Raw genomic sequence first — 112,305 nt, forward strand, 5'->3', positions numbered from 1 at the left:
TGCCAGGCAGGTACGCGAAGATGGGCTTGAGTGCCTGGTTTTCCTTGCCTTCTGTGAACTGCACGGCGACCACCCAAAGCACGCCATCGGCGGACCGGTGCACCAGGTGGGCATCCATTGGGTAGGCTTTGCCATCGAAGTGTTCTTCGCTCGGCGTATGGAAATGGAACTGCAACAGCCCAGCCTGCACGTCGCCCACGTTCAGCAGGTTTCCAGCAGGCACATTGACCTGGATGGTGTGGCCATTGTTGACCACCTCGGCGCTGCCGCTGTTGTAGTTGAAGGTCAATGGCGGCAATGGCGTGCGTTGGCTTTGCGCGGTGTCGATGTTGATGGGTGATTGGGATTTGCTGGCCCGGCAGGCCACGTTGGCAGGGTCGAGGTCGGCCCAATGTTCGGGGCCGTCGAGGCCTGCATAGCTCCAGTGCGCGTCAGCGGCTGCGGCGGTACTCGACAAGCCGCCAAAGGCCAGCAGAAGGGTGGACAGTGCAAACAGATTTTTCATGAGATCGCTCCAACAGAAATGAACGTGCAGCGATCATTTCTGTTGGAGCGGCGCAGCGATGCAGGATCGATTGTTAAGGTGTGCGGGAATGCACCTGACAGTTAGTAGAAGCTTCAGCGTCAGGGCAGGTCGAGTAGTAACCCTGCCTGCCGGATCTTCGGCAATTTGCGCACCACAAGCTGGTGGGAGCGCCTCAGCAGGTCTTGCAGTTCCGCGCTGCTTACCACCTCGGGTTTATCCAGGCGTATCCAGTGGGCGCGGGCGAGATAGGGGGCAGGGCGGATACCCGGGCGGTCGACATAGCCGAGAAACAAGTCCTTATCGACCTTGAACGCCAGGCCCTCGCCGAGAAAGTTGATGATGGCGACCATCTTGTTCTGCTGCACGGAGAACACTCGGTTGTCGCCCCATTTCAGGTCCTCGCGCACGCCAGGCAGTTGCAAGAGAAAGGCCGCAGTTTCTTCGGTGTTCATCGCGAATTCCTTATCGGTGGCAGTCAGACCGGCAGGGTCCAGTCGCCGCGAAATGCCTCGGTGATGTGTTCGATCCAGGCCCGTACCGCCGGCAGCATACCGCGCCGATGGGGGTACACCGCCTGCAGATAGCCGCCCGGCAGATTCCATTGCGGCAGCAACTGCAGCAAACGGCCGTCGGCCAATTCTTCGTGGCAATTCATCAGCGGCAGCATGGTAAAGCCCAGGCCAGCCAGCGCGGCGTTTTTGCGCACCATGAAATCTTCGATGGCCAACCTTGGCTCCAGGGCAATTTCACGTTTGTTGCCTTGGGCGTCCACCAGGCGGAAGTGCACCTTGCGGTCCGGGTCGAGGGCCCCGAGCACGGGCAGTGAATGCAGGTCTTGCAGGTTGGCGATCTGGCGCCCGGCCAATAGCGACGGTGCAACCACCAGCACAGCCGAGGCCGGGCGAAGTTTGCGGGCGATCAGGGCGGGGTCTTCGTCGCCTTCGTCGCGTACCCGCAGGGCAACGTCTATACCTTCGGCCAGCAGATCGACGCGGCGATTGAGCAACACGATCTCCAACTGCACCTGCGGGTAAGTGCCGAGGAAGTCATTGATGATCGGCGACAGGTAGGACTCGGCCAGCGCCGTAGGACAGGACACGCGCAAACGCCCGCGTGGCTCGCTGGAGTGGGTGGCCACGGCTTCATCGGCCATATCGGCGGCGAGAATCATGGTCTGGCAATGGCGGTAGTAGTGCTCGCCGATATCGGTCAGCGCCAGCTTGCGCGTGCTGCGTTGCAACAGGCGGGCGCCAAGGCGCTCTTCCAGCTCGGCAATGCGCCGCGACAGCCGCGACTTGGGCACGCCCAACAGGCGTCCGGCTGCCGCGAAACCGCCGGCTTCCACCACTTTGGCGAAATAGAACAGGTCGTTGAGATCTTGCATAACGGCTCTTGAATGGAGGTATCGTCCTACCAGTGGGACGAACTATCACATTTTTGCCGACTAATACGCTATTGGTTTCACCGGTAGGATTGCCAACATTCCATCGCCGCACGGCGATCTTTACTCGGAGAACGCCCCATGAAACTTCTGCACATCGATTCGAGCATCCTCGGCGACAACTCGGCCTCCCGCCAACTGAGCAAGTCCGTGGTCAGCGCCTGGCAAGCCAGCGAAGCCGGCATTCAAGTCAGCTACCGCGATCTGGCCGACGATGCCTTCAGCCACCTGTCCGCTGCCAGCCTGGTAGCCGGCGGTACTCCAGCTGAACTGCGCGACGCTGCGCAAAAACACGAAGCCGACCTGGCCGAAGCCACCCTGAATGAATTCCTGGCTGCTGACGCCATCGTCATCGGTGCGCCGATGTACAACTTCACCGTGCCGACCCAGCTGAAAGCCTGGATCGACCGGATCGCCGTCGCCGGTAAAACCTTCACCTACGACGAGAACGGCCCGAAAGGTCTGGCCGGCGGCAAGAAAGTGGTGATCGTTTCCACTGCTGGCGGTATCCACGCCGGTCAGGCCAGTGGCATCGCCCACGAAGACTACCTGCAACTGGTACTGCGCTTCCTTGGTATCACTGATATCGAAGTGGTCCGTGCCCAAGGTCTGGCCTACGGCGAAGAGCCGCGTGCACAAGCTCTGGCCGCTGCCAACCAGCAGGTTGCTGAGCTGTTCGTCGCCGCCTGAGGCCGGGCTGAAAACCAAAATCCCCGCCTAGGCGGGGATTTTTTTGGCTACGGGATTTTGTTCTTCGGGCCCGGCTTAAAAGCTCAGGCTCAGCCCGAGGTTGACGCCCTGCTGGGTGAGGTCGTCGGTTTTGCTCAGGCTGTAGCCGGCCTGCAAAGCCAGCTGTGGCGTGAGCTGTTGGTTGACGCCCAGCGCCAGGCGGTTGAGCTGTTGCGCTGGCCGGTAGCCGGCCAGGGTGTAGGGCAGGGTGGGCAGGCTTTTCTGATTCATGGTCAGGGTTTGCGTGTCGGCGTTGAACTCATGTTCGTGGGCCACTTCGGCAAACACGCGGGTGCCCGGCAATACCTGAACGCTGCCGAGTAACCCTGCGCCCAGGCGTTTGCTGGTGAAGTGCTGGCTGTCGATCTGCAGGGTGGTCGAGCGTTCACCCTGTTCGGCATAGCCATCGACGCTGACCCGCGAATACGCCGCGCTGATAAAGGGCGCGAGCTGCCAGCGGCTGGTGGCGGCTGCCAGGTCATAGCCGAAGCGGGAGCTCAGGCCCCAGAGCGCGCCATGGGTATCGCCTTGCTCGGCGCGGTCGTTGATACCCAGGGCGAAGGTCCGTTGCAGGTCGCGGTAGTTCAGATAGCCGCCGGTCAACGCGCCGTCTGCCCACCAGCTGTTGTGCTGGAACTGCATAAAGGCGCTGCCCAGGTAACTGTCGAGTTTGTAGCGTGAATCCGCTTCGCCGACCTTCAGGCTCTGGCGGTAGGCACCGGCCAGCAATCCGGCGCGCCAGTCGTCGTTGAGGCGATAGCTGCCGCCCACTTGCAGGTCGTAGTGATGACCATCGGCTGCGGCGCTGCTGTCCTGCTCATCGAAGTCCTGCCGCTGGCCGCCGCTGTTGACGATGGCACGCCAAGTGGCCACCGGCTGCCAGGCACCGGCATCACTTTGCCAGGCGGTTTGCAGTGCGGTTTCCTGGGCATTGAAAGTGGCATTGGCCATTTGTGGCAACAGGCTGAGTTCCCAGGGCGCGGCCAGCAGCGAGTAGGCGTAGTCGGCAATGATCTGGTGGCCGGCGTTGGTGGGGTGAACGCCGTCGTTGAACAGCAGCTTGCTCGGGTCCGGGCTGGTGCCACCCAGTCCGTAGGTCGGGTTGGCGGTGCATTCACTGCCGCTGAAGCAGGTGGTGAGCAAAGGTGCGCCGGTGATCATGCCGAAGCTGGCGGGGTTGGCGATGATTTCACTAAGCAGGCGCGGCATGTTCAGCGGAATGATCTGCGCCGGTACCGTGGCCAACTGGCTGACCAGCGCCTGATTGAACGCCGCGACCAACTGGCTGAGGGCAGCTTGTTGCGGCTTGCCATAGTTGAGCGGTGTCAGGCCCAGATCGGGCAGTAGCCAGACCATCAGATAACGGCCGCCGGCCTGTTGCAGGGCGCGCACGCTGTCGGTCAGGCGCGCGGCGGCTGCGGCGGCAGTGGCCTGACTGGTTACCAGGCTATTGAAAAAATCGTTGGCACCGCCATCGAGGTAATACAGCGCTTTGGGATCGGCTTTGAAGGCGGACGATGCAAGGTAGCCCGGCCGTTGACGCAAGGGCACGCCGGCAAGGCTGACCGTGGATTTGCCGGTGATTGAATCGAGGATATCGGCGGTGGTGTTGCCGCCAGTAGCCCAGTTGTTACCGTCGGGCTGGCCAAGCGTCGGGGCGAACACGGAGGTTGAGGGTAAAAGGTTGGTGGCATCGATGCCCAGCTTGCCACCCAGCAGGGTGGAGTTTACCGGGCCGATAATCTCGCGGTTGTTGTTCAGGTATTGCGGACCCACCCGGTTGGTAAACCGTTTGGTGGCACCCGCTGGGCCATCGATATCAGGATACTGGCCGGCATCAAGCAGGCTGTCGCCAAATACGATGAGGTTGGAGTAGGGCATCGGTGCGCCATGGCTGGCGCTACACGCCAAAGCCAGCAGGCAGGCAGCGCCAGGGAGATAGGCCGGTTTGCTCATGGATCAGTCCTTCTGCATGGGTCGGAAACAGGAGGACGATCATTGAATTACCCGGATTGTCGGGACTATCGGAGGGCGCTGCTTGATGCGCTGGAAAGCTCCCGCAGTGGTTTCCCGAGGTACGGCGATTTTTCTGGCACAAGTCATGCTTTTGTAACCTGTATGTGAACCCGCATGTGTTTGTGCGCTGTTGTTCGCCGCCCTGCAGCCGTTGCGGTTGCACACAGGTTGATCGGGGTCGGCATCTGCTGTGGAGGTGAGCGTGAGCACCTTTTTTGCGCGTTGGTTGCTGCTGTTGCTCGGTTTGGTGGCTATTTGCGCACCAACACTGGCTGCCACTGGCGGTGGGCGAATGACCGTGGGCTTTCATCAGATGACCCTGCACGACCCCCTCGATCAGCAACCGATGCAGGCCGTGGCGTTCTACCCAGCCTTTGCCCGTGCCACCATCAGTAACATCGGTCCCTACCATATTGCCGCCGGGCAGGACGCGCCGGTCGCTCCCGGTCACTATCCGTTGCTGGTTCTATCCCACGGCAACAGCGGCAGCCCGCTGGCCCAGCACGACCTTGCCACCTACCTGGCCAAGCACGGTTTTGTGGTGCTGGCGGTGGTGCATCCGGGCGACAACTACGCCGACCAGAGCCGTCTGGGCACCCTGAGCAACCTCTATGGGCGGCCGATGCAGATCTCCCAGGCGATCACCGATGCCCTGCAGGACCCCTGGCTGGAGCCCTTTCTCGATGAGCAGCGGATCGGCATGATCGGCTACTCCGCCGGTGGCGAAACCGCCTTGATCGTTGGTGGCGCACAGCCGCAGATGCAGTTGCTGCGCGACTATTGCCAGGCCCACCCCGGCGACCAGGACGCCTGCCGCAGCCAGGGCGAACTGGTGGTCGACCGTGATGATCTGGTGCCCGAGAGCGATCCCCGGGTAAAGGCGTTGATGCTGTTGGCACCGCTGAGCCTGATGTTCGGCAAGGAGGAGCTGCAGGACGTGCAGGTGCCGGTGCTGATGTACGCCGGCGACCATGACCAGCTACTGGCCATCGAGACCAACGCCCTGGCCCTCACCCACAGCCTGCCGCAGCCCCCCGACTACCGCCTGCTGGACGGTGCCGGCCACTTTATCTTTATGTCGCCGTGCTCGGCCGAGCAGGAGCAGATGATGCCGATGCTTTGCGAAGATGCCGAAGGCGTGGACCGGGGCAAGATTCATCGACGGATGAACGCCGAAGCGGTGGAGTTCTTCAGCACCGTGCTGGGGCCGGATCTGGCTGACCACCAGGCGTCATTGCACTAGCCTGGCGCGACGGGCCAGCCACAGGCTCAGGGTCAGCCCGGCGACAGCCAGCAGGGCCGCGGCGAGGAAAATGCCGTTATAGCCAAAGCCATACGCCACAGCGCCCATCAGTGGCCCGGCAATCGCCAGGGCCAAATCAAAGAACACCGCATAGGCACTGAAGCCGGCACTGCGGCTGCTGTCGGGAATCTGCTTGATGGCCTCCACCCCCAGCGCCGGATAGACCAGCGACAGGCCGCAACCGGTCAGCGCCGCGCCGGCCATCGCCCACAGCGGCGAAGGAGCGAACCACAACAGCAGCAGGCCGAGGGTTTCGATGCCCATGCAGCCGATGGCCACGCTATAGCCGCCGTAGTGCTTGATGGCATCGATCAACAACACCCGCGCACCGATAAAGGCCACGCCAAAGGCCGACAGGCTATAGGCCGCGCCGCTCCAGCCTTTGCTGGCAAAGTACAGGGCCACAAAGGTGGTCAGGGTGCCGTAACCAATCGAGCCCAGCGCCAGGCCCAGGCCGTAGGGTGCGATACGGCCGAGCACCGTGCTGAATGGCAGGCGCTCGCCCTTGAGCACCGGTGCCGAGGTGCGTTTGCGGATCAGCAGCAAGCCCAGCAGCGCCAGTGCGGTGAGGGCGCAGCCCATGGTCCAGTAACCCCAGGCATCCACCATCAACACCCCGAGGGGCGCGCCGATGGCGATGGCGCCATAGGCGGCGATACCGTTCCAGGAAATCACCCGCGCGGTGTGTTCCGTCCCCACCTGATTGATGCCCCAGCTGATGGTGCTGACGCCCAGCAGCCCCTGGGTAACGCCCAGCAACAGGCGGGCGGCGAACATGATCAACAGGCTTAGCAGCGGCAGATGACTGAGCTCGGTGGACAGCAGGGTCAGCAGGCCGCTGATAGCGATGCCGCACAGCCCGTACACCAGTGCCGGTTTGGTACCGAGGCTGTCGGCCAGGCGTCCGGCCAGTGGGCGAGTCAGCAGGGTGGCAAGGTATTGCGAGGCGATAGTCAGGCCGGCGATGACCGCGCCGTAGCCCAGCACGTCATGCACGAAGCCCGGCACCACGGCGATAGGAATACCGATGCAGAGAAAACCGAGAAAGGTATAGAACACCACGGACAGAATCTGCCCGGTGATCGCCATGGAGCTGGGCGCTGGGGTATGCATGGGGACGCTTCACCGAAAACCTGCGGCAATCATGGCCGCTGGCGGGGGAGAAGGAAAGGCAGCTAACGATTGGATCAAAGAGCTGAATGACGGGAGTACCCCAATAAAAACGCCCCGCAAAAGCGGGGCGTTCGGTGCAGCGTAAAGCGGGCTTAAATCACCACACCCTGGCTGCGCAGGTAGTCGTCATAGGTGCCGCTGAAGTCCACCACGCCGCTGGCCGACAGCTCGATGATGCGGGTGGCCAGGGAAGATACGAACTCACGGTCGTGGCTGACGAAAATCAGCGTGCCCGGGTAGTTCTCCAGCGCCAGGTTCAGCGCCTCGATGGACTCCATGTCCAAGTGGTTGGTCGGTTCGTCCATGATCAGCACGTTGGGCTTTTGCAGGATCAGCTTGCCAAACAGCATGCGGCCTTGCTCACCACCGGAGATCACCTTCACCGACTTGAGGATCTCGTCGTTGGAGAACAGCATGCGCCCCAGGGTGCCACGGATCATCTGCTCGCCGGTGGTCCACTGGCCCATCCAGTCGAAGAGGGTCACGTCGTCTTCAAAGTCGTGGGCGTGGTCCTGGGCGTAGTAGCCCAGCTCCGCGCTGTCAGTCCACTTCACGGTACCGGCATCCGGGGTCAGCTCGCCGACCAGGGTGCGCAGCAGGGTGGTTTTGCCGATACCGTTCGGGCCGATGATGGCCACGCGCTCGCCGGCTTCGACCTGGAAGCTGAAGTTCTTGAACAGGGTTTTGCCGTCAAAACCCTTGGCCATGTTTTCGATCATCACGGCCTGGCGGTGCAGCTTTTTGGTCTGTTCGAAACGAATAAACGGGCTGACGCGGCTGGACGGCTTGACCTCGGCCAGCTGGATCTTGTCGATCTGCTTGGCGCGCGAGGTGGCTTGCTTGGCTTTCGAGGCGTTGGCCGAGAAGCGGCTGACGAAGCTTTGCAGCTCGTTGATCTGCGCTTTCTTCTTGGCGTTGTCCGACAGCAGTTGCTCGCGCGACTGGGTGGCCGCAGTCATGTACTCGTCGTAGTTGCCCGGGAACAGACGCAGCTCGCCGTAGTCCAGGTCAGCCATGTGGGTGCACACGCTGTTCAGGAAGTGACGGTCGTGGGAAATGATGATCATGGTGCTGTTACGGCTGGTCAGAATGTTTTCCAGCCAGCGGATGGTGTTGATGTCCAGGTGGTTGGTTGGCTCGTCGAGCAGCAACACTTCCGGATCGGAGAACAACGCCTGGGCCAACAGCACCCGCAGTTTCCAGCCCGGTGCCACTTCGGTCATCGGGCCGAAGTGTTGTTCCAACGGAATACCCAGGCCCATCAGCAGCTCACCGGCGCGGGATTCGGCGGTGTAGCCGTCCATCTCGGCGAACTCGGTTTCCAGCTCGGCCACGGCCATGCCGTCTTCTTCGCTCATTTCTGGCAGCGAGTAGATACGGTCGCGCTCAGCCTTAACTTTCCACAGTTCTTCGTGGCCCATGATCACGGTATCGATCACGGTGAATTGCTCGTAAGCGAACTGATCCTGACGCAGCTTACCCAGGCGCACGTTCGGCTCAAGCATCACCTGGCCGCCGGAAGCCTCCAGATCGTCGCCGAGAATCTTCATGAAGGTCGACTTGCCGCAGCCGTTCGCGCCGATCAGGCCGTAGCGGTTGCCGCCGGCAAACTTGACGGAAACGTTTTCGAACAGCGGCTTGGCGCCGAACTGCATGGTGATATTGGCGGTAGAGATCACGGTGGGAATCCAGGGGTAGACGCAAAAAAGGACGCGATTGTAGCGGTTTGAGCGGGCGAGCGCTGCTCTATCGCGCCGGGCGGGCGAGCAATAGGCAACGGCGCAGCGACCGCCTGTGTTGATCACGCAACTGTTGCTCCAGCAACAGCTGATCAGCAGGCTGTTTCCCACCTAACAGCGGATTGCCGGGTTTTTTACGCAAAGGCCCGGTATGCCTGGGTTTCAGCGGTTGGCACGAGTGCTGCAATATTCCTGGCGAATAGCGATTGTCTTTCTGTACCTGTCTTTTGGGTATAAGCAAAGCAGCCATCGCGCCCGCCCTCGCAAGGAGTTTTGCCATGAGTTCCACTCTTTTCCGCCCTGGCCGTCTGGCCCGTTTTTTTACTGTTGCCGGTCTGGCCCTGGCGTCGTCGTTGGCCACGCTGACCACGGCGCAGGCGGACGACGCGCTGCCTAAAGAGCTGCGTCTGGATTACGCCTACTACTCGCCCACCAGCCTGGTGCTCAAGCATTTCGGGTGGCTGGAGCAGAGCGTCGGCGAGGGCAGCAAGGTGACCTGGACCCTCAGCCAGGGCAGCAACCGCGCGCTGGAATACCTCAACAGCGGCAGCATCGATTTCGGCTCCACCGCCGGTTTGGCCGCAGTGCTGAGCCGTGCCAACGGCAGCCCGATCAAGACCGTGTATATCGCCAGTCGTCCGGAGTGGACCGCATTGGTAGTGGCCAAGGACTCGCCGATCAAAACCGTCGCCGACCTCAAGGGCCACAAGATCGCCGCCACCAAGGGCACCGATCCGTACCTGTTCACCCTGCGTAGCCTGGAGCAGGCCGGCCTGAACAAAAACGATGTGGAGCTGGTGCACCTGCAACACGCCGATGGCCGCATCGCCCTGGAAAAAGGTGATGTGGATGCCTGGGCCGGTCTCGACCCGTTGCTGGCTGCCAGCCAGTTGCAAGCTGGTTCGCGAATCCTCTACCACAACGTCAATTTCAACAGCTACGGCGTGATCAACGTTACCGAGAAGTTCGCCCAGCAGTATCCGCAGGCCATCGACAAGGTGATCAGCGCCTACGAAAAAGCCCGCAAGTGGGCGCAGGAAAACCCGGAAGAGCTGGCGCAGATCCTCTCCAAGGAATCCGGTCTGCCGCTGGACGTGGCCAAGCTGCAACTGCAACGCACCGACTTCAGCAACTCGCAGCCAGGTGCTGAACATATCGCGGCGCTGAAAGCAGCGGCACCGATTCTGGTCACCGAAGAGCTGGTGCGCAAAGGCGTGGACGTAAATGCCGTGGTGGATCAATTGATCGAGCCGTCGTTCAGCAAGCAGGCGATTGCTGCGAAATAAGCCAAGCCGCGGTCCCGTGGGAGGGGCTTTAGCCGCGATGTTCTTGATCTTGAAAAATCAAAAGCATCGCGGCTAAAGCCTCTCCCACAAGGTTTTTTGTGAAGCCTTAGAGAGTCACCTATGACAAGCAAAAGCAAAGCCCTGCCGACCATCGCCGCCACCGGCTGGAAGCTGGACCTGAATGCCGCTGCCTGGAAACGCCGCGCCAAAGGGCTGGTTCTGCCTGTGTTGGTGTTGCTGGCCCTCGAATTCGTCGTGCGCATCGGCTGGGTGCCGTCGTACCAACTGCCGGCCCCCAGTGAAATCGCCGTGACCCTCGGCGAGCTGGCCAACGGTCCGCTGTGGAAACATATCGGTGCCAGTGTGGCGCGGGTGCTACTGGGTTTTGCCATTGGTGCCAGCCTGGCGTTGCTGGCCGCTGCCTGGGTCGGTTTGAGCCGCGAAGCGGAAGCCTATCTGGAGCCGACCTTCGCTGGCCTGCGGGCCATTCCCAGCCTGGCCTGGGTACCGCTGTTGCTGCTTTGGCTGGGGATCGACGAAACCTCCAAGGTGGTGCTGATTGCCATCGGCGCGTTCTTTCCGGTGTACCTCAATGGCGTGGCGGCGATCCGCAATATCGACCGCAAGCTGGTGGAGGTGGGGCAGATGTATGGCTTCAGTGCCACCCAACTGGCGCGGCGGATTCTCTTGCCGGCCGCCTTGCCTGGCCTGTTCACCGGCTTGCGCAGCGGCATGAGCCTGGCCTGGATGTTTCTCGTGGCCGCCGAGTTGATCGCTGCCACCAAGGGCCTTGGCTACCTGCTTACCGATGGCCGCGAAACCTCGCGTCCGGACATTGTGCTGGCGGCGATTATCGTCCTCGCCTTGCTGGGCAAACTCTGTGATGGCGTGCTGGCCAAACTGGAGCAGCATTTTCTCGATTGGCGTGATGCCTTTACCGGCAACGGCGGGGAGGCGTAAGCATGACCGAAGCGCTATTGAATGTGCGTGTAGAGCGCAAGAACTTCGCCGCCGTTACCGTGCTGCGCAATATCGATTTGCACCTGCAGGAGCGCGAAGTGGTCAGCTTGCTGGGTCCCAGTGGCTGCGGCAAAAGCACCTTGCTGCGGATTGCGGCGGGGCTGGAGCGCGAGTTCAGCGGCGAAGTCAGCCGCGGCGGGCAGGGCGCTGAAGTGGCCTTTGTCTTCCAGGAGCCGCGGCTGATGCCGTGGCTGACGGTGGCAGAAAATATCGGCTTCAGTGCCGGTGCCCAGTTCGACCAGAAATGGGTGCGCCAGCTGATCAACGAGGTGGGCCTGGAAGGCTTTGCCGAGGCTTTGCCCAAGCAGCTTTCCGGCGGTATGGCGCAGCGCGTGGCCTTGGCGCGAGGTCTGTATTCACGGCCACGGGTGTTGCTGCTGGACGAACCCTTCAGCGCCGTGGATGCCTTTACCCGTATGAAGCTACAGGATTTGCTGCTGCAACTGGCCGCCCACCACGGCATTGCCTTACTGCTGGTGACCCATGATGTGGACGAGGCGCTGTACCTCAGCGATCGGGTGCTGGTGATGGGTGGTTCGCAGCCGAGCAGTATTCGTCTGGAGCTGCCGGTGCCATTGGCGCGGCCGCGGGATCGGCGGGAGCCGCGCCTGGCCACGCTGAAAGTCGAGGCGTTGACCGAGTTGCAGTTGGCGCATGTGATCTAGCCGGCAACTGCGCGGCCTGAACCACCACCTCGCCGGATTGCCGGCCCACTGGGTCCCAGCCTGCGCTGGGACGACGGAGTTCTGCAGAAAAACCTCCGTCATCCCGGCGCAGGCTGGGAACCAGAGTGTCGGATATGGCGTGGATCGGGTTCAGGCCGACAGTCGTACCACCGATTTCCCCCTGCGCTGGGACGACGGAGTTCTGCAGAAAAACCGCCGTCATCCCAGCGCAGGCTGGGATCCAGAATTTCGGATGTGGCGTGGATCGGGTTCAGGCCGACAGACGTACCACCGATTTCCCCCTGCGCCGGGACGACGGATGTCTGGGGAAAACCTCCGTCATCCCGGCGCAGGCTGGGATCCAGAATTTCGGATGTGGCGTGGTAGGCGAATTACCGGTCAGATCGACAGATGCAGCACCCGATTCCCCGCCTGTACTTCCTCACCTCGGCGCTTGTTCACCACCAACTCACCAATGGCAATCAACCGCGCGCGGGTGATGTTGCGGCTCAGGCCCAGCAGGCTGGCGGTATGCACCTGGTTGTAGTGGCAGAACCGGTAGGCGGCGCGCAGCAAGGTGTCTTCGACCTTTTCATGCAGGCCGCCAGCCTGTTCTTCGAACAGGCGCATAAAGGCGCGCTGCATCAAGGCCTCGGCGGACTCGTGGGGCGCATGCTGTTCGTCCTGCCGCTCGATGCGCATATTCGACAGGCGCAGGTCCTCGTCGCGAATCAGGTCGTCGCGGCAAATCAGCAGGGTGTGGTGAATAACGTTTTCCAGCTCGCGGATATTGCCCGGCCAGCTGTAGTTCACCAGCTTGGCCTCCGCCTGGGCGCTGAGCTGGACGTCGCCATAACCCAGGCGGCCGCTGTAGCTGCGGACGAAATGGCGGGTCAGCGGCAGGATATCGCCGGGGCGTTCGCGCAGCGGATGCAGTTGCAGGCTGACCACGTTCAGGCGGTAGAACAGGTCTTCGCGGAAATGCCCGGCGTTGATGGCTTTTTCCAGCAGCACATTGGTGGCCGCCAGCACCCGTACATTGATCGGAATGCTTTTGCGGGAGCCCAGGCGCACCACTTCGCGCTCCTGCAACACTCGCAGCAATTTGACCTGAATGGCCATCGGCAAATCGCCGATTTCATCGAGGAACAGGGTGCCGCCGTTGGCTTCTTCGAACCAGCCGGCTTTGGCCGCCAGGGCGCCGGTAAAGGCGCCTTTTTCATGGCCGAACAGTTCGGCCTCCACCAGCGATTCGGAAAAGGCACCGCAGTTGACCGCCACAAAGGGCCCGCTGCTGCGGCGGCTGAGATTGTGGATATGCCGCGCCACCAGTTCCTTACCGGTTCCGGTCTCGCCAATGATCAGGACGCTGGCCTCGCTGGGGGCGACCTGTTGCAAGTGGGCGAGAAGGGCCTGCGATTTGGGGTCTTCGAACACCTGTGCGGTGGCCCGGATCGAGGTTGCCAGTGCGGGGGAAGCTGGGAGGGTAAGCAGTTGCATGGTCATGCCTATGAGTAAAAGGTCGGAGTCGGCACGTTGTGGTTCAACGCCCAGTCACCCAGTTCGTGAATCTTGTAGTCCACCGGGTCGTGCAGAGTTTGCGTACGCAGGTTGCGCCAGTAGCGGTCCAGACGCAGGGATGCATGGGTGGCGCGCGCGCCGGTCACCTCGAACAGCCGGCTACAGAGGTCGAGGCCGGTGCGCGTGGCGGACACCTTGGCGGCGGCAATCGCCAGGGCCAGATGGCCGCGTTCTTCGCTGCTCAAGGCGTGCTCTTGGTGCCAGGCCTCGTCCAGCAGGTGGGCCGCCCGCTCAACCAGCAGCCGGGTGCCTTCCAGGGCGGCCCAGAACTCGCCGTAATGGCGCAGCACATAGGGGTCTTCGCTAACGCTGGCGGCCTTGGATTTGAACCAGGGCCGACTTTCCTTGAGCGTGTATTGCCGCGCTTCGTCCAGGGCCCCTTCGCTGATGCCGAGGAAGATATGGGCGAAGTGCAGTTGCGCAATCAGCGGTCGCAGGCAGGCGAAGGGCGTGCTCAGCGGCCCCGGGTCGAGCAGCAGTTCCGACTCTTCCACACGCACCCGTTCAAAACTGGCGCTGCCGCTGTCGGTCTGCCGCTGGCCCATATTGTTCCAGTCATCGAACAGGGTGATGCCGGTGCGGGCGGTGGGTACGGCGGCGATCAGCAGCTTGCCGCCGGCGCTTTCGTCGATGGCCGAGGCAATCAGCATTTCCGAGTCGGTGGCACCGGAGCAGAAACTTTTCTTGCCGGAGAACTCGCGGTGGTCGGCAAATTTCTTCACCACGGTGCGGGTGTCCAGCGGATTCAGGGCATTGCCCCAGAACCAGTTCTTGCGCGCGGTGGCTTCGAACCACGGCTGCCATTGTTCGGGGCGGGCAAACAGGCGCACGGTGGCCAGCATCAGGTGTTGAAAACCGAACACATGGGCGATGGAGCTATCGACCTTGGCGAACTCGCGAACGATATTCAGGGTTTCGCTCCAGCTGGCACCAATGCCACCAAACTGGGTGGGGATGCTCAGGGCCAGCAGGCCGCTGGCGCGCAGGGCATCGCGCTCGGCTTTCGGCGTACCGCCATGCTGGTCGCGCTCGACGGCGGTTTCGGCAAAGTCGGCGGCCAGCAGGCGGGCGGTTTGCAAAGGGTTGAGTACCGCCGGGTTGGGGTGGGTGCTCACACGGTGTTCCTCATTCAAGAATCTGAATCCCGGCCTGCGCCGGGATGACGGAAGTTTTTGTCCGGAGCACCGTCATCCCAGCGCAGGCTGGGATCCAGAATGTCCGTATTAACGAAGGTCTCAAGCTGGCTGCTTACGTTGCGAAGCAGGCAACACATCATTGGCAATCATCTCGCCAAACGGCCCGGTCAAATTGGTCACCCCTCGCCCCGCCAGGCTGGCGTAAGGCTCAGGCAGCAACGGAAACACCAGCTCGGCAAAGCGATAGGCCTCTTCCAGGTGCGGATAGCCGGAGAAAATAAAGCTCTCGATACCCAGGTCGGCGTATTCCTTGATCCGCGCGGCCACCTGCTGTGGATCGCCCACCAGCGCAGTGCCGGCACCGCCGCGCACCAGGCCGACGCCAGCCCATAGATTGGGGGCGATTTCCAGGTTGTCGCGGCGGCCGTTGTGCAGGGCGGCCATGCGTTTCTGCCCTTCGGAGTCAAAGCGCGAAAAGGATTTCTGCGCCGCTTCGATGGTGTCGTCGCTGATGTGCTCGATCAGCTTGCTGGCGGCTTGCCAGGCTTCGTCGGCGGTCTCGCGCACGATCACATGCAGGCGGATGCCGAACTTCACCGTGCGCCCTTGCTTGGCGGCACGGGCACGCACGTCGGCGAGTTTCTCGGCCACGGCTGCGGGTGGCTCGCCCCAGGTCAGGTACACGTCGACTTGCTCGGCCGCCAGGTCATGGGCCGCGTCGGACGAACCGCCGAAATACAGCGGCGGGTAGGGCTGCTGGATCGGCGGATACAGCGCTTTGGCGTTCTGCACGTTGATGTGTTTGCCTTCGAAATCCACCGATTCGCCTTGCAGCACACGGCACCAGACCTTGAGGAATTCGTCGGTCACTTCATAGCGCTCGGCATGGCTCAGGTGAATGCCATCGCCACGGTTTTCATCCGGGTCGCCACCGGTGACCACGTTGATCAGCAGACGACCGCCGGACAGGCGATCCAGGGTCGCGGCCATACGCGCCGACACGGTGGGCGAAATGATCCCCGGACGAATCGCCACCAGATAACGCAGGCGTTCGGTCAGCGGTGCCAGGGCCGAGGCCACCACCCAGGAGTCCTCGCAAGAGCGCCCGGTGGGAATCAGTACACCGTAGTAACCGAGGCTATCAGCGGCCTGCGCCACTTGCTTGAGGTAGGGCAGGGTAACCGGGCGTGCGCCCTGGCTGGTGCCGAGAAAATGGCCGTCGCCATGGGTGGGAAGAAACCAGAACACATTCATAAAAGGCGCCTCAGGCAATTTTCTTCAGGGTGGCGGCGCCGTTTGCAAACAGCGGCGCGGCGCGCTCGACGGCTAGCTGGATACGGGCCTTGAGCAACTCGCTGCTGACTGCATAGTTGGTGAAGTCAGCTTCGCTGGCGTATACGCCAATCGGCAGGGTCAGCGACTGGAAGAAGCTGAACAGCGGACGCAGCTGGTGATCGATAACCAGCGCATGGCGCTCGCTGCCACCGGTGGCGGCAAGCAGTACCGGGGTGTCGATCAGCGCATTCATTTCCACCAGATCGAACAGATGCTTGAGCAGGCCCGGGTAGGAGCCGCGGTACACCGGCGAGGCGACGATCAGCAGATCGGCGTTCTCGATGGCCTGCACCTGGGCTTCGACGTCAGCTGGCAATTCACTGCGTTGCAGCGCGCCACCGACCGCGCGGGCAATGCTGCCCAGCTCGATCAGCTGGCTATTCACCGTGCGGCCCACGCGGGTCAATTGCTCGCTGAGCTGAGCCAACAGTTGTTCGGCCAGCACCAGGGTGCGGGAAGGCCGGTAGGAGCTACCGGCAATGGCGACTACGTTGAGAGGTGCGGTCATGTTCAATTCCTGTGGTGTTACGCGAGCAATAGATTGATTCGCGCGCTTGAACAGGCTTTTGCAAGTGCTGGGCCAGCAACAGAGGCCCCGGAATTCGCGGCTTGCAGGGCTGCTTGCGGCGTTAGTGGTGTTCGCCGGGCAAGCAATTGCTGATCAGCTGTTGCTTCAGCAACAGTTGCTGGAGCAACACTTGGAGTGCGGTGCCTGTAGGAGCGGCTTCAGCCGCGATGTCTTTGATCGCCCTGATGCCCAATCGCGGCTGAAGCCGCTCCTGCAAAAGGCCCTTCACCGTTTATTCAACACCCGCGCCAAGCGGTCCCCGCCCAACTGAATCGCCGCCACCAGAATCACCAGCATGACAATCACCGTGAGCATCACCTGGCTGTCGAAGCGCTGGTAGCCGTAGCGGTAGGCGATATCGCCGAGCCCACCGGCACCAATGGCACCGGCCATGGCCGAGGAGTTGATCATGGTCACCAGGGTGATGGTGAAACCGCCGACGATGCCCGGTAGCGCTTCGGGCAGCAGCACATGCCAGACGATATGCCAGCGCCGGCAGCCCATGGCCTGGGCGGCTTCGATCAGACCCTGGTCGACTTCACGCAAGCTGACTTCGGCGATGCGCGCAAAGAACGGCGTGGCGGCGATAGTCAGCGGCACCACAGCGGCCCATACGCCATAGGTGGTGCCGACGATCAGGCGAGTGAAGGGAATCAGCGCCACCATCAGAATCAGAAAGGGGATGGAGCGGAACAGATTGACGAAAGCGCCCAGCAGCCGGTTGAGATTGGGCGCTTCGTAGATGCCGCCCTTGCCGCTGGTAACCAGAATCACCGCCAGCGGAATACCGGCCAGCAGCGCGATCAGCGACGACACGCCGACCATCAGAAAGGTGTCGATCACCCCCTGTAGCAATCGATCAAACCACATAGCCGATCACCTCCACCTGTTGTGCCCATTGCCCGGCGCGTTGGCGCAAACGTTCGCTATCCAGCGCCGAGGCGCTGACCGCCAGGACCAGTTGGCCCAGGGCATGGCCCTGAATACGTTCGACCCCGCCTTGCAGCAAACGCACGCGCCCACCGAGGGCGGCGAACAGCGCGGCCAGATCGGGCTCTTCGCTGTGGCTGCCGGTAAATTGCAAGCGCAGCACCACGGCCGCGTCGGCCGACACCGGGTAGCTGTGCAGGCGGCTGCGCAGCTCTTCCGGCAGACCGTGTTGCAAGGGTGCCAGCAGGGTTTTGCTGACCTCATGCTGCGGGTTGCCGAACACTTCCCAGACCGGGCCCTGTTCGACGATGCGGCCATGCTCAAGCACCACCACGCGGTCGCAGATTTCGCGGATCACCGCCATCTCGTGGGTGATCAATACGATGGTCAGGCCCAGGCGCTGGTTGATCTCTTTGAGCAGGCCGAGGATCGACTGGGTGGTCTCCGGGTCCAGCGCCGAGGTGGCTTCGTCGCAGAGCAGAATTTCCGGGTCATGCACCAGCGCGCGGGCGATGCCGACGCGCTGTTTCTGCCCGCCGGAGAGCTGCGCCGGGTAGGCCTGGTGTTTATCCTGCAGGCCCACCAGCTCCAGCAGCTCGCGGACCTTTTGCTGGCGGGCGTGCTTGGCTACGCCGGCGACCTTGAGGGGCAGTTCGACGTTCTGCCATACGGTTTTCGCCGACATCAGATTGAAGTGCTGAAAGATCATGCCGATGCGCCGCCGCAACGCCACCAGACGGTCCTCATCGAAGTCGCCGATATCCACCTGGTCGATCAGCACGCGGCCGCTGCTGGGTTGTTCCAGGCGGTTGATGGTGCGGATCAACGAGGATTTTCCGGCTCCGCTGCGGCCAATGATGCCAAACACTTCGCCACGGGGAATCGCCAGGTCGATGCTGTGCAGCGCGTGCAAGTCGCCGTAGGTTTTGCCCACGCCGATAAAACGCACATGGGCGCGATTCAGCTCTTTATGGGGATGCGGCTCGGTTTGTGCAGCCAGCGGTCGAGTGATCTCGGTGCGCTGGCGGGGCAGATTGACCACGCTCATCAGTTGTTCCAGCCCGGTTGGTACAGGCTGCCGTTGGCTTTATCCAGCGCGGCGCGCACCACTGGCGAGTGCTGGTAGATATCGACGAACTTGGCCAGGCGCGGGTCGCTTTTGCTTTTCGGCTGGATGACGAACTGAATGACATATTCCGGGTGATCCAGGCCATCGAAGAGCAGCGCGGTGGTGGCGTCGAAGCTTTTGGCCTGGCGGATATAGGCGGGGTAGCCCTGCACCAGATCGGCATCGTCGTAGGCGCGCACCAGTTGCACGGCTTCCACCTGGATGATTTTCAGCTGCTTGGGGTTGCTCAGAATGTCGTCTTCGGTGGCTTTGTAGCTAACCCCGGGTTTAAGCGTAAGCAGCCCGGCCTTGGCCAACAGCTGCAAACCGCGCCCGCCATTGATCGGGTCATTGGCGATGGCCACGGTGGCACCTTCGGGCAGCTCGGCGAAGCTTTTGTAGCGCTTCGAGTAGAGGCCGACGTTATTGATAATGCCGGGGGCAAACGGCTCCAGATCAAAACCGGCGGCGGCCTTGGCGTTTTCCAGGAACGGGATGTGCTGGAAGTAGTTCACGTCGATATCGCCAGCCGCCAGGCTGACATTGGGCGCGATCCAGTCGGTGAATTCCACCAGTTCGACTTTCAGGCCTTGCTTGTCGGCCTCGGCGACAGCCGCTTCCAAGGGAATGGCAAAGGCGGCGGTGGTGCCCAGTTTCAGGGGTTCGTCCGCGGCAAATACGCTGCTGCTGAGCAGGCCGAGGGCGAGGGCCAGGGCTTTGAGTGGTGCGCTGTTTTTCATTGAGTGGGCTTCCCGTCTTTTGTAGGTTTCGGTCAGCGGCGATAGGCCGCGCCGGTATGTTGGTCGGGCAACTGCGCGGTGCCATGGAACAGCTTTTCGCGCAGGGTGCCGGTGTCGTAAGCGGTCTTGTAGGAACCGCGGCGTTGCAGTTCGGGAATCACCAGGTCGATAAAATCGACATAGCTTTCCGGAGTGACGATGCGGGTCAGGTTGAAACCGTCCAGGCCGGTTTCAGCGATCCAGCTTTCCAGCTCGTCGGCCACCTGTTGCGCAGAACCGACCACGGTGAAATAGCGGCCGCCGAGGGCGTGCTGGTCGAGCAATTTGCGCCGCGTCCAGTCGTTGTTCTGCAGGACCCTGGTGGCCGATTGAATGGCGTTGCTTTTCACATACTGGATGGGCTCATCCAGTTCGTACTGGGAAAAGTCGATGGCTGTGGAGGCGGAGAAGTGCGCCACGCCGGCTTCAGCGCTGGCGTAATGTCGGTACTCGGCGAGCTTGGCCTGGGCCGCCGCTTCGGTAGCGCCGACGATGACGTTCAAACCCATGAAGATTTTTACGTCGTCTGCCTGACGCCCGGCCGCAACAGCGCTGGCGCGCACCTTGTCGACCTGGGCCTTGGTGGCCGCCTTGTTCTGCCCACTGATAAACACGCACTCGGCATGCCGCCCGGCGAACCGCAAACCGCGCTCGGAGCTACCGGCCTGGAACAACACCGGCGTGCGCTGCGGCGACGGCTCGCAAAGGTGATAACCCTCGACCTGATAGAACTCGCCGTGGTGTTCGACCTTGTGCACCTTGTTCGGCTGGGCATAGATGCGCTGCTCGCGGTCGTTGAGCACCGCGCCATCTTCCCAGCTGCCTTCCCAGAGCTTGTACAGCACCTCCAGGTATTCATCGGCCTGGTCGTAGCGCCGGTCGTGCTCGATCTGCTCGGTCAGGCCCATGGCCTTGGCGGCGCTGTCCAGGTAGCCGGTGACGATATTCCAGCCGACCCGGCCGCGGCTCAGATGGTCGAGGGTGGAGAGACGTCGGGCGAACAGATAGGGGGCTTCGTAGGTCAGGTTGGCGGTCAGGCCGAAGCCGAGGTTTCTGGTTACCGCAGCCATGGCTGAGACCAGCAGCAAAGGGTCGTTGACCGGCAGCTGAATGGCTTCTTTCAGGGGCACGTCCAGCGAGTTCTGATAAACGTCGTAAACGCCGACGATATCGGCAATAAACAACCCGTCGAACAGCCCACGCTCCAGCAACTGCGCCAGCTCGGTCCAGTATTCGAGGCTGTTGAACGCGGTGGAGTTGTCCCGCGGATGGGTCCACAGGCCGTGGTTGATATGCCCGATGCAGTTCATGTTGAAGGCATTGAGCAGGATCTTTTTCTTCGCCCCCATCAAATCGTCCCCCGCAGCGGCGGGTTCTGCTCGTTGAGGTAGTAGTTGCCCACGGCGTGGTACTTCCAGCGCACCGGGTCGTGCAGGGTATGCACCCGGGCATTGCGCCAATGGCGATCCAGACCGTGTTCGGCCAGGGTGGCCTGGCTGCCGGCCAGCTCGAACAGGGTGGTGCCGGCCAGCAGCGAGGTTTCGGTGCTGATGGCGCGGGCTTCGGCCACCGCGATGGAGGCGGCGGCCACGCTCTCAGCGTTGCTGTCGGCCTGGGCGCTGTCGAGAAATTCGCCGGCGCGTTGCAGCAGCGCTTCGCTGGCGCTCAAGCGCACGCTGAGCTGGCCAAGGCTTTTCAGGGTCAGCGGATCTTCGCTGGCGGTGGCGTGGGTGGCATCGATCCACGGCCGGGTTTTAGTGCGGATAAAGTGCAGGGCATCTTCATAGGCGGCGCGGGCGATACCGGTGTCGATGGCGGCGTGGAGAATCTGCGCCAGCGGACCAACCGGTGTCGGCCGTTCGAACGCGCTTTGAAACGGCAGCACATCCTCGGCGGCGACATACACGTTATCGAACACCACCGAGCCGCTGCCGGTGGTGCGCTGGCCAAAGCCGCTCCAGTCATCGATCACGCTCAGACCCTGACTGTTGCGCGGCACAAAGGCCAGTTGCTGCACGCCGGCTTCATCCACCACCGAGGTGGGAATGCGTTGGGCATACAGGGCACCGGTGGCGTAGAACTTGCGGCCGTTGATGCGATAGCCGCTGCCGTCTGGGGTCAGGCGGGTGGTGCGCTCATGGGCGGTTTTGGTGCCCAGTTCGGCCAGGGCATTGCCGAAACGCTGGCCGGCCAGCACCTCGGCATACAGCCGCTGTTGCTGCGCCGGGCTGCCATTCACCCGCAGCACTTCCAGGGCGTAGTAATGGTTCTGCGGAATCTGTCCGAGGGAGCCATCGGCCTGAGCGATCAGGGCGATAACCTTGGCCAGGGTGACATTGGAAACCCCGGCACCGCCGTATTCCTTGGGCACGCTGATGCCCCACAGGCCGGAGCTGGCAAAGGCATCCAGTTCGGCCAGCGGCAGCAGGCGTTCGCGGTCGCGCAGGGCGCTGTCGCGTTTGAAGTCTTCGGCCAGATCGCTGGCAACGATCAGCGCCTGTTCGTCGCTGCTGATAATCGCGGCGTGGTGAGATAAAGACATGGCGTACTCGCTTAAATCCAGGAATGACGGGCTGGCAGGGTGCCGTTCAGGCGATAGGCACCCACGGCGTGGTACTTCCAGCGCAGCGGGTCGTGCAGGGTGTGTACCCGGGCATTGCGCCAATGGCGGTCGAGGTTGAATTCGGCGAGGGTGGCGCGGCTGCCGGCCAACTCGAAGAGCTTTTCGCTGGCCTGCAGGGCGATCTCGCTGGTCAGTGCCTTGGCTTCGGCCACCGCAATCGAGGCCTGGGCGGCGGAGGCGGCAGTGATGGGCGCGGCATTGACCTGGTCGAGCACCTGGCCAGCCCTGTTCAGCAGGGCTTCGGCGGCGTGCAGTTCGATTTTCAGCTTGCCGATATCGGCAATCACATAGAGGTCGTCGCTGGCCCGTTCCACCTGGGCGTCGACCCAGGGCCGCGCCCGTTCGCGGACGAAGCTGATGGCATCGTCGATGGCCGCGCGGGCGATGCCGGCGTCGATGGCGGCCTGCACCAGTTGCGATACCGCGCCCTGGATATTCGGGCTGTCATTGACCCGCCAGTTGTCCAGCACCAGGTCGGCATCGACGCGCACGTTATTGAGCAAAATGGTGCCGCTGGCCGTGGTGCGCTGGCCGAAGCCTGACCAGTCATCAATGATGCGCAGCCCCGGCGTGCCACGGCGGACAAACGCCAGCACCTGCCTGCCGTCATCGTTCAGCGCCTTCACCGCCACCCAATGGGCAAACAGGGCGCCGGTGGAATAAAACTTCTGGCCATTGATCACATAGCCATCGCCGTCGGCGGTGATCCGCGCTTTCAGTTCCAGGGTGTTTTTCGTGCCGCGTTCGGGCCCGGCATTGCCGATGCGCCAGCCGTCCAGCACGCTTTTCAGCAGGTGGCGTTTTTGCAGCTCGGTGCCGCAACCCAGAACCAGGTTGAGGATGCCTACCTGGTTCTGCGGGATCTGCCCCAGCGCCGGATCGGCGGCGGAAATGATCGCGAACACCTTGGCCAGGGTGACAAAACTTACCTGCGGGCCGCCGTACTCGCGCGGCACACCAATGCTGCCGAGGCCGCTACGGGTAAACAGTTCGATCTCCGCCCAGGGCAGCTTGCGCTGGCTGTCACGGCGGGCCGCGTGTTCGCGGGCAACACTGGCCACTTCATAGGCGGCCTGCAGCGCCTGGGCGTCGTTGCTCAACACCTGCGATGGCAGTAGCGGCGGGGCGATATCCAGATCGCTTTCGGGTTTGGCATGGCTGAGGTTGGACATTGATGCGCTCGTCTTGTGAACGGCCGCGCTAGCACGGCGAAGTCGGGTGTAGGGGAGGTCTTGTGGACCGCTGCATATACCCTAAGCGTGTGTTAAATACGAATAAACGTACTTTTTGGAATATGAATAGAAGGGCAACAAGCGAAACCAGCAAAATCAACACCTGCAGCTGTTGCTGAGCAGTCAGAAATTTTTGCTGTTGGTGGGGCAACAGTGCTTCAGCAAAAAGTCCTGCGTTGGCCACAGTTACCTTTTTGGTGATGTGTAAGTGACTGATTTATAGCGATAAAAAATCAGGCATGGAAAGTGCTCTAGGGGTTTCACGCTTCACCAGACGCCCCGCGACGAGGACCCTATGTCAGTTTCAGCTTCCTACCCGATCAACCCACCGACCGCCCATGTGATTGGCGATGACGCCGAAGCCATTGGTGTTGCCCACGCCGTTGCCGCGTTGCTGCAGGAGGGCGCTGCCGAGCGTGACCTGCAGCGTGCGGTGCCGGCCGAGGTGGTCGATGCATTTTCCAACAGTGGCCTGTGGGGCATCAGCGTGCCGCGTGAGTACGGTGGTGCCGAGGTGTCCTACGCCACCCTGGCGCAGGTGATCGCGATTGTCTCGGCGGCCGACCCGTCGTTGGGGCAGATCCCGCAGAACCATTACTGCCTGCTGGAAGACATCCGCCTGCAGGGCAGCGATGAGCAGAAACGTTTTTTCTTCGACCTGGCGTTGCAGGGCAATCGGTTTGCCAATGCGCTGTCGGAAACCGGTGGCAAAACCGTGCAGGACATCCGCACCCAACTGGTGGCAGACGGTGCAGGCGTACGCATCAACGGCCGCAAAGGTTATTGCACGGGTTCGCTGTACGCCCACTGGATTGGGGTGCTGGCTCTGGATGAAGCCGGGCGCGGCCAATTGGCTTTTGTGCCGCGCGACACACCGGGGCTGAACATCGTCGATGACTGGGACAGCATCGGCCAGCGCACCACCTCCAGCGGCACGGTGATTATCGAAGGCCTGTGGGTGCCGGCGTTCAATGTGTTCCCGACCTACCGCTCCTATGAAAACCCGACCCTGGCCGGCCCGTTCGCGCAGATCACCACCGCTGCCATCGACGCCGGGATTGCCCGCGCGGCACTGCGTGACACCGTCACGTTTGTCCGCGAACAGGCGCGGCCGTGGATCGATGCCGGCGTGGAAAAAGCCAGTGAAGACCCGCTGACCATTATTCAGGTCGGCGCCCTGGACATTCGCCTGGAAGCCGCCGAAGCCTTGCTCGAGCGTGCCGGCTGGGTGCTCGACAGCGCCAAGGCCGCGCCCAACGAAGACAACGTCGCCCAGGCCTCCCTGGCGGTGGCGAAGGCCAAAGTGCTGACCACCGAAATCGCCATCGAGGCCAGCAACAAGCTGTTCGAGCTGGGCGGTACGCGCTCGACGTTGCGCAAGCACAACCTCGACCGCCACTGGCGCAATGCACGGGTGCACACCCTGCACGACCCGGTGCGCTGGAAGTACCACGTGGTCGGCAACTGGTTGCTCAACGGCATCAAGCCGCCTCGTCATGACTGGTCCTGAGGCTGCACCGATGCCCAAGCAGATTCGTTTGAATGCCTTCAGCATGAACACCGTCGGCCATTTGTCCCCTGGCCAGTGGCGCCATCCACGCGATCAGTCGACCCGTTACACCGATATCCATTACTGGATCGAACTGGCAAAAACCCTTGAGCGCGGCAAGCTCGATGGCCTGTTTATCGCCGATGTGCTCGGCGTTTATGACGTCTACCAGGGCAGCGCCGATGCTGCCTTGCGCACGGCCGCGCAGGTGCCGGTCAATGACCCGTTGCAACTGGTGCCGGCGATGGCGGCGGCGACCACTCACTTGGGCTTTGGCGTAACGGCCTCGGTGTCGTTTGAGCACCCGTATCCATTTGCCCGGCGCATGTCGACGCTCGACCACCTCACCAATGGGCGTGCCGGTTGGAACATCGTCACCTCGTACCTGAGCAGCGGCGCGCGCAACCTGGGGCACAAGCAGCAGCTGTCCCACGACCAGCGTTATGCCCTGGCCGAGGAGTATTTGCAGGTGTGCTACAAGCTCTGGGAAACCAGTTGGGACGACGACGCGGTGCAGGCCGACCGTGCCCGCGGGGTGTATGCCGACCCGCAAAAAGTGCATGGCATTGGTCACCAGGGCGAGTTTTTCACGGTGCCGGGTTTCCACCTGAGCGAGCCGTCGCCGCAGCGCACACCGGTGCTCTACCAGGCTGGTGCGTCCAGCCGAGGTCGCGGGTTTGCGGCGGCCAACGCCGAGTGCGTGTTTGTCGCCGCGCCGAGCAAAGTGGTGCTGAAAAAACAGGTGGCCGAACTGCGCGCTGCCGTAGTGGCCGCCGGGCGTGCGGCCAGCGAAGTACTGGTGTTCGAACAGTTGACGGTGATCGTTGCCGCCACCGATGCCGAAGCCATCGCGCGCTTGCAGGAGTATCGCCAGTACGCCAGCGCCAGTGGTGCGCTGACCTTAATGTCGGGCTGGACCGGCATCGATTTTGGCGAGTACAGCCCCGAGCAGATCCTCCGTGAAGTGCCCAGCGATGCCATTCAATCGGCGGTGGAAGCCTTCACCCGCGCCGATCCCACGCGCACCTGGACCACCGCCGAAATCGCCGACTACTGCGCCATCGGTGGCGACGGCCCGGTGTTGGTCGGCTCGGCAAAAACCGTCGCCGATCAACTGCAGGAGTGGGTCGAAGACACCGACGTCGACGGCTTCAACCTGGCCAGTGTGGTGGCCCCGGAAACCTTCGAAGCGGTGGTCGACCTGTTGGTCCCGGAGCTGCAGGCGCGCGGCCTGTTCAAGCAGGACTATGCGTCCGGCACCCTGCGCAACAAGCTGTTTGGCCAGGGGGATCGCCTGCAGGCGCCGCACCCGGTGGCCAGCCTGCGCACAGGAGGCGGGCAATGAACGAGCTGCTGGCCAATATCGATTGGAGCGAAATTGCTCAGGCCTGCCTGGACACCCTGAGCATGCTCGGCGCGGCCCTGGGGTTTACCGTGCTGCTGGGGTTGCCGCTGGGGGTGTTGCTGTTTCTCACCGGACAGCGCCGGCTGCATGCCTCGCCGAAGGTTTACCGCCTGTTGTCGGTGGTCGCCAACGTGCTGCGCTCGATGCCCTTCATCATTTTGCTGATCGTGCTGATTCCGCTGACCACGGTAATTGCCGGCACCTCGCTGGGCGTGCCCGGTGCGATTCCGCCGCTGGTGGTGGGCTGCACGCCGTTTTTTGCGCGGCTGGTGGAAAGCGCCTTGCGCGAGGTCGATCGCGGTCTGCTGGAAGCAGTGCAATCGATGGGCGCGAGCACCCGGCAGATCATCTTTCTGACCCTGTTGCCGGAGGCACGCACCGGCTTGATCGCTGCGGTGACCGTTACCGCCATCGTGCTGGTGGACTACACCGCCATGGCCGGTGTGGTTGGCGGTGGCGGGCTCGGCGACCTGGCGATCCGCTTCGGTTACCAACGTTTTCAGACCGACGTGATGGTGGTCACCGTGCTGCTGTTGATCGTCCTGGTGCAGACCCTGCAAATGAGCGGCGACCGCCTGGTGCGCCATTACACGCGGCGTTGATAGCCGCACACCCGTCGGCGGCAGCCGGGTTTCGCTGCCGCAGGCCCAACGTCCACCCCACGACGGCCACCTTTCTCAAACCTTGGAGTATGAGCATGAAAAAGACCCTGGCCGCTTTGGCTGCTGTGTTATCGCTGACGTCCGTCGCCCACGCCGGCGACAAACTGGTGGTTGGTGCCACCCCGGTGCCGCACGCGGAAATCCTCGAGTTCGTCAAACCGGAACTGGCCAAACAAGGCGTCGACCTGGACATCAAAGTGTTCACCGACTTTATCCAGCCCAACCTGCAGCTGGCGGAGAAAAACCTCGACGCCAACTACTACCAGTACCGGCCGTTCCTCGATGACTTCAACAAGACCCGGCACACCAATCTGGTGCCGGTAGTCGGTGTGCATATCGAGCCCTTTGGCGCGTACTCGACCAAAATCAAAACCCTCGCCGACCTGCCGCAAGGTGCCAGCGTCGCCATCCCCAACGACCCGGTCAACACCGGCCGCGCTCTGGTGCTGTTGCACGAAGCTGGCTTGATCAAACTCAAGGACCCGAGCAACACCCTGGCCACCCAGCGCGACATCGTCGAGAACCCGCACAAGCTGAAAATCCGTGAACTGGAAGGTGCCTTGCTAGCCCGCGCCGTCAGCCAGGTGGACCTGGCGTTCATCTTCGCCAACTACGCCCTGGAAGCCGGCATCGACACCAACAGCGCGCTGATCGTCGAGAAGGGCAAGGACCTGTACATCGAGTTCCTGGTGGCCCGTCCGGACAACATCAACGACCCACGCATCCAGAAACTGGCCAAGGCGCTGAACTCGCCAGCCGTGCGTGAGTTCATCCTGACCCGCTACAAAGGTCAGATCGCCCCGGGCTTCTGAGTTCGCTTGCTACGGCGGCGGTATTCGCCGTAGCCAACCCGGTTCAGTGCTTCGCTCGATGGAAGATTTTTATGGTCAGCTTCAACCCCCATGCCGTTACTCCGGCCATCCACATTCAACTGCGTGGCCTGGGCAAGCAATACGCCGGCCAGGTGCGTGCGCTGCACGCCATCAACCTGGATATCCGCCGCGGTGAAGTGTTCGGCATCATCGGCCGCAGCGGCGCCGGCAAGTCGTCGTTGCTGCGTTCGCTCAATCGCCTGGAAGAGCCCAGCAGCGGCCAGGTGCTGATCGATGGCGAAGACATTCTCGGCTTCGACCGCAGCCGCCTGGCGGCGCTGCGCCAACGCACCGGGATGATCTTTCAGCACTTCAACCTGATGGCCTCGAAAACCGTTGGTGACAACGTCGGCTTGCCGCTGCGCATCGCCGGCATCGGCACCGCCGAACGCGAGCAACGGGTTGCAGAGCTGTTGCAGTTGGTCGGCCTGGCAGACAAACGCGACGCCTACCCGGCGCAGCTTTCCGGCGGGCAGAAACAGCGGGTCGGCATCGCCCGCGCCCTGGTGCTACAACCGGATCTGTTGTTATGCGACGAAGCCACCTCGGCCCTCGACCCTGAAAGCACCCAGGCGATTCTGGCGCTGCTGCGCGATATCAACCGGCGCCTGGGCCTGACCATCGTGCTGATCACCCATGAGATGGAGGTGATCCGCGACCTTTGCGACCGGGTGGTAGTGCTGGAAGCCGGGCAGGTGGTGGAAGAGGGCGAGGTGTGGCAAGTGTTTGGTGACCCGCAGCATGCTGTCACCCGCTCGCTGTTAGGCACCTTGCACGGCGCTGCCGCCAACAGCAGCGACAACCCGCTCCATGAGGTGGTGCTCGACCTGCACTACACCGGCGCCCGCGGCCAGGAGCCGGAGCTGAGCGCTATCGTCGCTGGCCTGGGTTACCCGACGCGCCTGCTGCAGGGCGGCATCGAACGCATCCAGGGGCGCGCCCTGGGCTGTTTGCGAGTGAGCGTGCAGGCACCGCTGGCCAGCGTCGAGTCGCTGTTGCAGCAGGCCAGCCAGGTGGCCGACCGGGTGGAGCGGGTAGGCCGCTGAAATACCGGCCTGTTTAGACCGTTTATTTCTTTCGGTTAGGTGCATGGATCTGCAGTGCATATCCATCGCAGCGTAATCGGCGTGATGGTTTCGCATGTCGATGCAGTGACGTCGGTTACCAAGTCATAGCAGACAGATGCGCACAGTTCGCAGCATTCCCATGGGCGTAACAGGCGTCGCCGCTGCTGCGCCGCCAGCTTGCCGGTGGCTGAGACATCCCTAGAATTCGCCCCAATCCGCTTCGTCCACTATCGAATCGCTTAGGGAGCTACACCATGATGAATGCAATGCAGATGCAAATGCCGATGAACACCGCCATGCCGATGATGCCAATGATGGGTATGCCCATGATGATGGCCACCATGAGCATGGAGATGATGGACGACGGCATGATGTGCAAGATGATGCCGGCCGCTGGCATGGACATGGCAATGTTCAAGAACAGCGCCGAAATGATGCAGATGATGATGAACTGCGGCATGCCGATGATGATGCACTGCGCCAACATGAGCATGATGTGCATGTCTCAGGCCGCCATGGCCATGCCGATGATGGGCAACATGATGCCGATGCCAATGATGGGCATGCCCATGCCGTCGATGAAGTGCGTGATGGAATGCACCCTGATGGCCGACTGCATGATGTGCAAAATCATGCCAATGGCCGGCATGAACATGGACATGATGAAAAGCTGCTGCGCGCTGATGATGAAGATGATGAATGACTGCAGCATGCCGATGATGATGAGCTGCAACGGCATGCCCATGATGTGCTGCACGGTGTAACACCTCGATCGGCTGCGCGTCGGCATTACTGCCTTGTACTGCTCTAGCTCGCTCGATCTCGAAAGGCCAAAGCATCGCGGCTAAAGCCGCTCCTACGGGATCGTACAATCCGTAGGAGCGGCTTTAGCCGCGATGTTTTTTTTGCGTTTAGTCCAACCGCTCGGGGTATGTCACTACCAGATACGCCACCGCCTCACTGTCCGCCGGGTTGCGATAGCGGTGGGGTTGGTCGGCGTAGAACAGGATCGAGTCACCGGTGGAGAGCAGGTAGCGTTCGTCGTTGACGCTGATTTCCAGCACGCCTTGCGCCACCACCAGGTTCTCTTGCACCCCCGGCCCATGGCCGCAGGATTGGTCTTCGCCCAAGGGGCCTACGCGCAGTTCGTAGAATTCCGCTTGGCGGGCGATATCGAAGGGGAACAGGGCGCGGCTGACAAAGGCACCGCTGGCGCTGACCAGACGTTTGCTCTGGCTGGCGGGCAATACCGCCACACCTTCGAAGGTGCGGTGTTCAAGGAATGCGGCCACCGATACCTTGAGGCCTTTGGCGATTTTGCACAGCACTTTGATCGACGGCACGCTGCGCCCGGATTCGATCTGCGCAAGCATCGCGCGGCTCACTCCGCAGAGGCGGGCGAGGGCGTCGAGGGACAGGTGGCGTTTGCCGCGCAGGCGTTGCAGGTTCTGCGCGACTCGTTGGGAAATGGGGTCTTCGTCCAACGCTTCGAGGGCATTCAGATCCAGCGCAGGTTCATCGCCGGTAGCCAGGAAGCGTACGGGGTCTTGCGCGCTCACCCGTGACGGGTCTCGGTCTGGCCGAGCTGCTGGGTGATCTGCATGGCGGCTGCGTAGCCGGCATTGCGTGCGTACATTTCCCACATGACCCGTGCCAGTTGCTGCGCCTGCTTGCGTTTGCGGAACAGGGCGAAGTCGATAACGTTGTCAGTCGATTGCATGGGGCACTTCACTGTCGTGATCAAAGGGCGATGGGCAGAGACTACGGGGTGGCGATATATAACTATAAATACCGATTATTCATTTAATAATTACTAAATCGTATTTACGAAAATCCATCCATCAACAAAGCCGTCGTCCCAGCGCAGGCTGGGACCCAGAATGCTCCGTCGAACGACGCTCCCTGCAAAACTCTGGATTGCAAAGCGTCGGACCGCTGCCTGCGCAGAAATGACGGAGTGGTGAAAAATGCATGGTTACGGCCCGGGATAGCGCGTATCCACCACCACCGCCAACGCATCCGGGCGCCAGAATTCCTGGTCGAACTCGACGGGCTGATCGCTCTCGCCGAAGTTCAAGCGCTCCAGATAGAAGCTGCTGGAGCCCGGCGTCAGTTGCAGCAGCTCGGCTTGTTCCTCGTTGACGGTGCCGGGATGCATGGTCAGCTCGCAGCGTGATTGCACGCGGCCGAAACGTTCGCGCAGCAGGGCGGTCAGCGAGGTATTGAGGTCGGCCTGTAGCAGTTCCGGGCACCAGTTGGCGACCAGCGCATTGAGTTCCAGCAGCACCGGGCGGCCGTCGACCCAGCGCCGCCGCTGCAGAAAAAACACCGGCTCATCGGCACTGGCCAGGCCCATACGGTTGGCCAGCCAGGTGCCGGCCGGGCGTTGTTCGGCGCGCAGGCATTCGGTGTGCGGGGTGCGGCCCTGGGCGCTGACGTAGTCCATAAAGCCGGTAATGCGCGTGGGGTCGTAGCGGATACGTGGCGGGCAGACATACCAGCCGCGACGGTTTTCCCGGTAGATCAAGCCTTCCACTTCCAACTGCTGCAGGGCTTGGCGCAGGGTCACGCGGGTGCAGCCGAAGCGTTCGGCCAACTCCCGTTCCACCGGCAGTTTGCCCTGGGGCGCGAGCACCCCTTGGGCCAGGTCGGCGGCGAGTTGGTCGCGTATGCGTAAGAACTGCGCTTGAGCGGCTTCAAATGGCATCCGGGGTTCCCTGTGGATGGCGACGTTGACGATGGCGAGCGGCCGGGTGGTCTTCGCTGACCTGGCTCAGCCCTGGCCCGCGAAAGCGCTCGCGCAGGGTAGTGCCTTCATAGTCGGCCCAGACTCTACCGCGGCGTTGCAACTCGGGCACCACCAGTTGAACAAAATCTCCCAGGGTCACCGGCGGCACCGGGTCGGCGATATTGAAGCCATCGAGGTCGGCAACTTCCATCCAACGCTCCAGCTCGTCGGCCACGGTTTGCGCCGAGCCGACAATCACCGGACCGCCACCGCCGATGCCGACGAATTCGCCAATTGCTCGTGGCGTCCATACGCGGTTGGCATCCAAGCGGGTAAACACTTCTAGCAGGCCGCGAATCCCTTCGGTTTCGGCGTACTGCAGCGGCTGGTCGGGGTCGAGCAGCGAAAGGTCGATCCCAAGCAAGGCGCTGTAGCGCGCCAGGCTGCCTTCCAGGCTCGTGTACTGCTGGTAATCGCGCAGCTTGGCCTGGGCGGCCTGGTCCGTTTCGGCAACGATCACGGTGATGATATTGAACACCTTCAACGACTGCGGATCGCGGCCTTCGGCAGCCGCCTGGGCGCGGATGCTGTCGACCATGGTGCGGGTGATCTGCGGGTCATAAGAGGACAGAAATACACCCTCGGCATGCCGCGCCGCAAAGGCCTTGCCCACCGTGGAGCTGCCGGCCTGAAACAGCACCGGCGTGCGCTGCAGCGAGGGTTCGGACAGGGCAATGCCGGGTACCTGGAAATAGCGCCCGTGGTGGGCGATGGGCTGCACCTTGGCCGGGTCGATAAACACCGCGGCCTCACGGTCGAGCTGCACCGCGTCGTCGGCCCAGCTGGCCTCCCACAGGGCGTACACCACCTGCATAAATTCCTCGGCAATGGCATAGCGCTCATCGTGGGCAATCTGCTGGTCGAGGCCCAGATTGCGCGCGGCGCTTTCCAGCGCCGAGGTGACGATATTCCAGCCGATACGCCCATCGCTCAGGTGATCGAGGGTGGTCATCTTGCGGGCGAAGCTATAGGGCTGCTCGTAGGTGCTGGACACGGTAATGGCGAAACCCAGGTGGCGGGTCGCGGCGGCCAGGGCACTGACCAGCAGCAGCGGGTCGTCGGTGGGCGTTTGAATGCCATCGCGCAGCGCCGCGTCCACCTTGCCTTGATACACCTCCAGCGGCCCCAGGGCATCGGCGATAAACAGCGCGTCGAATTTGCCGCGCTCAAGAATCTGCGCGGTTTCCACCCAGTGCTGCAGGCTGCGGTAGCGGTGCGCCTGGCTGTGCGGATGCCGCCACAAGCCCATGGCGGTATGGCCGACGGTGTTTTGCCGCAGGCCATTCAGGCGGATGCGTTTGCCGCTCATGCTGCCGCGCCCACGCTATCAGTTGCCGGCTCCTGCTCCTGGGCGCGCAGGTCTTTCTGCCATGCGCGCAGACCGTAAGCGGCCAGCACCACAAAGGCGGCGTAGAGGCCGGCAGTCAGGTACAGATCCTTGTACAGGTACATGCCCACATACAGTGTGTCGAGCACGATCCACAGCCACCAGCTGGCCACATATTTGCGCGCCGCCCAGACGCTGGCCACCAGGCTGAACGAGGTGAGGGTGGCATCGGCCCAAGGAATCGAGGCGTCGGTCAGGGCGTGCATCACACCACCCAGCAGCACCGCACCGGCCACGCCAGCCAGCAGGCTGAGCTCGGCGCTGCGTCGCGGCAGACGTTCCACTCGCACCTTGCCGGCGTCCACGCGCCCGGTGGTCCAGCGCCACCAGCCGTAGCCTTGCAGCACGGCGAAGATCAGCTGCAAAAGCATGTCCGAGTAGAGCTTTACGTCGAAGAAAATCCACGCATACAAGAGCACGGCCACCACACTGACCGGCCAGCACCAACGAACACGTTGGGCGGTCAGCCAGACGCCGACCACATTGAACAACACGGCAACGATTTCCAACGGTGACATGGGGAACCTCATAGACCAAAAGTGGCAGCAAACGCCGGCGCGATTATCAGGCCGGCGCATCGGGTTTTCCTAGGGAGCAACGCCGGTTAGAAATTCACCGTAGCCGACAAGCGCGCAGTGCGAGGTGCGCCCTGGAACAGGTAGCCGTCGCCCATAAACTCGCCAACATCACGCCAGTAGCGTTTGTCGAACAGGTTGTCGACGGTCAGGCGCAGCACGGTGTCGTAATCGCCGACCTTGGTGGTGTAGCGCCCACCCAGATCCCATACCGCGTAGTCAGCGACTTTTACCGTGCCTTCGCGGTTGGCGTATTTGCTGCCGCTGTACTGCACACCGCCGAGCACGGCCAGGCCGGGCACGCCGGGAATGGCATAGTCGGCATGCAGGGTGCCGCGCACTTCCGGCACGTTGATGGCCTGATGGCCTTCGTAGTCGTCGGTGCCGCTGTCGGTAACCCGCGCACGGGTGGCCGCCAGGCTGGCGCTGACTTGCAGGTTGGAGCTCACGCGGCCATTGGCCGAAAGTTCCAGGCCGGTGTTTTTCTGTTTGCCGGCCTGCACATAGTCGAAGCTGCCGTCACCGTTGGGGCGCGGGTACTGATAGTCCTGGCTGATCTGGAACAGCGCGGCGGTCAGGCTCAGACGCTGCCAGTCCCGCTTGATCCCCAGCTCGATCTGCTTGGAAGTGGTCGGCGGCAGAATCTCGCCGGAGTTGGCGGCAAACCACGAGGCTTCGCCACCCAGGGACAGGCCCTTGCTGTAACTCACGTACAGCGAGGTATCCAGGCGCGGTTTGTAGATCAGCGCTGCCTGGGGCAGGAATTTTGATAGCTCGGTGTGGCGATCGGTGTTGCCGTCGCTGTCGAAGGTTTTCTCGTCCAGGCGCACTTCACGGCCGCCGAGGATGGTTTGCCACTGCTCATTGAAGGTAATGCGGTCGGTGGCGAACAGGCCGTACTGACGGCTGTCCAGGCGACGGTAGGAGTCACCCAGCTCACCCGAGTACGGGGTGAAGTCGCCGGAGTCTGCATTGATATTGCTGCTGCCGACGTATTCGTTCACTGCCACGCGGCGGTCCACCACACGGCGGAAGGCGCTGCTGCCAAAGGTCAGGTCATGCTGCAGGCTGCCGGTGGCGAACTGGCCGTTGAAGGCACCTTGCACTTCATCGTTGCGGCGGGTGTCGTCGGGGCTACGGTAGTCGTAAACGTCGTAGTCACCGTTCGCGCCGAAATGGGCCAACAGGTCGCTGGCGCAACTGGCGGTGTAGTAGCAGCCGTAGGCGAAGGCGCTGTAGTCGTCGATCACCACTTTGCTGCGCGAGGCGCTCAGGGTGCCTTTCCAGGCATCGTTGAAGCGGTATTCGAACAACCCGTCGAGGTTCAGCGATTCGATGCCCACCGGGTCGGACCAGCTCTGGTAAGCCAGCAGATCGTGGGGGTCGATGTCATGGGGCACCTCGGTGCCGCCGAGCAATTGGTAACCCGGTACCGAACGCTGCTCGCGTTTCTGGTATTCGGCATTCAGCTGCAACAGGCTGTTGGGGCTGATATTCCAATCCACCGCCAGCGAGGCGAAGTCACGCTTGCCATCGGCGTGATCAACGTAGGAACCGATCTCTTCATGGGCCAGGTTGGTACGAATGCCGAACTGCTGATCGGCACCAAACCAGCCGCCCAGATCGGTGGCCAGGTACTGCTCGCCATCGAGGTTGGTGGATACGGTTACCGAGCGCACATTCTCCGGCCGCTTGGTCACATAGTTGACCAGACCGCCCGGCTCGGAAACGCCGCTTTGCAAGCCGGACAAACCCTTGAGCACTTCCACCTGCTGCTTGTTTTCCAGGGCGACGTTCTGCTCGCCGGTAATGGTGCGGCCGTTGATCTTGTAGCTATTGGCCGAGTTCAGCGAAAAGCCGCGCACCACGAAGTTTTCGTAGTAACCCACCGGCGCGTAGCTGTCGCCCACCGAGGCGTCGTTTTTCAACACTTCGCTAAGCAGGCGGGCCTGCTGGTCTTTCATACGCGCGTCGGTAATCACCGCGACGGAGGCTGGGGTATCCAGCAGCGGCGCGTCGTCAAAGCCGCCGACCGAGGCTTTTTTTGCCTGGTAGGCGGTGTCGTCCTGGCCATAGACGGTGACGGTATCCAGGGCCGTGGTGTCGGTGCCGGTTTCGGCCCATGCCGGGCTGGATGCCAGGGCAATGGCCAGGCTCAGCAGGCTGAGTTGGCCGCGCACGGGGGAGTGGTTCGGTGTAGCCATGGTGGAGCGCTCCTAGGGTCCTGCTCCGGTTGCGACGCCTGTTCTGCCAAGCAGAAATCTGGGCACAAAGGGGCCCGGCGCTGCGCAACGGAGGGTTGCCAGTACTGAATGAAAAGGCGATTTAGCCGTGAGGCGTCAGGCCGGAGGTGCTCCGGTGGTCATTGGTAAGCGAGCATCGGCAGCCCATTCCTGCAGCGAGCCGTCGTAGATCGCAATGTGCTGACGGCCCAACAAGGTCAGGGCCAGCGCATTGGCGGCAGCGGAAATTCCACCGCCGCAGTAGAGAATCAGCGGTGTCTCATCGTGCAGATATGCAGCGAGAACTTGAGCAAGAACGTCCTTGGGCAGGTAGCGGCCTTGCTCATCGAACAGGGTGCGGGCAGGCAGATTCTGGCTGCCGGGAATATGGCCTCGGCGGGCGTAACGGCTTGCTGCCGTGCCGTCGAACAGGGCGGTGCCGAGGGCGCAGATCAGGGTGCCGGGGGCAAGGCCTGCGACCATGGCTTCGACTTCGCTGCGGCTGGCCCATAACGAGTTATTGAACACCGCACCGTCATCCCGGCGCAGGCTGGGATGCAGAATCTTGCAGGTATCTTCGTTCGCCGGGCCATTCTGGATCCCAGTCTGCGCTGGGATGACGGAGGCGGGTGAGGCGGCGGGGTGATTCTGCTGGATCGGCAGGTGGGCCTGCAGCCACGCCTTGAAGCCACCATCCAGCACCGCCGCCTCGATGCCCACACTGCGCAACATCCACCACAACCGCGCCGCCCAGAAACCCTCGGTACGGTCATAGATCACCACGCGTTTGTGCTCAGCCACGCCCAGTGCTGCCAGCGCCGCCAGCAACTCGGCAGGCGTGGGCAAAGCAAAGCTGAAGCTGGCGTCGCTATCGGCCAGATCAGTGAGCAAATCCGCATGCCGTGCGCCCGGAATATGCGCTTGCCGCCAGCCTTCATAGCCGCTGCTGGCGCGGTAGTCGCCATCAAAACGCGGTGCCGGCAGTTCCACCGTGGCATCCAGAATCAGCAATTGGGGGTGCTCGAGATGGGCATGCAGCCAGTGGCTATCCAGCAGGATGCCGGGCAGGTTCAGACTCATAACTGCACCTGCTGCAAATGGGCGAGCAGGCGTTGGCCTTCGGCACCGTTGAACCAGTGCAGATGGCCGAGCAGGTAGGCGTGATAGGCCACATCGGCGCTGCTGGTGGAGCCCACCACGCCGGCAAAATAGGCGATTTCGGAGATGGCGAAATCCACATGCACCAGGGGCAGCAGCGCGGCCAGGGTGTGCAGGTCGTCGCGGCTCAGCGGCTTTTCGGCGTGGTAGCCGGTGAGCAGGGCAGTCACGGCGTCGAGATCGGCCGGGGCACTGCCGCCGCTGTCCAGATCCAGCCAGGGCACGGTGTTGCGCTCAAGGGCGTTGGCCAGATCGAACAGGGCAAAGGTGCGGTCCGAGAGGCCGAAGTCGAGCACGCTGCTGACCTGGGCTTGCGCGCTGTCGTTGGTCCATAACAGATTGGAGGCGTGCCAGTCGTTGTGGGTCCATAGCGGCGGCTGTGCTTTCAGCAGTGGCCACAGGGCGGCGTGGCGGGGCAGCAGCAATTCGCTGAGCTGTGCCTGCCAGTCCTTATCCTGCAGATAGCCACCCAGAGCACTGTCGGCTGCGGCGGCTGCGGCAATCGCTGCCAGCGGCTCGGCTTGCTCGATCAGCCGGGCATTGACCAGCAACACCGGCGTTTGCCGCGCCGGTGCCTGGTAGTCGGCCGCAACGCTATGCAGCTTGGCCAGTGCCTGGCCGGCGGCTTGCGCATGCTGCAGGCTCTGAAAGGGCGTCCAGGACAGCGCGTCGCGGTATAGATCGACGCCAGCGGCGACCTGATGGATTTCGTACGTCCACTCATCCTGGCGGGTGGCGGTGCGACAGTGGCGATTCGGCACGATGGCCGCCACCGGCGCGCCCTGGGCATGCAGATGGGCGATCAGACGATGTTCTTCTTCCAGCCAGGCCGCTTCGCGCACCCGCTGGTGATGACGTTTGACGAACAGCGTGGCGGTGCTGGTGGTGATCAAGCCGGCCGCCGAAAACGGCCGCGGGCTGTGCCAGTGCAAACCGTGCAAGACGCCCAGTTGCGGGTACTCCAGCAGCAGCCGCTGGACATCGCCCTCGCGCAGGGCGGGCCAGTCGGCGGCGACCGGTTCCAGGCCGAGGCCGTGGGCGGTTCGTACGGGGGTATTACTCATGGCTGCACCCGCTCAGGAAGGAAGGCCAGGAAGGAAGGCGTTGCTGGTAGCGCCGCGCCAGACTTGCGGATTATCCAGCACTCCATACTGATGCAGCCATTGCGCATAGCCTTGCAGCAGCGGTTCACGCTGTTCGCCCCAGCGCCCCTCATGCAGCCAGCTTGGCGCGATGGTATGCAGCGAGGCGCTAAGCAGTTCGGCCGGGAAGTAGGGCGTTACGTTTTCGTAGGCGTTCAACGCGCTGCTCGGGTCCTGGGCCGCGGCGAGAAAGCCCTTGGCGGTGGCAGCGAGGAAATCCCGCACTACCTGCGGTTTGGCCGCCAGGGTCTGCTCATGGGCACCGAGCAGATAACTGTGATAGGCCGGTGCGCCAATGCTGTCCACCGGCAGCACGACTCGACGTGCAGCGTCGATGCTGCTCGGCATCAAGGCTTCCCAGGCCCAATAGCCGCCGAAGCTGGCATCGGCGACACCGGCGGCCAACTGGTCCGGGCGCAGTTCACGCACGCCGCTGTCCACCAGAATCACGGCGTCGGGGTCACCACCGTCGTTGCTCACCAGATGGCGAACCATGGCCAGGCCACGGGGCGTGGGATTCAGCGCCAGGCGTTTGCCGGCCAGATCGCGAGGGCGGCGGATACCGCTGTCAGTCAGGGTTTGAATCGATTCCAGACCGCCATGGTTGATGGCGGCAATACCTTGCAGCGGCTGGCTCAGGCCACGACGAACCAACAGGCGATTGCTGGGGAACACGCCAAAGTCGGCGGCACCATTGAGCAGATGTTCGAGGGTGTCGCCGCGGAAGGGGTCGTGTACCACCAGTTCCACGTCCAGCCCCACTTCCTGATACCAGCCGCGTTCACGGGCCAGGTAGAAACCGGCCGAGTTGGGCCAAGGGTGGAAATACTCAAGCATTACCCGTACAGCATTCATTGCCACTTACTCCAACCGATGCCTCTGACTCGAGGGCCGGCTCTGGTTTTCGATGGTGGCGATTTAACAATTTCCAATCTGGTATATACCAATATCCATTGCATCTATTGTTATGCGAATTGGTTATTTATTTTTATCCTTTCAGGCTCTTAGGCTATATCGCTTGCAGCCATGCTGCGTCCCGATTTTGTTTGAGAGCTTCATGAACCTGCCTACCTCTGCATTGATCAGCGCTCGCTCATTGGGCAAGTCCTTTGGCTCCAGCGTGGTTTTGCAGGGTATCGATCTGCGGCTGTTCCCCGGTGAAGTGGTGGCGCTGCTGGGTGCCAATGGCGCGGGGAAATCGACCCTGGTGAAAATTCTCGACGGTAGCCACGGCCATGACGCCGGTGAGCTGTTGGTAGAGGGCAGGGCCCTGCACTTTTCCTCGCCCCACGCGGCGCGCCGGGCCGGCATTGTGGCGGTGCATCAGCATGCCGAAGAGGCCCTGGTGCCGGGTTTCAGCGTGGCGGAAAACCTGGTGCTGGATGAGCTGTGCCAACCCGGTGGCGCGCTATGGAGCAAGCCTAAGCGCCTGCAGCAACGCGCCGCAGAAATCGCTGCAGGGCTGCAGTTGAAGCTGCCTCTGCACGCCAGTATCGACGACCTTGGCACCGCCGAACGGCAGCTGGTGGTGCTGGCCCGGGCCCTGGCGTTGCAGCCGAAACTGCTGGTGCTGGATGAGCCCACTGCGTCGCTGTCCGCCAGCGAAGCCGAGCGCCTGTTTGTGCTGATCGATGGTCTGCGCGAACGTGGGGTGGCGATTGTGTATATCTCCCATCGCTTGTCCGATCTGCAGCGGATTGCCGACCGTGCCATTGTCCTGCGCGATGGCCGTCTGGCTGGCGAATTCGCCGCTCCTCTGGATGTGTCCGCCGCGCTGCTGGCCATGCTTGGCACTGCGCTGGCACCGCTGGTGGAAGGCGCGGCGGAGCAGGGCGCACAGGTGTTGCGCTGCCATGGCGTGCAAGTGACGGCTAACAGCCAGGCGTTCGACCTGAGCCTGTATCAGGGCGAAGTGGTGGCGCTGACCGGCTTGCTCGGTGCCGGTAAAAGCGAGATTGCCGAGCTATTGTTCGGCCTGCGCCAACCGCTGGCCGGACGCCTGGAACTGGATGGCCAGCACTGGCAGCCGCGTTCCCCCCGTGAGGCAATTGCCGGCGGGGTTTTTATGGCTGCCGAAGACCGGGGCCGCGACTCTCTGGTGCCGGATTTTTCCCTGGCGCGCACCCTGACTTTGCCGTTTCTGTCGCGCTTCAGTCGCGGTGGTTTTATCCACGCCAGCGCCGAGCGCGCGGCGGTGTTAACGCAGGTGCAGGAGCTGGGTATCAAGTGTGCCGGGCCCGATGTGGGCATGGACACCCTGTCCGGTGGCAACCAGCAAAAGGTGGTGCTGGCCCGCTGGTTGCTGGGTGCCGGTCGCCTGCTGATTCTCGATGAACCCTTCCAGGGCGTGGATATCCGCGCGCGCCGTGAAATCGGTGCGCGCATCCGCGCCAGCGCCGCACAGCGCGCCACCCTGGTGATCTGCTCCGACCCCGACGAAGCCCTGGAAATCGCCGACCGTATTCTGGTGGTGCGGGATTTCAGTGTGGTCGCCGAATACCCCCGTGCAGGCCTCTCGCGTGCCGAGCTGTTGGCGCAGATCGCTGGCCTTAGCGTTCCCCCTGTCACCCCGCAACGCCAAGGAGCTGCGTGTGCCTGAGCCAATTTCTTCCCCTGCGCCGCAGCCTGCTTTGGGCCCCGCCGTATTGCGCCTGGTCGTTCACTACGGCCTGCTGCTGATACTGGCGCTGGTGGTGCTGTTATTCGCGGTGCTGGAGCCGGCGTTTTTGCGCGTCGGCAACCTGTTTATCATTCTGCAATCGGTATCCATCGTCGCCTTGCTGGCCCTGGGCGTGACCCTGACCATGGCCGTCGGCGGGCTGGATCTGTCGATTGGCGCGGTGGCGGCCATGAGCCTGATGTGCGCCAGCTATGTGATGGTGGTGCTGGGTTGGGGGCCGCTGCCGGCGGTGCTGATCAGCCTGGGCTGCGGCGCGCTGGTGGGCTTGCTCAATGGATTTCTGATCGTGCGTATGGGCGTGCCGGATATTCTCGCCACCCTGGGCAGCATGTTTCTGGTGATCGGTCTGCAGTTGATCCCCACCGGCGGCCGTTCGATTGCCGTGGGCATGACCCTGCCCGATGGTGAGGAAGCCATCGGCAGTTTCAGCAGCGCCTTTCTTGCTCTGGGCCGTGCGCGCCTGTGGGACACGGTGCCGGTTCCGGTGCTGGTGATGGGTGTGATTGCGCTATTGGTTTGGGCGTTTCTCGAACGCAGCCGGTTTGGCCGGGTGCTCTACGCCATCGGCGGCAACGAGCGCGCCGCGCGTCTGGCCGGTGCTCCGGTGCAGCGTTACAAATTTCTTGCTTACGTGCTCTCGGCGGTGCTTGCCGCGCTGGGTGGTTTGCTGCTGGCGGCGCGGCTGGGCCGAGGCGATGTCAGTTCCGGCAATGGCCTGGTGCTCGACGCCTTGGGCGCAGCCTTGATCGGCTTCGCCGTGCTCGGTGCACGCAAACCCAATGCCTTCGGCACCTTGGTCGGCGCCTTGCTGGTGGCCACCTTGCTCAACGGGCTGACCATGCTCAATGCCCCGTATTACGCCCAGGATTTCGTCAAAGGCGCGGTGTTGGTACTGGCGCTGATGTTCACCTTTGGTCTGGCGCCCAAGACGCGTTAGGCCGCTATTCACACAAGGATCTTTCCATGCGAGCTGTATTGCGCAAGCTGTTGGGCGTTACCCTGGCGCTGTCGTTGAGCGGAGCCGTACAGGCGGCCGGGATTGCCGGGGCACCTGCGCCCTTCGATAAGGGCGGGGTGAAGATCGCCCTGGTCGGATTCCTGTTTGCCGGCGACTTCCCCGAAGCCTATCTGCGCGGGGTCGAGAAACAGGCCAAAGCCCTGGACATCGACCTGCGTCTGTTCGATGCCCGCCAGCAGGCCGCCACCCAGCGCGAGATGCTGGAACAGGCCATCGACCTCGGCGTCGACGGCATCATCGTGCAGCTGGGCCTGGCCGAAACTCTTAAAGACACCGTCGACAAGGCCGTGGCCAAGGGCATCAAAGTGGTGGCGTTCGACGTTGACCTGGGCAACCCTAAGGTCACCCAGGTCGAACAGGATCACCACCAGCTGGCACGCCTGGCCCTGGATCAGGCGCTAAAAGACAACGGCACGTCGTTCCAGGCCGGCTACGTGTTTATCGGCGGCTTCACCCCCATGGAGCGTCGCGACGAAATCTGGCGTGAAGTGAAGGCGGCCAACCCCGGCATCATCGAGAAAGCCCGCTTTGGCACCCTCAACCCGCCGATTGCCAACTCGGTGGCCGACCAGGCCAGCGCCGTACTGCGCGCCAACCCCGACCTGCAGGTGATTTTCGCGCCCTTCGACGAGTTCGCCAAAGGCGCGAAAATCGCCGTGGACGAAGCCGGCCTGAACAAGCAGGTGAAGATCTACAGCGCGGATATTTCCACCGCCGATATCCAGATCATGAAAGAGCCGGACAGCGCCTGGGCCGCCACCGCCGCAGTCAATCCGGAGGTCGCCGGGGCCATCAGCGTGCGCAGCCTGGCCTTGCAGATTGCCGGGCAGAGTCCGGGCGAACATGTGTTGGTGCCGCCGACCCTGATCACCCGTCAGCAACTGCTCGATCTGGACGTGAAAAACGTGCGTGATCTGGCGCAGAAAGTCCCTGCCTTCGGTGATGCAGCTGGGGTTGCCCAGGCACCGTGGATTCCGCTGGCCAAATAGGCGTTTGCTCCAATCGCGGCTGAAGCTCCTACATTGGAACCTCGATCCCTGTAGGGGCGGCTTCAGCCGCGATGTTCTTGATTTTCAGATTAAGGAAACTGAAATGCACGACAAGGCGACCCGCCTGCAAAAGGCGCGGGCCATCGTCAGCGATCCAGCCCACGGTCAGCGCTTGCCACCGGGCCAGATCCTCACCGAGCGCTTTCCAATTCTGCATGAAGGGGAAGTGCCTCAGTACGACCTGGCCAGTTGGGCACTGACGCTGGATGGCTTCGGTCCCGCGCCGCTAACCCTCGGTTACGACGACTTGCTGCGCATGCCGCAAACCCGAGTGCAGTGCGATATTCACTGCGTAACGCGCTGGTCCAAATTCGACACCCGCTGGTACGGCGTGCACCTGCGTGACGTGCTGGCGGCCTTGCAGCTCGAGCCCCAGGGCCGCTTTGTCATGGCCCATGCCGATAACGACTACCAGACCAACCTCAGCCTCGACGATCTGCTGCATCCCGACAGCCTGCTGGCCTTGGGTTACGACGATAAACCGCTGACTGCCCAGCATGGTTGGCCGTTGCGGCTGCTGGTGGCGGGCCGGTATTTCTGGAAGAGCGCCAAATGGTTGCGGCACCTGCAGTTCAGCGATATCGAAAGCCCCGGCTTTTGGGAGCGCAATGGCTTCCACCTGCATGCCGATCCGTTTGCGGAACAACGCTTTTGCGGGGAGGCGTTGGATATTCCCGAGGATGAGTGGCAACGCAAAGACTTCGATTGAGCACAATAAAAGCATCGCGGCTAAAGCCGCTCCTACACGATTGTGCAAACTGTAGGAGCAGCTTTAGCTGCGATGTTTTTTTGTTATTTAAATAATGAAAGTGCAACTTCAAGCTGTTGCTCCAGCAACACTTGCTGCTGCTCAGGAAACAACTTTTACTTATGTCTAATTAAATTCTTATCGCGATATAACCTAAGCATTAATGGGTATTTTGCCCGTTCGTCGCCCTCGTCTAGGATCGCTCCCAGGAACCCTATCGGGGCAAGGATGCCTTTCCAATTACCTAAGAGTTCGAGCCAGCGCGGGATCCACGCCGGACTCGAAACGAGCTGCCAGGGTTAGCCGATATTCACCGTTTTATTGCTCAGGCCCGTTTAACGGGTCGCGGTTTTTATCGGCCCGAATAAACCAGTTAACACAATAGCCAGAACAACTAAGCCGTAACCAAGCGGCTGGTTCATAAGTGCGTTAGGGAGTAGTTCGCATGTTTCGCCGTTCATTGATTAGCGTTGCCGTAGTTGCAGCGTTTGCCCACACGCCTGTATATGCCGAAGACACCACCAGCAGCGTCGATGACGGTACCCGTCTGGGCACCGTGCTGGTGACCGGTACCCGCGCCAAGAATCGTACCGTGCTGGATTCGCCTGTGCCGGTGGATGTGCTGACCGCTGAGGACATCAAAGCCACCGGTGCCAGCAATGGCGAACTGGGGCAGGCCCTGGCCACCCTGTTGCCGTCGTTCAACTTTCCACGCCAATCCAACTCCGGCGGTGCCGACCATGTGCGCGCCGCACAGCTGCGCGGCATGAGTCCGGACCAGGTGCTGGTGTTGGTCAATGGCAAGCGTCGGCACACTTCGGCACTGGTCAATGATTCGTCGAAAATCGGTCGCGGCACCGCGCCGGTGGACTTCAACTCGATCCCCATCAGCGCGATCAAACGCATCGAAGTGCTGCGTGACGGTGCCGGTGCCCAGTACGGTTCCGATGCCATTGCCGGGGTGATCAATATCATCCTCGACGACGCCCCGGAAGGCGGCGAAGTGTCGACCACCTACGGCGCTTACCATACCCATCAGGACGCCATCGACAAGACCACCACCGACGGCCAGAACACCTTCACCACCGCCAAGATCGGCACCAAGCTGGGTGAGGAGGGGGGCTTTGTTCGTGGTGGTGCCGAGTACAAAGACCGCAACCCGACCAACCGCGCCGGCTTCGACAGCTGGGATGAGCGCCCCGAGCAGCGCAACTATGTAATGGGCGACGGCGCTCTGCGTGATATCAACACCTGGTTCAACAGCGAGCTGCCGATTGGCGATGCCAAAGCCTATGCCTTCGGCACCTATAACAAGCGCCACACCACGGGTGCCGAGTTCTACCGGTACGGTTACGAACAGCCGGCGTTCTACCCCAATGGTTTCTTGCCGCAGTCGATTGGCGATAACCAGGACATCTCCCTGAACGGCGGCTTCAAAGGCATGATTGGCGAGCAGTGGGACTACGATGCCAGCCTGACCCACGGCCGCAATATCTTTGAATCGGCCACCCGCCGCACCCTCAACGAATCCCTGGGGGCCGAGTCGCCCACGCGTTTCGATACCGGTGATTACGAGCTGCGCCAATCCCTCGGCAACCTGGATTTCACCCGCGAGCTGGAGCTGGCCGGGCGCTCGTTTGTGTTGGCCCTGGGCGGTGAATACCGCTACGAAAACTACATCACCACCGCCGGCGATGAGGCCTCGTATGTTGGCACCGGTGCCGATGGCGCCAGCGGTTTGCGCCCAAGTGAAGAGTCGGATATCGACCGCAATGTGTTTGGTACTTACGCCGAGGTATCGGGGGATGTCACCGACCGTTTCTTCGTCGACCTGGCCACCCGCTGGGAGCGCTACGATGACGCCGGCAGCAAGCTCACCGGCAAATTCAGCGGGCGCTACAAGCTGACGGAAATCTTCGCCCTGCGTGGTGCGGTATCCAACAACTTCCGTGCGCCGTCTCTGGCCCAGGTGGGCTTCCAGCACACCACCAGTAACTTTGGTACCGGTGGCACGCTCACCGATATCCGCGTGCTCTCGGTCAATGATCCAATCGCCAAGGCCCTGGGTGCCGAAGAGCTGGACCCGGAAACCTCGAAGAACTTCAGCATTGGCCTGACCGCCAAATTCACCGATAACTTCGACGCGTCGCTCGATGTATTCCGCATCGACGTAAAAGATCGCATCACCCTTTCCCAGCGCATCGGTAGCGACGCCCTGGAGCAGTACGTCCTCGACAACTTCGGTCAGGCTGGCGTGCATGACGTGAACTTCTTCACCAACGCCGCCGACACCAGCACCGACGGTGCCGAGCTGGTGCTCAACTACCACCAGCCGTTCGCCGCCGGGCAACTTGGCCTGACCACCGCCTACACCTACAACCACACCAAAGTCACCAGTACCAAAGGCACGCCTGAGCAACTGGCCGCCCTGGATATTGGCGACGACGCGCTAGTGGGCGTGGAAGAGCGCAACACCCTGACCGACGCCGCGCCCAAAGACCGCTTTGTGTTCTCCACCACCTGGAGTAACGACAGCTGGAACCTGCTGGCTCGTCTGACCCGTCAAGGCTCCACCACCCGCGTATTCGACTTCGGCGACGGCGACCACCCGGAGCAAACCTATAACGCGGTCTGGCAGGTGGATACCGAGGTGGCCTACAAATTCACCCCGCAATTCAGCGTGGCCCTGGGCGGCAACAACATCTTCGACAAGTACCCGGAGAAATCCAGCGACGAGATCAACTACGGCGGCAACCTGCCGTATGACGTGCTCTCGCCGGTCGGCAGCAACGGTGCCTACTACTACGCCCGCGCCACTTACGGGTTCTGATGGGGGACACGGCGAGTATCCGCATTGCGGATATTCGGCGTTGGTTAGATCGGGGAAATCATGAGCGAACACAATGAGGCCGGTCCCAAGCGCCACCTGGGGGTCTTCCAGGCCCTGCTGGTAACCCTGGGCATGGTGATCACCACCGATATTCTGAAAACCGCGCCTACCGTGGCGTTGAATGTCGGTGCCGAGCATTTCTATTCGGCCTGGGTGCTCGGTGGGCTGTTGTCGATGGTTGGTGCCCTGTGCTTTGCCGAGATGGCTACGGCCTTTCCCCATCCCGGTGGTGACTACCACTTTCTGCAACGCAGCTATGGCGAGCGGGTCGGCTTTCTATTTGCCTGGTCGCGTTTTGCTGTACTGCATACCGGCTGGATCGCCTTGTCGGCGTTTCTTTTCGGTGATTATTTCAATGCCGTGCTGCCCCTTGGGCCGCACGGTTCAGCGTTGTATGCCGGCGGCCTGATCGCGGCATTGGTGCTGGTCAATTTGCTCGGGGTGCGCGTGGGTTTTGCCACCCAGACGGTGCTGGTCAGTTTGCTCACCCTGGGCTTTTTCTCGATTGTCGCGGCTGGCCTGTGGCTGGCCTGGCAGGGCTTTGTCGCGCCGCCGCCGGCATTTCCCGCCGAGCCGGAACAGACCGGTGTGGCCGGGTTTTCCGCAGCGATGATTTTCGTTTTTCTGGCCTTTGGTGGCTGGAGCGATGCCGCCACCTTGTCGGCGGAAATCCGCGATGGTCGGCGCGGCATGTTTATCGCCATGCTCGGTGCCCTGGCGTTGTTGCTGGGAATTTATCTGGCACTCAACTGGGCCTTTGTTCGTGGCCTGGGCTTTGACGGCCTGGCCGCCAGTGCCGCGCCGGCGGTGGAATTGCTGCAGCGCGCCTTTGGCTCGTTTGGCGTATTGATCATTCTGCCAGTGGTGGCGGTGGCGGCGATTGCCAGCATCAACTCCACCCTGATGGTCGGCGCTCGCACCACCTATGCCGCAGCCCGCGATGTGCCGCTGTTGCATCGCCTCGGGCAATGGGACGACAGCCGTGGCGTACCGCGTCGCGCGCTACTGGCAGAAGGCGCGGTGGCCTTGATGTTGGTTCTGTTTGGCAGCTATGCCAACAGTGGTTTCAACGCCATGGTCGAGTACATGACCCCGGTGTATTGGTTGTTTCTCGCCTTGAGCAGCCTGGCGCTGATCCTGCTGCGTCGCCGCCATCCGGACGTGCCACGGCCGGTGCGGGTGCCGCTGTATCCCTGGCTGCCGCTGCTGTTCCTGGCGCTGTGCCTGTATATGCTCTGGTCGAGCCTGGCTTATGTCGGCTACGGTGCCTTGCTCGGCGTGGCGGTGCTGGCCTTCGGCGCGCTGCTCCAGCTGCTGTTGAGTTGGCGCAGCAGCCCGCAGCCAAGTGTGGAGGTGACGCCATGAGTACCGCCAGCAAGGTGGCGCTTGCCGCGGCGGTGGTGCTGCTGGGTGGTGCCGCGGGCTTGCTGCAACGCTATGTCGGCAGCCCGGTGGCGAAGGTCGCCCATGAGCATCAAATGCAGCGCACCGAGCTGTACTTCGGCGCGATTGCCACGCCGCAATGGCAGCAGTTTCTTGCCCAGGAAGTGACCCCACGATTCCCCGATGGCCTTAGCTGGTATGACGTCAACGGCCAATGGCGCGGACCCAGCGGCCAGCCGGAAAAACTGCCGTCGCGGATCGTGCTGTTGATCCATGCCGACAACCCCGGCAACCGCCAGGCGCTGGCCGACATCGGCCGGCTGTTCAAGCAGCGGTTTGGCTTGGCGGTGTTGCAGGTGAGCAGCGTGGTACAGGCCAGCGATCCGGATTGGACAGAGGCGCGGGTGGAAGGCAATCAACAATTGCAACCGACCCCGTAGACGGCAAACCTCACTTCCTACGGGAGTCAGGAGTTGATCAATTCCAGCATGTACTGCGGCAAGGCAAACGCCGCCTGGTGAATCTCGGCGTTGTAGTAGCGAGTACGCAAACCGCTGTCCTTGAAGCGTTGGCGCAGCGTTGCTATATCCGTGTGCCGCGCCTTGTCACTATTGCTACCCCAGCCAAAGCTCATGCTGCCACCGATATAGGTGGGTACTGCGGCGTGGAAAAAGCCCCAGTCGGCAAAGGTGGCGGCCAGGCGTTGGGCGGTGCCGGTGAGTTCCTCGGGCTGCAGAAACGGCACGCCGTTCTGGGTGGCGAGCACGCCGTCGGCGTTCAGGCAGCGTTGGCAGTTACGGTAGAACTCGCGGCTGAACAGACTGGCCGCCGGGCCGATGGGGTCGGTGGAATCGCTGATGATTAGATCGAAGCGTTCGGCGCTATGGGCGACAAAATCCAGACCATCGGCGATCACCAGGCGTACCCGCGGGTCGTCCAGCGCGCCGGCCGAATGCTGCGGAAAATGAGTGCGGCACAGCTCGATTACCGAGGCGTCGATCTCCACCGCAACAATTTCCTCGATGCCGGCATGGCGGACGATCTCGCGCAGAATGCCGCCATCGCCGACACCAATGACCAGCACCCGACGCACCGCGCCATGGGCCAGGATCGGCACATGGGTGAGCATCTCGTGATAGATGAACTCATCCGCTTCGGTGGTTTGCACCACGCCATCCAGGGCCATCACCCGACCCAGCAGGGCATTGCGGAAAATCACCAGATGCTGCTGGTCGGTACGCCCCTCATACAGCAGCTCATCAATCTGCAAGCGCTGGCCGTAACCGGGGTAGAGGGTTTCCAGGTAGTCGGCCATTAGAACGACACGTCCGCCGGCTGCGACAGGCGCAGCACTGACAAGTCGCCGGTAATACGTTTGTAGGCCAGGCGAATGGCTTCGATATTGGTGTTATTGCTGGCGTTATCTTCATGCAGCACCACGATTACCTTGGTGCTCAGACGCTCTGGCTGTGCCGCGCCGTGGTCGCGCCACTGGCCATAGGCGTCATAGGCGGTAAAGCCATCGGGGAAACGCGCCGTCACTTCCTGGTCGAGAAACTCGCGCCAGCGCGCCGCGCTCACCGTGCCTGGGCCGCCGTCCAGCGGGCCGATGGAGAAGTACAACTCGGTACGCAACCACTTGGCTTGTGCCGGGCGGCTGGCGTCGCCTTGCAGGGTGGAACTGGGGGGATTGGTGGTGTGTACCGAGGCAGCGGGCTGCACGGCACAACCGGCCAGGGCCAATACCAGAGTGGGCAACAACAGGCGGGCAAGCATGGAAACGTCCTAGTAAAGCGAAGAAGGACGGGCACTATAAAAGGGCCTTTTAATTTCCTAAAAGACCTATAAATTCGATTGTTAGCGTTTTATTGAATAAGAAGGGAGGGGCGCTTAGCCGTGGCCGCAGTGCCCACGCAGGCACTGCGAACCGGCTGCCCATCTACGTTTACCCAGCCAGCTTGGCCCGTGCCGCGTGCAGCTTTTTATAGCTGTCGATCAGGCGCAGATGACGGTCCAGACCTTCCAGCTTCATGCTGGTGGGTGTCAGGCCATAGAAGCGCACGCTGCCGTCCACCGAACCGATTGCCGCATCCATCCGCTCATTGCCAAACATGCGGCGGAAGTTGGCTTGGTAGTCGGCCAGCTCGAGGTCTTCGTCCAGCTCCATCTCCAACACCACGTTGACGGCTTGATAGAACAGGCCGCGTTCGACGGTGTTGTCGTTGTACTGCAAAAAGGCTTCCACCAGATCCTTGGCCTGGTCGTACTTCTGCAGGGCAAGGTAGATCAGCAGTTTGAGTTCCAGGATGGTCAACTGGCCCCAGGCGGTGTTGTCATCAAATTCGACGCCGATCAGGGTCTTGATCTCGGTGTAATCATCCAGCTCGCTGTGTTCCAGGCCCTTGACCAGATTGCGCAAGCCGACCTTGCTCAGGTTGTGCAGATTGAGGATATCAGCGCGAAATTGCAGGGCCTTGTTGGTGTTATCCCAGATCAGATCTTCTACCGGGTAAATCTCCGAATACCCCGGCACCAGGATGCGGCAGGCCGCTGCGCCCAGGTGCTCATACACCGCCATATAGGCTTCTTTGCCCAGGTCTTCGAGGATGCCGAACAGCGTAGCGGCCTCCTCGGCGTTGGAGTTTTCGCCTTCGCCGGAGAAATCCCACTCAACGAATTCGAAATCGGCCTTGGCACTGAAGAAGCGCCACGACACCACGCCGCTGGAGTCGATAAAGTGCTCAACAAAGTTGTTCGGCTCGGTCACCGCATGGCCGGAGAAAGTCGGCTGCGGCAGATCATTCAGGCCTTCGAAACTGCGGCCCTGCAGCAATTCGGTAAGGCTGCGCTCCAGCGCCACTTCCAGGCTCGGGTGGGCACCGAAGGAAGCGAACACACCGCCCGTACGCGGGTTCATCAGGGTCACGCACATCACCGGGAATTCGCCGCCCAGCGAGGCATCCTTGACCAGCACCGGGAAGCCCTGCGCCTCCAGGCCCTGGATGCCGGCAAGAATGCCGGGGTACTTGGCCAGCACCTCGGCGGGCACATCCGGCAGGGCCATTTCGCCTTCGAGAATTTCCCGCTTCACCGCCCGCTCGAAAATCTCCGACAGGCACTGCACCTGGGCTTCGGCCAGAGTATTGCCGGCGCTCATGCCATTGCTGAGGTAGAGGTTTTCAATCAGGTTGGAAGGGAAATACACCACCTCGCCATCCGACTGCCGCACAAAGGGCAGGGACACGATGCCGCGCTGGGTGTTGCCGGAGTTGGTGTCATACAGATGCGAGCCGCGCAGCTCGCCGTCGCGGTTGTAAATTTTCAGGCTGTAGGCGTCGAGAATCTCCGCCGGCAGTTCATCATTGGGCCCCGGCTTGAACCAGCGCTCGTCCGGATAATGCACAAACGCCGCATTGGCGATGTCTTCGCCCCAGAACTGATCGTTGTAGAAAAAGTTGCAGTTCAGCCGCTCGATAAACTCGCCCAGCGCCGAGGCCAGCGCGGCTTCCTTGGTGGCACCCTTGCCGTTGGTAAAACACATCGGCGATTGCGCATCGCGGATATGCAGCGACCACACGTTGGGCACGATATTGCGCCACGAGGCTACTTCGATCTTCATCCCCAGCCCGGCGAGAATCCCGGACATGGCCGCGATGGTCTGCTCCAGCGGCAGGTCCTTGCCGGCGATAAAGGTGCTGGCTTCAGAGTCTGGTTCCATCAGCAACAGGGCCTGGGCATCGGCATCCAGATTGTCCACTTCCTCGATCACAAACTCCGGGCCGGCTTGCACCACCTTCTTTACCGTGCAGCGGTCGATGGAACGCAGAATGCCCTGACGGTCCTTGGCCGAAATATCCGCCGGCAACTCCACCTGGATCTTGAAGATCTGCTGATAACGGTTTTCCGGATCGACAATATTGTTCTGCGACAGACGAATATTTTCCGTCGGGATATCGCGGGTCTGGCAATACAGCTTCACAAAATACGCCGCACACAGCGCCGACGAAGCCAGAAAATAATCGAACGGCCCCGGTGCCGAACCATCGCCCTTGTAACGGATCGGCTGGTCGGCCACCACCGTGAAGTCATCGAACTTGGCTTCAAGTCGGAGGTTGTCGAGAAAGTTGACCTTGATTTCCATGGGGGATTACCAGAATAGCGAGCACGCGAAATTGGCCGCCATTATCCGGCTTTTATGGCGGATGTCTTGTGTCGCTAGTCGAGGCACCAGGGCAGGGCAACCCTGGCCACCACCCTCAGCCTGGCCGCCACCGGGTTCTGTACTAGGATTCTCTGGTCTTTACAGGAAGCCGATCCATGGGTTGTCCACATGTCTGCAGCGGCGCAACGTTGCAATGCAGCTTCGGTGCCGCGCCCGCGCCGCTTAACGTTCTGCCGGTGAATCGCACCCTGACTGGCGGGATGCCGGCGGCGAATCTGCTGGACCATATCCCGTTGGTGAATATCAGCCCTTTCGGTATGTGCAGCAGCATCGCCAACCCCACGGTGGCTGCTGCCACCGCTGCGGCGCTGGGGGTGTTGACGCCCATGCCGTGTATTCCGGCCACGGCGGCACCGTGGATTCCCGGCGGGCCGCCGACGGTGATGTTGGGGCCTATGCCGGCCCTGGATGCCAACAGCACGTTGATGTGTACCTGGGCCGGGGTGATCAAGGTGGTGATGCCGGGCCAGGTGCAAGAGCTGATTCCCTGAGGCGCTGCGCTTTCAGCTTTGCGGCTGAAGGAACAGCCCTTGCCACCAGCTCCGCAGCCGCGATACCGGTTTGCCGTCGGCGTTCAGGGCGCGACCGTCGTCGGTAAATGCGCGGCCGCTTTCCACCGGGACGCCACGCAGATAATGGGCGCTGAAGGCCACCTGGCCGTTGGCATGAAAACGCTGGTAGATGCCTTCGCGCACGCCGTCACGGTAATGCTCCCGTTCTGCCAGGCTGCCGTCGGCAAAGTAGTTGCACGCCTCGCCGTGCAATCGCCCCTGGCGGTAGCTGGCGGTGCGCTGCAAGCCGCCTTCCGCGGCGAAGAACCTGGCCAGGCCATGCACCCGGTTCTCGGCATAAGGCATTTCTGCGCAGATCTTGCCGTTGGGGTGGTAGAGGGTCAGCGGGCCATTGAGCTGGCCGTGTTGGTAGCTCAGATTGGCCTGCGGCCGGCCGAACTCCTGGATCTTTACCGGGCCATGCAGCTGGCCTTCGTGCAAGCGCCCGGCCAGGCTGCTGTCGCCGCGGGCGAGTTCTACGCTGCCGTTTTGCATCGGTGTGGCTCCCGTCAGTTGATTTTTACCAGGCCGCCTTTGAGGGTCAGCATGCCGCCACCATCCACGGTCTGTTCGGCACCGGCCTTGTTGGTCAGGCTGATGCCGGCGTCGTTGGTCAGGGTGGTACCGGCCTTGTTGTCCAGGGAAGTACCGGCCTGGTTGGTGAGCGCGGTGCCGGCTTTGTCGGTCAGGGCCATGCCGGCTTGGGTGGTGAGGTTGGCGTCGCTTTTGGCGGTGAAGTCGCCAGTGCTTTGCAGGGTGAGGGTGCCGCTGACGGTGATGGTCAGGTTGCCGTCCACCGTCAGCTGGTAGTTGCCGGTGACGGTTTCGGTGTAGTTGCCGCCGGTGCTGTGGGTTTGGTCGCTGCCGACTTTTACCGTGCGGGTGTCTTTTACATCGAGGTTGTCGCTGCCGGTTTGAATCGCCACCGTGCGTTTGCCTTTTTCCAGGGTCACGGTTTCGTCGCCGTCTTTTACTGTGCGAGTACGGGCGTTCTGCACGGTAAGGGTTTCGTCGTGGCCGACGGTGGCAGTGGTGTCGTTGAGCACCTTGATGTTGAAGTCTTTCTGCGCCTGCAAAAACACTTCTTCGCTGTCTTTTTTGTCCTCGAAACGCAGCGCGTTAAAGCCACCACCGCCCTTCGATGAGTTGGTCTTGATCCCGGACTGGGTCTGGTTGGCTGGTAGCTCGAAGGGCACCGGGTTGTCGCCGTTATAAACGCAACCGGTCACCAGCGGGCGATCGGGGTCGCCGTCGATAAAGGTGACGATCACCTCCTGGCCAATGCGCGGCACAAACTGCATGCCCCAGCCTTTACCAGTCCAGGGCAGCACCACGCGTACCCAGCAGGATGAGCTTTCATCATTCTTGCCATCGCGGTCCCAGGGAAACTGCAGCTTGATGCGGCCGTATTCGTCGGTCCAGATTTCCTCGCCGGCCTTGCCCACCACCAGGGCGGTCTGGGTGTGCATACGGGGTTTTTGCGTCACCCGGGGCGGGCGGTAGACCGTGGCCTTGGGCATCGCCTCGAAACGGTTGTGGTACTGCTCGTGGCTAACCTCATGCACCACCGAAGTCACCACCCAATCGATATTCAAACTGGCATCGTCGTGGCCACCCAAGGTGAACCAATGCCCGGGCACCAACCAGCGGCAATCGCTGTCGCCCACCAGGCGTTTCTCTTGGCTGCGCAGCCCATCCACCCGCTGTTTGGTCAACGCATCACCACGGCCTTTGGCGGTATAACCACCCGGGTGCTCATACACCGTGCGCGGCCCGGTCTTGGCCTCGGCCTGGGAGTAAAGCGAAGTGGTGGGCGTGGTGAACTCGTAATCGGTGGCGCTATATACCCCGCTTACCGCTTGAATGCTGTACTGCGCCGAGCGGACGCCATGCAACTCGCGCACGCCGATTTCCTGGCCCACATACGCCAGCGTGGGGCCGTTAGGGATCGGCACAAACGCCTCGTTGCTATCGCCCAACACCAGCGTGTGCTTGCCTGCGTCGTGGCTGAAAAACCAGAAAATGCCTTCTTCCTCCAGCAGCCGCGAAACAAAGGCGAAATCGCTTTCGCCGTACTGCACGCAATACTCGCGTGGTGTATAGCTGCCGGTAAGGGAAAGTTTGTAATCACTGAAACCATGCAAATCGAAAATGGCGGTGACGATCTCGCTGGTGGTTTTGTTCTGGAACACGCGGTTGTTGCTCGCCAGGTTTAGCCACCACAGCCAGGGGCGCAGCAACAGCTGGTAGCGGTCGGCGCTGGCATCGCCGGGCAGTTGGCGGATCTCGGCGCACAGGCCATCGACTGGGCGCAGTTGCGCGTCGTTGTGCAGGGTGGCGGTGACGTGGCTGGCTACTGCGCTGGTCAGGGTCAGTGGGGTGGCGCTGTAACCATGCAGGGTCAGGCTGCCCAGGCTATTTAACGACTCCTCGCCGGCCAGGGTCTCCGGGAATAGGTCCGCCAAGGCGGCGGCCGTTACGGAGAGGGTGGTTGTGGTGTCGGTGGGGCGGGGCATACGCGTTCTCTAGCCAGGTCAATCAAGAAAAATATGAACGTTTGGGTCTGTCGACCAAGTCGTACCAGACTCCCTGTGTTGGCAGGCTATTGGCCAGGGAAAAGCCCATGATTTGCCAGTTCTGCATACGTGCACGCCAACGCGCAGGGTATTGAACGGCGGGGCAGGCAATGTCTGCCCAAGCGTCGCAAATCACCGCGTTGGCGTCCCAGGTGGTGATGTCATCGGGGAAGTCGCCGTTAGCGTCAGTCGGTTGGCCGATGACCAGAAAAATATGGTCACCATGGGCGGGGTAATAGACCAAGTCGTAGTTGAACCGGCCTTGAGCATTCAAATGCCAGGCGCACGCACAGGCCATTTCCAGGCAGTTGCCGTAGCCGGCTGCCACTGCAAAGGCACCATAAAGAACAACGTTTTCCAAGGTGGCTTCACCCATTCTCGGGAAGCGCGGGTGGGTGCGTAGTTGATTGTCGAAGATATTTTTTAAAACCATCTGGTCGGCGTAACGTTGGTGATGTGGTTTATTGGATAACTCGGGGCGAACGTTTTTATTATTCGATTTCATTCGTCCCTTTACATACTGCACGGCGGTTATGCCATCTGCCAGGTTAGTCAAAACGCTTGTCTCCAATAAGTTTGTGCGTTATGGCTTCAGTTAGTTGTGCTGTGACGCTTATTTATTTATTAGCTTCATAAGTGCTAGTGCTAAAGGTTTGTAAAGTGTCAGTGTGCTGTTTGGTGAAAGGTTACCTCGATATTAGCTATGTTAATCCCGAATTCTTGGGCGAATTTACGCATCAGCTTTTTGCAAGAAATACACATGTCGTGTGGTCCTATAATATAAATGTACATTTCTGTCGGCGTAATGTTCTGCCTTCCCCAGTACAGGCACTCTCTGCCTGCACTGTTAAAAACATTCACCTCCGCGTCTTGGTAGGCTAAGTTAAAGGCTTTTGGCTTCTTTTTTGCCAGCGTCAATTGGGAGGCGGCGGCCGCCAAATTGTTGTGATGTTCCGTTACGATGTATAGCTTTCTTTCGCTGAGCGCATTCCCGCTGTGACCATATATGATGTCCCCGTAGTTCCCATCGTTATAAAGCAAAATCCCAGTGGCACGGGTTGCTTGGTAGGCCCTATATGAAGTAGTTGCCGCATCTCTAACTTCCGTTTTTTTAGCTGCGCTTACAGGCATTTTACGGCTCCTTTTCCCTGTGTGTTCATCTGTTGACCATTTCCAATGGTCGATGCGTTGTAAATTTTAATCGAAATGGACTCTATATCGTGGTGGTGGCTGCAAGTGCTGCCGCGGGGTATCAATCGGCTCCATCAACTAATTTTTATTTTCGCAGTGGCAGTCAGGTGCTGGAGTGCGGTGAAGTACTCGGTATCTTTCTTTGAGCGATTAGCATGCATGTATGGCTTTCCGATCATTAGGCCGTATATCTGTATAAGTGGGGCCCTTCGAAACATCATTACTCCATTTTCCAATTGGTCATTAGCGAATGAATAGCACCATGCATCTGCTATCTCGATGCCAATTATCATTGGGCGACAAAACTCTTTCGCCTTATTGCCATTCGTGGTGTATTCAACTATCGCGTTGTCTCCTGCGTGATTTGTTTGCATAAAGTAGGTCCATGCGGAGTCCTGAGGGTGAAAGGTTTCGCCGTCGGTTCCTTTTTGTGTATTACACGCGTCCTCGGGTGGCGTGGCCGGTACTTCATCGGGCACGGGCGCGAAGCCGCCTGCGGTCTTGTGGGTCAATATCGCCACGGCTTCCGCGTAACTATTCAGCCCTCTGTACAATTGCATGTGTGCATCTCCTAGGGTTCCAACACCCACTCCGCCAACTTCCCTGTCACCTGCGTCATCAACACATTCTCGATATCCCTGGCCCCAGCCCCACTGCACTTGGCCAGTACCGCCTGCACAATCGCCGTATCAAATTCAAACTGTTTCCCGGTCGCTGCTTTATAGCGCTCACGCAATTTCTCTAACTTGGCCAACACAATGCCTTCCAGCGTGGCTTCATCCAGCGGGTGGTAGGGCACTACGGTCATGCGCGCGAGAAAGGCGGGGCGGAAGGCTTGGAGCAGGACGTGGTGCAGGGTGTTGTTGAAGCTGTCGCTGCCCAGCTGCGCGGTGGCGGTGTCGAGGATCAGTTCGGCGCCGACGTTGCTGGTGGCGAGCATGACGGTGTTTTTGAAGTCGACCACCAGGCCGGTGCCGTCTTCCATCACGCCTTTGTCGAAGACGTTGTAGAAGGCCTCCAGTACGTCGGGGTGGGCTTTTTCGATTTCGTCGAGCAATACCACTGAGTAGGGTTTGCGCCGCACGGCTTCGGTCAGCACGCCGCCGCTGCCGTAGCCGACGTAGCCGGGTGGCGCGCCTTTGAGTTGGCTGACGGTGTGGGCTTCCTGGTATTCGGAGAGGTTGATGCTGATCAGGTTGCGTTCGCCGCCATACAGGGCGTCGGCCAGGGCATAGGCGGTTTCGGTTTTGCCGACGCCGGTGGGGCCGAGCAGGAGAAATACCCCCACCGGTTTGGCCGGGTCGGTAAGGCCGGCGCGGTAGGCTTGCAGGCGTTGGGCGATGGTGCCCAGGGCGCTGCTCTGGCCCATTACCCGTTGGCCCATGCGCAGGCCCAGGGTACGTACGGCGTGGGCTTCGTCGGCGAGCATTTTGCCGACCGGAATGCCGGTCCAGCCGGCGATCACGGCGGCGACGATTTTCGAGTCGACTTGTTCGGGCACCAGCGGGTCGTCCTGGCGAATGGCGTCCAGGCCGCTTTCCAGGCGCGCCAGTTCGGCGGCCAGGTGATCGATGCGGCCGTCGAGCTCTTCATCCGGAGTGGCGGCGTCGAGGGTTTCGCTTAAGGCCAGCAGTTCGCGGCGGGTCAGCAGCAGTTCGCTGACCGCTTCGCGTTCTTCACCCCAGCGTTTTTCCAGTTCGCGGATGGCCAGCACATTGGCAGCGGCCTCGTTCTCCAGACCGGTGATGCGTTCGCTGTGTTTCAGCCCGGTGGCCTGTTCGCGGCGCAGGCGTTCGAGTTCCTCGTGCAGGGCTTGCTGGCGATGGCGCAGGCTTTCCAGCGGTGGCGGTACGTCATGTTGGCCAAGGGAGACGCGGGCGCAGGCGGTGTCCAGCACACTGATGGCTTTATCGGGCAGTTGCCGACCGGAGATATAGCGGTGCGAGAGTTTCACCGCGTCGTGGATGGCGGCGTCCAGCACCTGCACACCGTGGTGTTGCTCCAGTTTGCTGGCCACGCCGCGGAGCATCTCCACGGCGGTGGCTTCGTCCGGTTCTTCCACTTGCACCAGTTGAAAACGTCGGGCCAGGGCCGGGTCTTTTTCGAAGTATTTTTTGTACTCCATCCAGGTGGTGGCGGCGATGGTGCGCAGCTCGCCACGGGCCAGGGCCGGTTTCAGCAGGTTGGCGGCGTCGCTTGAGCCTTCGGCGGCACCGGCACCGATCATGGTGTGGGCTTCGTCGATAAACAGAATGATCGGTTTGTCGGCGCTGCGTACCGCATCAATCACGCCTTTCAGGCGCTGTTCGAATTCGCCTTTTACCCCGGCCCCGGCTTGCAGCAGGCCGAGGTCGAGTACCCGCACGCTGACGTCTTTAAGCGGCGGCGGTACATCACCGGCGGCGATGCGCAGGGCCAGGCCCTCGACCACCGCGGTTTTGCCGACGCCGGGGGCACCCACCAGAATCGGGTTGTTCTGCCGGCGGCGCAGAAGGATATCGATGGTCTGACGAATCTCGCCGTCGCGGCCGACGATGGGGTCGATACGGCCGTTGCGGGCGTCTGCGGTCAGGTCCTGGGTGTACTGGTTAAGCAGCGGTTCTTCGTCGGGCGCTTCGTCGCGTTTCGGGCTTTGCCCGCTGCGGGTGCCCGGTGGGCTTTCCTTGGAGGGTTGGGTCCATTCCAGCAGGTTGCTGCGCAGGGCGTCGCGGGGGATGCGCAGTAGGGAGGAGGCGCTGTTCAGCAGCAGGGTGCGGCGTTCTTCGCGGTCGAGCAGAGCCAGTAGCAGCAAGCCGGAGCGGATACTGCCCAGGCCCAATACGCTGGCTTGCACCACGGCATCTTCCAGTAGGCCGATGGTCTGCGTGGACAAGGCCGGCGTGCGCGTGCTGCCGGCTTTGAACAGCTCCAGGGCCTGGTTGATCTCTGCGCTCAGGGCATCGCGTTCGAGGCCGAAACGGGGCAGCAGGCAGGCGAAATCGCCGCCTTCGATATCCAGCAGTTCCAGCAGCAGGTGTTCGATTTCCACATAGTGGTGGGTGCGTTGCAGGCAGCGTTGCGCGGCGCGCTCCAGGGCGCGGCGGCAATCACCGTTGAGGCGGCTGATCAGGTTGCCGAGTTCCATGCTCAGGCCTGCGCCGTCGGTTGCAGACGGGTTTCGATCAGGTGCGTAGCGCCGCTCGCCTGTACCTGCAAGCCGGTGTTCCAGCTCAGCCGCGGTGCGTCCTGGCGGTTCAGACTCAGCGGCGCGGCACCCTTCACCAGCAGGCGCAGGGTGCAGTCGAGGTCCGGGCCGAAGTAGAAACTGGCCAGGCTGGCGAGCTGGCTATGGGCTTCGCCGCCGGGCAATAGCCCGCTGGCCTGGTGCGGCTCGAGCGGGCCCAAGGTCAGGCTGATACCGGCGTGTTCGTCCCAGACCCGCGAGCCGGCCACCGCGTCATGCCCCAGTTTCAGGTTGCGCCCGCCACGGCCCAAGCGGCTGCGGCTGGCGGCGGGAATACTGCGCCAGGCACCGGCATAGGCGCTGGCCTGCACCGGCTGGGCGAAATGTTGCCGCACCAGGGTGCTGAAGCCGGCCAGGGAACGGCGTCCGCCGATAAACAGCGCGCTGCGCGACAGAATCGCCGAGTCGCTCAGGGCCTGGCGCTCTTGCAGGGTTTTGGGCAGCAAGCCGGTGAAGGCGCGCAGCTGCGCCTGTACCGGGCTGGCGTTGGGCACGCCGAAACCGAGGGCGATCCGGTGTTTGCGCAGCACGCGGTACAGCAGGCTGAGCAGGCGGTGTTGGAACAGGTCGAGAAAGGCCGCCGGTGCATGGTCTTTCAGGCGTGCCCGTTGTTGCAGCCATTCCTGATAGGCGTAGGGCAGGGGGCCATCGGGGCCGCCCAGGCCGAACACCGGGGTGGTCAATTGGGTTTTGCCGTCCTCGTCGCTGAGCAGGCTTTCCACCTGGCTGGCGGCGAACAGCGGCGTCAGCGGGCCGCGCAGGCGAACGGCTTCGGCAGCGGGGGAGGTGCCGCAGCCCAGGGAGGTGGCGCGCGGCTGTTCACGCTCCAATACCAGCAGCGCTTGCAACAGCTCGAAGGCCTGCGGCTCGGCGCGCAGGTGTTCGCTCAGAGGACGAGGGGCTGGCCGGCTTCGGGTTGCCACGTTTTGATCTCCTTATCGGCTTGCACCAATACCGTGCTGACAAAGCGGTTGGCAGTGGCGTACAGCGAAAAGAACTGCGCCAGCACCCCGGAAAACAACACCGCGCTGCTGCCGACAAAATGCTCCGGGTCGAGGCTGATGCGCACCTGCAAACCGTTGCGCCAACCGCGCCAGGCGTCCTCGCCAACCCGCGCCACAATGCGTTCGCTGACCAGGCTGTGCAGGCCGTCGATTTGCCGCCGGGCGCTGGCCTCGTCGCGCAGGTTGTGCAGGGCGAGCATCTCCTTGAGGGCGCTCAGCGCCTGCGGACCTTCCACCAGGGACAAGTGGTTGAGGGTCAGTTGCGATACCAGCCGCCAGCGTGATTCGCCGCTGAGTTTGGGCAGGCTTTGCGGCGTCGGCGGGTTGCGCAGATGGGCGTGGGCGATGGGCCCGGGGCGCTCGAAACTCAGGCGCGTGCCTGCACTCAGGGCTTCGGCCAGGTGGCGGTTGGTGCACAGCAGCTCGGCGGTCAGGCTGTATTCGGGGGCGTCGTGCAGCGGGTCGAAGTGGGTGTCCACCAGGCTTAGCAGCAGGTCACTGCCGAGGCGATTGGGGGTCAGACCGACAATCCGCCGGGCATGCCAGTACAGACGATTGTCGCCCGCGCCGTGCTGGTAGCCGTAGAAGGCCGGCACCCGCTGCACGCCAGCCGGGGAGGTGGCGCGCAGGCCACGAATGCTGTGGATTTCCACGCTGTTTTCGCGGTGGCTGTCGGCAACCAGGCGGTATTCGCTGCGGGTGCCGTCCGGGCGCAACGGCTCGGAGGTGCGCGGGAACAGGTTGATCACCGGCGTACAGCCGAGGGCGATATCGCTGGGTTGCAGGCTGAGGCGGGTGGCCGGGGCGCGGTCGAACACCAGGTACAGGTACTGCGTTTCTTCCTCACTGACCGGTGCCTGCAGCGGCACATCGAAGAAGGCGAATTTCTCCACGAAGGCAAAGTATTCGGCGAGCAGGCGCAGGCCGGGGTGCAACCCGGTTTCATCCGGCAGCAGGCTTTGTTCGCTGGCAAAACCCACGGCTTGCGGCAAGCCCTGTTGGACCACCGGTGGGCTGCCCGCGGGGCCGCACAGCACGGCGATGGAATGGGCGCAGAGCAAGTCATAGAGCCCGGCATTTACCACCGGCGAGGCAGCCAGATGCAGGCGCAGGCTGCTGATGCTCAGCTCATTCCAGGCAATGCCATCGCTGCAGCGCAGGCTCAGGCGCAGCGCCGAGCGGGCGTTGGCGACACCGGTCAGGGCCTGGGTTTCATCACCATCCAGCAGTACCGCTTCGCTGATTTCCAGTGGCCACAGCAGGGTGTCGGCGGTGCTGCGAAAGTGAATGCTGGCACCGCTGCTGGTGGTGACAAACAGCGGCGTATCGCGGGGCAAGCGATAGCCTTCGGCGAGGTTGCCCTTGGTCGGATCGGGTACGAACTGGACGATGGCGCACGACGGCAACGGCCGCAGCGCCAAGGGGTAGAGCTGCTCCAGCAAGGCGTCGCTGAACTCGGCGTAGTCATCGTCCAGGCGGCGTTGCAGGCGCGCCGCAAGCAGCGAGAAGCCTTCCAGCAAGCGCTCCACATGGGGGTCGGGGCATTCCCCCGGGGCCAGTTCCAGGCGCTTGGCCACCTTCGGGTAGCGTGCGGCAAAGCCGGCACCGGCATGGCGGAGCCAGGTCAGCTCGCGCTGGTAATAATCCAGCAGCTGGTCGTCGATGGAGTCACTCAAGACGCACCTCCACTGTGCTGCTCAGGTTGTCGATTACAAACACCGCCGGCCACTGCTGGCTGCCGTGGCGCAGCATGCCGCTGAGGCGAATCTGCAGGCGCTGCGGGTGATCCTGGGCCGGCTGTACATCCACTTCGCTGAGCTGCAGACGCGGCTCGAAGTGGGCGATGGCGCTGCGGATATCCCGGGTCAGCGCGCGGCGGTCATCCAGGCGTTGTGCTTGCAGGGCGGTCCAGTCGCCGATGCCGTAATCGAGAATGGTCAGCGCCGTGCCCGGCGGGCGGATGGCCCGTCGGCTGTTGAGCAGGCGGAGCAATTCCGCGCGCACCGACGCGGCCAGGGCAGCCCGGTCAAAAACACTTTCGTCGCCTGCCGCCAACCGCTCGAACAGCGGCGGCTGCAGGCCCGTATCGACAAGGCGCATGGCCGCTTACGTCAGGCTTTGATCAGCTTGTTGGCAGCCAGGTCCCAGGTCGAGGCGGCGGTGCCTTCTTTGCTGCCATCGTCTTTTTGCGCGGTGAGTTCCCATTTGATCTTGACGAAGTTCATCGACAGGGTTTCCACCGGCTTGCCACCCGCGCCGCCGCTGACGCTGACGTTGGAAAACACCACGTTGTTCAGGGTGTAGACGATAAAGGGCAGGATCTTGCCGTCGCCTTCAGCGGCGTTGCGGCCGACGGTGATTTTCACCTCGGGCAGCGGTTTGCCGGCGCAGCAGAATTCGTTGAGGGAGGGGGTGGAGGTGTCGATGAACTTGGTAACGGTGAACTCACCGATATGCGGTTTGCCGGAGGTGCGTTCCGAGTTGCTGACGTCGTTGGTCACCTGCATGGCCACGTTGTGGCTGTACGACATGATTTCAATTTTGTCGATGTAACCCTCAAGCAGGCAGTCGCCTTTGATGTCGCCGCCGAGGTCGAGAATGATCGCATCCATCGCTTGTTACTCCTTGCCAATAGGTTCGCGCGACGGCCCGCCCGTTAAGGGGCGGGCCTCAGTTTTGCGGGGTCGGGGGTTAGGCTGCTACCGGTGGCGGCAGGTTGGCCACCAGGCGGATCGACGCGGTCAGCTCTTCCAGTTGGAAGTGCGGGCGCAGAAACACCGTGGCGCGGTAGGCACCGGGTTTGCCGGCGATCTCCGACACGTCGACCCGCGCTTCACGTAGCGGGTACTGGGCCTTGATGGCCTGCGGGGCGTTGTCGTTGATCAGCACATAGTCGGCGATCCAGTTGTTCAGGTAGGTCTGCACGTTGTCGCGGGTCATAAAGCTGCCGACCTTGTCGCGCATGATCACCTTCAGGTAGTGGGCAAAGCGCGAGGCCGCCAGCACATAGGGCAACATCCCCGAGATACGCGCATTGGCGTTGGCTTCGTTGGTGTTGTAGAGCTTGGGTTTGTTGGTGGTCTGGCCGCCGAAGAACACCGCCACGTCGGTGTTTTTCTTGTGGCACAGGGCGATAAAGCCGAGGTCGTTGAGCTCCTTCTCGCGGCGGTCGGTAATCGCCACTTCGGTGGGGCATTTCAGCGAGATGTCACCGGAACTGGTGCGGAAGGTGTGGGCCGGCAAGCCGTCCACCGCGCCACCGCCTTCGGCACCGCGAATCGCGGCGCACCAGCCGTACAACGCAAAGGCTTCGGTGATGCGTTGGGTCAGCGCCCAGGCGGCGTTGCCCCACAGGTATTTGCCGTGGTCGGTGCCGTTGACATCCTCGACGTAGTTGATGCCTTCCACCGGCAGGGTTTCCGGGCCGTAGGGCAGGCGCAGAAGGAACTGCGGCAGGACCAGGGAGACATAACGCGAGTCTTCGCTTTCGCGGAACGAGCGCCACTTGATCAGCTCCTGGCTCTCGAACACCTTGGCCAGGTCACGGGGCACGGCCAGCTCGGTGAAGCTGTTCATATCGAACAGGCGCGGGCTGGCGGCGGCAATAAACGGCGCATGGGCGGCTGCGGCGACATTCGAGAGTTTTTCCAGCAGGCCGATGTCCTGCGGGTGGCGGCCGAAGGTGAAGTCGCCCACCAGCAGGCTGAAGGGGTGACCACCGAAGGTGCCGTATTCCTCTTCGTAGATCTTCTTGAACAGCGCGCTCTGGTCGAACTCCACCGCCTTCTCCAGGTCGGTCTGCAGTTCTTTCTGGCTGACGTTGAGCAGGCGCAGTTTCAGCCGCGTGCTGGTCTCGGTGTTTTGCACCAGCAGGTGCAGGCCGCGCCAGGAGGCTTCCAGTTTCTGCACCTCGGGGTGGTGGAGAATCTGGTTGAGCTGGTTGCTGATCAACTCGTCGATCTGGCTGATGCGGTCGTTGATCATGGCCACGGTGTCTTTGTCGATGGCCATGCCTTCGTCGAGCACCTGGGTGGCGAATTCGGCGAGCATGTCGCGGGCATAGTCTTGCTGGCTGTCATCGTGGGCCATACGGCCTTCGGCGATGATGCGGTCGAGCAGGGACAGGGTCTGGGTGGTGCTTTCGCTGGTTTTACTTTCGCTGGACTTGGCCACGGCGAATCCTCCTTGAACGTAAAGGGCTGGCTATCAGGCTTCGGGTTCGGCTGGCGGCTCGGCATCGGCGGCGGCCTTGCCTTTGGGCGCGGCTTCAGCGCTGCCGGCTTCGCTTTCCGGGCGGGCCGATTTGATTTCCTGTAAGCCTTCGGTGTTGGCCACCACGTCCTGCAACAGCTTGTCGAGGTCGTCGTTGCCGTCCAGTTTGGTGAGCAGGTCGCGCAGCCGTTGGCGCGCTTCGAACAGGCGGCGCAGCGGGGTTACCTGGGTGACGATATTGACCGGATCGAAGTCATCGATGTGGTTGAAGCGCAGTTCGACGTTGAGCTTGCTGTCGTCGCCAGAAATGGTGTTATCCACTTGCACCGCGGCACGCGGGGCGATGGAGGCAATCACGCTGTTGAAGTTGTCGCGGTCGATTTCGATAAAGCGCCGTTCGCCGATTTTCGGCAGGGCCACCTCCGGCTTGCCGGAGAGGTCGGCGAGGATGCCAACCACCAGCGGCAATTCCTTCTTCTCGATGGCGTCGCCGATTTCAACGTCGTAGGTGATCTGGACGCGGGGTGGGCGAATGCGGTCTAGCTTGTGCTGGGTACTCTCAGCCATGACGTTGGGCTCCGATGCATGTGTCGAGCGCAATGCATCGGCTTTTCAGGCTGGATGAAAGCTGCGGCGTTGAGTCCGCCGGCGTATAGGCGCCTTGCTGGACTGTCGCTAGGTTTCAACCAACTTGTCTCCCCGGCCACCGCACTCCTTTGCCGGATCGCAGGCATGACGGGGCAGGAAAAAAACCAGCCTGCTGTCTGCGATCCTTCCTGATTCACTGGCCGATTACGGGGCTGGTCCAGCGAACTACCCAACAAGCTAGAACAGGTCTATAAAAATGCAAATCGAATTATTTGGACACCTATGAAACCGGCAAAGCTCGTCATGTTATGCCACGCAACCGCTCTGGCATCAGTGTTTGCGCTGGGTGGTTGCGCTTTTTTCGGGCCCAAGGTGCAGCTCGATGCGCTGACCCTGGAAGTGTCTCAGCGGGCTAACAACGACACCCCCATAGCCGTTGATTTCATTGCCATTCGTGACCCCGAACTGCTCAAGCAATTGTCGGCAATTCCGGCCCGCCAATGGTTCGCCGAGCGCGAGCAATATCAACGTGATTACCGTGACCAGTTGTCGGTATGGAGCCTGGAACTGGTTCCGGGGCAATTTATGCAGGCCGACGACTTCCCGCTACGCGGTCAGGCAGCGGCTGGACTTTTGGTCTTTGCCGGCTATAACAGTCCCGGTGTTCATCGGCTGCGCCTGGGCGACGAAAGCAAGGTGCGGCTGCGTTTCGACAGTAGAGACATGCGCCTGCTGGGTGACGAACAGACGCGCTAGTTTCCTCGGTTGCGGCAAGGACTGCGGCGGTCACAACATTGCGTTGCGACTCAACACGGGAAGTTGCGGAGGATGGTATGAGTGGACTACCAGACGCAGTCTGCTGGCATGAAGGCATGCAGCTACTGCCCCAGCATTTCCAATTGCAGGGGCTGCGTGCGGAAGCACTGTCCGCCCATCTGGCGCAGGCGGCGAACCCCTGGTTCTGGGGGGTAAACGAACTCGATCTGGACCCCGTCGCCCTCTGCGCCGGGCGGGTGCGGGTGCTGGCCCTCAGGGCGATTCTGCCCGATGGCTTGCCGGTGGAACTGACCCCCGGCATCGATACGCCGCTGGAGCTGGATATCGCCGCCGCCATCGACACCGCCAGCAACGCCATGGTCACTGTCTACCTGGCCATCAACCCGCTGTGGCGCGCCGGCCAACTGGTGCCGCTCAAGGGCCGCCTGCAGTCGGTGGTCGGCCAGGCACTGCCGGATCTGGCCAGTGGCGAACACCCGGAAGCCATCACCGTGTGGCGGCCAAATCTGCGCCTGATCACCGAAGCGCAACGCGCCGACGCGATCTGCCTGCCGTTGCTGAAGGTCGGCAAAGAGGGCGGCGGTTATATCCAGCTGGCCTATGTGGCGCCCACACCGCGGGTGCTGCCGGAGTCGGTGCTGGGCCGCCAGGTGAGTGCCCTGTGTACCCGTGCGCGGGAGAAATGCGTGTTTCTCGCCGGGCGTCTGCGCCATGCACAGCAGGCCGGCAACGAGGACGACAGCGACGAGATTCGCCGACAATTGGCGGCGCTGTGGGCGCGTTTGCCGGAAGTGGAAGCCGCACTCAACAGCCGCATCAGTTCCCCGCAGCAGCTCTACAGCGCGCTCACCGGCATGGCCGGCAGCTGGTGCGCGCTGGACCCGGTGGCCGGCGTGCCGGCCTTTGCCGGGCTGGATTATCTCGACCTGCGCAAAGGCTACGAGCAGGTGCTGGCCTGGCTGAGCATGACCCTCGAACTGGTGCGCGCCGGCTACCGCAGTGTGCCGTTCGAGCAACAGGGGCCACGCTTCAGCATTCTGCTGCCGGACCTGCAACAGCGCCGGCAGCGCCTGGTGATCGGCCTGCGTATGCCGGCCGGCAGTCATGAGCAGGCCGCCTCCGATTGGTTGGCGCGGGCGGTGATCGCCTCGGCGGTGCATGTGCCGACCCTGGTGCGGCAACGTATGAGTGGCTTGCCGCACCAGGCCATGAGCCGCCAGGAGCAGGTGGCCTATGGGGTGGGCGATGACACGCGCATTTTTGTGCTGCAGGCCGCCGGCGAATGGTTCGATCCGGCCCAGCCGCTGAATATCGTTTCCCCAGGTCCTGGGCAGGGCGGCAGTCCTTGGCAGGTGGTGTTGTTTATCGCCAATGAAAGCGACGTGGCATAGCGTAGATAAGGACGTTTTATGAGGGCGCTGCGGGTGCAGGGGCTGCATGAGTCGCCGCTGAGTACGGCGTTTGGTCACGCCTGGCAGGAGTGGCTGGTGGCTTGGAACGCCTTGGATAAAGACGCCGAGGCCGATAGCCAATTGGTGGTGCGCACCGCGGACACCGCCATGCAGATCAGCCGGCGTCTGTGGCGTAACGCCTTTGCCAGCGTCGGCGATGCCTCCGGGCAGCAGGTCAAGACCCTGGTGTATGCCTTCGTCGCCCTGGTGGATGAAACCCTGCTGTTCAGCCCCTGGGCCGGCCAGGGCGCGTGGCAGGAGAAACCGCTGGAGGCGCGTTTATATGGCAGCCGCAATGCCGGTGAACGTCTGCCGGTGGCGATCAAGAAACTGCTCGATGAGCGCGCGCCGGCCAGTCGCGATCTGGCCAACGTCTACCTGCAATGCCTGATTCTCGGTTTCCATGGCCGTCTGCGCGGGCCGCGCGGTGAAGCCATCCATGAAAAGTGGCGGCATGCGCTGTTCACCTTCGCCTGGCAACGCGAGCCCAGCTACGACGACGTGGCCGAAACCCTCGAACTACCCAGCGACGTCGCGCCGATCCGGCTGCCGGTGCGCCGCTCGCTGCCCGATGGTTTGCGCCTGGGGCTGGCGATTGGGGTAGGGGTACTGCTGTTGTCGCTGGTCGGTCATCTGTTCTGGCGGGATATCACCCAGGCGCTGGAGCCGGTGTTGCACCTGGCCTCGGCGACCACTGTGGAGCAGGAGCCATGAGCGTCGCCTCGATGCTGCTGTGGCTGCTGCTGGTGGTTGTGGTGCTGGCGGCCGTGGCGCTGCTGGTGTGGTGGTTGCGCACCCAGTCGGGGTTGGCGCTGCGCAGCTTCTACGCGGCGTTGCGGCAGATGGAAAGCGACCTGGCGGTGCATGATCGCTACGAGCTGCCCTGGCTGTTGCTGCTCGGCGATGACGAACAGGGCGCGCAGTTGTGTGCCAGCTGGCGCTTGAATCCCATAGGCAAACCCGCCTGGTTCGGCCGCTGGTGGGCCGACCCCGATGGCGCTGTGTTGGTGGTTCCCGATGCGCTGTTTATTGCCGACGAAGGGGTGACCCCGCAGTTGGCCGCCTGGTGGCGGTTGCTCGGCCTGCTGCTGCGTCTGCGTTCACGGCGGCCGCTGGATGCGCTGCTGTGGACCATCCCGGCGCGTCACCTGAGCAACGACGAACAGGCCCTGGCCCATGGGCTGGCGGCGCGGCGCAAGTTTATCGACCTGTTGCAGCGCTTGGGCCTGAGCCTGCCGGTGTATGTGCTGGTCACCGAGATGGAAGCGGTGCCCGGCTTCCAGGCGTTTATGGCGGCGCTACCGGCGGAGCAGCGTGAAGTGATTCTGGGCTGGACCTCGCCCTACGGCATGGATGCCATGTGGCAATCGCAGTGGAGCGACAACGCCCTGGCCCAGGTCACTCGCGCGGTGACCGAGGCGGTGATCGAACTGGGTACCCTGAGCGGCGAATTGAGCGAAGAGCTGTACCAGTTGCCACGCCAATTCGAGGCCATGCGTAGCAACTTGCAAGTAGTGCTCGATCCGGTATTTCAGGGTAATGCCCTGGGTGAAGCGCCGCGGTTTCGTGGCCTGTATTTCACCGCCAGCCAGGCGCAAGGCAGCGCCGCCGACGCCGATTGGGCCGCGGTGCCGCTGCGGCAAAGTCTGTTTGCCCGTCGGCTGTGGCACACCCGGCTGATTGCCGAGCAAGGTCTGGCCCTGGCGGTACCGCGCATCCTGCGGGTGCGGCAACGCTGGCAGCAGGTGGTCGGCATCGGTGCCGTGGTGCTGGCGGTGGTCTGGCTGGCGGGCATGACCTGGGTTTGGCGCGATGCGGTCAATGACGCCAACAAACTCGCCAGCCTGTTGCAGCAAGCGGAGGGCCGTTATGTGGCGGTCGGCGACGAAAGCCGGCGCCGCGAACTGACCAAGCAGAATGTGCAGATCTTCTGGGGTGTGTTGGAGCAGGCACCGCGTTGGCGTTACACCTCCCTGGCGTTTCCCACCTCGTGGTTTTCCTCGCTGGACAGCGACCTGGCCGAGATTCTCCGCGCCAGTGCCCTGGCCCAGTTGTACAACCCGCTGCACGACCTGATGGAAGCCCAGTATCAGGGCCTGAGCCGCATGCAGAACAAAGGCGGGCGCACCGCCAACCCGCAGAGTAGTGACCCCGAGCAGTGGCCCAACTACCTCAATGCCCGGGCGTTGGTGGAAGGTGCGCTGCGGGTCGAACAGCAGAACCAGTTGTTCACCCAGGCGCTGAGCAACCGCAATGGCCCCCTCGACGACCTGGCGCAAATGAGCAACAGCGCGCTGGCCACCAACCTCAACGCTGGCACCCTGCGCCAGCAGAACTACTACAACCAGGTGCTGAGCAAGGGCCTGCCGCCGACCTTGCAACCCCTCGACCTGCAAAAAGAGCGGAGCAAGATTGCCGAGCAATTCCAGCGCCTGATGCAGCAGTGGCTGGTGCAGTACTCCCTGGGCGACAACTTTGTTCAGCCGGCTGGCTACTTGCGCGCCCATGTCGACAAGCTGCGCGGCGGCTACGGCAACTCCCTGCAAGAGCTGGAAGAAGTCAGCGAACTGGTGGAAGACCTGCGCGGCCTGATCACCCTGACCAACGCGGCCTGGAGCCGCAGCAACGGCCGCGATCTGGTACCGGGCTACCGAGCATTGCTGGACGACGCGGGCAAAAGTGTTCTGCTCGGTCCTGACGAGCAGCAGTCAGTGGAAAGCCAGGCCACCCGCCTGCAAAACAGCTTTCGCGAGCAATGGGTGGCCCAGGCCGGTGCCAACGACAATCTGCTGGTGCAAAAAAGCACCGGCGCGCTGGCCCTGCAGGAGGACATCAACAACCTGGATAAAGCCATCGATAGCCTGTTGAAGTTCGATTTTGTAGCCATCGCCATGCGCCAGGGTGACGCCCAGGGGCGCACGCAACTGGTGGACAGCAATGGCCTGGGCGCGGCGTTGAATTACTTCGACAGCTACAAAAACTACGCCAGCCACGAACTGCCGCTGATCCCCCCGGCCTTTCGTGCGGCGATCCTCGGGGCCGCGCAAAACGCTGCCGCCACCGCCATGTGGTACAGCCTGGAGTCGCGCGCCAACCTGCCGCGGCTTACTGCCGATCAGACCTTCGACGTGCCCGCCGACAAGGCCCTGCTGCTGCAAAAGGCCTTTGTCGAACTCAAGCGCCCGGACCTGGCGGCCACCTTGCGGGACGGTCTCAATCGCCGCGCCCTGGCCGATATCAGCCGGGCACTGAACACCATCGAAAACCTGCCGGTATTTCGCCAACGCTTTGCCATTGAAACCTGGAGCGGCGGCAAGAACCTGGGGCTGGAGCTGTATCGCTCCAGCGACACCCAAGAGCTCAAGCAGACCCTGGCGCAGCAGTTCGCAATCATGCAGAAAACCACCGAAGAGCATGGGCCGGCGCTGGAGTGGTTACGTCTGCAGCAAGAAAACCTGAGCCTCTCCGACTACGCCAATGTCACCCGGCTGCTGGCCTTGAATGAGGAAATGATCAAGTACAAAGGGCAGAATCCGGCCAGTTCGCCGGTGCAGTTCGAACAGCTGCTGAGCCGCGACTTTGTCGAAATGGACGCGCAAAGCTGCGCGACCATCTTGCAGACGGCCAGCGTTCCCCAGGGGGCCGACGATGTCTCGCTGCGCGCCAAGCAATTGTGGGGGCAGGCTCAGCAACGCTGTACCCAGCTGCAACAGCAATTGGGCGCGCAGGCCTGGGCCAAACTGGCCGACCACTTCAATCAGTACCTGGCCAACCGTTTTCCCTTCTCCTACGACCTGGCTGCCGCCGACGCCGACCCGGAGCGGGTGCGCTATATGGTGCAGCTGATCGACAGCAGCCTGGCGCAAGCCGAGAACGGCCTGGCCTACAGCACCTCGGGCGACAAGCTCGCCGCTCAGGATTTCCTCGAACGCCTGAAGCAGGCGCGGGCCTGGCTCGGGCCGTTGTTCGTGCGTGACAAGGACGGGATAGTGGGCCTGGATATGGACGTGGTATGGCGCACCGACCGTGATGGCGAGCGCGGTGCCGACCAGATCATTGCCTGGGGGCTGTACGTCGGTAACCAGGCTCTGGTGTACCCCAGTGACGAGCAGAATCGCCTGCACTGGAACGTCGGTGAGCCGATCAAGCTGATGCTGCGCTGGGCCAAAAATGGCGCGCAACGCCCGGCCAATGATCCGCAGCAGCCGAGCCTGGCAGTCAACGATCTGGAAGCCGGCTGGGAATACACCGGGCCCTGGGCGTTGCTGCGCTTGATGCGCTCCCACGTGGCGGTGCAACGCCAGGCCAGCGTCGATTACACCCAGTTTCCGCTGACCTTGCAGTTGCCGGTGTACGCCCCCTATAGCAGCGAAACCCAGGCGCAGATGTACCTGCGCCTGTCGCTGCTGACCCAAGGCGGCAAGTTGCCGTTATCGGTGCAGCCATTGCCGGTACGCGCGCCCCTATCGCCATTTCGCACCAGCAGCGCGCCGCTGCTCAGCGCCCAGGAGGCTCCATGACCGGCAGCGCAGAGCTGGAACCGTTGCTGGCCCCGCTGTCTGCAGAAAGCCCATGCGGGCCCAGCCTGCGCTACGACAATGACTTCGACCGACTGCGCGAACTGCGCCGCGAAGACGACACCAGCCTGCCCACCGGGGTGTGGAAGAGTGAAATAAAACGCGGTGATTGGGCCGCCCAGGAAAAGCTCGCCAGCGAGCTGCTGAGCAGCCGCAGCAAAGACCTGATGGTCGCCGCCTGGCTGGGTGAAGCCTGGTTGCATCGTCGTGGTATCGAGGGTTTTGCCCAAGCCCTGGCCCTGGTGGTGGGCCTGTGCGAACGCTACCCCGACGCTCTGCATCCGCAAGCTGAGGACAACGACCAGAGCTGGCGGGTAACGCCTCTGGATTGGCTGGCCCGCCAATACGCCGAAATCCTGCATACCCGTACCGCCTTGTTTGCCGAGCACAGCGGCGACTTCGCCAGCTTCACCCTCTACCAATGGCAGCAACTGCAGCAGCAACAGGTGCAGGGTGGCGACAACAAAAACGCCAAAGCCGCCGCCGAGCAGGCCCGTCTGCAGCAACAGAAACTCAACGAACAGATCCGCGAAACCCCACTGGCTTTCTGGTTGCAACGCCAGCGCAGCCTGGAAGCCAGCTTCAACGATCTGCAGCGCCTGGACTTCTGGAGCGATGTGCAGCTGCAGGACCTTGCCCCCAGTTACCACGCGCTGCGGGAAGTCATGGCAGCCCTGGCCGTGCTGATTCAGGAGTTCATCACCATGCACCCCCAGCAACCTGTGCAGCTGCAACCGCTGCCCCTGGAACCGGCCCAGGCCGATCTTGCGCCAACAGCCGCTGCGGAGCCGGCAGCCAGTAACAGCGCGAATGCCAGCAATCCTGCTACTGGCTTTGGCAGCCGCGAAGAAGCCTACCGGCAACTGCTGGTCATCGCCGATTACCTGGCCAGAACCGAACCCCACAGCCCGGTGCCCTATCTGATCAAGCGGGCCGTGGAGTGGGGCAACAAACCGCTGAATGAGCTGCTGAGCGAGCTTATTTCCGCCGACTCCGAAGCGCGGCGGGTGTGGTCGTTACTGGGGGTATTGAAATAGGCGGGCAGGTCGAGCGATAAGGATTTTCGCCATAGCTCAGCCGCCGGTTGAGACACTTTGCAATGAGTCAACGCTTGAGCCTCGTACCTCGTCTGGTAAATTGGCGCGGCGACGCCGGGCCCCTCTGACAGCTTTTCAGCTGCCATGTCGGAGTTGCAGTTTGTACAACTTCGACTTAGGAGGAGCCTTATGAGCACCCTAGAACCGTTCCTTATGGCCGAGTTCCTCGGCACTGCCAGCTGGTTGTGGCTGGTCTTTATTTCCATCGTTATCAGCCTGCTGGTCTTCGACCTCGGGGTGCTGCACCGCGAGCACCGTGAAATCGGCGTCAAGGAAAGCCTGTTGCTGTCCGCCGGCTATATCAGCGCCGGCTTGCTGTTCGGCCTGTGGGTCTGGCAGATCAAGGGCGGCGATGCCGGGATGGATTTCTACACCGGCTTTCTGATCGAGAAATCGCTGTCCATGGACAACGTGTTTCTGATGGCGATGATCTTCAGCTTTCTGGCCATTGCGCGTAAGTACCAACACGAGGTGCTGTTCTGGGGCATCCTCGGGGTTATCGTGCTGCGCGCCTTGATGATTGGTCTGGGGGCGGCGCTGATCGCCGAATTCAGCTGGATTCTCTATGTGTTTGGCGCCTTCCTGCTGCTGACCGGCGTGCGCATGCTGTTCAGCAAGGTCGACGATCACCCGGACCTGACCCAGAACCCGCTGGTGAAATTCCTGCGCAAACACCTGCGTGTCACCGACCGGCTGCACCACGGCCGCTTCTTTGTCCGCCAAGCCGATGCCAGCGGGCGTACGCAGCTGTGGGTTACGCCACTGTTTCTGGCCCTGCTGTTGATCGAGTGTGCCGACCTGGTGTTTGCCGTGGACAGCGTGCCGGCGATCTTCGCCATCACCCAGGACCCCTTTATCGTCTACACCTCGAACATCTTCGCGATCCTCGGCCTGCGCGCGCTGTATTTCGCCCTGGCGGCGATGATCCATCGCTTTGCCTACCTCAAGTACGCCCTGGCCCTGGTGCTGGTGTTTATCGGCTGCAAGATTTTCCTGGTCGGCATCATTGGCAAGACGCCGCCGGTGATCTCCCTCGGCGTGACCCTCGGCCTGTTGCTCGGTGGCGTGCTGCTGTCGATGTGGAAGACCCGCAACGACGCGCCGCTTTCCGACTCCGCCGGCGAAACCGAACGCCGCTAATCAACGCAGCGCCTCGGCAAGCCGGGGCGCGCCACCTCTGTGGAACTTCCCTATGAAGCGATTACCCATTGCCGCATTCACGCTGTTGGGCCTGACCCTGGCAGGCTGCGACGCTGCCGAAGAGTCGGCGCAAAAACTCACCGATAAGGCCGGGCAAGTGGCCCAGGAGCTGGCCCGCGAAACGCTCAGCGATACCGTCAATAGCCTGAACGAGCAGATCGATAAGGCGCAGAAATCCACCCAGGAACTGCTCGGCAAGCCTCTCGATAAAACCGAAGGTGAGCAACCTAAAGGCGATAGCGAAGTACCTGCGGGCGAGGTCAGCCAGGGCATCGAAACCTGACGGCGGCGCATGGCTTTCTGGCAACTCGGCGGGCTTGAACCATACTCACCCCGCTTAGTATCCAGTGCAGCCATCGCGCCAGGCGGGGGCTGCGTGCACAGACGTCACGGAGCGCAGAATGGCCAAAGCAAAAAAGCAGGAAAAGCAGGAAAAAAAAACGCCAAACACCGAGGGGCAGCGCCTGGAGCGCAAGGTTTATGACGCGGAGCTGAAGAAGCTGCATATCGAGTTGGTCAAGCTGCAGCAATGGGTGCAGCGTGAGGGCCTGAAAGTCTGCGTTATTTTCGAAGGCCGCGACGGCGCTGGCAAAGGCGGCACCATCAAGGCGCTGACCGAGCGGGTCAGCCCGCGGACCTTTCGCGTGGTGGCGCTGCCAGCACCCACCGAGCGGGAAAAGACCCAGATGTATGCGCAACGCTACCTCACCCATCTGCCTGCCGCCGGTGAAGTGGTGATCTTCGACCGCAGTTGGTACAACCGCGCCGGCGTCGAACGGGTCATGGGGTTTTGCACCGAAGAACAGTCCAGCAACTTCCTCAAGGTGATCCCGCTGTTTGAAAAGATGATGGTGCAGTCCGGCATCATCCTGCTCAAGTACTGGCTGGAAGTAAGCGCCGAAGAACAGACCCGGCGTCTGCAAGAGCGCATAACCGACGGCCGCAAACTGTGGAAGCTGTCGCCCATGGATCTCAAGTCCTACGGCCACTGGGACGACTACACCCGCGCCCGCGACGATATGTTCGCCGCCTCCGACTCCTCCTGGGCCCCCTGGTATATGGCCAACTCCGAAGATAAACGCCGGGTGCGCCTGAATATCATCAGCCACCTGCTCAAACAGATTCCCTACAAGGACATCACCGACAAAGAGGTGGTGCAGCTGCCCAAGCGTGGCCGGATCGGCAAGTACAAGGCGGCACCTTATCCATTCAGGATGGTGACAGAGCGGTTTTGAACGAACGCTGAAAAACAAACAGCCCGGCAATGGCGGCGGGCTGTTTGTTTTGTGCTCAGGTCCTGATTGCTTGGGTTTTATGGCGCTTCACACGCGCTGCCGTCCTGGGGGCACAAGATCACCATAAACTCGTCCGTTGGTCCTCTGCAGTCCCCATCATTGCTGCGGACAATAATTGGCTGCTGCAGCGCGTAGGCGGTGCGCAGCTGGGCTAAACGGTCTTTCCAGCGCAAGTTATGGAACAGTGCCTTAGGCGACCCGCTCTGCTTCATCAGGGTGGCGTACTTGCCTGTGGATAAAAGGTGACGCTGCCAGTTTGCGGCGGGACTATTGTCAGTGCTAACCAAGACGATGCTGTCGCCCCCACTGCTGAGTTGCAGTTGGGTGATTCGACCTTTTTCACAGATCGTATATGCCTGGGCAGCGGCTGGGATGCCGATCAGCAACGAGGTGAGCACCAGGATGACGGGGCGCATAGAGTGGAACAGACGGCGCGGGTATGGGTGGTCCATTGCAGCTACTCCTTCAGTTCAATGAGCCCTGATCATGCTGCGCAGCCGAGACCGCAAGTAAGTGGTTGTTTCCGTCGTAAAGGGGCGTGCTTGAGCAGGTTTGCTGCGGAGTTTTCTTCAAAAAGCCCTGGTCAATCGCCATCAGGGGGAGACGCGTGCCGTGAACTATGGCCATTGGCGAATGGCGGGGGGATAGCGGCCGACGCACCCGCCAACGGCGGTGGCTTCGGCCGCAGAAGCAATGTCCAGGACTATCCGCAGCTGCTGTCGCCGGTGCGGCACAGGATAATGGTGAACCAGTCAGATGTCGCTGTGCAGTTACCACCATTGCTAATGATTTGTACGGGCTGTTGCAGCGCATAGGCCATACGCAGAAAAGCCATGCGATCTAGCAAGCGCATGCGCCTTTCGTGAAACCCGCCATCGTCGACGTACCCTATTCTTGTTGCGGGAAGACCCAGGCTGGTACGTCCGAATAGGCCGGCTACGCCGGTTTGCTTTTCGGTGCGCACGAGCGCGACATAATCGCCGCCGCTGGAGATCTCCAGCTGTTGGATTCGGCCCTCGCCACAGACCGTAAATGCCTGGGCGACGGCTGGGATGCCGACCAGCAAAGTGGTGAGCAACAGGGTGGCAGGGCGCAGCGACTGCAAGCGTGGGAAGGCTTTTAAGTGAACCATTGCATCTACTCCATCAGGGTCAATGAGCCTTGATGGTGATGTGCAGCTTAGCGGGGAAGTAAGTGGCTGTTTCCGGTGATCTGGGGTTTACATGAGCAGATATACAACGGAGCTTTCTGCATAAAGTCGGGCTGGTTCGAGGCTGTCGAAACGTTCCGCCAGCGAGCGTAATTTTCCAGGTTTTCAGCCGTGATAGAGGGGTTAGAACTATCGCCTCGAATCCAGGCTATATGAGTGGCCAATTTCGCAGCTACCCGATGTATGTGGGGCGAAGGCCCCACGAACACATGGGGCTTTTAGCTGCCAGGTAGTCCGGTTGCGATTAGCAGTCGCCGTCGCCTGGCGTGCACAAGATTATTGCGAAATTGTCCGTTGTGCCGAAGCAGAAGGGGTCGTTGGCTACGATGTACACGGGGCGCTGCGCAGCGTTCGCGGCACGTAGCAAACTCGTGCGGTCCCTCGTGTTCGTATAGTCAATGTCAACACTAGGACGCCACATAACCGCAGCAGGTTTGTTCGCCCAGTTGTATTGGCGTCCGCTCAATGTAGCGGGAGTGTTATCGGTGCTGACAGTCAACTCACCGTAGCCGCCGCTACGAATTTCCATCTGCTTGACTCGACCTTTTTCGCAGACCGTATAAGCCTGCGTCACAGTGGGTATGCCGATAAGCAGCGCAGCGAAAGCGAGGGTGACAGGGCGCAGCGATTGGAAGAGGGTGCGTGGGTTTTGGTTGGCCATTGCAGCTACTCCTTCAGTTCAATGAGACTTAATGGTGGTTGAGGGCGGAGGCTTTGCGTAAGTAGCCCATTCCGTCGCAGCGGGGCGCGCGCGCGCAGGCTGGCTGCGGAGTTTTCTGCAAAAAGCCGCGATCAAGTGCTTTGGAGGCGGTTATTGGATGGCCAGCACTGGCTGATCAATGCACGTCGCGATGGGCAGTCGATGCCAGCTTGAATTGGACCCGTTGGCGCGGCGTCAGCGAGGGTCCGGGGGCGTCGCCTCTGCCGCGCGAGCGTTGGCTTTGTGATCAGCAGCTGTCACCCGTGCGGCACAGGGTAATGGTGAACTCGTCCGTCACCCCTTGGCAGCTTGAGTTGTTGGCGGTGATGTTGATGGGTTGCTGCAGAACATAGGCCATGCGTAGCAAACTCAAGCGATCTGCCCAGCGTATGTCGTGCCAGACATTGTGCTTGTATATTTTTGTCGACCTGCGGCCAAAGTAGTTAGTGGCGCGCAGACTGTCTGCACCAGTTTGGTGTTCTGTTCGTATGTATAGGGCGGGCCCACCGCCGCTGTACCCGCCGTCGTCGGCAAACCCGCCGCCGGCGGCAAACTGCATCTGCAAAATTCGCCCACTTTCGCAGACGGTAGTCGCTTGCGCCGCAACAGGAACACCAATCAGCAATGCGGTGAAAACCAGGGCGGCCGGACGCAGCGCGCGTAAGCGAGTGGATAGGTATGAGTAAGCCATTGCATCTACTCCATCAGGGTCAATGAGCCTTGATGGTGATAGGGGGCGCAACAGGGAAGTAAGTGGTCGTTTCCGTTGGCGCGGCGTCCACTTGAGCAGAGGGGCGGCAGAGTTTTCTGTAAAAACGCTTTGTTGACGAAAAGCGCTTCCGCCAGCAAGGCGACTCCCTGTGTTTCAGGGCTGTTCGCTATGCGCAGTAAACCCGGTCTGGCCGTTGGCGATTTGCGCACACAGGGTCAGGGCGGGAATCTTATAGTCCCCAGCGTTCTGTCTGGTCACCGGCCTGGTCGGTGAAATCCGCAGCCGGCATGCCGGTGGCCGATGATGGTCGCGGCTTTGGCCCGGCAGCGCGGTGGCCGTGGCATCGGCAATATTCGCAGTCGTGTCCAGGCCTTGGGCGGAGGGGTGGAGTGGGCGGTGGAGAGTGGTGCAGGGGGGAGGTGTTCAGCCTGTGGTTGCCGCTGAATCCTTAGGCGGCTTGTGCGGTCGTCAGCGTAGCGGATCTTCGTTGTCGCTTTCATCGCCCTGGCTATCCTTGGCGCGCAGCCAGGCCAGGCGTTGGTGCAGTTGCGCGGCGAAGGTGCGGGCGGCCAGTTCTTCCTGAAAGGTCACCCCCCGGTAGCCGATGCGCACACGCCAGCATTGCTGCCCGCGTAGCTTTACATACTCGACATGCACGTTATTCATTGCCGCTCCCTGTTCACGGCCCACGACGCCGCAGGGCGAAGAGTAACGGCGTGCGGTCGAGCTCGCAATTGTAGGAGTTTGTAGCGGTTAGGGACGGGCTTGCATGTGGCGCAAGTGGGGGGCGGGGGGTAAATAAACCGGACTAAATGCATCGCGGCTGAAGCCGCTCCTAAGGATTGTGCATTCCCGTAGGAGCGGCTTCAGCCGCGATTGTTTTCAAGCCAAAGCCCGGTGTCAGTACACCCACACCTCAACCCGACGATTCTTGATCCGGCCGTTTTCTGCGCTGTTGGCGGCCACCGGCAGTTCGTCGCCGAGGCCGTCGATATCGCGAAACATCACTCCTTGTTTGGCCAGTTCGCGGCGCACGGTCATGGCCCGCAGCTTGGACAGCAGGGCGGCGCGGGCGGGGTCGGCCTTGGGGTCGCCGAAGCCGAGCAGTACCACGCTGCGGTTGAGCTTGTTGTGGTCTTTCAGGTAGTCCATCACCCGCTGCAGGTCGTAGTGGGATTTGTTGTCCAGCGCGGCACTGCCTTCCTTGAAACGGAAGTTCACTGACAGACGCTGGGCGTCGCGGGCCAGGTCCTGATAGCTCTTGGGCATGTCACTGCTGGGCGCTACTTTGATCGCTTGCACGGTTTGCGCAATAAATCCGGTCTTGGCCACGATGGCCTGACCTTCAGGGCTCTGGGCGAATTTCACCAGGGCGTCGGCCCAGGCGTTTTTGACGTTCGGCGGCAGGTAGAAAAACAGCCGGCGCGACAGCGGATAGTCTTCGGTGGCAATCAGGCTGGTGGACGGTGGCATGGCCTGCGAGTCGCCATCGGCGATGGCCACGGCCTTGGCCTGGCGGATATAGGGCAGGCCGATAAAACCGATACCGGCCGGGTCCTGGGCGACTTCATCGGACAGCTGTTCGCTGGACTCAAAACGCTTGGCAGCGGCCCCCAGGGTTTTGCCGTGGCTGGTCAGTACCAGTTCCTTGAAGGTGTCGTAGGTACCCGAGTTGTCATCGCGGGCATACAGGTGGATGGCCCCACCGCGACCGCCGAGCGCTTCCCAGGTTTTCGCTTCGCCGGAAAAGATCTGCGCCAGCTGCTCGGTGCTCAGGGCACTGAGGGGGTTGCTGGGGTGGAGGATGATCGCCAGGCCGTCGATGGCAATAATCTGCTCGGCGCCACGGCCTTTCAGATCGCCGAGGGCGTTGAGGTCCTGGTATTCGCTGTCCTTGATCGGACGCGAGGAGGCGGCCAGTTCTGCGCTGCCGTCTTTGAGGGCGACGAAGCCGGTGCCCGAGCCGTGGGCGGCGACAATGATCAGCACGTTCTGACCCTGGGCGTTCTGCCCGATCACGCGCTGTTCGTTGTCGTTGCCGGTGGGTTCCATACGGATGTTTTTCAGGCCCTGTTGCTCGAACAGGCCTTTGACCAGCGCCGGGCCGAGTTTGGCGCCGATGGTGTTGGAACCCTGGATACGCAGCGCCGGGGTATCACCGGTGGAGGCGGGCAGTGCGGCGAACACTGACCAGGGCAAGGCGTAGCAGATAAAACCCAACACCAGGAAGGTGACGGTACGAATCCATGTATCACGTTCAGTTACAGCCAGAGCGCGCGGCATGCGGCGGGACCTTATTCTAGAGCGGTGGAAAGTGCCCGGAGAATAAGTCGGAAAGATTGCAGCCACGTTACAGCTGGGGTGAGCAACGGTGCGGCACCGGCAAAATATGCCCAGCGCCGCTGCCGGTGTTCAGCTAAAGATCAGAACGACTTGCTGACGCTGGCCACCACTGTCGAACCACAGGTGTCGGTGAAGCCGTAGTTGCTGGCGCACTGGTCATCGGACAGGTCGGTGTCGATATAGCTCAAGCCCCAGGTGACCTGGAACAGCTCATAGCTGAGCTTGGCTTCCCACTCCCGGTAGGACTCGCTGCCGGTGCCGTTTTGCGACCAGTACGCCGGGTCTTTGAAATCCATCCGGCCGTAACGCAGCTTCAGGCCGATATCGGCCGGCAGGGTGGTTTCATAGCCGACGTAGCTATACAGGGTGTCCTGGTCTTCGCCGGCCACAGTTGGCGCGTCGCTGGAGTAGTAGGCCGCCGCTTTGAAGCCATAGGCGCTGAGAATGCCGTAGACCTCGCTCTGGTTGAACTGACCCTCTTTCGGATAGGCGTACTTGATATAGCCGAGGTCCAGGCTGATGTCGTCGTTGGCCTGCCAGAACCAGCCGGCGTAGTAGTCCACTTCCTGACGGGTTTTCAGGCCGAAGCCGAAATCGACGTTGGAGGTCCAGGCACCGGCATACAGGCCACTGCTGTGCAGCAAGGTGGCACCAGCCTGAGCGGCGGGGTCGCCCTGAGTTTGCGAGATGCCGCGGGTGCGGTAGTCGCTGGCCAGGGTCAGATCGACCTGCACGGCAAAGTCGTCATTCAAGGGAATGGCGGCCTGGCTGGCGAGCGGAAACAGGGCGAGGCCTGCGAGCAGAACGCGGGTGGAGTGCTTCATGGTGTGTTCCCAATGTTGTGATTGTTATGGGCAGTGCGAGGTAAGGCTTCGCCGCGGGCCTGGATGCAACAGGCCGTTGGCGGAGCGGGGGTGACGCTTTTTATTTGAGGTCGCCAAGAGCGTCGCGGCTGAAGCCGCTCCTACGGAGGATTGCGTGGCTCTCGTAGGCGCGGCTTCAGCCGCGATGCTTTTGATCTACAGCGCCGGTGCGTACACTTGTTTGCCGGCGAAGTAGGTGTTCAACACCTGGGTTTCCCCCAGGCTCTTGGCATCGACGGTGAACACATCGCGGTCGAGGATCACGAAGTCGGCGGCCTTGCCGGCTTTCAGCGAGCCGATCTGTTTCTCCAGGCCAATGGTCCGTGCCGCGTTGATGGTGTAGGCGTAGAACATGGTGTCGCGGTCGATACGTTCGTCGGCGTTGAGCACACCTTTCACGCCTTCGCGGCTGATGGCCTGGGCAATCGCCAGCCAGGGGCTGGGGCTGGACACCGGCCAGTCGCTGGCACCGGCGATGGTCGCGCCCTGTTTCAGCAGCGAGTGCGCCGGGTACTGGTATTTGAAGGCGAAGGCGCTGACGTAGGGCTTGACCATATCGATGGTGTATTCATCGCCCGCGGCCCACAGCAGTTGCATGGCGGCGATCACGTTGAGCGGTTTGAAGCGGGCGAACTCTTTCGGGTTGACCAACTGCAAGTGGGTGATCGAGTGGGTAATGCCGCTGTTGCGATCTTTGCGGGCCTGCTCGATGCCATTCAGCGATTCGCGCACGGCGCGGTCGCCGATGGCGTGGATATGCACCAGCCAGCCACGGGCGTCGATGGCGCTGACCAGTTCGCCGAAGTGTTGCGGGTCGATCAGCAGCTCGCCGCGTTTATTCGAGTTGTTGTAAGGGTCGATCAGCGCCGCGCTCTGCGCCGGGTATTCGATCACGCCGTCGGCGAAGATCTTGATGCCTGGCAGGGTCAGGTTGGGGATGCCCTGGAACTGATCGCGGACCTTGGCCAATACATCAAGATCGCTCGGCCGGCTTTTGCCATTGGCCACCAGCAGCGCGGCGACGTGGGCGGTGAGTTCGCCGTTCTCGGACAGCGCTTTGTACACCGGAATAATGCCGACGGATTTCTCCGTAGGGTGCATGGCGAACACCGCCTCACCCGGTGCGGCGTTGGCGGCGGGGTCCATCCAGGCGGTGATGCCCAAGCTGTTGTTGTATTTCACGGCGGCTTGGCCGGCTTTAAACAACACGGCATCGCTGGGTGGCGGCAGCACTTTGGCGGCGCGGTCCCAGCCGGCGTCTACCAGAAAGCCATTGGGCTCACCGTTTTTCAGTTTGCCGATGGTGTCTGCTTCAGCCGCCGGCAGATTCTTGATCAGCTTGGCGTCGATACCGGCGCGCTTGAGCATGGCCGCATTGACCCAGCCGGTGTGGTGGTCGCTGCCGATAAAGGCAATCGGCGTGTTGGCCCATTGGCCTTGGCTAAAGCGTTTGCCCAGGTCTTCGGCTTGCGCCCAGTAGGCGGAGTTCATGCCGCCTACGGTAAGGACTTCGCCATGCCCGGCGCTGCCATCGGCACGCCAGCCTTGCAGGCGTTTTTCCAGTTCAGCCAGGGGCACCACTTCATCGGCCATATTCGCCGCGGCCATTTCCAGACCGCCGAAAATCGCGTGGGAGTGGGCGTCGATCATGCCTGGCATCAGGGCCTTGCCAGCCAGATCGATAACCTGGGTGTTGGCGTCGGCCAGCGCTTTGATTTCGGCATCGCTGCCCACTTGCAGCACTTTCCCGTTTTCCACCGCCAGGGCCTGGGCCTTGGGTTGGCTGCTTTCTGCGGTAAACACTTTGCCGTTGAACAACACCAGATCGGCGGCGGCCATCGATTCCATCGAGGAAAAAGCCACTGCCAGTGCCAACAGGTTCGGAATGAACCTTTTCATGGAAAACCCCTTGTATTTATTGGTCTGGTGGCGAGACTAGCGGCTGAGCCAGGCGGGCAGAACGCCTGGGCGGAGCAAAACCCTTTTGCCTGATTGGAAAAACTCATGGACAAACTCAGTGCCCTTTCCATGTTTGTGGCCACCGCCGAACACGGCAGTTTCAGCCGCGCTGCCGAGCAATTGGGCAAGACGCCGTCGGCCCTGACCAAGGCGGTCAGTCATCTGGAGGCCGAGCTGGGTAGCCGTTTGTTCGAACGCAGCACACGGCGCACGGTGCTTACCGAGGCTGGGCGGCTGTATCTGGAAACGGCGCGGCAAGTGCTGCAGCGGCTGCATGAGGTGGGCGAAGAAATCGGTCAGTTGCAGCACGGCCTGCACGGCAATTTGCGGATTACCGCGCCGCTGGCCTTTGGCCGGGCGTTTCTTGATGAGGTGTGTGCGGGCTTTCTTGCGCAGTACCCGCAACTGACCCTGCATATCGACTTGTGCGATGCCTTCGTCGATCTGGTGGAAAGCGGCTACGACCTGGCCCTGCGTGAAGGCCCCAGTGATTTGCCCGGGCTGATTGCCCGGCGGGTGGGCCGCAACCGCATCTTTATCTGTGCCAGCCCGGCTTATCTGGCGCGCATGCCGGAGACAGTCACGCCTTACAACATCAATGCCCACCACTGGCTGGTGTATCAGCATTCAGCCTTGGACAAACACCTGTGGTACCTGGAGCGTGACGGCCAGCGGCTGACCCTGGCCCATCCCGTGCAGGCGCGGCTGCGCAGTGACAATTACGACCTGTTGCTGGCGGCAGCCCTGGCCGGCACCGGGCTGTTGCATACCCCGGAGTGGAGCATTGGCCCGTACCTGGCCGATGGCCGGCTGGTGCGGGTGTTGACTGATTACGAGATCGACCCGGATGCCTTTGGCCCGCATATATTGGCGGTGTACCCGAGCCATCGCCGTGCCACCGGCAAGGTGCAGGCCTTTATTGATTTTCTCGCGGCGTTTCTGGCCCGGCGCGGGCTGGATGGAGAGGGGCAGGCGATCCGTAGCGAAGCGAAGCCCAACGTGGCGGGCGGCTTTCCACCTCGAAGCCCTTGAGCACCGAGCCATTGATATTGCCCGAGATCCGCCGGTTGCCAGCGACACCACGTTAGCAACACGCAGCGCGGAGATTCTTCTCGGGTGGCTTTCTCTTGGCGCGTCATCTGGCTAAGCTCGGCGTTCGTTGTCGCTTTCATTCAACTGCCGAGAGTTTTTTATGCCCCAGCAATGGCCCGCCGCCGATATCGCCCGGTTGATCCTCGACGGCTTCGATGACTATCGCGAGCATTTCAAACAGATAACCGATGGTGCCCGTGCCCGCTTCGAGCAGGCGCAATGGCAGGAAACCCAGCAAGCCTCGGCAGCGCGAATCAATCTGTACGAAGAGAAAGTCAGTGAAGTGGGCGAGCGCCTGCACGAGAAGCTGAAAGATGAAGTGCTGCTCGACGTGCACCTGTGGCCGCTGGTGAAAAGCGCCTATATCAACCTGATCGACAGCCGGTTCGACGATGAGCTGGCGGAAACCTGGTTCAACTCGATCTTCTGCGGCCTGTTCAGCCATGACCTGATCAGCGATGGCTGCATGTTTATCCATACCACCCGGCCGTCGTTGCGTAGCCACGAGCGCGGTGCGCAAACCCGCACCTATATGCCGCAGGTGAACCTCACCGGCATGCTCGAGCAAGTTTTCCACGACTACAAATTCAGCGTGCCCTACGAAAACCTCAACCGCGACCTGGCGCGCCTGGAAGGCCAACTGCGCGCCAACCTGCCGGACTGGGTGTGCAAAGACCCGGAGCTGTGCATCGAGCTGTTTTCCTCGGTGCTGTACCGCAACAAAGGTGCCTATCTGGTGGGCCGCATCTACACCCGCGACGAGCAATGGCCGCTGGTGATTCCCTTGCTGCACCGCGAAGAGCGCGGCATTCAGGTGGATGCGCTGATTACCGACGAAGCCGAAGTGTCGATCATCTTCTCCTTCACCCGTTCCTATTTCATGGTCGATGTGGCGATTCCGGCGGAGTTCGTCGGCTTTCTCAAACGCATTCTGCCGGGCAAGCACATCGCCGAGCTGTACACCTCGATCGGCTTCTACAAACACGGTAAATCCGAGTTCTACCGCTCGTTGATCAACCACCTGGCCAACACCGATGACCGCTTTATCATGGCCCCCGGTGTACGCGGCATGGTCATGAGTGTGTTCACCCTGCCGGGCTTCAACACCGTGTTCAAAATCATCAAGGACAAGTTCTCGCCATCGAAGAACGTCGACCGCGCCACGGTGATCGAGAAATACCGCATGGTGAAAAGTGTCGACCGGGTAGGGCGCATGGCCGACACCCAGGAATTCGCCGATTTCCGTTTCCCCAAGGCCAAGTTCGATCCCGAATGCCTGGCCGAGCTGCTGGAAGTGGCACCGTCCACCGTCGAGCTGGAAGGTGACGTAGTGTTGGTGCGCCACTGCTGGACCGAGCGGCGCATGACACCGCTGAATATCTACCTGGAACACGCCAATGAGGCCCAAGTGCTCGAAGCGCTGGAAGACTACGGCCTGGCCATCAAGCAACTGGCGGCGGCGAATATCTTCCCTGGCGATATGTTGCTGAAGAATTTCGGCGTCACCCGTCACGGTCGCGTGGTGTTTTATGACTACGACGAAATCTGCGCCTTGACCGAAGCCAATTTCCGGGTGATTCCGCCACCGCGTTATCCGGAAGACGAGATGTCCTCCGAGCCTTGGTATTCGATTGGCCCGCTGGATGTATTCCCCGAGGAATTCCCGCCTTTCCTGTTCGCCGATATGGGCCAGCGCAAGCTGTTCAGCGAGCTGCATGGCGATCTGTACAAGGCCGAGTACTGGCAGAGCCTGCAGGAGGCGATTCGCGCCGGCAAGGTGATCGACGTGTTCCCGTACCGGCGTAAAGAGCAGCTGAACTGACTGTTCATGGCTGAGGCGCTGGTCTCCCGCTCGTCGTGGCTCAATTCGCTGCATATGTCCACGCTCACTGTGGCCTTGTTGCAGGCCCAGGCCCAGGGCCACGCGCCGGAGGCGGTGCTGGAAGTCAGTGGCATTTGCACTGCCGATCTGCGCGGCTTCAGCGAAACCGCCGGCCTGCGCCACGCCTTGCAACGCTGGAGCGGGCAGCCGCCGGGTTATTTCCGGGTTTGACTCCCTCGTTCCCGTAGGAGCGGCTTTAGCCGCGATGCTCTTTGTTTTTAACAGCATCGCGGCTAAAGCCGCTCCTACCAGTTCGTAGTTATTTCGGCCATAAAAATTGGCCATATCTATCCCCTTTTGGCCTGCGCCAGCGTTCACCCGTTGTCACGCCTGTGTCCACAATGTGTGCACAAGAACACTGATGAGGAGCGCCCCGAATGTTGACCGTCTACAGCGACGACCACCGTCTGCACCACGGCCAGGCCGAATGGGTCGATGGCCAGTTGCAGCCCTGTTTTGAAATGCCCAGCCGTGCCGATACGGTGTTGGCGCGGGTCAAGCAGCAGAACCTTGGCGCGGTGATCGAGCCCAAGGACTTCGGCCTCGCGCCCATCGCCCGGGTCCACGACGGTGCCTACCTGACGTTTCTGCAAAACGCCTGGGCGCGCTGGGCCGCCGAAGGCCATAGCTGCGATCTGTTGCCCTCGTGCTTTCCCGGTCGCCGCTTGCGCCGCGACGGGCCGATTCCTCGGGCGTTGATCGGTGAGTTGGGGCATTACTGCTTCGATACCGAAGCGTCGATCACCGCCGGCACTTGGCAGGCGATCTACAGCTCGGCACAAGTCGCGCTTACCGCCCAGGACCATATGCGCCAAGGCGCGCGCTCCGCATTCGCCCTGTGCCGGCCGCCAGGGCACCACGCCGGCAGCGACTTTATGGGCGGTTACTGCTTCCTCAATAACGTCGCCATCGCTACCCAGGCCTTCCTCGATCAGGGTGCCCAGCGCGTGGCCATCCTCGATGTCGATTACCACCACGGCAACGGCACCCAGGAAATCTTCTACCAACGTGGCGATGTGCTGTTCGCCTCCATCCATGGCGACCCGCTGGATGAGTACCCGTACTTCCTCGGCAACGCCGACGAAACCGGCGAAGGGGCAGGCGAGGGCTGCAACCACAACTACCCATTGGCCCTTGGCAGTGGCTGGGCAGAGTGGAGTGCTGCGCTGGACGATGCCTGCAATAAGATCGCGGCGTATGCGCCGGATGTGCTGGTGATTTCCCTCGGTGTCGATACCTACAAAGAAGACCCGATTTCGCAGTTCAAACTCGACTCGCCGGACTATCTGGCCATGGGCGCACGCATAGCCGCCCTCGGCCTGCCGAGCTTGTTTGTGATGGAAGGCGGTTATGCGGTGGAAGCCATCGGCATCAATGCCGTCAACGTATTGCAAGGTTATGAGCGCGCGACCCATGGGCAGGCCTGAATTCTTCGCCCTGGTGCTTGGCACCTTGCTGTGGGCCAGCGCCACGGCCATGGCCGCAGAACCGGTGGTGCGGATCTCCAACTGGTTCGACTACATCGGCCCCGATTCCTTGAAGGGCTTCATAGCGGAAACCGGCAGTAGGCCCAAGTACGACGTCCACCCCAGCAACGAAGTGCTGGAAGCCAAGCTGATCTAGATTTTCTCCCTGTATAGGGAAGAAAAAGCTCGCGGCCAAAGCCCCTTCCACCTAGAAATACGGTCCATGGGGGAGGGGCGTTGGCCGCGATGCTGTTGACCTTAAAACCCGTCAATAAAAGGAACCCCGTCCATGCCCAAGGCCTACAAAGACTACCCAGCCGCCTATCAGGTCAGCAAAGGCTCGGCCTTGCAGGTGGATGAGGCTTTTTACCAGCGTATCCGCGAACGCAAAGACGCACGCACTTTGCTGGAATCCTTCGAAATCCCGATTCGCACCGGCCGCGCCTGGAACGTCCCGGCGGGCCATGTATTTCGCATCACCACCCCGGTCGGCCCACAAGTTGGCGACCTGAATATCTGGAACGCCAACGACCCCCGCGAGCGCCTGTGGGCCGCGCGCACCCGTCAGTTGCAAGGCGCTCACGTCAGCACCTACGACCGCCTGTGGTCGAACCTGCCGTTTCTGCGTCCGCTGGTGACCATCACCGATGACAGCCTGGCCGCCTACGGCATCGATGAACATGGCGGGCGGCTGCACGATCTGCTCGGCACCCGCTGCGATCCCTACGTGAACAAGATGCTCACCGGCGAAGACTTCCATCACCACTGTCATTCCAACCTGACCCGCGCAGTGCTGCCCCATGGCCTCACCGAGTTCGACGTGCACGATGTGCTCAATGTGTTTCAGTGCACCGGCCTCAACGATGACGACCTGTACTTTATGAAAGCCTGCCCGGCCAAGCAGGGTGACTACCTGGAGTTCTTTGCCGAAATCGACCTGCTCTGCGCGCTCTCTACCTGCCCGGGTGGCGATCTGTCGCTGCCGATGTGGGGGCCGGAAGCGCAAGATCCGTTGAGCGTGTGTCGCCCCCTGGGCGTTGAAATCTATACACTCGACGCCGCCTTGCTGCAGGGCTGGAAGCAACCCCAGCGCGCTGCCTATAACGGCCAGCATGGTTTGCGCATTGAAGCTCCGGCGTGGGAGCGATAGGAGAAGGCCATGCTGTTACTCAACTGCGATATCGGCGAGAGCTTTGGGACCTGGTCCATGGGCCTGGATGAACAGGTCATGCCCTTTATCGACTGCGCCAATATCGCCTGCGGCTTTCACGCCGGGGACCCCGGCACCATGCGCAAAACTGTGGCCCTGGCCCTTGACCATCAGGTGCGGATTGGCGCCCATCCGGCCTACCCGGACCTGGTTGGCTTTGGTCGCCGCTCCATGGCCTGTTCGCCGCAGGAAGTGATGGATCTGCTGCACTATCAGCTCGGCGCGCTGGCCGGTGTCTGTCGCGCCCAGGGCGGCCAGGTGGAGTACGTCAAACCCCATGGCGCGCTGTACAACGACATGATGAGCAACCCCACGCTGCTGCGTGCGGTATTCCAGGCGGTGGCCAGTTACGGCGATGGCTTGCGCCTGATGCTGCTGGGCCGCGCCGACAACCGCCAGGCCCAGGCCTTAAGCGATGAATTTGGCGTGCCGCTGTGGTTCGAAGCCTTTAGTGATCGCGCCTACGATGGCGCTGGCAATCTGCTGTCGCGTAGCTTGCCGGGGGCGGTGCATCACGAGCCTGAGCGGATCGTCGCCCAGGCCCTGGATCTGGCCCAGGGCAAGGCCCTGATCGCCAGCGATGGCAGCGCTTTGCAATTGCAGGTCGATACCCTCTGCGTACATGGCGACAACGCCGCTTCGGTGGCCGCGGTGCAGCGTATTCGTCAGGCACTCGATCAGCTGCAATCGGTATGAAGGTGCGGGTTGAAGTCGTTGCCATCGATTGCCTGATGCTGCGTCTGTTCGATGCAATCGACCAAGCCCATATGCCCTGGCTGCTTGCCGCCGCGCAGCGGCTGCGGGCGGTGTTTGCCGATGCGCTGATCGATCTGGTGCCGTCCTATACCACTCTGATGCTGCAGTACGATTTGCAGCGGATCGGTTCGGCCCAAGCCCGTGAGTTGATCGCCGAGGCTTTGCAGGATTTGCAGCCAGTGGAAGAGGGCGCTGGCCGCTTGCAGGAAATTCCGGTGTGGTACCACCCGCAGGTAGGGCCCGAACTAGCGCTGCTGGCCAGGCGCAGTGGCTTGTCGGTCAGCCAGGTTATCGAGCTGCACAGCCGCCATGAGTACTCGGTATTTGCCCTCGGTTTTGCCCCGGGGTTTGCCTATATGGGCCTGGTGGTGCCGGAACTTGCCGCGCCGCGCCTGGCGACTCCACGCAAGCGGGTCACCCAGGGCAGCGTGGCCCTGGCCGAGCGGCAGACCGCCACGTACCCGCAAACCTCACCGGGCGGCTGGAATGTGCTGGGGCGCACGCCCACGGCTTTATTCAACCGTGAACTCGACGGCTACAGCCTGCTGCAACCCGGCGACCGGGTGCGTTTTGTGGCCATCGAGCACGCCGAATTTATCCGCCTGGGTGGCGATGACAGCCCGCTGGAGGCGCTGCCATGAAGGGCCTGCGGGTGGAGCAGAGCACGCCACTGGTGCAGTTGCAGGATGGTGGCCGTTTTGGCGTGCGCCATCTGGGCGTGACCCAGGGCGGCGCGGCGGACTGGCTGTCGATGTCCTGGGCCAACTGGCTGCTGGGCAACGCCCTGGATGCGCCGGTGATCGAAATCACCCTGGGTGGTCTTGAGGTGTTGCTGCAGCAGGACGCCGTGCTGGCCCTGGCCGGCGCGGATCTGGCCGCCAGCCTCGATGGCCAGCCGCTGCAGCCCTGGCAGAGCTTTACCCTGCGTGCCGGCCAGCGCTTGCGCTTTAACCATCCGCAATCCGGTTTGCGTGCTTATCTGGCGGCACCGGGGGGCTTTGTCTGTGCGCCCACTCTGGGCAGCGTCAGTACCGTCAGCCGCGAAGGGCTGGGCGGCCTGCAGGGCGATGGTCGGGCGCTACAGAGCGGCGATCAGTTGCGCTGGGAAGGTAGCGGCAGCCAGGCTCGGCAATTGCCGGCAGAGCGGATTCCGCACCTGAGTCTGCAGCAGCCGCTGGAGCTGGTGTTGGGCGCACAGATCGGCGATTTCAGCGGCCGCTCGCTGTTCGATCTGTTCAACCGCACCTGGCAACTGGACAGCCGCGCCGACCGCATGGGCATCCGCTTGCTCGGCCCGGTTCTGGAGTACCAGGGCACCGCGCTGATCTCCGAAGGTATTCCCCTGGGCGCCATTCAGGTACCGCCGGACGGCCAGCCGATTGTGTTGCTCAACGACCGGCAAACCATTGGCGGCTATCCCCGTGTGGGGGCGCTGACGCCCTACGCGCTGGCGCGTCTGGCCCAGGCGCAAACGGGCGATAGCCTGCGTTTTGTACCGGTGTTGCAAGTCGATGCCGAAGCCCGCCATCGGCGTCTGTTGCAAGCCTTCGCTTGAGCTAAGTTTGCTGCGGCACCGAGCAACACGGCGCTAGGAAGCTCCCGGCGCTGTACGCGGTTAATTGTCTAGAGTTCCCAATATTCCCGGGACGCTTTGGACGGATGCCGCGATCAGACAGCTAACCCTTACAGCCAAGGCTTTGATCCTTAATGGGTTACTTGCACGCAGTGTCCAGGCCGTCACGCCGGTACGGGTGATCGCCACCAGCGGCATGGGATTACGGTGGAGAACCAGCCGGCAGCCTTCGGAGTAACGTGAGGATTATTCGTCTTTATCGAGAATTTATTGAATTTGTCTCACTTAGCCGAGGGTGGTGATATGTGCGCCTTGAATTTTCCTTGGAGCACACCCCCCAAATGGCATTGGCCCACACCCTTGGTTTTCCCCGTATCGGTCACGACCGCGAGCTGAAAAAAGCCCAGGAAGCCTTCTGGAAAGGCGAGCTGGACGAAGCCGGTTTGCGCGCCGTCGGCAGCGCACTGCGGGCCCGGCACTGGCAGGTACAAAAAGACGCCGGCATCGATCTGCTGCCAGTCGGCGACTTCGCCTGGTATGACCAGGTGCTCACCCACTCGCTGACCTTCGGCGTGATTCCCGAGCGCTTTCGCCCACACACCGGCAAACCCAATCTGCACACCCTGTTCGCCATGGCCCGTGGGGTCAGCGACAGTTGCTGCGGCGGTGCCCATGCCCAGGAGATGACCAAGTGGTTCGATACCAACTACCACTACCTGGTGCCGGAGTTTGCCGTGGACCAGCAGTTCCAGCTGAGCTGGGAGCAGCTGTTCGACGAAGTGGCTGAAGCCAAGGCCCTGGGGCATAAGGTCAAACCGGTGGTAATCGGCCCGCTGACCTATCTGTGGCTGGGCAAGAGCAAAGGCACCGAGTTCGACAAGCTGGATCTGCTCGAACGCTTGTTGCCGCTCTATGGGCAGATCTTCCAACGCCTGGCTGCGCTGGGTGTGGAATGGGTGCAGATCGATGAACCGATTCTGGTGCTGGACCTGCCGCAGGAGTGGAAAAACGCCTTCGAGCGCGCCTACAACCTGCTCCAGGGCGAGCCGCTGAAAAAACTGCTGGCCACCTATTTTGGCGGTTTGGAAGACAACCTCGGCCTGGCGGCCAACTTACCGGTAGATGGTTTGCACATCGATCTGGTGCGCGCGCCGGAGCAGTTCCCGAGCATTCTCGATCGCCTGCCCGCCTACAAGATTCTGTCCCTCGGGGTGGTCAACGGGCGCAATGTCTGGCGCTGCGATCTGCACCCGGTGCTGGCCCTGCTGCGCGAGGCCCACGAGCGCCTGGGTGAGCGTCTGTGGGTGGCACCGTCTTGCTCCTTGTTGCATAGCCCGGTCGACCTGGCCCGTGAAGAGCAACTGGATGCCGAGCTGAAAAGCTGGCTGGCCTTTGCCGTGCAGAAATGCCAGGAGGTGGCGATTCTCGCCCGTGGCGTCAGCGCGCCCGAGGACCCGCAAGTGTTGGCAGCGCTGGCCGTCAGCAACGCCGTGCAGGCCGCCCGTGCCGCCTCGCCACGGATTCACAAACCTGCGGTGCAAGCACGTCTGGCCGCCGTTGACCCGCAGCATAGCCAGCGTCCGTCGCCATTCCCGGTGCGGGCCGAGAAGCAGCGCGCCGGCTTGAATCTGCCGCGTTTCCCCACCACCACGATTGGTTCGTTCCCGCAGACCGCCTCCATTCGCCTGGCGCGGCAGTCGTTCAAGCAGGGCAGGCTGAGCCTGGCCGACTATACCGAAGCCATGCACAGCGAAATCCGCCATGCGGTGGACGTACAGGAGAAGCTCGGCCTGGATGTACTGGTGCACGGCGAAGCCGAGCGCAACGACATGGTCGAGTACTTTGCCGAGCAGCTGGATGGCTATGCCTTCACCCGCTTTGGTTGGGTGCAGAGCTACGGCTCACGCTGCGTCAAACCGGCGGTGATCTTTGGTGACCTGAGCCGCCCGGCGGCGATGACGGTGGACTGGATTCGCTACGCCCAGGGGCTGACCAAGAAGATCGTCAAAGGCATGCTCACCGGCCCGGTCACCCTGCTGATGTGGTCGTTCCCCCGCGAAGACGTCAGCCGCGAAGTGCAGGCGCGGCAACTGGCGCTGGCCATTCGTGATGAGGTGGTGGATCTGGAAGCTGCCGGTATCAGGATCGTGCAGATCGATGAAGCGGCTTTTCGCGAAGGCTTGCCGCTGCGTAAATCGCAGTGGCAGCACTACCTGGATTGGGCCGCTGAGTCGTTCCGCCTGTGCGCCTCTGGCGTGCGTGACGAAACCCAGATCCATACCCATATGTGCTACAGCGAGTTCAACGACGTGATCAGGTCCATCGCGGCAATGGATGCCGACGTGATCACCATCGAGACCTCGCGCTCGGATATGCAGTTGCTGGATGCCTTCGAATCCTTCGCCTACCCCAACGAGATCGGCCCAGGCGTCTACGACATCCACTCACCCCGCGTACCGAGTAGCGAGGAAATGGCCAACTTGCTGCGCCAAGCCGCCCAGCGCATCCCGGCCAGTCGTCTCTGGGTGAACCCGGATTGCGGCTTGAAAACCCGCGCCTGGCCGGAAACCGAAGCGGCGTTGGTGAATATGGTGGCGGCAGCACGGCGGCTGCGTGAGGAAATTCCGGCGGTGTAACTCTAAATCTGCTTGCCTGCTGACACGCGTAGCCGCCACTGGCCGTAACGGCTCAGCTGCAGCATCGACAGCGGTTCGATATCGATTGGATAAGCACTGGCAGGCGGGCAGCGCAGCACATGCACCAACGCTGCGCGCATCACCCAGGGATGGGTGATCGCCAACCAGTGGCCGGGTTCTCGGAAGGTGTCCAGCCAGGTGCCGACCCGGGCACAGAGTTGCTCCAGCGACTCGCCACCGGGCGGTGCTATCGCACTGTTTTCCAACCACTGCGCCAAGGCATCGGGCTGATCGGCCTGCAGGGTTTTCAGGGCCTGGCCTTGCCAGTCGCCCATGGCGTAATCCTGCAGTTCTGGAACCAGGAGCCACTCGCCGCCAAAGAGTGCCGCGGTTTGCTGCGTGCGTAATTCCGCTGCACACAACACCCCATGAAAATCGCCAACGGCACCAGTCAGGGTGGCCTGCTGCTGTGGTGTAAGCGTTTCGATGGGCTCATCCACGGGAAAACGGCCAAGTTTTTGCGCGGCCGTGGGGGCGTGGGCAAGCAGGGTCAGGCGGGTGGCTTTCATGGTGGTGCTGCGAGTTCTTTGGCTAGGGCGTCACTGTAATCGACCCGGCGGTTTTTTACCCCGGGTTAACCGTTCGAGTACAGGATCCAAAAGCCGAGGAAGGCGCGGGTCAAAATAAACGCGACAAAGGCGAAATAGCCGAGGGCGCTGAGTTTGGCCAGCCAGTTCAAGGCGTGAAATCGCCTGGCTGGCGCGGCGTTCCAGACAGCACGCAAGCCCAGGGGCGTGGCGATCAGAAACGGCGGCAATGTTGCCAGGTGCGGGTTGCCGGGGTCTCGAAAAGCGGTCAACGCTGCTGCCGGCCTCACAGATCGAACAGATAACCCAGAGCAGCAATTATCAACGCCACGGCAGCGAACAACAGCGCCGGCGCTGAGGTGAGCTTGCCGAGCAGTGCCTGCCGTTTTTGCCGGCGTATCTCCTGCAACTCGCTGGCGACTTCCGGTTGGATATCGCCGATAAAGCTGCGGCTGTTGTAGATCAGGTGCCTGGCCAGGGTTAGCTGACTCACCCGAAAACAGACAATCGAGAAAATCGCGTTGCCCTCCGGGTCGACACCGATATTGACCACGTCAGAATCCAGGCCGTGCTGGCGCAGGGCGGCGTTCAGATAGGTGGCGCGGGTTTGTTCCTTGAATTCCAATAGGGTGTACATACAGGGCGTTCCTTGCCGAGAGTGACCCAACGAGTGTAGCGCGTCGCCAGCCAGGAGCTTGCAAGGCGTTGTGCAAGCGTGCGCTGCGTCGTATTACTTCGCTGTGACGGGTTTTATCACTGGCGGTTTGGCCGGTGCGGCAACTTTTCGTGTAGCGGGTTTTTTGCTTGCTGCCGCCGCGTTTGGCGTCGGGGTGTTTACGGCAATCGGCTGTACGGTGAGCTCTACACCTACCGCCCGCATCAGCTTCCGGACCGTTTCAAAGCGGGTTTTTTCGCCACCTTTAAGTGATTTATACAGGCTCTCCCGATTCACTCCAGCAGCCTGGGCGACTTTGTTAACGCCCTGGGCTTTGGCGACTTCGGCGAGTGCTTTCATCAGTAGTTGCGGGTCTTGGGCCTTGATCGTTTCGGCCAGGTAAGCGCTGATGGTTTGCGGGCTGTCGAGGAAGCGCGAGGCTTCATAGAGGCTGGTGGTGGAGGTGTCCAGATCCAGGACCGGCATATCCCCAGGGTTGAATTTTTTTTCGCTCATTTCATTTACCTCGCAGGGCATCAAGGATCTCTTTCGCTCGCTTGATTGCTCTTGGCTGATCGGTTTTATCGCTTCCCCACAACAGCAGGTAAGCCGCCTGGCCGGTGCGCACAAAATAGATTCTGTAGCCTGGACCGACAAAAACACGCATTTCACTCAGGCCGTTCCCTACCGGTTCGCAATCGCCAAAGTTGCCTTGTTCGGTCGGTCCAATCGGCACAGAACCGCTGTCCTTCCCTGAACGTCCTTCACGGTGTCTAGCCATGTGTCGAACTCGGGTGTTTTGCTGAGTACGTTGAGCATAATCTCGCTTGTAGCCTATTGGCTACTTTTTTGTCTGGGCGAACTGGATACGCAAGGTTTCCACGGGCAATTGCCGCGCTATCCAGCGTTTTTAAGGGTGTTGTGTATGGATAACCGAATGCCAAAGCATCAGGGCATTCGGCTCAGGGGATGATACGACCGGGATTTCCGCTCGCCATCGTGCCGTTCTGTAGTGCACCGGGCCTGTTCCAGCGAGGCAGTGAAGGTGTTTCCGCGATATACCTGTTGAGTAAGTGCGAAAGCCACTGGCCATTTAACCCAACAAAAAGCCGACGGGAATTGGCTTATGACCAATCCCCATCGGCTTCGTCTGCCTTTGCGAGAGAACATGCCGGGTGGCTGTACGCAGCAGCGCCGAGGGCCCGCTCAGGGCCGCAGAATTACCTTGCGGCATTCATCGTCGGCTTTGTCGAAGATCTTGTAGCCTTCGGCAGCATCGGCCAGGCGCAGGCGATGGCTGATGATGATTTCCGGGTGCAGCTCGCCGGCCTGGATATGCTCAAGCAAGGTCGGCAGCAGGCCGTGGACGTGGGTTTGGCCCATCTTGAAGGTGAGGCCTTTATCAAAAGCATCGCCGAACAGAAAACCATGGATAAAGCCCGCATACACGCCGGGCACGCTGACTGTGCCGCCGCGCCGCACTGCTGCAATGCATTGACGCAGGGCCGCACCACTGCTGGCCTCCAGCTTGAGGGCGGTCAGTACGGTTTCGGTGGTGCTGCCCTTGGCTTCAAAGCCTACGGCATCGATAACCGCATCCACCCCGCGTGAGCCCAGGGTTTGCTCAATGATGGCCGCCGCTGGGTCGTCGATTTCGCTGAAGTTGATCGGAATCACGCCGTAGGTGCGCTGCGCATACTCCAGGCGGTAGGCGTGCTGGTCGACCATAAAGATCTGGTCGGCACCGAGCATATGGGCGCAGGCCGCCGCCATCAGCCCCACCGGCCCGGCACCGAAAATCGCCAGGGTGCTGCCCGGTTTCACCCCGGCATTGATCACCGCCTGGTAACCCGTGGGCAGGATGTCGGAGAGAAACAGCACACGCTCATCGTCCAGCTCATCGGGCACCTTGAAGGGCCCGACATTGGCCTTGGGCACACGCACCAGTTCCGCCTGGCCGCCGGGCAGGCCGCCATACAAATGGCTATAGCCGAATAACGCGGCACCCGAGGGAATCTGCTTTTTATTGAGGATGGCACCACGCCCGGGGTTGGTGGTTTCGCAGGCAGCCTGCAGGTTCATCTCGCAGAAAAAGCAGCTGCCACAAGCGATCACAAAGGGCACCACCACGCGGTCGCCTTTGGCGACGGCGGTAACCGCCGGGCCGACTTCCTCGACCACGCCCATAAACTCATGACCAAACACATCGCCGTGTTTCACCTGGGGAATCTTGCCGCGGTACAGATGCAGGTCCGAGCCGCAAATGGCCGTGGCGGTGACCCGCAGGATCAGGTCATCCGGCTCCTGAATCAGTGGATCTTCAACGGTATCGACTTGCACGTTATGGCTGCCGTGATAGGTCAGAGCGCGCATGGGGTGTGCCTCGTGCTAAAGGCGAAAAAAATCCCGGTGCCGTAGGCAGCCGGGCAAGTCTGTCGCTGGGAGAGTAAATCGGGGGTCAGGCCGATATCGCTGCGTTCAGTTGCGCACGCATATGAACCAAAGGGCGTTGCGACAAGCGTTTGGCTTTGGTGACATGAATCGGGCCTTCGTAGGTGGGCAGGCGCTGCCACACCCACTGGGCACCGGCACCTTTCCAGCACAGCTCGCCGGCGGCCAGTTTGATGTCGCGATGAATATCGCGCACCACGTCCTTGATCTTCGCCTCGCTGAACACCGCTTCACTGGCGATCACCTTGGTGATCTGTTGGTCGCCACGGCGCAGCGACAACAGCAGGGTGCCGTCGGGGCGTGGGGTGACGGCCACTTGCTGATCGGGGAAAGACTGAAACAGATAGTTGATGGCCAGTTGCATGGTGTCGCGCTCCTGATTCGTGGTGGGGATACACACAACAGAGCAGCGCCCGTGCCAACTCGACAGGTAAACTATTCACTTTATAAATCAATAACCTGTGTAAGGCTGATATCACCCTGGCATTTGCAATTTGCATGGTCGCAGCGTTTGCCGACGTGCAATCTGCGATACCTGAGACGGCAGGTTATGGATTGCAACCAGCCAGACGCCTACCATTCTCAGCAGCCAGGACGGAACAACGTCTGCTCGCAAAAATTGACAAGCCGAGTCCGAAACCATGAATCGCCGCAAAAAGATCAACCAGCTACTCAAGGCCCATGCGAAAAAGGCCAGCGCCAAATTGGCACCCAAGAGCAAGCCCAAATACATCTGCAAGGCTGACCGCTTGAAACTGGCGGCAGAGGCCGCTGCTGATCCGCTGGTTTCTTTGGAAAGCTGAGCTGACTCGGCGGGGTGCTGGCCGCGGGCACAGCCGCACACCCCGCAAAGTTGTACAAATACAAAACTGCGCTTAGCTGAACCTTCAACGGCCTCTCTTACCAAGGATATCCAGCCCCATGCAGCCAGCCCGTTCGCCAGCGTTGTTGTTACTCGGTAGTGTTTTTCTGTTTGCGGGGTGCAGTAGCAGCCCCGGTTATTTCGAGCCGCAGCAGCCGGACAAGGATCGCAGTCTGGTCTATCTGTACCGGCCCAAGGCCGATAACCCGGGGATGCAGCCGTTACGGCTGTCTTATCCGGATGTGCAGATCGATGGTCAAAGCGTTGGCCAATTGAAGTTCAATAGCCACTTTGCCGCGGACCTGAGTCCCGGCAAACACAAGGTGCGCATCACTGGTTTAAGCAAGGCCGCCGATTGGGAGCCGAAGGATATCGAGCAGAGCTTTTCGGTGCAGCCGGGCGAGGTTAAATACCTGAAGCTGGACGTGCGCTACAACCTCAACGAAATGAACCTCGGCCAGCCCAAGGCCAGTTACCTGATCTACCTCACCCCCATGCGTGGGGAAGATGCGGTGTATGAGATCAGGAATACCGATGCGCTGAAGTAGCCAGGTGCCGGTTCAGCCCTGTTTGGACAGTCCCTTGAATAGCCCCAAGCGTTGCCACCAATGCTTCGGCCGGGTCACGCTGTTGCCGGTGTAGCTCTTTTGCGAGTATTTGGGGAAGGGGCCGAACACTTGCTGCATGCGGTAGGAGTCCAGGCTGTAACCGGCGTCCAGAGCTTCTTGGTAGTACCGCTCGAACAGTGCCTGCAGGTCCTGGCGCGGGTGGGGCATTACGGTGCCGTCGAACCAGTGGCTGCCGCCTTCGCGTTGCAGCCGGGCGAAGGCGAGGGCGTGGGAGAACTGGGTGCCCATATCGGAGTAGTGGAGGATTTTGATCTGTTCGATCGGGGCATTCTCGCCATCGATGTTGTTGTACTGGGTGTCGAACGGCTGAATCACCTGGGGGTTTTTCTTGTAGTACTTTTTCAGCTGCTGGTGGATTTGCGCGTTGCTGCGCAGTTCTTCGATGGCGGGCAGGTGGTTGCGCGCTGCGGCGCAATCCCACATGGATACGCAAAAGCGCCATGACTGTTCGCCGCCTTTGGCCATTACTACCTTGCCGGGTTCGAACGGCGCGTTCCAGATTTCCGCCAGGTCACACAGCACCATCACATCGGTGTCCATGTAGATGGCTTTGCCCTGGTAATCGCAAAAGGCCGGAATGCCCCAGCGAAAGCCCGAGAACGGTGTGGTCCAGGCTTCGGTGCGCCAGCCTTGTTGCTGGTGTGGTGCGGAAAACCAGAAGCTCTGCGGGTCGCGGGACAGCTGCATCCAGTGGATATTCACCGGCTGCGAGCAGTGTTTGCGGATGCTGTAGTCCAGCACCATCATCTGTTCCAGGTCGCAGTCGTTGGGATCGCAGCCGACAAATACCTGAATGGTCTCCAACATCAGAAAGCGCTCCTTGCCTGTAATTTGTCGTAAGTCGCCGATGTTACCCAATCGATATGACTACTGGCCGACGTTCGTCTGCAAATTCTGCGAATTTAATCCCGGTCGGTAACTAATTAGCAAGACTGGCGAAGGATTCGGCAAATATTCCCGATCAGTAACTATTCGATTTCAAACCCGAATTTGCCGGCCACAATTACTGATCGGTAACTGTTGGGTGAGTCATGAATTCGATCAGCTCGGTACAGGACCTCGGCACGGCCGTTGCGGTAACACGCAAGCACGCCGGTATGACCCAGCGCGACTTCGCCTTGGTCGCCGGTGTAGGTAACCGCTTTATTGTGGATCTTGAGGCCGGCAAAGAAACCCTCCGTTTTGGCTTGGTGCTCCGCGTGCCAGACGCACTGGGCACCACGACGCGCCCGCTTCAGGCCCCTGACCCTGGCCAGTACCCCCTATCTGAAAAAATGACTCGGCGTGGTGCCGAACTGTTTTTTGAACATGGTGGCAAAGGCGCTGGGGCTTTCGTAGCCGAGGGCACCGGCGACGTCGATGATCCGTTCGCCCACTGCAATCCGCTCCAGGGCCAGAAGCAGACGCGCCTGCTGGCGCCATTGGCCGAAGGTCATGCCGGTGCCTTTCTGGAACAGGCGCTGGATGGTTTTCTCATCCAGGTGCAGACGCGCGCTCCAGTCGGCCAGGGTGGCGTTGTTGCCAGGGTCTTCTTGCAGGGCGGCGCAGATGCTGGCGATGCGCGGGTCCGCCGGCTGCGGCAGATGCAGGGGCAGGGTGGGGAGGATTTTCAGCTCATCCAGAATCAGGTTCATCACCCGCGCCTCCCGCGAGTTGCCGGGGTAGGGCTCGGCAATGCCGATGGAGGTCTGGATCAGTTCGCTGAGCAGCGGCGAAATGCTCACCGCTTTCGGTTCGGTGGGCAGATCGACGGCCTCATCGGGCTGCACAAAAACACTGCGCATTTTCACCACGCCAATGCAGCGGATCGCATGTTCCTGGCCGCTGGGCATCCAGATGCCGCGACTGGGCGGCACCGTCCATTGGTGCATGGCCGCGTGCACCACCATCACCCCGGCGATGGCGTAAATCAGCTGGTGCTTGTTGTGGCTATGGGGCGGGATATGCCAGTCCGCCGGGTAGTCGTTGGCGCTGCTACTGACGCGCCAGGCGGCGGCGTCGATTTCCCGCACGTGCTCTTCGATGGGTCGGAACATATTGTCTGTTTTGCGATAGTTGTTGTCTGCATTTCGCGAGACAGGCGGTTTTCTCGCCCCGTAGGATAGCGCCGACCCCCGAAATTGCCAGCGCATGGTTCTGCGCCGGCCTGCTGGGATTGTTTGCATCGCCTGGAAGCTGCCCTATGTCTATCAGTGCCACCGCTTCACCTTCGGCAACCGCCCCGTCGGTTGCGCAACACGCCAGCCCCTTGGTTATGCGCGTGATCGGCGCCTGCGCCCTGGCGCACCTGATCAACGACCTGATCCAGGCCGTGCTGCCGTCGATCTACCCGATGCTCAAGGCCAACTACGGCCTGACCTTCGCCCAGGTGGGCCTGATTACCCTGACCTTCCAGCTGACCGCATCCCTGCTACAACCCTGGGTCGGTTACCACACCGACCGCCACCCGAAACCCTGGCTGCTGCCGGTGGGCTCGCTGTGCACGCTGGTGGGCATTTTGCTGCTGGCCTTTGTCGGCAGCTTTCCGGCCATTCTGTTGGCCTCGGGGCTGGTGGGTATTGGTTCGTCGACCTTTCACCCGGAAGCCTCGCGCATTGCCCGGCTGGCCTCGGGCGGTCGTTACGGCCTGGCGCAGTCGACCTTTCAGGTTGGCGGCAATGCCGGCACGGCGTTTGGCCCGCTGCTCGCGGCGGCTATCGTGATTCCGTATGGCCAAGGCCATGTGGCCTGGTTCGGGGTGTTCGCGACGCTGTCCATTGGTGTGCTGTACGGGCTGAGCCGCTGGTACCGTAACCACCTCAACCTGTTCAAGCTCAAGCAGGGCGGCGTGGCTACCCATGGTCTGTCGAAACAGCGGGTGGTCGGCGCGCTGGTGGTATTGGCGCTGCTGGTGTTTTCCAAGTACTTCTATATGTCGAGCCTGACCAGCTACTTCACTTTTTTTCTGATCGAGAAATTCGCCATCTCAGTGACCAGCTCGCAGCTGTACCTGTTTCTGTTCCTCGGTGCGGTAGCGGCCGGCACCTTCTTCGGCGGGCCGATTGGCGACCGCATCGGGCGCAAGAAAGTGATCTGGTTTTCCATCCTTGGCGCGGCACCGTTCACCCTGGCGTTGCCCTATGTCGATCTGTTCTGGACCAGCGTACTGAGCGTGATCATCGGCTTTATCCTGGCCTCGGCATTTTCGGCCATCGTGGTCTACGCCCAGGAACTGGTGCCTGGTAACGTCGGCATGATCGCCGGGGTGTTCTTCGGTCTGATGTTCGGCTTTGGCGGTATTGGCGGTGCGCTGCTGGGCTACCTGGCGGATATTCACGGCATTGAATATGTGTTCCGCCTTTGCGCATTCCTGCCATTGCTGGGAATTCTGACGGTGCTGTTGCCGTCCACCAAAGGGGTTTGATTGCTCGGCCAGGGATGACCCTGGCCGTGTTTGCAGGGCGGCATTCAGCCCGCTTCGAGTTCGGCAAACAGGTACACCAGGCAAAAACCATCCATGGGCATCACCGGATTGGTCCAGATCATCCGCGTGTGCCGTCCACGCTCGGCGAATATTTCTACGATCAGCTCAGATGCGCCATCCAGTGCTTTGGGGTGATCGTAGAAATCCTCCGCAACATTCAGCACACCTTCCAGGCGATATATCTGCCTCACTCGCGTCAGGTCGCCGAGGGCATCCTGAAGTTGCGCGATGGCATTCAACGCCGCCAGCCGGCAAGCCGCATAGCCTTGTTCAAGGGTCAGATCACGGCCAAGACGGCCACGGTACTGCAGTTGCCCGTCAACCCAGGGAAATTGCCCGGAAGTCATTACGGTGTTGCCGACAATAGTCCAAGGCACGTAGCTGCCTAACGCTGGCGCTGGTTTCGGCAGGGTCAAACCGGCACTTAGCAAACGCTCTGCGGGGGTGCTGTTCATGGCGTGCTCCTGACTTGCATAGCGAGTGGCGCAAACCATTGGGCGAGCGCCTCAGGCTGTTGGCACAGCCAGTCATGCGCCGCCTGGTCAGGGGTTTTTTCGCCACGATTGATGGCGTAATCCAGCTCGGCAACGATGGCATTGGACAGGCGGATGTTGGCCAGCACCTGAACCTGTTCCGGGCCCAGCAAGGCCAAGCGATCTTCACGCGCGAGCAGCACTGCGCGATCCACACCGCCGAGCAACATTCTCGGGTCTTGCAGCTCGCGGATAGCATATTGGTGGTGGAGAAATTGTGGCTGCCACAGCGGCACTACCCCCCACTCGCCGGTAATCACCAGGCGCTCGAATGCGGCCCAGCAATCCATTTCAGTGCCGGTGTGAAAGGTGTAGCCAGCCGCCCCTAGCCCATACTCCTGCATGATCCGCTGGGAAAAACGGCTGATGCCGGCACCAGCGCCGATGCCTTGAGTGCGGCACTGCATGCGAGCCAGAACGGCCGGTTCAAGCAGGTCCTGAATGGATTGCACAGCGGCTGCCGGGACATGCTCAGGCACCCCCCACAGTGCGTAAGGTTGATAGTGCAGCCCCAGTTCGCGGGTGGCGACCGTCTTTTCCACTGACGCCTGGTAAATCCCATGACTATGGGGCAACCAGGCCGAGGCCAGCATGTCGATGGTGCCGGCGCGCAGTTGGGCGAAATTCTCCTCATGCAAGGCATAACTGCGCTGAACCACAAACCCCATGCGTTGCAGCACCTCGGTCACCACGGCAGCCGTGGCCCGGTGAAAAGAAAGATCGGTAACGCCCAGGCGCAGGATGGGAAAATGCTGGCGTTGCTCATTCATGGTCCGACTCCCAGTGCTCAAGCACTTCCAGGGGCGGCATGGCCAGCCCTACGATTCGGTCGTCCCGCGAGTAGGGGAAAATCATCTCGACGGTGATGCCGTTGGGGTCTTCGAGAAACAATTGATGTTCGCCGACTTCGGGGATTACCCGCTCTCGAAAGCTGATTTGCTGGGCCACCAGATGGCCTTGCATTTCTGCCAGGCCCTGGCAGCGCAGGGAGATATGGTCAATGGAACCGCTTCCATGCTCAGTGGCTTTGCTCCCGAGATACGCCTCCAGTTCAGCGCGCTCGGGAGTCTGGGCGACGATATGCAGAATCGGTTTGCCCCCGGCGTACAGCCAGTGCCCCGGAAAGCGAAAAGCGGGGCGCGGGCCGGTTTGCAAGCCGACTACTTCGATGAAAAAGGCGGCCGTTTCATCCCATTGCTCGGTTCGGATGGTGAAGTGATCGAGGCGCTGGATATTCATATCGGGCGCTCCAGGTTACTTGCGGTGTTACCCGCGCAATGCCTTGGCAGGCGGATCAGCACGGCGCGGGCGGCACTTGCGTTGCCGGCGGCCGCTGCACGCACAGAGGTGTTCCACGACTGCGCCAGCAGGTTGTGGGCGCAGCAGTGTAAATGGCGAAGGAAAAAGAGCGACATGGCGGCGTTTCCAGTGGCTGTATGGAAACGCGATGCTGCTGCTTTTCTGCAGGCCGAAGAACCCGCGCCGCTAACAAGCACCTTCGTCAAAACGTTGAAAATTTACCTGATCGATGTATGGCCAATGCAGATACCAGCCAGCGCGGATCGCGATTGGTCATGCCCATTGCCCAGGACTTAGGGTCAGCTACCGCCCGTATCTATGAGCCGCTCCATGCGTTACCGCCGCCTCGACCTCAATTTGTTGATTGCCCTGGATGCCTTGCTGAGCGAGTGCAGCGTCACCCGCGCCGCCGAGCGCTTGTGCCTGGGGCAGTCGGCCACCAGTTCGGCACTGGGCCGTTTGCGTGAGCATTTCAATGACCCGCTGTTGGTGCAGGTCGGCCGTAGTTTGCAGCCGACCACCTTGGGCCTGGCGCTCTTGCCCAAGGTGCGCGAGGCCCTGGCGCTGACCCGGGAAATTACTGATGCGCCGGTGTCGTTCGATCCCGCCCAGTGTGACCGGCGCTTTACCCTGGTGGCTTCCGATTACATCGCCGCCTTGCTGTTGCCGGCCGTCAGCCGCGAGCTGGCCCGCGTGGCACCGCAGGTGCGGCTGAGCCTGCGCGACCTGCCGATGCCGCGCGATGGTGATGTGGTCAGTGAAGCCCTGGATTATCGACGCAGCGATTGTGTGGTGGTGCCGCAACGCCGGCTGAATCCGGCTTACCCCCACCAGCCGTTGTTGACCGATCAGCTCTGCTGCCTGGTCAGCGCCGACCAGGCGGCTTACGCCGAGGGCCTGAGTCTGGCCGCCTATGCGGATGCCGAACATGTGGTGCGTGAGTTTGCCGATGGCCGTCACCTGGCGCTGGACGCCGCCCACCTGGAGGAGCTGGGCATAACCCGGCGGGTAGCGGTGGCGTTGGAGAGTTTCGCCTTGATGCCAGACTTCATCGTCGGCACCGCGCGGGTGGCAACCCTGTTCCGGCGGCAGGCCGAGCTGTTGGCGCGGCGCTATCCGCTGCGGGTGGTAGCTGCGCCACTGGCGTTTCCGCCGGCGGCGCAGGTGGTGCAGTGGCACCCGTATCAGGACCGGGATCCGGCCCTGAACTGGTTTCGTCAGCTGCTGCAAACGCAGGCGGCTCAGCTGGCTTGAGCGTCGCCGGTGTCGGCCTGCAAGCCAGCGGCGGCAATCGCTAGCAGGGCGCAGCGTTCATCATTGTCCGAGGTGTCGCCACTCAGGCCGATGGCCCCCAGTAGCTGACCATTGGCCGCCCGAATCAACACCCCGCCAGCGACCGGAATCACTTCGCCGCCGGTCAGGCTATTGATCGCGTCGAAAAATGCCGGCATGGCCTGGGCCCGGCGTGCCAGTTCTCGCCCACCAAAACCCATGCCCAGACAACCCCGGGCCTTGCCGGTGGCAATTTGCGGGCGGAGAAAACTCGCCTGCTCATCGCGCAGCACCGCCAGCGGGTGACCGGCGCTGTCGAGCACCGCCGCGGCCATGGGTTTGAGCCCCAGCTCGCGGGCCGATTGCAGGGCGACGCTGGCGATTTGCGCGGCGGTGCTAAAGGTCAGTGTTTGCATATTCATACGCTCCATTTGCCCAGTTCGGCGACGCGCTCGCGGGTGTAGAGATCGGTCCACTTCAGCGAATTGAAGTCCGATACCTGCTTCGGGTTATAGGGGCTGCGTTCCATGCGCACGGCCTGGCCGGCCTTGTATACCGCCTTGAGTTTGCGGCGGTCTTGCAGCACGCGGATGTCCTCCAGCGGCGAGCCATCGAGCAGCAGGAAGTCCGCCTGCTTGCCCACTTCCAGGGTGCCGAGGGTTTCGCCCCTGGGCATGCAGCGTGCGCCGACGTTGGTGGCGGCAAACAAGGCTTCGGCCGGGGTAAAACCGAGGCGGGTCACCAGCAGTTCCAGCTCGCGTGCATGCCATTCGCCGTAAGGGGTTACCGCAAAGCCGCTGTCGCTGCCGCAGGCGAAGGGAATACCGGCGGCCTTGGCGCGTTTCAGTACCTGGCTGCCGACTTCCAGGGTGCGCGCGCAGTAACCGGCATAGCCGGTGCTGATGGCCGGGTCATGGGGTTGGCAGAAGTCCACGGTGTTCTGTGGGAAGGTCATGGTCGGAGCCAGAATGCTGCCGGCGTCCAGCAGTGCCTCGATACAGGCGTCGTCCATATAAAAGGCGTGGAAGACCAGGTCGACGCCAGCCTTGGCCGCATACATCACCGCTTCGCGGCCATAGGCGTGGGTGGCCACTTTGCAGCCCAGGCGATGGGCTTCATCGACCATCTCCTTGGTTTCGTCGGCGGTGAAGGCGGCGATGATTTCGCCATTCGGGCGACGGTGAGTGCCGTCCATGGCGATCTTGATCAGATCAACGCCATCCTTGGCCTGCTTGCGCACTTCAGCCAACGCTTCGCTGCGGCTGGTCACCAGGCGCGCGGTGAAATATTCCGGGGCACCAACGCGGCTGGGAAACCAGTCGTTGAGGCTTTGCCGATTGGTGATCACCCGGCTGCTGGCCGCGATGCGCGGACCATCGAACAGGCCGGCGGCAATCGAGTTGCGCACCGCGATGCTCAGTTGGCCGCTGTCGCCGGGACAGACCATGCTGGTCACGCCCGCCGCCAATACATGCTGGGCGAAGAACAGGCCACGCAAGGCGCGGAATTCGTCGCTGGTCCAGATATCGATATCTTCTTCGCTTTGCGCATTGCCAAAGGCGAGGTGGGTGTGGACGTCCACCAGACCGGGCATCACAAAGTTGTCGCCCGCATCGACCACCTGGGCACCAGGCTGGGGAGTAGGGGCATTGCTGCGCGGGCCGACGTAACTCAACAGGCCGTTTTCCACCACCAGGGTTTGTTGCTGGCGAGTGCTCAGGCCGGTGCCATCGAACAGGGTTTGGCAGTGCAGATGCAGGGTGCTCATAACGGTTGGGTCGCTGTAGTTATGGTTGTGCTGGCAGGCTGCCGAACCCCGCTTGCCCGCACCAACAGATTGCATCGATGGCCAGCCATTGATGACTTCAATACCTGCTGTAGCCCAATGGCCATGCGGTAATGGCGGAAGAGAAGAAGAGGGCACCGAGGTATCGCAAGTGGCGATGCAAGCCATCGCCAAGCACGATTTTTTGCCACGCCGATGCTGCGCCTAAGGTGCGCGCTCTTAACCCAAGGAGAGCCGTACCCATGAGCGCAGAACAACAGCTGTTGGAGCTGGAACAAGAACGCCGCCGCGCCCTGGTGGAAGAAGATCACGCCCGGGTGGCCGAGCTGTTTGCCGATGACCTGGTGTATGTGCACACCACCGGCCTGGTGCAAGGCAAGGCCGATTACCTCGACTACGCGCGTACCGCCGTGCAGTACCTGGCCATCGAGCGTGGCCAACTGCAGGTGCGTTTTTATGGGGACGGGTTGGCGGTAATGACCGGGCCGCAATGCAACACCCTGCAAAAACGTGGGGGTGATCAGCCGATTCGCGGCGAGGGGTTTGCCACCCAGGTGTGGGCGTTAGGGGCCAAGGGCTGGCAGATCAGCTCGTTCCACGCCACGCGGTTGCCGAGCTAAAAATCATCGCGGCTAAAGCCGCTCCTCCGAGATTGCATAACCGTAGGAGCGGCTTCAGCCGCGAGCTCTTGATCGTTAAAACGCCGGACATACCGGCGTTTTTTTTTCCTTCAGGCCGTGCGCCCACCCAGGGTCTCGGCAATCCAGTCAGCAATGTACTGCCCGGCATTGATGCTGTTATCAAAGCTCGAGTGCTGCACACCACCTTCACGCTCGGTGAAAATCTTTAGCTCGCGTTTGGGGCTGTTGACCAGTTGTTCGTAGGTGCGGTGCGCCCACTTCAAGGGAATCTGCGAATCCTTTTCGCCGTGGGTGACCAGAAATGGCACCTTGATGCGATCCAGCACACCATCCAGATGGACGTTTTCGGCAATCGCCATAAAGTCGTCCTGATCCTTGGCACCCCATACCCAACGCACATGCGCCCAGTAGTGCGGAACCGGGAAGCTGCCTTCCTTTTCCAGCCGACGTTTCTGTACATCACGCCAGTCGTGGTTGGCGCCCCAGACTACGCCGCAGGCAAAGCGCGGTTCGAAGGCCACGGCGCGTGGGCAGTAGTAACCGCCCAGGGATACACCTTCCAGGCCAATCCGTTTGGCGTCGAATTCACTGCGGGTTTCCAGCCAGTCGACCACGCGGCTGGCCCAGTGCTCGCTGTCATAACGGGCGGTGAGGTTGTGCAGGCGCAGTGCTTCGCCGGTGCCCGGTTGGTCGATGATCAACGAGGCGACGCCGCGCTTGGCCAGCCATGCCGGCAGACCGACGCGGTATTTCATTTCCTTGGTCGAGTCCAGGCCATTGACCTGCACCAGAATCGGTTGCGGGCCGCTGACGCCTTCGGCGCGTACCAGCAACCCGGAGATCACCGCGCCTTCATAGGGGATCTCCACCCGCTCGCAGTTCTCTCTGGAAAGCTCGATGCCGCGGGCGAAGGTATGCAAAAAGGTTTGGTACAGCGCGGAGCGGCCCTCGGCACCGTGGGCCTGCAGGCGTTCGCAGGTGAGGTAGTAAGTGGCGGCCCGATTGTACTTTTCGCCGGCCGAAAGCAGGCGGCCTTGCTGCTCATCTTCCTCGGCCAGGCCGCAGAGTTTATCGGCCATTTTCTGCCAGGTTTCACGGAAAGCCTTGGTGCCGGCGGCGTCGGGCTGCTTGGCAGCTTCTTGCAACGGCGCGCACATTTCCTCGATCTCGCCCATGCGGGCGCCCATTTCAATGGCCAGATCGACCGAGAGGTTCCAGACGTAATTGGTGGGGAAGTAGCGGAACATTTTTATTGTCCTTGTGGGTGCGAAGACGAGCGCGAGCCAGGCAGACCCGCGCAGGTTCAAGGCACGTTAAGGACAGGGCAGGTAGTTGGCCAATCGTGAGTGGGGATGCGAGGTATCAGTTACGGCGATACCTCGCGTCTTGGTTTTATTGGTTGCTGGTTTATCGTGTTTAATTATTTTCCGATAACGCTATCGGAGTTATCCATTGTCAATATTGTGAAGAAATTGTATCTGGCTCCAAGTGGTTTACGCGCTGTGTCGGGGTTACTAATCTCGGCTCCGTTATCACCGGCCAGAGCGCAATCCATGTTGAATAAACTATTTATCGGCTGCCCCAAGCGCCTCGGCTGGCTACTGGCAAATTTTGCTGTTTGCATTTATATGTCGACGGGGTATAGCGCATCAGTGCGTGCGGATCCCGCGACATATTTCAGTGACAAACTTATTCCTGTTGCCGACCTCGGCCATCGCCGAGCAGTGGGTTTAAGTGTTTCTTCCACTAATCGCCTGTTTATAACGTTTCCCGGTAGAACTGCCGATAACGAGTTTTCCTTGGCGGAAGTCATTGATGGAAAGTTGTTGCCTTATCCAGACCAGAACTGGAACGCCCAATCAGGTGTTGAACATAAACGTTTTGTCAGCCCGCAAGCCGCCTTTGTCGATGCTCACGATAACCTTTGGGTGCTCGACTCCAAACCGGCCATGGGGCTGATGACCGAGAAAATGCCGCAGGGTTATTTCAACTTGGTGAAAATAAACCTGGCAACCAACAAGGTGGAAAAACAGTACGCCTTTGAAGGGTTGGATAAAGCGCGTTCCAGCTTGAATGACGTCAATATTGATGTAGAGAAGAATCTGGCCTATCTGTCTGACCCAGGACAAAGCGCGATTGTAGTGTTGGACTTGAACAGCGGAGTGGCTCGCACACTGTTGAGTACCAGCCCGGCCACCAGAGCTGATCCGAATGTGCTGCTCAGCTATAACGGCCAGGACATGCGCGATGCGCAAGGCAAGCCGTTTCGCTCCAACGTCAACGGCATCGCCCTGACTAAAGACAACCGTTATCTCTATTTCAAAGCCATCAACACCCTCAACCTGTACCGCATCGAAACGCGCTTTCTGGCCGATCCAGGCCTTGATGAGCAAGCGCTGAACCGCAAGGTGGAAGATCAGGGCAAGACCGTCGTCAGCCATGGGCTTATCGCCGATGCCAAGAACACCATCTACCTGACGTCATCTCTGGATTACAGCATCAAATATCGGCTAGCCGACGGCGGGGTACACACACTGGTTCAGGATTCACGCCTGCTATGGCCGGACTCCTTTGGCATCGGCAGCGACGGCTTTCTTTATCTAACCGCTGCGCAATATCAAAGAAGCCCGCAATGGAACAAAGGACAAGACCGCACGGTATATCCCTTCCGGGTATACAAAGTCAGTCTGGCGCACTAAATCAATTGAATGAATTTAAAGGATGCGAATTATGATGCATGAAATAAGCAAAACTGAAGTTCGCTATGACGCCGTCAGTCGCGCATTGCATGGGTCGATGGCGCTGCTCTTTGTATGTATTTACTGCTCCGCTGCTGCGCGTTATTTAGCCCTCGACTCAGCCTTGGACAAGCTGCTGTGGCCCACCCATAAGGTGTTGGGTTTATTGTTGTTTGTTCTGCTGCTTGTGCGTATTTGCTGGAGTTTGTTGCGCCTGCACTACCGCCCGAAAAGCGTGAGTCGCGCTGCACAGGTCGGGCATCTGGCACTTTATGGTTTTATGTTTGTTATTCCCTTTATCGGCTTGATACGCCAATACGGTTCCGGTCGCGCGTTTTCCGCTTTTGGTTTGTCGGTATTTGAGGAGCGCGCTGCAAAGCTGCAATGGATGATCGACTTGGGCAGTAATTTTCACGGTTTATTGGGCTGGACGTTACTGGTACTTATCGTCGGGCATATCGGCGCAGTGGTTGTGCATCACCGACAAGGCAATAGCCAGGTGTTGCGACGCATGTTCGGCAAAACCCCCATCGTATAGCTGCACCCGGTACCACCAACAACTCTGACTTTTGGCTAAGTGGCCAGGGCGTCTTTGTTTTGCCTTGATTTCACAAATCAATAGTTCTTTTGGAGTAATCACAGCATGAAAAAAACCATTGCCTCGCTATTACTTTCCACTTTGACAGCGGGTCACGCCCTGTCCGCCGAGAACAATCCAAACATCAGCGACGCGCCGGATAGCGGCAAGTTGCCGCTGATCTCGCCGTACCGTACGACGCTGCCGGACCTTTACGACTTTGACAAAGCACCCGTCGAGAAGACCTTGCCCGGCGTCACCCGGCAATTGATTCACGGCGCTCAGGGCAGCCTGACCCGCTGGGTGTTTGCCAAGGACGCCGTGGTGCCGCTGCACCATCAGCCCCACGAGCAATTCACCTGGATCATCAAAGGCTCGGTGGAAGTGATTTCCCAGGGCAAACGTTATGTGGTCAGCGCCGGGCAAGTGATCATTTTTCCGCCGAATGTGCCGCATCAGTTCCGGGCCCTGGAGGAGGGTACGGTTAACGTCGACTTCTTCACCCCGGCACGGCAGGACTGGATCGATGGTGCCTCGTACAACAAGTTGAAGTGACAAGGCGGCGCCGAACCTGGCCGTGCGCAATCCGCAGGCGCAGGGTTATGCAGCTTTGCGCTGATCCACGCTATGAATAAACGCACTGATACGTTCGCGTAACCAG

General features: G+C 61.5%; 107 protein-coding genes and 4 pseudogenes (2 of these 111 cut by a window edge). 47 read left to right on the forward strand and 64 right to left on the reverse strand.

Annotated elements, in window-relative coordinates:
* From ACVW0Y_RS11130 to ACVW0Y_RS11140, 3 genes are all read right to left on the reverse strand, one after another.
* Positions 1-505 carry the 5' portion of a carbonic anhydrase gene (locus tag ACVW0Y_RS11130; protein ID WP_457438287.1) on the reverse strand. It extends 242 nt beyond the left edge of the window, so 505 of the gene's 747 nt are visible here — the first part of the coding sequence; the start codon lies at positions 503-505; its stop codon lies beyond the left edge, outside the window.
* Between the two features lie 119 nt (positions 506-624).
* On the reverse strand, positions 625-978 hold the full coding sequence (locus ACVW0Y_RS11135) for an MmcQ/YjbR family DNA-binding protein (protein WP_457438288.1): 354 nt from the start codon (positions 976-978) through the stop codon (positions 625-627).
* A gap of 23 nt (positions 979-1,001) precedes the next feature.
* Positions 1,002-1,910 (reverse strand): LysR substrate-binding domain-containing protein, encoded by a 909-nt coding sequence (locus tag ACVW0Y_RS11140; RefSeq protein ID WP_457438290.1) that lies wholly within the window; start codon positions 1,908-1,910, stop codon positions 1,002-1,004.
* Between the two features lie 138 nt (positions 1,911-2,048).
* On the opposite strand from ACVW0Y_RS11140, the gene ACVW0Y_RS11145 reads away from it, so the two are divergent.
* A complete protein-coding gene (locus ACVW0Y_RS11145) occupies positions 2,049-2,657 on the forward strand; it encodes an FMN-dependent NADH-azoreductase (protein WP_457438291.1) in 609 nt (202 codons plus the stop codon).
* A 75-nt stretch (positions 2,658-2,732) separates the two neighbouring features.
* Here the strand turns inward: ACVW0Y_RS11145 and ACVW0Y_RS11150 are convergent, their stop codons facing one another.
* On the reverse strand, positions 2,733-4,652 hold the full coding sequence (locus ACVW0Y_RS11150; protein WP_457438292.1) for an autotransporter domain-containing protein: 1,920 nt from the start codon (positions 4,650-4,652) through the stop codon (positions 2,733-2,735).
* A 352-nt stretch (positions 4,653-5,004) separates the two neighbouring features.
* Between ACVW0Y_RS11150 and ACVW0Y_RS11155 the strand changes: the two genes are divergently transcribed.
* Entirely contained in the window at positions 5,005-5,955 is a 951-nt protein-coding gene (locus ACVW0Y_RS11155) for an alpha/beta hydrolase family protein (protein WP_457438482.1), read from the forward strand.
* Here ACVW0Y_RS11155 and ACVW0Y_RS11160 read toward each other — a convergent pair.
* Together ACVW0Y_RS11160 and ACVW0Y_RS11165 are read right to left on the reverse strand one after the other, a co-directional pair.
* On the reverse strand, positions 5,944-7,128 hold the full coding sequence (locus tag ACVW0Y_RS11160; protein WP_457438294.1) for an MFS transporter: 1,185 nt from the start codon (positions 7,126-7,128) through the stop codon (positions 5,944-5,946). The two genes, ACVW0Y_RS11155 and ACVW0Y_RS11160, sit on opposite strands and share 12 nt — an antisense overlap.
* A gap of 152 nt (positions 7,129-7,280) precedes the next feature.
* Positions 7,281-8,867, reverse strand: coding sequence for an ABC-F family ATPase (locus ACVW0Y_RS11165; RefSeq protein ID WP_457438296.1), 1,587 nt, complete (start codon positions 8,865-8,867; stop codon positions 7,281-7,283).
* Positions 8,868-9,205: 338 nt separating this feature from the next.
* Here ACVW0Y_RS11165 and ACVW0Y_RS11170 point away from each other — a divergent pair, with 338 nt between their 5' ends.
* The 3 genes from ACVW0Y_RS11170 to ACVW0Y_RS11180 all read left to right on the forward strand — a co-directional run bounded on the left by ACVW0Y_RS11170 (position 9,206) and on the right by ACVW0Y_RS11180 (position 11,898).
* Positions 9,206-10,213, forward strand: a complete 1,008-nt coding sequence (locus ACVW0Y_RS11170) for an aliphatic sulfonate ABC transporter substrate-binding protein (protein ID WP_457438298.1) — start codon at positions 9,206-9,208, stop codon at positions 10,211-10,213.
* 120 nt (positions 10,214-10,333) lie between these two features.
* Positions 10,334-11,173, forward strand: coding sequence for an ABC transporter permease (locus ACVW0Y_RS11175; RefSeq protein ID WP_457438299.1), 840 nt, complete (start codon positions 10,334-10,336; stop codon positions 11,171-11,173).
* A 2-nt stretch (positions 11,174-11,175) separates the two neighbouring features.
* On the forward strand, positions 11,176-11,898 hold the full coding sequence (locus tag ACVW0Y_RS11180; RefSeq protein ID WP_457438300.1) for an ABC transporter ATP-binding protein: 723 nt from the start codon (positions 11,176-11,178) through the stop codon (positions 11,896-11,898).
* A gap of 399 nt (positions 11,899-12,297) precedes the next feature.
* Here ACVW0Y_RS11180 and ACVW0Y_RS11185 read toward each other — a convergent pair whose 3' ends face one another.
* The 10 genes from ACVW0Y_RS11185 to ACVW0Y_RS11230 all read right to left on the reverse strand — a co-directional run bounded on the left by ACVW0Y_RS11185 (position 12,298) and on the right by ACVW0Y_RS11230 (position 23,130).
* The gene (locus ACVW0Y_RS11185) at positions 12,298-13,398 is read right to left on the reverse strand and encodes a sigma-54 interaction domain-containing protein (protein WP_457438302.1); all 1,101 of its coding nucleotides are present in this window, start codon (positions 13,396-13,398) and stop codon (positions 12,298-12,300) included.
* A gap of 8 nt (positions 13,399-13,406) precedes the next feature.
* On the reverse strand, positions 13,407-14,594 hold the full coding sequence (locus tag ACVW0Y_RS11190) for an acyl-CoA dehydrogenase family protein (RefSeq protein ID WP_457438303.1): 1,188 nt from the start codon (positions 14,592-14,594) through the stop codon (positions 13,407-13,409).
* A gap of 120 nt (positions 14,595-14,714) precedes the next feature.
* Positions 14,715-15,869 carry an FMNH2-dependent alkanesulfonate monooxygenase gene (ssuD, locus tag ACVW0Y_RS11195; RefSeq protein ID WP_457438304.1) on the reverse strand — a complete coding sequence of 385 codons (1,155 nt, stop codon included), beginning with the start codon at positions 15,867-15,869 and terminating at the stop codon, positions 14,715-14,717.
* A gap of 10 nt (positions 15,870-15,879) precedes the next feature.
* Positions 15,880-16,458: an FMN reductase gene (gene msuE, locus ACVW0Y_RS11200; protein WP_457438306.1), complete on the reverse strand. Its 579-nt coding sequence runs from the start codon at positions 16,456-16,458 to the stop codon at positions 15,880-15,882.
* A gap of 285 nt (positions 16,459-16,743) precedes the next feature.
* Complete coding sequence (locus ACVW0Y_RS11205) at positions 16,744-17,388, reverse strand: methionine ABC transporter permease (protein WP_457438307.1); 645 nt, start codon at positions 17,386-17,388, stop codon at positions 16,744-16,746.
* On the reverse strand, positions 17,378-18,496 hold the full coding sequence (locus ACVW0Y_RS11210) for a methionine ABC transporter ATP-binding protein (RefSeq protein WP_457438308.1): 1,119 nt from the start codon (positions 18,494-18,496) through the stop codon (positions 17,378-17,380). The genes ACVW0Y_RS11205 and ACVW0Y_RS11210 overlap by 11 nt, the downstream gene beginning before the upstream one ends.
* Complete coding sequence (locus ACVW0Y_RS11215; RefSeq protein WP_457438310.1) at positions 18,496-19,296, reverse strand: MetQ/NlpA family ABC transporter substrate-binding protein; 801 nt, start codon at positions 19,294-19,296, stop codon at positions 18,496-18,498. The genes ACVW0Y_RS11210 and ACVW0Y_RS11215 overlap by 1 nt, the downstream gene beginning before the upstream one ends.
* A 32-nt stretch (positions 19,297-19,328) precedes the next feature.
* The gene (locus ACVW0Y_RS11220; protein WP_457438312.1) at positions 19,329-20,687 is read right to left on the reverse strand and encodes an LLM class flavin-dependent oxidoreductase; all 1,359 of its coding nucleotides are present in this window, start codon (positions 20,685-20,687) and stop codon (positions 19,329-19,331) included.
* Positions 20,684-21,877 carry an SfnB family sulfur acquisition oxidoreductase gene (locus tag ACVW0Y_RS11225; protein WP_457438313.1) on the reverse strand — a complete coding sequence of 398 codons (1,194 nt, stop codon included), beginning with the start codon at positions 21,875-21,877 and terminating at the stop codon, positions 20,684-20,686. The genes ACVW0Y_RS11220 and ACVW0Y_RS11225 overlap by 4 nt, the downstream gene beginning before the upstream one ends.
* An 11-nt stretch (positions 21,878-21,888) precedes the next feature.
* On the reverse strand, positions 21,889-23,130 hold the full coding sequence (locus ACVW0Y_RS11230; RefSeq protein ID WP_457438315.1) for an SfnB family sulfur acquisition oxidoreductase: 1,242 nt from the start codon (positions 23,128-23,130) through the stop codon (positions 21,889-21,891).
* 355 nt (positions 23,131-23,485) lie between these two features.
* Here ACVW0Y_RS11230 and ACVW0Y_RS11235 point away from each other — a divergent pair, with 355 nt between their 5' ends.
* The 6 genes from ACVW0Y_RS11235 (at position 23,486) to ACVW0Y_RS11260 (ending at position 29,509) form a co-directional block, all read left to right on the forward strand.
* A complete protein-coding gene (locus ACVW0Y_RS11235; RefSeq protein ID WP_457438317.1) occupies positions 23,486-24,700 on the forward strand; it encodes an SfnB family sulfur acquisition oxidoreductase in 1,215 nt (404 codons plus the stop codon).
* Positions 24,701-24,710: 10 nt separating this feature from the next.
* On the forward strand, positions 24,711-26,084 hold the full coding sequence (locus ACVW0Y_RS11240; RefSeq protein WP_457438319.1) for an LLM class flavin-dependent oxidoreductase: 1,374 nt from the start codon (positions 24,711-24,713) through the stop codon (positions 26,082-26,084).
* Positions 26,081-26,746: a methionine ABC transporter permease gene (locus ACVW0Y_RS11245; RefSeq protein WP_457438321.1), complete on the forward strand. Its 666-nt coding sequence runs from the start codon at positions 26,081-26,083 to the stop codon at positions 26,744-26,746. Before ACVW0Y_RS11240 ends, ACVW0Y_RS11245 begins: the two co-directional genes overlap by 4 nt.
* Before the next feature lie 95 nt (positions 26,747-26,841).
* Positions 26,842-27,618, forward strand: a complete 777-nt coding sequence (locus tag ACVW0Y_RS11250; protein ID WP_457438323.1) for a MetQ/NlpA family ABC transporter substrate-binding protein — start codon at positions 26,842-26,844, stop codon at positions 27,616-27,618.
* 71 nt (positions 27,619-27,689) lie between these two features.
* A complete protein-coding gene (locus tag ACVW0Y_RS11255) occupies positions 27,690-28,724 on the forward strand; it encodes a methionine ABC transporter ATP-binding protein (protein WP_457438324.1) in 1,035 nt (344 codons plus the stop codon).
* A 275-nt stretch (positions 28,725-28,999) separates the two neighbouring features.
* Positions 29,000-29,509, forward strand: coding sequence for a hypothetical protein (locus ACVW0Y_RS11260; protein ID WP_457438326.1), 510 nt, complete (start codon positions 29,000-29,002; stop codon positions 29,507-29,509).
* Between the two features lie 147 nt (positions 29,510-29,656).
* On the opposite strand, the gene ACVW0Y_RS11265 is transcribed toward ACVW0Y_RS11260, so the two are convergent.
* From ACVW0Y_RS11265 to ACVW0Y_RS11305, 9 genes are all read right to left on the reverse strand, one after another.
* Positions 29,657-30,247, reverse strand: a complete 591-nt coding sequence (locus ACVW0Y_RS11265) for a helix-turn-helix domain-containing protein (protein WP_457438484.1) — start codon at positions 30,245-30,247, stop codon at positions 29,657-29,659.
* Between the two features lie 53 nt (positions 30,248-30,300).
* Positions 30,301-30,465 (reverse strand): hypothetical protein, encoded by a 165-nt coding sequence (locus ACVW0Y_RS11270; RefSeq protein WP_457438327.1) that lies wholly within the window; start codon positions 30,463-30,465, stop codon positions 30,301-30,303.
* Positions 30,466-30,720: 255 nt separating this feature from the next.
* Positions 30,721-31,452: a UTRA domain-containing protein gene (locus ACVW0Y_RS11275; RefSeq protein WP_457438328.1), complete on the reverse strand. Its 732-nt coding sequence runs from the start codon at positions 31,450-31,452 to the stop codon at positions 30,721-30,723.
* A complete protein-coding gene (locus tag ACVW0Y_RS11280) occupies positions 31,442-32,842 on the reverse strand; it encodes an LLM class flavin-dependent oxidoreductase (RefSeq protein ID WP_457438330.1) in 1,401 nt (466 codons plus the stop codon). Before ACVW0Y_RS11280 ends, ACVW0Y_RS11275 begins: the two co-directional genes overlap by 11 nt.
* On the reverse strand, positions 32,839-33,438 hold the full coding sequence (gene pnuC, locus ACVW0Y_RS11285; RefSeq protein ID WP_457438331.1) for a nicotinamide riboside transporter PnuC: 600 nt from the start codon (positions 33,436-33,438) through the stop codon (positions 32,839-32,841). Before pnuC ends, ACVW0Y_RS11280 begins: the two co-directional genes overlap by 4 nt.
* Positions 33,439-33,524: 86 nt before the next feature.
* Positions 33,525-35,699: a TonB-dependent siderophore receptor gene (locus tag ACVW0Y_RS11290; RefSeq protein ID WP_457438332.1), complete on the reverse strand. Its 2,175-nt coding sequence runs from the start codon at positions 35,697-35,699 to the stop codon at positions 33,525-33,527.
* Between the two features lie 135 nt (positions 35,700-35,834).
* Positions 35,835-36,797 (reverse strand): sulfurtransferase, encoded by a 963-nt coding sequence (locus tag ACVW0Y_RS11295; protein ID WP_457438334.1) that lies wholly within the window; start codon positions 36,795-36,797, stop codon positions 35,835-35,837.
* Complete coding sequence (locus tag ACVW0Y_RS11300; protein WP_457438336.1) at positions 36,794-37,939, reverse strand: phosphotransferase enzyme family protein; 1,146 nt, start codon at positions 37,937-37,939, stop codon at positions 36,794-36,796. The genes ACVW0Y_RS11295 and ACVW0Y_RS11300 overlap by 4 nt, the downstream gene beginning before the upstream one ends.
* A 12-nt stretch (positions 37,940-37,951) precedes the next feature.
* Complete coding sequence (locus ACVW0Y_RS11305) at positions 37,952-38,872, reverse strand: ABC transporter substrate-binding protein (protein ID WP_457438338.1); 921 nt, start codon at positions 38,870-38,872, stop codon at positions 37,952-37,954.
* A gap of 202 nt (positions 38,873-39,074) precedes the next feature.
* Between ACVW0Y_RS11305 and ACVW0Y_RS11310 the strand changes: the two genes are divergently transcribed.
* From ACVW0Y_RS11310 to ACVW0Y_RS11340, 7 genes are all read left to right on the forward strand, one after another.
* Positions 39,075-40,616, forward strand: coding sequence for a sugar ABC transporter ATP-binding protein (locus tag ACVW0Y_RS11310; protein ID WP_457438339.1), 1,542 nt, complete (start codon positions 39,075-39,077; stop codon positions 40,614-40,616).
* Positions 40,609-41,634 carry an ABC transporter permease gene (locus tag ACVW0Y_RS11315; RefSeq protein ID WP_457438341.1) on the forward strand — a complete coding sequence of 342 codons (1,026 nt, stop codon included), beginning with the start codon at positions 40,609-40,611 and terminating at the stop codon, positions 41,632-41,634. Before ACVW0Y_RS11310 ends, ACVW0Y_RS11315 begins: the two co-directional genes overlap by 8 nt.
* Before the next feature lie 26 nt (positions 41,635-41,660).
* A complete protein-coding gene (locus tag ACVW0Y_RS11320; RefSeq protein WP_457438342.1) occupies positions 41,661-42,704 on the forward strand; it encodes a substrate-binding domain-containing protein in 1,044 nt (347 codons plus the stop codon).
* Positions 42,705-42,807: 103 nt separating this feature from the next.
* Positions 42,808-43,473, forward strand: a complete 666-nt coding sequence (locus ACVW0Y_RS11325) for a sulfite oxidase-like oxidoreductase (protein ID WP_457438344.1) — start codon at positions 42,808-42,810, stop codon at positions 43,471-43,473.
* 484 nt (positions 43,474-43,957) lie between these two features.
* A complete protein-coding gene (locus ACVW0Y_RS11330) occupies positions 43,958-46,342 on the forward strand; it encodes a TonB-dependent receptor plug domain-containing protein (protein WP_457438346.1) in 2,385 nt (794 codons plus the stop codon).
* A gap of 60 nt (positions 46,343-46,402) precedes the next feature.
* Complete coding sequence (locus ACVW0Y_RS11335) at positions 46,403-47,767, forward strand: APC family permease (protein WP_457438347.1); 1,365 nt, start codon at positions 46,403-46,405, stop codon at positions 47,765-47,767.
* On the forward strand, positions 47,764-48,225 hold the full coding sequence (locus tag ACVW0Y_RS11340; RefSeq protein ID WP_457438348.1) for a DUF3574 domain-containing protein: 462 nt from the start codon (positions 47,764-47,766) through the stop codon (positions 48,223-48,225). The genes ACVW0Y_RS11335 and ACVW0Y_RS11340 overlap by 4 nt, the downstream gene beginning before the upstream one ends.
* A gap of 26 nt (positions 48,226-48,251) precedes the next feature.
* On the opposite strand, the gene speE is transcribed toward ACVW0Y_RS11340, so the two are convergent.
* The 3 genes from speE to ACVW0Y_RS11355 form a co-directional block, all read right to left on the reverse strand.
* A complete protein-coding gene (speE, locus tag ACVW0Y_RS11345) occupies positions 48,252-49,100 on the reverse strand; it encodes a polyamine aminopropyltransferase (protein WP_457438349.1) in 849 nt (282 codons plus the stop codon).
* The gene (locus ACVW0Y_RS11350; RefSeq protein ID WP_457438351.1) at positions 49,100-49,561 is read right to left on the reverse strand and encodes a DUF3574 domain-containing protein; all 462 of its coding nucleotides are present in this window, start codon (positions 49,559-49,561) and stop codon (positions 49,100-49,102) included. Before ACVW0Y_RS11350 ends, speE begins: the two co-directional genes overlap by 1 nt.
* 169 nt (positions 49,562-49,730) lie before the next feature.
* Positions 49,731-51,926 (reverse strand): OsmC domain/YcaO domain-containing protein, encoded by a 2,196-nt coding sequence (locus ACVW0Y_RS11355; RefSeq protein WP_457438352.1) that lies wholly within the window; start codon positions 51,924-51,926, stop codon positions 49,731-49,733.
* A gap of 176 nt (positions 51,927-52,102) precedes the next feature.
* Here ACVW0Y_RS11355 and ACVW0Y_RS11360 point away from each other — a divergent pair, with 176 nt between their 5' ends.
* Positions 52,103-52,498 (forward strand): DUF4280 domain-containing protein, encoded by a 396-nt coding sequence (locus tag ACVW0Y_RS11360; RefSeq protein WP_457438354.1) that lies wholly within the window; start codon positions 52,103-52,105, stop codon positions 52,496-52,498.
* A gap of 12 nt (positions 52,499-52,510) precedes the next feature.
* On the opposite strand, the gene ACVW0Y_RS11365 is transcribed toward ACVW0Y_RS11360, so the two are convergent.
* The 12 genes from ACVW0Y_RS11365 to tssB form a co-directional block, all read right to left on the reverse strand.
* On the reverse strand, positions 52,511-53,053 hold the full coding sequence (locus ACVW0Y_RS11365) for a toxin-antitoxin system YwqK family antitoxin (RefSeq protein WP_457438355.1): 543 nt from the start codon (positions 53,051-53,053) through the stop codon (positions 52,511-52,513).
* A 14-nt stretch (positions 53,054-53,067) separates the two neighbouring features.
* Positions 53,068-55,074 carry a type VI secretion system tip protein TssI/VgrG gene (gene tssI, locus ACVW0Y_RS11370; protein WP_457438356.1) on the reverse strand — a complete coding sequence of 669 codons (2,007 nt, stop codon included), beginning with the start codon at positions 55,072-55,074 and terminating at the stop codon, positions 53,068-53,070.
* Positions 55,075-55,096: 22 nt separating this feature from the next.
* Positions 55,097-55,690 (reverse strand): hypothetical protein, encoded by a 594-nt coding sequence (locus ACVW0Y_RS11375; RefSeq protein WP_146230470.1) that lies wholly within the window; start codon positions 55,688-55,690, stop codon positions 55,097-55,099.
* 107 nt (positions 55,691-55,797) lie between these two features.
* On the reverse strand, positions 55,798-56,265 hold the full coding sequence (locus ACVW0Y_RS11380) for a hypothetical protein (RefSeq protein WP_457438358.1): 468 nt from the start codon (positions 56,263-56,265) through the stop codon (positions 55,798-55,800).
* A gap of 134 nt (positions 56,266-56,399) precedes the next feature.
* Complete coding sequence (locus ACVW0Y_RS11385; RefSeq protein WP_457438360.1) at positions 56,400-56,885, reverse strand: hypothetical protein; 486 nt, start codon at positions 56,883-56,885, stop codon at positions 56,400-56,402.
* Positions 56,886-56,896: 11 nt separating this feature from the next.
* On the reverse strand, positions 56,897-59,449 hold the full coding sequence (gene tssH, locus ACVW0Y_RS11390; protein ID WP_457438362.1) for a type VI secretion system ATPase TssH: 2,553 nt from the start codon (positions 59,447-59,449) through the stop codon (positions 56,897-56,899).
* 2 nt (positions 59,450-59,451) lie between these two features.
* The gene (tssG, locus tag ACVW0Y_RS11395) at positions 59,452-60,471 is read right to left on the reverse strand and encodes a type VI secretion system baseplate subunit TssG (RefSeq protein ID WP_457438364.1); all 1,020 of its coding nucleotides are present in this window, start codon (positions 60,469-60,471) and stop codon (positions 59,452-59,454) included.
* Positions 60,435-62,228 (reverse strand): type VI secretion system baseplate subunit TssF, encoded by a 1,794-nt coding sequence (gene tssF / locus ACVW0Y_RS11400; RefSeq protein ID WP_457438365.1) that lies wholly within the window; start codon positions 62,226-62,228, stop codon positions 60,435-60,437. The genes tssG and tssF overlap by 37 nt, the downstream gene beginning before the upstream one ends.
* Entirely contained in the window at positions 62,221-62,652 is a 432-nt protein-coding gene (gene tssE / locus ACVW0Y_RS11405; protein WP_457438366.1) for a type VI secretion system baseplate subunit TssE, read from the reverse strand. The genes tssF and tssE overlap by 8 nt, the downstream gene beginning before the upstream one ends.
* 11 nt (positions 62,653-62,663) lie before the next feature.
* A complete protein-coding gene (locus ACVW0Y_RS11410) occupies positions 62,664-63,164 on the reverse strand; it encodes an Hcp family type VI secretion system effector (RefSeq protein ID WP_457438367.1) in 501 nt (166 codons plus the stop codon).
* Positions 63,165-63,243: 79 nt separating this feature from the next.
* Entirely contained in the window at positions 63,244-64,725 is a 1,482-nt protein-coding gene (gene tssC / locus ACVW0Y_RS11415; RefSeq protein WP_457438368.1) for a type VI secretion system contractile sheath large subunit, read from the reverse strand.
* A gap of 33 nt (positions 64,726-64,758) precedes the next feature.
* Positions 64,759-65,331 (reverse strand): type VI secretion system contractile sheath small subunit, encoded by a 573-nt coding sequence (tssB, locus tag ACVW0Y_RS11420; RefSeq protein WP_457438369.1) that lies wholly within the window; start codon positions 65,329-65,331, stop codon positions 64,759-64,761.
* A 303-nt stretch (positions 65,332-65,634) separates the two neighbouring features.
* On the opposite strand from tssB, the gene ACVW0Y_RS11425 reads away from it, so the two are divergent.
* The 8 genes from ACVW0Y_RS11425 (at position 65,635) to ppk2 (ending at position 75,689) form a co-directional block, all read left to right on the forward strand.
* On the forward strand, positions 65,635-66,108 hold the full coding sequence (locus ACVW0Y_RS11425; protein WP_457438370.1) for a type VI secretion protein: 474 nt from the start codon (positions 65,635-65,637) through the stop codon (positions 66,106-66,108).
* Positions 66,109-66,185: 77 nt separating this feature from the next.
* Entirely contained in the window at positions 66,186-67,520 is a 1,335-nt protein-coding gene (gene tssK / locus ACVW0Y_RS11430; protein WP_457438371.1) for a type VI secretion system baseplate subunit TssK, read from the forward strand.
* An 18-nt stretch (positions 67,521-67,538) separates the two neighbouring features.
* Positions 67,539-68,294, forward strand: coding sequence for a DotU family type IV/VI secretion system protein (locus ACVW0Y_RS11435; protein WP_457438372.1), 756 nt, complete (start codon positions 67,539-67,541; stop codon positions 68,292-68,294).
* Entirely contained in the window at positions 68,291-72,100 is a 3,810-nt protein-coding gene (locus tag ACVW0Y_RS11440) for a type VI secretion system protein (RefSeq protein ID WP_457438374.1), read from the forward strand. The genes ACVW0Y_RS11435 and ACVW0Y_RS11440 overlap by 4 nt, the downstream gene beginning before the upstream one ends.
* Positions 72,097-73,194 (forward strand): type VI secretion system protein TssA, encoded by a 1,098-nt coding sequence (gene tssA / locus ACVW0Y_RS11445; protein ID WP_457438376.1) that lies wholly within the window; start codon positions 72,097-72,099, stop codon positions 73,192-73,194. Before ACVW0Y_RS11440 ends, tssA begins: the two co-directional genes overlap by 4 nt.
* 189 nt (positions 73,195-73,383) lie before the next feature.
* On the forward strand, positions 73,384-74,394 hold the full coding sequence (locus tag ACVW0Y_RS11450; protein ID WP_457438377.1) for a TerC family protein: 1,011 nt from the start codon (positions 73,384-73,386) through the stop codon (positions 74,392-74,394).
* Positions 74,395-74,446: 52 nt separating this feature from the next.
* Positions 74,447-74,737, forward strand: coding sequence for a hypothetical protein (locus ACVW0Y_RS11455; RefSeq protein ID WP_457438378.1), 291 nt, complete (start codon positions 74,447-74,449; stop codon positions 74,735-74,737).
* Between the two features lie 118 nt (positions 74,738-74,855).
* A complete protein-coding gene (ppk2, locus tag ACVW0Y_RS11460; protein ID WP_457438379.1) occupies positions 74,856-75,689 on the forward strand; it encodes a polyphosphate kinase 2 in 834 nt (277 codons plus the stop codon).
* 77 nt (positions 75,690-75,766) lie between these two features.
* On the opposite strand, the gene ACVW0Y_RS11465 is transcribed toward ppk2, so the two are convergent.
* From ACVW0Y_RS11465 to ACVW0Y_RS11500, 8 genes are all read right to left on the reverse strand, one after another.
* Positions 75,767-76,201, reverse strand: coding sequence for a hypothetical protein (locus ACVW0Y_RS11465; RefSeq protein WP_457438380.1), 435 nt, complete (start codon positions 76,199-76,201; stop codon positions 75,767-75,769).
* A 251-nt stretch (positions 76,202-76,452) separates the two neighbouring features.
* Positions 76,453-76,881 (reverse strand): hypothetical protein, encoded by a 429-nt coding sequence (locus tag ACVW0Y_RS11470; protein WP_457438382.1) that lies wholly within the window; start codon positions 76,879-76,881, stop codon positions 76,453-76,455.
* Between the two features lie 322 nt (positions 76,882-77,203).
* Positions 77,204-77,620 carry a hypothetical protein gene (locus ACVW0Y_RS11475; RefSeq protein ID WP_457438383.1) on the reverse strand — a complete coding sequence of 139 codons (417 nt, stop codon included), beginning with the start codon at positions 77,618-77,620 and terminating at the stop codon, positions 77,204-77,206.
* A 286-nt stretch (positions 77,621-77,906) separates the two neighbouring features.
* On the reverse strand, positions 77,907-78,350 hold the full coding sequence (locus ACVW0Y_RS11480; protein ID WP_457438384.1) for a hypothetical protein: 444 nt from the start codon (positions 78,348-78,350) through the stop codon (positions 77,907-77,909).
* Between the two features lie 489 nt (positions 78,351-78,839).
* Positions 78,840-79,037, reverse strand: coding sequence for a hypothetical protein (locus tag ACVW0Y_RS11485; RefSeq protein WP_457438385.1), 198 nt, complete (start codon positions 79,035-79,037; stop codon positions 78,840-78,842).
* 234 nt (positions 79,038-79,271) lie between these two features.
* Positions 79,272-80,654, reverse strand: a complete 1,383-nt coding sequence (locus ACVW0Y_RS11490) for a substrate-binding domain-containing protein (RefSeq protein ID WP_457438386.1) — start codon at positions 80,652-80,654, stop codon at positions 79,272-79,274.
* A 140-nt stretch (positions 80,655-80,794) separates the two neighbouring features.
* Positions 80,795-81,538 carry a TorF family putative porin gene (locus tag ACVW0Y_RS11495; RefSeq protein WP_457438387.1) on the reverse strand — a complete coding sequence of 248 codons (744 nt, stop codon included), beginning with the start codon at positions 81,536-81,538 and terminating at the stop codon, positions 80,795-80,797.
* A 195-nt stretch (positions 81,539-81,733) separates the two neighbouring features.
* Positions 81,734-83,476, reverse strand: coding sequence for an amidohydrolase (locus ACVW0Y_RS11500; RefSeq protein WP_457438389.1), 1,743 nt, complete (start codon positions 83,474-83,476; stop codon positions 81,734-81,736).
* Positions 83,477-83,581: 105 nt separating this feature from the next.
* On the opposite strand from ACVW0Y_RS11500, the gene ACVW0Y_RS11505 reads away from it, so the two are divergent.
* The 10 genes and pseudogenes from ACVW0Y_RS11505 to metE all read left to right on the forward strand — a co-directional run bounded on the left by ACVW0Y_RS11505 (position 83,582) and on the right by metE (position 94,151).
* The gene (locus ACVW0Y_RS11505; protein ID WP_457438391.1) at positions 83,582-84,568 is read left to right on the forward strand and encodes a LysR family transcriptional regulator; all 987 of its coding nucleotides are present in this window, start codon (positions 83,582-83,584) and stop codon (positions 84,566-84,568) included.
* A 160-nt stretch (positions 84,569-84,728) separates the two neighbouring features.
* Positions 84,729-86,450 (forward strand): bifunctional isocitrate dehydrogenase kinase/phosphatase, encoded by a 1,722-nt coding sequence (gene aceK, locus ACVW0Y_RS11510; RefSeq protein WP_457438392.1) that lies wholly within the window; start codon positions 84,729-84,731, stop codon positions 86,448-86,450.
* Between the two features lie 141 nt (positions 86,451-86,591).
* Positions 86,592-86,681 (forward strand): annotated as a pseudogene (locus tag ACVW0Y_RS11515) (hypothetical protein); the annotation flags it as partial.
* A gap of 206 nt (positions 86,682-86,887) precedes the next feature.
* Positions 86,888-87,937 carry a histone deacetylase family protein gene (locus tag ACVW0Y_RS11520; protein WP_457438394.1) on the forward strand — a complete coding sequence of 350 codons (1,050 nt, stop codon included), beginning with the start codon at positions 86,888-86,890 and terminating at the stop codon, positions 87,935-87,937.
* Between the two features lie 49 nt (positions 87,938-87,986).
* A pseudogene (locus ACVW0Y_RS11525) lies at positions 87,987-88,130 on the forward strand (spermidine/putrescine ABC transporter substrate-binding protein PotF); the annotation flags it as partial.
* 135 nt (positions 88,131-88,265) lie between these two features.
* Complete coding sequence (locus tag ACVW0Y_RS11530) at positions 88,266-89,126, forward strand: urea carboxylase-associated family protein (RefSeq protein WP_457438395.1); 861 nt, start codon at positions 88,266-88,268, stop codon at positions 89,124-89,126.
* Positions 89,127-89,135: 9 nt separating this feature from the next.
* A complete protein-coding gene (locus tag ACVW0Y_RS11535; protein WP_457438396.1) occupies positions 89,136-89,882 on the forward strand; it encodes a 5-oxoprolinase subunit PxpA in 747 nt (248 codons plus the stop codon).
* Entirely contained in the window at positions 89,879-90,583 is a 705-nt protein-coding gene (gene pxpB / locus ACVW0Y_RS11540) for a 5-oxoprolinase subunit PxpB (RefSeq protein ID WP_457438398.1), read from the forward strand. Before ACVW0Y_RS11535 ends, pxpB begins: the two co-directional genes overlap by 4 nt.
* Positions 90,580-91,497: a 5-oxoprolinase subunit C family protein gene (locus ACVW0Y_RS11545; RefSeq protein WP_457438400.1), complete on the forward strand. Its 918-nt coding sequence runs from the start codon at positions 90,580-90,582 to the stop codon at positions 91,495-91,497. The genes pxpB and ACVW0Y_RS11545 overlap by 4 nt, the downstream gene beginning before the upstream one ends.
* A 359-nt stretch (positions 91,498-91,856) precedes the next feature.
* Complete coding sequence (gene metE / locus ACVW0Y_RS11550) at positions 91,857-94,151, forward strand: 5-methyltetrahydropteroyltriglutamate--homocysteine S-methyltransferase (RefSeq protein WP_457438401.1); 2,295 nt, start codon at positions 91,857-91,859, stop codon at positions 94,149-94,151.
* A 2-nt stretch (positions 94,152-94,153) separates the two neighbouring features.
* Here the strand turns inward: metE and ACVW0Y_RS11555 are convergent, their stop codons facing one another.
* From ACVW0Y_RS11555 to ACVW0Y_RS11585, 7 genes and pseudogenes are all read right to left on the reverse strand, one after another.
* Positions 94,154-94,720, reverse strand: coding sequence for a histidine phosphatase family protein (locus tag ACVW0Y_RS11555; RefSeq protein ID WP_457438402.1), 567 nt, complete (start codon positions 94,718-94,720; stop codon positions 94,154-94,156).
* A gap of 65 nt (positions 94,721-94,785) precedes the next feature.
* The gene (locus ACVW0Y_RS11560) at positions 94,786-95,010 is read right to left on the reverse strand and encodes a hypothetical protein (RefSeq protein WP_457438404.1); all 225 of its coding nucleotides are present in this window, start codon (positions 95,008-95,010) and stop codon (positions 94,786-94,788) included.
* 14 nt (positions 95,011-95,024) lie between these two features.
* Positions 95,025-95,375 (reverse strand): hypothetical protein, encoded by a 351-nt coding sequence (locus tag ACVW0Y_RS11565; RefSeq protein WP_457438406.1) that lies wholly within the window; start codon positions 95,373-95,375, stop codon positions 95,025-95,027.
* Between the two features lie 93 nt (positions 95,376-95,468).
* Entirely contained in the window at positions 95,469-95,909 is a 441-nt protein-coding gene (locus tag ACVW0Y_RS11570; RefSeq protein WP_457438485.1) for an addiction module antidote protein, read from the reverse strand.
* A gap of 1 nt (position 95,910) precedes the next feature.
* Positions 95,911-96,212: pseudogene (locus tag ACVW0Y_RS11575) on the reverse strand (type II toxin-antitoxin system RelE/ParE family toxin).
* A gap of 387 nt (positions 96,213-96,599) precedes the next feature.
* On the reverse strand, positions 96,600-97,766 hold the full coding sequence (locus ACVW0Y_RS11580; protein ID WP_457438407.1) for a zinc-dependent alcohol dehydrogenase: 1,167 nt from the start codon (positions 97,764-97,766) through the stop codon (positions 96,600-96,602).
* Positions 97,767-97,851: 85 nt separating this feature from the next.
* On the reverse strand, positions 97,852-98,208 hold the full coding sequence (locus ACVW0Y_RS11585; protein WP_457438409.1) for a DUF3509 domain-containing protein: 357 nt from the start codon (positions 98,206-98,208) through the stop codon (positions 97,852-97,854).
* Positions 98,209-98,485: 277 nt separating this feature from the next.
* Here ACVW0Y_RS11585 and ACVW0Y_RS11590 point away from each other — a divergent pair, with 277 nt between their 5' ends.
* Positions 98,486-98,647: a DUF2986 domain-containing protein gene (locus tag ACVW0Y_RS11590; RefSeq protein WP_457438411.1), complete on the forward strand. Its 162-nt coding sequence runs from the start codon at positions 98,486-98,488 to the stop codon at positions 98,645-98,647.
* Positions 98,648-98,765: 118 nt separating this feature from the next.
* Positions 98,766-99,254: a DUF2846 domain-containing protein gene (locus tag ACVW0Y_RS11595; protein ID WP_457438413.1), complete on the forward strand. Its 489-nt coding sequence runs from the start codon at positions 98,766-98,768 to the stop codon at positions 99,252-99,254.
* A gap of 12 nt (positions 99,255-99,266) precedes the next feature.
* On the opposite strand, the gene ACVW0Y_RS11600 is transcribed toward ACVW0Y_RS11595, so the two are convergent.
* Positions 99,267-100,142 (reverse strand): hypothetical protein, encoded by an 876-nt coding sequence (locus tag ACVW0Y_RS11600; RefSeq protein ID WP_457438414.1) that lies wholly within the window; start codon positions 100,140-100,142, stop codon positions 99,267-99,269.
* A 224-nt stretch (positions 100,143-100,366) separates the two neighbouring features.
* On the opposite strand from ACVW0Y_RS11600, the pseudogene ACVW0Y_RS11605 reads away from it, so the two are divergent.
* Positions 100,367-100,552: pseudogene (locus tag ACVW0Y_RS11605) on the forward strand (helix-turn-helix domain-containing protein); the annotation flags it as partial.
* Positions 100,553-100,597: 45 nt separating this feature from the next.
* On the opposite strand, the gene ACVW0Y_RS11610 reads toward ACVW0Y_RS11605, so the two are convergent.
* Positions 100,598-101,371, reverse strand: coding sequence for an AraC family transcriptional regulator (locus ACVW0Y_RS11610; protein WP_457438415.1), 774 nt, complete (start codon positions 101,369-101,371; stop codon positions 100,598-100,600).
* A 146-nt stretch (positions 101,372-101,517) separates the two neighbouring features.
* On the opposite strand from ACVW0Y_RS11610, the gene ACVW0Y_RS11615 reads away from it, so the two are divergent.
* Entirely contained in the window at positions 101,518-102,738 is a 1,221-nt protein-coding gene (locus tag ACVW0Y_RS11615) for an MFS transporter (protein WP_457438416.1), read from the forward strand.
* Positions 102,739-102,782: 44 nt separating this feature from the next.
* Here ACVW0Y_RS11615 and ACVW0Y_RS11620 read toward each other — a convergent pair whose 3' ends face one another.
* The 3 genes from ACVW0Y_RS11620 to ACVW0Y_RS11630 are packed head-to-tail and all read right to left on the reverse strand — an operon-like array spanning position 102,783 to position 104,570.
* The gene (locus tag ACVW0Y_RS11620; protein ID WP_457438417.1) at positions 102,783-103,253 is read right to left on the reverse strand and encodes an Atu1372/SO_1960 family protein; all 471 of its coding nucleotides are present in this window, start codon (positions 103,251-103,253) and stop codon (positions 102,783-102,785) included.
* The gene (locus ACVW0Y_RS11625) at positions 103,250-104,101 is read right to left on the reverse strand and encodes a glycine betaine ABC transporter substrate-binding protein (RefSeq protein WP_457438419.1); all 852 of its coding nucleotides are present in this window, start codon (positions 104,099-104,101) and stop codon (positions 103,250-103,252) included. The genes ACVW0Y_RS11620 and ACVW0Y_RS11625 overlap by 4 nt, the downstream gene beginning before the upstream one ends.
* Complete coding sequence (locus ACVW0Y_RS11630; RefSeq protein WP_457438421.1) at positions 104,094-104,570, reverse strand: VOC family protein; 477 nt, start codon at positions 104,568-104,570, stop codon at positions 104,094-104,096. Before ACVW0Y_RS11630 ends, ACVW0Y_RS11625 begins: the two co-directional genes overlap by 8 nt.
* Between ACVW0Y_RS11630 and ACVW0Y_RS11635 the strand changes: the two genes are divergently transcribed.
* Both ACVW0Y_RS11635 and ACVW0Y_RS11640 read left to right on the forward strand, forming a co-directional pair.
* On the forward strand, positions 104,547-104,927 hold the full coding sequence (locus ACVW0Y_RS11635; RefSeq protein ID WP_457438423.1) for a hypothetical protein: 381 nt from the start codon (positions 104,547-104,549) through the stop codon (positions 104,925-104,927). The two genes, ACVW0Y_RS11630 and ACVW0Y_RS11635, sit on opposite strands and share 24 nt — an antisense overlap.
* A 33-nt stretch (positions 104,928-104,960) precedes the next feature.
* On the forward strand, positions 104,961-105,884 hold the full coding sequence (locus ACVW0Y_RS11640; protein WP_457438425.1) for a LysR family transcriptional regulator: 924 nt from the start codon (positions 104,961-104,963) through the stop codon (positions 105,882-105,884).
* Here the strand turns inward: ACVW0Y_RS11640 and ACVW0Y_RS11645 are convergent.
* On the reverse strand, positions 105,872-106,318 hold the full coding sequence (locus tag ACVW0Y_RS11645) for a GlcG/HbpS family heme-binding protein (protein WP_457438427.1): 447 nt from the start codon (positions 106,316-106,318) through the stop codon (positions 105,872-105,874). The genes ACVW0Y_RS11640 and ACVW0Y_RS11645 overlap by 13 nt on opposite strands.
* 2 nt (positions 106,319-106,320) lie before the next feature.
* Positions 106,321-107,670 carry an amidohydrolase family protein gene (locus tag ACVW0Y_RS11650; RefSeq protein ID WP_457438428.1) on the reverse strand — a complete coding sequence of 450 codons (1,350 nt, stop codon included), beginning with the start codon at positions 107,668-107,670 and terminating at the stop codon, positions 106,321-106,323.
* A 260-nt stretch (positions 107,671-107,930) separates the two neighbouring features.
* Between ACVW0Y_RS11650 and ACVW0Y_RS11655 the strand changes: the two genes are divergently transcribed.
* On the forward strand, positions 107,931-108,308 hold the full coding sequence (locus ACVW0Y_RS11655; protein WP_457438430.1) for a nuclear transport factor 2 family protein: 378 nt from the start codon (positions 107,931-107,933) through the stop codon (positions 108,306-108,308).
* 110 nt (positions 108,309-108,418) lie between these two features.
* On the opposite strand, the gene ACVW0Y_RS11660 is transcribed toward ACVW0Y_RS11655, so the two are convergent.
* Entirely contained in the window at positions 108,419-109,576 is a 1,158-nt protein-coding gene (locus ACVW0Y_RS11660; RefSeq protein ID WP_457438432.1) for an alpha/beta hydrolase family protein, read from the reverse strand.
* Between the two features lie 105 nt (positions 109,577-109,681).
* On the opposite strand from ACVW0Y_RS11660, the gene ACVW0Y_RS11665 reads away from it, so the two are divergent.
* The 3 genes from ACVW0Y_RS11665 to ACVW0Y_RS11675 all read left to right on the forward strand — a co-directional run bounded on the left by ACVW0Y_RS11665 (position 109,682) and on the right by ACVW0Y_RS11675 (position 112,199).
* Entirely contained in the window at positions 109,682-111,028 is a 1,347-nt protein-coding gene (locus ACVW0Y_RS11665; RefSeq protein WP_457438434.1) for an L-dopachrome tautomerase-related protein, read from the forward strand.
* A gap of 31 nt (positions 111,029-111,059) precedes the next feature.
* Positions 111,060-111,605 carry a cytochrome b gene (locus tag ACVW0Y_RS11670; protein WP_457438435.1) on the forward strand — a complete coding sequence of 182 codons (546 nt, stop codon included), beginning with the start codon at positions 111,060-111,062 and terminating at the stop codon, positions 111,603-111,605.
* Positions 111,606-111,710: 105 nt separating this feature from the next.
* Positions 111,711-112,199, forward strand: a complete 489-nt coding sequence (locus ACVW0Y_RS11675; RefSeq protein WP_457438437.1) for a cupin domain-containing protein — start codon at positions 111,711-111,713, stop codon at positions 112,197-112,199.
* Between the two features lie 45 nt (positions 112,200-112,244).
* Here the strand turns inward: ACVW0Y_RS11675 and ACVW0Y_RS11680 are convergent, their stop codons facing one another.
* Positions 112,245-112,305, reverse strand: the 3' portion of a protein-coding gene (locus ACVW0Y_RS11680; protein WP_457438439.1) for a LysR family transcriptional regulator. It continues 863 nt past the right edge of the window; the window shows 61 of its 924 coding nt (coding positions 864-924); its start codon lies beyond the right edge, outside the window; the stop codon is at positions 112,245-112,247.

It is taken from the genome of Pseudomonas sp. TE3786, from assembly GCF_054057335.1.

Coding starts and splice junctions, on each gene's coding strand:
- ppk2 (WP_457438379.1), top strand. CDS start 74,856: ATGGCCAAAGCAAAAAAGCAGGAAAAGCAGGAAAAAAAAACGCCAAAC.
- ACVW0Y_RS11215 (WP_457438310.1), bottom strand. CDS start 19,296: ATGAAAAACAGCGCACCACTCAAAGCCCTGGCCCTCGCCCTCGGCCTG.
- ACVW0Y_RS11670 (WP_457438435.1), top strand. CDS start 111,060: ATGATGCATGAAATAAGCAAAACTGAAGTTCGCTATGACGCCGTCAGT.
- ACVW0Y_RS11140 (WP_457438290.1), bottom strand. CDS start 1,910: ATGCAAGATCTCAACGACCTGTTCTATTTCGCCAAAGTGGTGGAAGCC.
- ACVW0Y_RS11425 (WP_457438370.1), top strand. CDS start 65,635: ATGAAACCGGCAAAGCTCGTCATGTTATGCCACGCAACCGCTCTGGCA.
- ACVW0Y_RS11465 (WP_457438380.1), bottom strand. CDS start 76,201: ATGGACCACCCATACCCGCGCCGTCTGTTCCACTCTATGCGCCCCGTC.
- ACVW0Y_RS11620 (WP_457438417.1), bottom strand. CDS start 103,253: ATGAACAGCACCCCCGCAGAGCGTTTGCTAAGTGCCGGTTTGACCCTG.
- ACVW0Y_RS11410 (WP_457438367.1), bottom strand. CDS start 63,164: ATGGATGCGATCATTCTCGACCTCGGCGGCGACATCAAAGGCGACTGC.
- ACVW0Y_RS11360 (WP_457438354.1), top strand. CDS start 52,103: ATGGGTTGTCCACATGTCTGCAGCGGCGCAACGTTGCAATGCAGCTTC.
- ACVW0Y_RS11385 (WP_457438360.1), bottom strand. CDS start 56,885: ATGCAATTGTACAGAGGGCTGAATAGTTACGCGGAAGCCGTGGCGATA.
- ACVW0Y_RS11485 (WP_457438385.1), bottom strand. CDS start 79,037: ATGAATAACGTGCATGTCGAGTATGTAAAGCTACGCGGGCAGCAATGC.
- ACVW0Y_RS11230 (WP_457438315.1), bottom strand. CDS start 23,130: ATGTCCAACCTCAGCCATGCCAAACCCGAAAGCGATCTGGATATCGCC.
- ACVW0Y_RS11350 (WP_457438351.1), bottom strand. CDS start 49,561: ATGCTTGCCCGCCTGTTGTTGCCCACTCTGGTATTGGCCCTGGCCGGT.
- ACVW0Y_RS11160 (WP_457438294.1), bottom strand. CDS start 7,128: ATGCATACCCCAGCGCCCAGCTCCATGGCGATCACCGGGCAGATTCTG.
- pxpB (WP_457438398.1), top strand. CDS start 89,879: ATGAAGGTGCGGGTTGAAGTCGTTGCCATCGATTGCCTGATGCTGCGT.
- ACVW0Y_RS11325 (WP_457438344.1), top strand. CDS start 42,808: ATGCACGACAAGGCGACCCGCCTGCAAAAGGCGCGGGCCATCGTCAGC.
- ACVW0Y_RS11480 (WP_457438384.1), bottom strand. CDS start 78,350: ATGGCTTACTCATACCTATCCACTCGCTTACGCGCGCTGCGTCCGGCC.
- ACVW0Y_RS11180 (WP_457438300.1), top strand. CDS start 11,176: ATGACCGAAGCGCTATTGAATGTGCGTGTAGAGCGCAAGAACTTCGCC.
- ACVW0Y_RS11535 (WP_457438396.1), top strand. CDS start 89,136: ATGCTGTTACTCAACTGCGATATCGGCGAGAGCTTTGGGACCTGGTCC.
- ACVW0Y_RS11310 (WP_457438339.1), top strand. CDS start 39,075: ATGAACCTGCCTACCTCTGCATTGATCAGCGCTCGCTCATTGGGCAAG.
- ACVW0Y_RS11270 (WP_457438327.1), bottom strand. CDS start 30,465: ATGCAATCGACTGACAACGTTATCGACTTCGCCCTGTTCCGCAAACGC.
- ACVW0Y_RS11490 (WP_457438386.1), bottom strand. CDS start 80,654: ATGCCGCGCGCTCTGGCTGTAACTGAACGTGATACATGGATTCGTACC.
- ACVW0Y_RS11625 (WP_457438419.1), bottom strand. CDS start 104,101: ATGAATGAGCAACGCCAGCATTTTCCCATCCTGCGCCTGGGCGTTACC.
- ACVW0Y_RS11295 (WP_457438334.1), bottom strand. CDS start 36,797: ATGAGTCTGAACCTGCCCGGCATCCTGCTGGATAGCCACTGGCTGCAT.
- ACVW0Y_RS11320 (WP_457438342.1), top strand. CDS start 41,661: ATGCGAGCTGTATTGCGCAAGCTGTTGGGCGTTACCCTGGCGCTGTCG.
- ACVW0Y_RS11280 (WP_457438330.1), bottom strand. CDS start 32,842: ATGAGCGGCAAACGCATCCGCCTGAATGGCCTGCGGCAAAACACCGTC.
- ACVW0Y_RS11640 (WP_457438425.1), top strand. CDS start 104,961: ATGCGTTACCGCCGCCTCGACCTCAATTTGTTGATTGCCCTGGATGCC.
- ACVW0Y_RS11245 (WP_457438321.1), top strand. CDS start 26,081: ATGAACGAGCTGCTGGCCAATATCGATTGGAGCGAAATTGCTCAGGCC.
- tssE (WP_457438366.1), bottom strand. CDS start 62,652: ATGCGCCTTGTCGATACGGGCCTGCAGCCGCCGCTGTTCGAGCGGTTG.
- msuE (WP_457438306.1), bottom strand. CDS start 16,458: ATGACCGCACCTCTCAACGTAGTCGCCATTGCCGGTAGCTCCTACCGG.
- ACVW0Y_RS11290 (WP_457438332.1), bottom strand. CDS start 35,699: ATGGCTACACCGAACCACTCCCCCGTGCGCGGCCAACTCAGCCTGCTG.
- pnuC (WP_457438331.1), bottom strand. CDS start 33,438: ATGTCACCGTTGGAAATCGTTGCCGTGTTGTTCAATGTGGTCGGCGTC.
- ACVW0Y_RS11580 (WP_457438407.1), bottom strand. CDS start 97,766: ATGCGCGCTCTGACCTATCACGGCAGCCATAACGTGCAAGTCGATACC.
- ACVW0Y_RS11210 (WP_457438308.1), bottom strand. CDS start 18,496: ATGAGCGTGGTCAATCTGCCCCGCCAGCGCACCGAGATCACTCGACCG.
- ACVW0Y_RS11335 (WP_457438347.1), top strand. CDS start 46,403: ATGAGCGAACACAATGAGGCCGGTCCCAAGCGCCACCTGGGGGTCTTC.
- ACVW0Y_RS11240 (WP_457438319.1), top strand. CDS start 24,711: ATGCCCAAGCAGATTCGTTTGAATGCCTTCAGCATGAACACCGTCGGC.
- ACVW0Y_RS11665 (WP_457438434.1), top strand. CDS start 109,682: ATGCGAGGTATCAGTTACGGCGATACCTCGCGTCTTGGTTTTATTGGT.
- ACVW0Y_RS11330 (WP_457438346.1), top strand. CDS start 43,958: ATGTTTCGCCGTTCATTGATTAGCGTTGCCGTAGTTGCAGCGTTTGCC.
- tssK (WP_457438371.1), top strand. CDS start 66,186: ATGAGTGGACTACCAGACGCAGTCTGCTGGCATGAAGGCATGCAGCTA.
- metE (WP_457438401.1), top strand. CDS start 91,857: ATGGCATTGGCCCACACCCTTGGTTTTCCCCGTATCGGTCACGACCGC.
- ACVW0Y_RS11225 (WP_457438313.1), bottom strand. CDS start 21,877: ATGTCTTTATCTCACCACGCCGCGATTATCAGCAGCGACGAACAGGCG.
- ACVW0Y_RS11155 (WP_457438482.1), top strand. CDS start 5,005: ATGACCGTGGGCTTTCATCAGATGACCCTGCACGACCCCCTCGATCAG.
- ACVW0Y_RS11545 (WP_457438400.1), top strand. CDS start 90,580: ATGAAGGGCCTGCGGGTGGAGCAGAGCACGCCACTGGTGCAGTTGCAG.
- tssA (WP_457438376.1), top strand. CDS start 72,097: ATGACCGGCAGCGCAGAGCTGGAACCGTTGCTGGCCCCGCTGTCTGCA.
- ACVW0Y_RS11205 (WP_457438307.1), bottom strand. CDS start 17,388: ATGTGGTTTGATCGATTGCTACAGGGGGTGATCGACACCTTTCTGATG.
- ACVW0Y_RS11340 (WP_457438348.1), top strand. CDS start 47,764: ATGAGTACCGCCAGCAAGGTGGCGCTTGCCGCGGCGGTGGTGCTGCTG.
- tssH (WP_457438362.1), bottom strand. CDS start 59,449: ATGGAACTCGGCAACCTGATCAGCCGCCTCAACGGTGATTGCCGCCGC.
- ACVW0Y_RS11355 (WP_457438352.1), bottom strand. CDS start 51,926: ATGGAAATCAAGGTCAACTTTCTCGACAACCTCCGACTTGAAGCCAAG.
- ACVW0Y_RS11595 (WP_457438413.1), top strand. CDS start 98,766: ATGCAGCCAGCCCGTTCGCCAGCGTTGTTGTTACTCGGTAGTGTTTTT.
- ACVW0Y_RS11520 (WP_457438394.1), top strand. CDS start 86,888: ATGTTGACCGTCTACAGCGACGACCACCGTCTGCACCACGGCCAGGCC.
- ACVW0Y_RS11365 (WP_457438355.1), bottom strand. CDS start 53,053: ATGCAAAACGGCAGCGTAGAACTCGCCCGCGGCGACAGCAGCCTGGCC.
- ACVW0Y_RS11660 (WP_457438432.1), bottom strand. CDS start 109,576: ATGTTCCGCTACTTCCCCACCAATTACGTCTGGAACCTCTCGGTCGAT.
- ACVW0Y_RS11145 (WP_457438291.1), top strand. CDS start 2,049: ATGAAACTTCTGCACATCGATTCGAGCATCCTCGGCGACAACTCGGCC.
- speE (WP_457438349.1), bottom strand. CDS start 49,100: ATGGCCGACTACCTGGAAACCCTCTACCCCGGTTACGGCCAGCGCTTG.
- ACVW0Y_RS11570 (WP_457438485.1), bottom strand. CDS start 95,909: ATGAGCGAAAAAAAATTCAACCCTGGGGATATGCCGGTCCTGGATCTG.
- ACVW0Y_RS11630 (WP_457438421.1), bottom strand. CDS start 104,570: ATGAATATCCAGCGCCTCGATCACTTCACCATCCGAACCGAGCAATGG.
- ACVW0Y_RS11650 (WP_457438428.1), bottom strand. CDS start 107,670: ATGAGCACCCTGCATCTGCACTGCCAAACCCTGTTCGATGGCACCGGC.
- ACVW0Y_RS11470 (WP_457438382.1), bottom strand. CDS start 76,881: ATGGTTCACTTAAAAGCCTTCCCACGCTTGCAGTCGCTGCGCCCTGCC.
- ACVW0Y_RS11435 (WP_457438372.1), top strand. CDS start 67,539: ATGAGGGCGCTGCGGGTGCAGGGGCTGCATGAGTCGCCGCTGAGTACG.
- ACVW0Y_RS11500 (WP_457438389.1), bottom strand. CDS start 83,476: ATGAAAAGGTTCATTCCGAACCTGTTGGCACTGGCAGTGGCTTTTTCC.
- tssB (WP_457438369.1), bottom strand. CDS start 65,331: ATGGCTGAGAGTACCCAGCACAAGCTAGACCGCATTCGCCCACCCCGC.
- ACVW0Y_RS11380 (WP_457438358.1), bottom strand. CDS start 56,265: ATGCCTGTAAGCGCAGCTAAAAAAACGGAAGTTAGAGATGCGGCAACT.
- ACVW0Y_RS11135 (WP_457438288.1), bottom strand. CDS start 978: ATGAACACCGAAGAAACTGCGGCCTTTCTCTTGCAACTGCCTGGCGTG.
- aceK (WP_457438392.1), top strand. CDS start 84,729: ATGCCCCAGCAATGGCCCGCCGCCGATATCGCCCGGTTGATCCTCGAC.
- ssuD (WP_457438304.1), bottom strand. CDS start 15,869: ATGAATGTGTTCTGGTTTCTTCCCACCCATGGCGACGGCCATTTTCTC.
- ACVW0Y_RS11565 (WP_457438406.1), bottom strand. CDS start 95,375: ATGTACACCCTATTGGAATTCAAGGAACAAACCCGCGCCACCTATCTG.
- ACVW0Y_RS11655 (WP_457438430.1), top strand. CDS start 107,931: ATGAGCGCAGAACAACAGCTGTTGGAGCTGGAACAAGAACGCCGCCGC.
- ACVW0Y_RS11150 (WP_457438292.1), bottom strand. CDS start 4,652: ATGAGCAAACCGGCCTATCTCCCTGGCGCTGCCTGCCTGCTGGCTTTG.
- ACVW0Y_RS11175 (WP_457438299.1), top strand. CDS start 10,334: ATGACAAGCAAAAGCAAAGCCCTGCCGACCATCGCCGCCACCGGCTGG.
- ACVW0Y_RS11495 (WP_457438387.1), bottom strand. CDS start 81,538: ATGAAGCACTCCACCCGCGTTCTGCTCGCAGGCCTCGCCCTGTTTCCG.
- ACVW0Y_RS11475 (WP_457438383.1), bottom strand. CDS start 77,620: ATGGCCAACCAAAACCCACGCACCCTCTTCCAATCGCTGCGCCCTGTC.
- ACVW0Y_RS11600 (WP_457438414.1), bottom strand. CDS start 100,142: ATGTTGGAGACCATTCAGGTATTTGTCGGCTGCGATCCCAACGACTGC.
- ACVW0Y_RS11250 (WP_457438323.1), top strand. CDS start 26,842: ATGAAAAAGACCCTGGCCGCTTTGGCTGCTGTGTTATCGCTGACGTCC.
- ACVW0Y_RS11450 (WP_457438377.1), top strand. CDS start 73,384: ATGAGCACCCTAGAACCGTTCCTTATGGCCGAGTTCCTCGGCACTGCC.
- ACVW0Y_RS11555 (WP_457438402.1), bottom strand. CDS start 94,720: ATGAAAGCCACCCGCCTGACCCTGCTTGCCCACGCCCCCACGGCCGCG.
- ACVW0Y_RS11530 (WP_457438395.1), top strand. CDS start 88,266: ATGCCCAAGGCCTACAAAGACTACCCAGCCGCCTATCAGGTCAGCAAA.
- ACVW0Y_RS11610 (WP_457438415.1), bottom strand. CDS start 101,371: ATGTTCCGACCCATCGAAGAGCACGTGCGGGAAATCGACGCCGCCGCC.
- ACVW0Y_RS11300 (WP_457438336.1), bottom strand. CDS start 37,939: ATGAGTAATACCCCCGTACGAACCGCCCACGGCCTCGGCCTGGAACCG.
- ACVW0Y_RS11675 (WP_457438437.1), top strand. CDS start 111,711: ATGAAAAAAACCATTGCCTCGCTATTACTTTCCACTTTGACAGCGGGT.
- ACVW0Y_RS11305 (WP_457438338.1), bottom strand. CDS start 38,872: ATGAATGCTGTACGGGTAATGCTTGAGTATTTCCACCCTTGGCCCAAC.
- ACVW0Y_RS11255 (WP_457438324.1), top strand. CDS start 27,690: ATGGTCAGCTTCAACCCCCATGCCGTTACTCCGGCCATCCACATTCAA.
- ACVW0Y_RS11590 (WP_457438411.1), top strand. CDS start 98,486: ATGAATCGCCGCAAAAAGATCAACCAGCTACTCAAGGCCCATGCGAAA.
- ACVW0Y_RS11275 (WP_457438328.1), bottom strand. CDS start 31,452: ATGCCATTTGAAGCCGCTCAAGCGCAGTTCTTACGCATACGCGACCAA.
- ACVW0Y_RS11440 (WP_457438374.1), top strand. CDS start 68,291: ATGAGCGTCGCCTCGATGCTGCTGTGGCTGCTGCTGGTGGTTGTGGTG.
- ACVW0Y_RS11235 (WP_457438317.1), top strand. CDS start 23,486: ATGTCAGTTTCAGCTTCCTACCCGATCAACCCACCGACCGCCCATGTG.
- tssI (WP_457438356.1), bottom strand. CDS start 55,074: ATGCCCCGCCCCACCGACACCACAACCACCCTCTCCGTAACGGCCGCC.
- ACVW0Y_RS11585 (WP_457438409.1), bottom strand. CDS start 98,208: ATGCAACTGGCCATCAACTATCTGTTTCAGTCTTTCCCCGATCAGCAA.
- ACVW0Y_RS11185 (WP_457438302.1), bottom strand. CDS start 13,398: ATGCAACTGCTTACCCTCCCAGCTTCCCCCGCACTGGCAACCTCGATC.
- ACVW0Y_RS11505 (WP_457438391.1), top strand. CDS start 83,582: ATGGACAAACTCAGTGCCCTTTCCATGTTTGTGGCCACCGCCGAACAC.
- ACVW0Y_RS11170 (WP_457438298.1), top strand. CDS start 9,206: ATGAGTTCCACTCTTTTCCGCCCTGGCCGTCTGGCCCGTTTTTTTACT.
- ACVW0Y_RS11645 (WP_457438427.1), bottom strand. CDS start 106,318: ATGCAAACACTGACCTTTAGCACCGCCGCGCAAATCGCCAGCGTCGCC.
- ACVW0Y_RS11615 (WP_457438416.1), top strand. CDS start 101,518: ATGTCTATCAGTGCCACCGCTTCACCTTCGGCAACCGCCCCGTCGGTT.
- ACVW0Y_RS11260 (WP_457438326.1), top strand. CDS start 29,000: ATGATGAATGCAATGCAGATGCAAATGCCGATGAACACCGCCATGCCG.
- ACVW0Y_RS11455 (WP_457438378.1), top strand. CDS start 74,447: ATGAAGCGATTACCCATTGCCGCATTCACGCTGTTGGGCCTGACCCTG.